The 112087-nt window shown below is 35.3% G+C and carries 128 protein-coding genes, 3 tRNA genes, 2 rRNA genes, 3 pseudogenes and 2 riboswitches; of the genes and pseudogenes, 45 read left to right on the forward strand and 91 right to left on the reverse strand.

What is annotated here, in order from left to right:
* Nucleotides 1–2175, reverse strand: a 2175-nt coding sequence (locus NTY12_05015) for a hypothetical protein (protein ID MCX6793348.1), incomplete at its 3' end; no start/stop codon positions are given.
* Between the two features lie 67 nt (nucleotides 2176–2242).
* Nucleotides 2243–3274 carry a DNA polymerase III subunit delta gene (gene holA / locus NTY12_05020; GenBank protein MCX6793349.1) on the reverse strand — a complete coding sequence of 344 codons (1032 nt, stop codon included), beginning with the start codon at nucleotides 3272–3274 and terminating at the stop codon, nucleotides 2243–2245.
* A gap of 64 nt (nucleotides 3275–3338) precedes the next feature.
* On the opposite strand from holA, the gene NTY12_05025 reads away from it, so the two are divergent.
* Nucleotides 3339–4595 (forward strand): endonuclease Q family protein, encoded by a 1257-nt coding sequence (locus tag NTY12_05025; GenBank protein ID MCX6793350.1) that lies wholly within the window; start codon nucleotides 3339–3341, stop codon nucleotides 4593–4595.
* A gap of 405 nt (nucleotides 4596–5000) precedes the next feature.
* On the opposite strand, the gene NTY12_05030 is transcribed toward NTY12_05025, so the two are convergent.
* Together NTY12_05030 and NTY12_05035 are read right to left on the reverse strand one after the other, a co-directional pair.
* Nucleotides 5001–5315, reverse strand: coding sequence for a hypothetical protein (locus tag NTY12_05030; GenBank protein ID MCX6793351.1), 315 nt, complete (start codon nucleotides 5313–5315; stop codon nucleotides 5001–5003).
* 35 nt (nucleotides 5316–5350) lie between these two features.
* The gene (locus NTY12_05035) at nucleotides 5351–5668 is read right to left on the reverse strand and encodes a hypothetical protein (protein MCX6793352.1); all 318 of its coding nucleotides are present in this window, start codon (nucleotides 5666–5668) and stop codon (nucleotides 5351–5353) included.
* A gap of 146 nt (nucleotides 5669–5814) precedes the next feature.
* Here NTY12_05035 and NTY12_05040 point away from each other — a divergent pair, with 146 nt between their 5' ends.
* The 4 genes from NTY12_05040 (at nucleotide 5815) to NTY12_05055 (ending at nucleotide 11260) form a co-directional block, all read left to right on the forward strand.
* On the forward strand, nucleotides 5815–6645 hold the full coding sequence (locus NTY12_05040; GenBank protein MCX6793353.1) for a helix-turn-helix domain-containing protein: 831 nt from the start codon (nucleotides 5815–5817) through the stop codon (nucleotides 6643–6645).
* A gap of 9 nt (nucleotides 6646–6654) precedes the next feature.
* Complete coding sequence (locus tag NTY12_05045) at nucleotides 6655–7182, forward strand: NUDIX domain-containing protein (GenBank protein ID MCX6793354.1); 528 nt, start codon at nucleotides 6655–6657, stop codon at nucleotides 7180–7182.
* 70 nt (nucleotides 7183–7252) lie between these two features.
* Nucleotides 7253–8314, forward strand: a complete 1062-nt coding sequence (locus NTY12_05050) for an SIS domain-containing protein (protein ID MCX6793355.1) — start codon at nucleotides 7253–7255, stop codon at nucleotides 8312–8314.
* A gap of 81 nt (nucleotides 8315–8395) precedes the next feature.
* Entirely contained in the window at nucleotides 8396–11260 is a 2865-nt protein-coding gene (locus NTY12_05055; GenBank protein ID MCX6793356.1) for a lamin tail domain-containing protein, read from the forward strand.
* Nucleotides 11261–11301: 41 nt separating this feature from the next.
* Here NTY12_05055 and NTY12_05060 read toward each other — a convergent pair whose 3' ends face one another.
* The 3 genes from NTY12_05060 to NTY12_05070 all read right to left on the reverse strand — a co-directional run bounded on the left by NTY12_05060 (nucleotide 11302) and on the right by NTY12_05070 (nucleotide 15664).
* On the reverse strand, nucleotides 11302–11811 hold the full coding sequence (locus tag NTY12_05060; protein ID MCX6793357.1) for a hypothetical protein: 510 nt from the start codon (nucleotides 11809–11811) through the stop codon (nucleotides 11302–11304).
* A 119-nt stretch (nucleotides 11812–11930) separates the two neighbouring features.
* Nucleotides 11931–12048: ribosomal RNA gene (gene rrf, locus NTY12_05065) — 5S ribosomal RNA — on the reverse strand.
* A gap of 57 nt (nucleotides 12049–12105) precedes the next feature.
* A 23S ribosomal RNA gene (locus tag NTY12_05070) occupies nucleotides 12106–15664 on the reverse strand.
* Between the two features lie 415 nt (nucleotides 15665–16079).
* Between NTY12_05070 and NTY12_05075 the strand changes: the two genes are divergently transcribed.
* A complete protein-coding gene (locus NTY12_05075; GenBank protein MCX6793358.1) occupies nucleotides 16080–16427 on the forward strand; it encodes a hypothetical protein in 348 nt (115 codons plus the stop codon).
* 52 nt (nucleotides 16428–16479) lie between these two features.
* On the opposite strand, the gene NTY12_05080 is transcribed toward NTY12_05075, so the two are convergent.
* Both NTY12_05080 and NTY12_05085 read right to left on the reverse strand, forming a co-directional pair.
* Nucleotides 16480–19014 carry a DNA translocase FtsK 4TM domain-containing protein gene (locus NTY12_05080; protein ID MCX6793359.1) on the reverse strand — a complete coding sequence of 845 codons (2535 nt, stop codon included), beginning with the start codon at nucleotides 19012–19014 and terminating at the stop codon, nucleotides 16480–16482.
* Between the two features lie 88 nt (nucleotides 19015–19102).
* The gene (locus NTY12_05085; protein ID MCX6793360.1) at nucleotides 19103–19789 is read right to left on the reverse strand and encodes an acyl carrier protein; all 687 of its coding nucleotides are present in this window, start codon (nucleotides 19787–19789) and stop codon (nucleotides 19103–19105) included.
* 147 nt (nucleotides 19790–19936) lie between these two features.
* Between NTY12_05085 and NTY12_05090 the strand changes: the two genes are divergently transcribed.
* From NTY12_05090 to NTY12_05105, 4 genes are all read left to right on the forward strand, one after another.
* Complete coding sequence (locus NTY12_05090) at nucleotides 19937–20161, forward strand: DUF378 domain-containing protein (GenBank protein ID MCX6793361.1); 225 nt, start codon at nucleotides 19937–19939, stop codon at nucleotides 20159–20161.
* A gap of 129 nt (nucleotides 20162–20290) precedes the next feature.
* On the forward strand, nucleotides 20291–20815 hold the full coding sequence (locus NTY12_05095) for a hypothetical protein (GenBank protein MCX6793362.1): 525 nt from the start codon (nucleotides 20291–20293) through the stop codon (nucleotides 20813–20815).
* Between the two features lie 99 nt (nucleotides 20816–20914).
* Entirely contained in the window at nucleotides 20915–21280 is a 366-nt protein-coding gene (locus NTY12_05100; GenBank protein ID MCX6793363.1) for an endonuclease domain-containing protein, read from the forward strand.
* 93 nt (nucleotides 21281–21373) lie between these two features.
* Entirely contained in the window at nucleotides 21374–22105 is a 732-nt protein-coding gene (locus tag NTY12_05105) for a polysaccharide deacetylase family protein (GenBank protein MCX6793364.1), read from the forward strand.
* A 43-nt stretch (nucleotides 22106–22148) separates the two neighbouring features.
* Here NTY12_05105 and NTY12_05110 read toward each other — a convergent pair whose 3' ends face one another.
* Together NTY12_05110 and NTY12_05115 are read right to left on the reverse strand one after the other, a co-directional pair.
* A complete protein-coding gene (locus tag NTY12_05110) occupies nucleotides 22149–22586 on the reverse strand; it encodes a hypothetical protein (GenBank protein MCX6793365.1) in 438 nt (145 codons plus the stop codon).
* A 105-nt stretch (nucleotides 22587–22691) separates the two neighbouring features.
* On the reverse strand, nucleotides 22692–23699 hold the full coding sequence (locus NTY12_05115) for a cation diffusion facilitator family transporter (protein ID MCX6793366.1): 1008 nt from the start codon (nucleotides 23697–23699) through the stop codon (nucleotides 22692–22694).
* 128 nt (nucleotides 23700–23827) lie between these two features.
* Between NTY12_05115 and NTY12_05120 the strand changes: the two genes are divergently transcribed.
* Nucleotides 23828–24985, forward strand: coding sequence for a glycosyltransferase family 4 protein (locus NTY12_05120; protein MCX6793367.1), 1158 nt, complete (start codon nucleotides 23828–23830; stop codon nucleotides 24983–24985).
* Between the two features lie 123 nt (nucleotides 24986–25108).
* On the opposite strand, the gene NTY12_05125 is transcribed toward NTY12_05120, so the two are convergent.
* On the reverse strand, nucleotides 25109–25759 hold the full coding sequence (locus NTY12_05125) for a hypothetical protein (GenBank protein ID MCX6793368.1): 651 nt from the start codon (nucleotides 25757–25759) through the stop codon (nucleotides 25109–25111).
* A 64-nt stretch (nucleotides 25760–25823) separates the two neighbouring features.
* Between NTY12_05125 and NTY12_05130 the strand changes: the two genes are divergently transcribed.
* Nucleotides 25824–26162, forward strand: a complete 339-nt coding sequence (locus NTY12_05130; GenBank protein ID MCX6793369.1) for a TfoX/Sxy family protein — start codon at nucleotides 25824–25826, stop codon at nucleotides 26160–26162.
* 25 nt (nucleotides 26163–26187) lie between these two features.
* Here the strand turns inward: NTY12_05130 and NTY12_05135 are convergent, their stop codons facing one another.
* The 3 genes from NTY12_05135 to NTY12_05145 all read right to left on the reverse strand — a co-directional run bounded on the left by NTY12_05135 (nucleotide 26188) and on the right by NTY12_05145 (nucleotide 29067).
* On the reverse strand, nucleotides 26188–27492 hold the full coding sequence (locus NTY12_05135) for a DNA polymerase IV (protein MCX6793370.1): 1305 nt from the start codon (nucleotides 27490–27492) through the stop codon (nucleotides 26188–26190).
* Nucleotides 27493–27496: 4 nt separating this feature from the next.
* Nucleotides 27497–28063 (reverse strand): LexA family transcriptional regulator, encoded by a 567-nt coding sequence (locus NTY12_05140; GenBank protein MCX6793371.1) that lies wholly within the window; start codon nucleotides 28061–28063, stop codon nucleotides 27497–27499.
* A gap of 215 nt (nucleotides 28064–28278) precedes the next feature.
* Nucleotides 28279–29067: a hypothetical protein gene (locus tag NTY12_05145; protein ID MCX6793372.1), complete on the reverse strand. Its 789-nt coding sequence runs from the start codon at nucleotides 29065–29067 to the stop codon at nucleotides 28279–28281.
* An 85-nt stretch (nucleotides 29068–29152) separates the two neighbouring features.
* On the opposite strand from NTY12_05145, the gene NTY12_05150 reads away from it, so the two are divergent.
* From NTY12_05150 to NTY12_05160, 3 genes are read left to right on the forward strand one after another with little or no spacing between them, the layout of a single operon-like run.
* Complete coding sequence (locus NTY12_05150; GenBank protein MCX6793373.1) at nucleotides 29153–30469, forward strand: coproporphyrinogen-III oxidase family protein; 1317 nt, start codon at nucleotides 29153–29155, stop codon at nucleotides 30467–30469.
* Nucleotides 30466–31065: a cytidylate kinase family protein gene (locus tag NTY12_05155; GenBank protein MCX6793374.1), complete on the forward strand. Its 600-nt coding sequence runs from the start codon at nucleotides 30466–30468 to the stop codon at nucleotides 31063–31065. The genes NTY12_05150 and NTY12_05155 overlap by 4 nt, the downstream gene beginning before the upstream one ends.
* Nucleotides 31066–31087: 22 nt before the next feature.
* Nucleotides 31088–31906 carry a hypothetical protein gene (locus tag NTY12_05160; protein MCX6793375.1) on the forward strand — a complete coding sequence of 273 codons (819 nt, stop codon included), beginning with the start codon at nucleotides 31088–31090 and terminating at the stop codon, nucleotides 31904–31906.
* 53 nt (nucleotides 31907–31959) lie between these two features.
* Here NTY12_05160 and NTY12_05165 read toward each other — a convergent pair whose 3' ends face one another.
* The 21 genes from NTY12_05165 to NTY12_05265 all read right to left on the reverse strand — a co-directional run bounded on the left by NTY12_05165 (nucleotide 31960) and on the right by NTY12_05265 (nucleotide 44453).
* Entirely contained in the window at nucleotides 31960–32640 is a 681-nt protein-coding gene (locus NTY12_05165) for an HAD family phosphatase (GenBank protein MCX6793376.1), read from the reverse strand.
* Nucleotides 32641–32659: 19 nt separating this feature from the next.
* Nucleotides 32660–32821 (reverse strand): hypothetical protein, encoded by a 162-nt coding sequence (locus NTY12_05170; GenBank protein ID MCX6793377.1) that lies wholly within the window; start codon nucleotides 32819–32821, stop codon nucleotides 32660–32662.
* A gap of 9 nt (nucleotides 32822–32830) precedes the next feature.
* Nucleotides 32831–33094, reverse strand: coding sequence for a PQ-loop domain-containing transporter (locus NTY12_05175; protein ID MCX6793378.1), 264 nt, complete (start codon nucleotides 33092–33094; stop codon nucleotides 32831–32833).
* A gap of 93 nt (nucleotides 33095–33187) precedes the next feature.
* Nucleotides 33188–33589, reverse strand: coding sequence for a hypothetical protein (locus NTY12_05180; protein ID MCX6793379.1), 402 nt, complete (start codon nucleotides 33587–33589; stop codon nucleotides 33188–33190).
* A 75-nt stretch (nucleotides 33590–33664) separates the two neighbouring features.
* Complete coding sequence (locus NTY12_05185) at nucleotides 33665–33982, reverse strand: DUF2834 domain-containing protein (GenBank protein ID MCX6793380.1); 318 nt, start codon at nucleotides 33980–33982, stop codon at nucleotides 33665–33667.
* A gap of 11 nt (nucleotides 33983–33993) precedes the next feature.
* Complete coding sequence (locus NTY12_05190; GenBank protein ID MCX6793381.1) at nucleotides 33994–35202, reverse strand: AarF/ABC1/UbiB kinase family protein; 1209 nt, start codon at nucleotides 35200–35202, stop codon at nucleotides 33994–33996.
* 8 nt (nucleotides 35203–35210) lie between these two features.
* On the reverse strand, nucleotides 35211–36689 hold the full coding sequence (crtI, locus tag NTY12_05195; protein MCX6793382.1) for a phytoene desaturase family protein: 1479 nt from the start codon (nucleotides 36687–36689) through the stop codon (nucleotides 35211–35213).
* Entirely contained in the window at nucleotides 36682–36891 is a 210-nt protein-coding gene (locus NTY12_05200; protein ID MCX6793383.1) for a DUF2892 domain-containing protein, read from the reverse strand. The genes crtI and NTY12_05200 overlap by 8 nt, the downstream gene beginning before the upstream one ends.
* Before the next feature lie 8 nt (nucleotides 36892–36899).
* Entirely contained in the window at nucleotides 36900–37661 is a 762-nt protein-coding gene (locus NTY12_05205) for a tryptophan-rich sensory protein (protein MCX6793384.1), read from the reverse strand.
* Between the two features lie 106 nt (nucleotides 37662–37767).
* Nucleotides 37768–38502 (reverse strand): arsenite methyltransferase, encoded by a 735-nt coding sequence (arsM, locus tag NTY12_05210; GenBank protein ID MCX6793385.1) that lies wholly within the window; start codon nucleotides 38500–38502, stop codon nucleotides 37768–37770.
* 4 nt (nucleotides 38503–38506) lie between these two features.
* Nucleotides 38507–38845: a thioredoxin gene (trxA, locus tag NTY12_05215; GenBank protein ID MCX6793386.1), complete on the reverse strand. Its 339-nt coding sequence runs from the start codon at nucleotides 38843–38845 to the stop codon at nucleotides 38507–38509.
* 22 nt (nucleotides 38846–38867) lie between these two features.
* Complete coding sequence (locus NTY12_05220; GenBank protein MCX6793387.1) at nucleotides 38868–39068, reverse strand: DUF2892 domain-containing protein; 201 nt, start codon at nucleotides 39066–39068, stop codon at nucleotides 38868–38870.
* Nucleotides 39069–39093: 25 nt separating this feature from the next.
* Nucleotides 39094–39996 (reverse strand): DUF2892 domain-containing protein, encoded by a 903-nt coding sequence (locus tag NTY12_05225; protein MCX6793388.1) that lies wholly within the window; start codon nucleotides 39994–39996, stop codon nucleotides 39094–39096.
* Nucleotide 39997: 1 nt separating this feature from the next.
* On the reverse strand, nucleotides 39998–40261 hold the full coding sequence (locus NTY12_05230; GenBank protein MCX6793389.1) for a metalloregulator ArsR/SmtB family transcription factor: 264 nt from the start codon (nucleotides 40259–40261) through the stop codon (nucleotides 39998–40000).
* A gap of 102 nt (nucleotides 40262–40363) precedes the next feature.
* Complete coding sequence (locus NTY12_05235) at nucleotides 40364–40861, reverse strand: hypothetical protein (GenBank protein MCX6793390.1); 498 nt, start codon at nucleotides 40859–40861, stop codon at nucleotides 40364–40366.
* Entirely contained in the window at nucleotides 40834–41388 is a 555-nt protein-coding gene (locus NTY12_05240; GenBank protein ID MCX6793391.1) for a sigma-70 family RNA polymerase sigma factor, read from the reverse strand. The genes NTY12_05235 and NTY12_05240 overlap by 28 nt, the downstream gene beginning before the upstream one ends.
* 76 nt (nucleotides 41389–41464) lie before the next feature.
* On the reverse strand, nucleotides 41465–41866 hold the full coding sequence (locus NTY12_05245; protein ID MCX6793392.1) for a hypothetical protein: 402 nt from the start codon (nucleotides 41864–41866) through the stop codon (nucleotides 41465–41467).
* 133 nt (nucleotides 41867–41999) lie between these two features.
* Nucleotides 42000–42722, reverse strand: coding sequence for a VIT family protein (locus NTY12_05250; GenBank protein ID MCX6793393.1), 723 nt, complete (start codon nucleotides 42720–42722; stop codon nucleotides 42000–42002).
* Nucleotides 42723–42763: 41 nt separating this feature from the next.
* Nucleotides 42764–43276 (reverse strand): ATP-binding protein, encoded by a 513-nt coding sequence (locus NTY12_05255; GenBank protein ID MCX6793394.1) that lies wholly within the window; start codon nucleotides 43274–43276, stop codon nucleotides 42764–42766.
* 25 nt (nucleotides 43277–43301) lie between these two features.
* Entirely contained in the window at nucleotides 43302–43931 is a 630-nt protein-coding gene (locus NTY12_05260) for a hypothetical protein (GenBank protein MCX6793395.1), read from the reverse strand.
* A 9-nt stretch (nucleotides 43932–43940) separates the two neighbouring features.
* Nucleotides 43941–44453 (reverse strand): GrpB family protein, encoded by a 513-nt coding sequence (locus NTY12_05265; protein ID MCX6793396.1) that lies wholly within the window; start codon nucleotides 44451–44453, stop codon nucleotides 43941–43943.
* 113 nt (nucleotides 44454–44566) lie between these two features.
* Here NTY12_05265 and NTY12_05270 point away from each other — a divergent pair, with 113 nt between their 5' ends.
* Nucleotides 44567–46213: a pyridoxal-phosphate dependent enzyme gene (locus NTY12_05270; protein ID MCX6793397.1), complete on the forward strand. Its 1647-nt coding sequence runs from the start codon at nucleotides 44567–44569 to the stop codon at nucleotides 46211–46213.
* Between the two features lie 5 nt (nucleotides 46214–46218).
* Nucleotides 46219–46971, forward strand: a complete 753-nt coding sequence (locus NTY12_05275) for a class I SAM-dependent methyltransferase (GenBank protein MCX6793398.1) — start codon at nucleotides 46219–46221, stop codon at nucleotides 46969–46971.
* A 51-nt stretch (nucleotides 46972–47022) separates the two neighbouring features.
* Here NTY12_05275 and NTY12_05280 read toward each other — a convergent pair whose 3' ends face one another.
* The 7 genes from NTY12_05280 to NTY12_05310 all read right to left on the reverse strand — a co-directional run bounded on the left by NTY12_05280 (nucleotide 47023) and on the right by NTY12_05310 (nucleotide 52619).
* Nucleotides 47023–47508: a hypothetical protein gene (locus tag NTY12_05280; protein ID MCX6793399.1), complete on the reverse strand. Its 486-nt coding sequence runs from the start codon at nucleotides 47506–47508 to the stop codon at nucleotides 47023–47025.
* 89 nt (nucleotides 47509–47597) lie between these two features.
* The gene (locus tag NTY12_05285) at nucleotides 47598–48566 is read right to left on the reverse strand and encodes a hypothetical protein (protein ID MCX6793400.1); all 969 of its coding nucleotides are present in this window, start codon (nucleotides 48564–48566) and stop codon (nucleotides 47598–47600) included.
* Between the two features lie 5 nt (nucleotides 48567–48571).
* Nucleotides 48572–48922: a hypothetical protein gene (locus NTY12_05290; GenBank protein MCX6793401.1), complete on the reverse strand. Its 351-nt coding sequence runs from the start codon at nucleotides 48920–48922 to the stop codon at nucleotides 48572–48574.
* Nucleotides 48923–49373: 451 nt separating this feature from the next.
* A complete protein-coding gene (locus NTY12_05295; GenBank protein MCX6793402.1) occupies nucleotides 49374–49970 on the reverse strand; it encodes a hypothetical protein in 597 nt (198 codons plus the stop codon).
* 22 nt (nucleotides 49971–49992) lie between these two features.
* Nucleotides 49993–51414, reverse strand: a complete 1422-nt coding sequence (locus NTY12_05300) for a hypothetical protein (protein MCX6793403.1) — start codon at nucleotides 51412–51414, stop codon at nucleotides 49993–49995.
* Between the two features lie 335 nt (nucleotides 51415–51749).
* Nucleotides 51750–52538, reverse strand: coding sequence for a hypothetical protein (locus tag NTY12_05305; GenBank protein ID MCX6793404.1), 789 nt, complete (start codon nucleotides 52536–52538; stop codon nucleotides 51750–51752).
* Between the two features lie 8 nt (nucleotides 52539–52546).
* Nucleotides 52547–52619, reverse strand: a tRNA-Arg gene (locus tag NTY12_05310).
* Between the two features lie 255 nt (nucleotides 52620–52874).
* On the opposite strand from NTY12_05310, the gene NTY12_05315 reads away from it, so the two are divergent.
* The 7 genes from NTY12_05315 to NTY12_05345 all read left to right on the forward strand — a co-directional run bounded on the left by NTY12_05315 (nucleotide 52875) and on the right by NTY12_05345 (nucleotide 58066).
* Entirely contained in the window at nucleotides 52875–53873 is a 999-nt protein-coding gene (locus NTY12_05315; protein ID MCX6793405.1) for a hypothetical protein, read from the forward strand.
* An 80-nt stretch (nucleotides 53874–53953) separates the two neighbouring features.
* Entirely contained in the window at nucleotides 53954–54121 is a 168-nt protein-coding gene (locus NTY12_05320) for a hypothetical protein (GenBank protein ID MCX6793406.1), read from the forward strand.
* Entirely contained in the window at nucleotides 54118–55239 is a 1122-nt protein-coding gene (locus tag NTY12_05325; protein MCX6793407.1) for a hypothetical protein, read from the forward strand. The genes NTY12_05320 and NTY12_05325 overlap by 4 nt, the downstream gene beginning before the upstream one ends.
* Before the next feature lie 123 nt (nucleotides 55240–55362).
* Complete coding sequence (locus NTY12_05330; protein ID MCX6793408.1) at nucleotides 55363–55542, forward strand: helix-turn-helix domain-containing protein; 180 nt, start codon at nucleotides 55363–55365, stop codon at nucleotides 55540–55542.
* A gap of 4 nt (nucleotides 55543–55546) precedes the next feature.
* Nucleotides 55547–56449, forward strand: a complete 903-nt coding sequence (locus tag NTY12_05335) for a DNA cytosine methyltransferase (protein ID MCX6793409.1) — start codon at nucleotides 55547–55549, stop codon at nucleotides 56447–56449.
* Nucleotides 56442–57524 (forward strand): HpaII family restriction endonuclease, encoded by a 1083-nt coding sequence (locus NTY12_05340; GenBank protein MCX6793410.1) that lies wholly within the window; start codon nucleotides 56442–56444, stop codon nucleotides 57522–57524. Before NTY12_05335 ends, NTY12_05340 begins: the two co-directional genes overlap by 8 nt.
* A gap of 68 nt (nucleotides 57525–57592) precedes the next feature.
* Nucleotides 57593–58066 (forward strand): hypothetical protein, encoded by a 474-nt coding sequence (locus tag NTY12_05345; GenBank protein ID MCX6793411.1) that lies wholly within the window; start codon nucleotides 57593–57595, stop codon nucleotides 58064–58066.
* 1564 nt (nucleotides 58067–59630) lie between these two features.
* Here the strand turns inward: NTY12_05345 and NTY12_05350 are convergent.
* Nucleotides 59631–59704, reverse strand: a tRNA-Asp gene (locus NTY12_05350).
* Between the two features lie 283 nt (nucleotides 59705–59987).
* Nucleotides 59988–60662, reverse strand: a complete 675-nt coding sequence (locus tag NTY12_05355; protein MCX6793412.1) for an SdpI family protein — start codon at nucleotides 60660–60662, stop codon at nucleotides 59988–59990.
* 166 nt (nucleotides 60663–60828) lie between these two features.
* On the opposite strand from NTY12_05355, the gene ychF reads away from it, so the two are divergent.
* The gene (ychF, locus tag NTY12_05360) at nucleotides 60829–61896 is read left to right on the forward strand and encodes a redox-regulated ATPase YchF (protein ID MCX6793413.1); all 1068 of its coding nucleotides are present in this window, start codon (nucleotides 60829–60831) and stop codon (nucleotides 61894–61896) included.
* Between the two features lie 1253 nt (nucleotides 61897–63149).
* Here the strand turns inward: ychF and NTY12_05365 are convergent.
* Entirely contained in the window at nucleotides 63150–64349 is a 1200-nt protein-coding gene (locus NTY12_05365; protein ID MCX6793414.1) for a DNA methyltransferase, read from the reverse strand.
* Between the two features lie 330 nt (nucleotides 64350–64679).
* Between NTY12_05365 and rpsF the strand changes: the two genes are divergently transcribed.
* The 8 genes from rpsF to NTY12_05405 all read left to right on the forward strand — a co-directional run bounded on the left by rpsF (nucleotide 64680) and on the right by NTY12_05405 (nucleotide 69793).
* The gene (gene rpsF, locus NTY12_05370) at nucleotides 64680–65234 is read left to right on the forward strand and encodes a 30S ribosomal protein S6 (GenBank protein MCX6793415.1); all 555 of its coding nucleotides are present in this window, start codon (nucleotides 64680–64682) and stop codon (nucleotides 65232–65234) included.
* Nucleotides 65235–65319: 85 nt separating this feature from the next.
* A complete protein-coding gene (locus NTY12_05375; GenBank protein ID MCX6793416.1) occupies nucleotides 65320–65820 on the forward strand; it encodes a single-stranded DNA-binding protein in 501 nt (166 codons plus the stop codon).
* Between the two features lie 18 nt (nucleotides 65821–65838).
* Nucleotides 65839–66069 carry a 30S ribosomal protein S18 gene (gene rpsR / locus NTY12_05380; protein MCX6793417.1) on the forward strand — a complete coding sequence of 77 codons (231 nt, stop codon included), beginning with the start codon at nucleotides 65839–65841 and terminating at the stop codon, nucleotides 66067–66069.
* Nucleotides 66070–66202: 133 nt separating this feature from the next.
* Nucleotides 66203–66760: an elongation factor P gene (gene efp / locus NTY12_05385; GenBank protein MCX6793418.1), complete on the forward strand. Its 558-nt coding sequence runs from the start codon at nucleotides 66203–66205 to the stop codon at nucleotides 66758–66760.
* Nucleotides 66761–66978: 218 nt separating this feature from the next.
* Nucleotides 66979–67401, forward strand: coding sequence for a hypothetical protein (locus tag NTY12_05390; protein MCX6793419.1), 423 nt, complete (start codon nucleotides 66979–66981; stop codon nucleotides 67399–67401).
* Between the two features lie 37 nt (nucleotides 67402–67438).
* Nucleotides 67439–68047, forward strand: a complete 609-nt coding sequence (locus NTY12_05395) for a hypothetical protein (protein MCX6793420.1) — start codon at nucleotides 67439–67441, stop codon at nucleotides 68045–68047.
* Between the two features lie 848 nt (nucleotides 68048–68895).
* A complete protein-coding gene (locus NTY12_05400; protein ID MCX6793421.1) occupies nucleotides 68896–69303 on the forward strand; it encodes a hypothetical protein in 408 nt (135 codons plus the stop codon).
* 25 nt (nucleotides 69304–69328) lie between these two features.
* The gene (locus NTY12_05405) at nucleotides 69329–69793 is read left to right on the forward strand and encodes a hypothetical protein (GenBank protein MCX6793422.1); all 465 of its coding nucleotides are present in this window, start codon (nucleotides 69329–69331) and stop codon (nucleotides 69791–69793) included.
* Nucleotides 69794–69891: 98 nt separating this feature from the next.
* On the opposite strand, the pseudogene NTY12_05410 reads toward NTY12_05405, so the two are convergent.
* From NTY12_05410 to NTY12_05505, 20 genes and pseudogenes are all read right to left on the reverse strand, one after another.
* Nucleotides 69892–70230 (reverse strand): annotated as a pseudogene (locus NTY12_05410) (GxxExxY protein).
* A gap of 97 nt (nucleotides 70231–70327) precedes the next feature.
* The gene (gene recA, locus NTY12_05415) at nucleotides 70328–71374 is read right to left on the reverse strand and encodes a recombinase RecA (protein ID MCX6793423.1); all 1047 of its coding nucleotides are present in this window, start codon (nucleotides 71372–71374) and stop codon (nucleotides 70328–70330) included.
* Between the two features lie 9 nt (nucleotides 71375–71383).
* A complete protein-coding gene (locus NTY12_05420) occupies nucleotides 71384–72079 on the reverse strand; it encodes a helix-turn-helix domain-containing protein (protein ID MCX6793424.1) in 696 nt (231 codons plus the stop codon).
* A 44-nt stretch (nucleotides 72080–72123) separates the two neighbouring features.
* Nucleotides 72124–72810, reverse strand: coding sequence for a pilin (locus tag NTY12_05425; protein MCX6793425.1), 687 nt, complete (start codon nucleotides 72808–72810; stop codon nucleotides 72124–72126).
* Between the two features lies 1 nt (nucleotide 72811).
* Complete coding sequence (locus NTY12_05430) at nucleotides 72812–74197, reverse strand: extracellular solute-binding protein (protein MCX6793426.1); 1386 nt, start codon at nucleotides 74195–74197, stop codon at nucleotides 72812–72814.
* A gap of 58 nt (nucleotides 74198–74255) precedes the next feature.
* Nucleotides 74256–75131, reverse strand: a pseudogene (locus NTY12_05435) (YifB family Mg chelatase-like AAA ATPase).
* Entirely contained in the window at nucleotides 75122–76708 is a 1587-nt protein-coding gene (locus tag NTY12_05440) for a recombinase family protein (GenBank protein ID MCX6793427.1), read from the reverse strand. Before NTY12_05440 ends, NTY12_05435 begins: the two are co-directional and overlap by 10 nt.
* Nucleotides 76709–76735: 27 nt before the next feature.
* Nucleotides 76736–77269 (reverse strand): hypothetical protein, encoded by a 534-nt coding sequence (locus NTY12_05445; GenBank protein MCX6793428.1) that lies wholly within the window; start codon nucleotides 77267–77269, stop codon nucleotides 76736–76738.
* Nucleotide 77270: 1 nt separating this feature from the next.
* On the reverse strand, nucleotides 77271–77441 hold the full coding sequence (locus NTY12_05450) for a helix-turn-helix domain-containing protein (GenBank protein MCX6793429.1): 171 nt from the start codon (nucleotides 77439–77441) through the stop codon (nucleotides 77271–77273).
* 9 nt (nucleotides 77442–77450) lie between these two features.
* Complete coding sequence (locus NTY12_05455) at nucleotides 77451–77831, reverse strand: hypothetical protein (GenBank protein MCX6793430.1); 381 nt, start codon at nucleotides 77829–77831, stop codon at nucleotides 77451–77453.
* A 5-nt stretch (nucleotides 77832–77836) separates the two neighbouring features.
* On the reverse strand, nucleotides 77837–78136 hold the full coding sequence (locus NTY12_05460; protein ID MCX6793431.1) for a hypothetical protein: 300 nt from the start codon (nucleotides 78134–78136) through the stop codon (nucleotides 77837–77839).
* Nucleotides 78137–78162: 26 nt separating this feature from the next.
* A complete protein-coding gene (locus NTY12_05465) occupies nucleotides 78163–78846 on the reverse strand; it encodes a hypothetical protein (protein ID MCX6793432.1) in 684 nt (227 codons plus the stop codon).
* Nucleotide 78847: 1 nt separating this feature from the next.
* The gene (locus NTY12_05470; protein MCX6793433.1) at nucleotides 78848–79996 is read right to left on the reverse strand and encodes an SH3 domain-containing protein; all 1149 of its coding nucleotides are present in this window, start codon (nucleotides 79994–79996) and stop codon (nucleotides 78848–78850) included.
* 4 nt (nucleotides 79997–80000) lie between these two features.
* Nucleotides 80001–80165: a hypothetical protein gene (locus NTY12_05475; protein ID MCX6793434.1), complete on the reverse strand. Its 165-nt coding sequence runs from the start codon at nucleotides 80163–80165 to the stop codon at nucleotides 80001–80003.
* Between the two features lie 93 nt (nucleotides 80166–80258).
* Nucleotides 80259–80582 carry a hypothetical protein gene (locus tag NTY12_05480; protein ID MCX6793435.1) on the reverse strand — a complete coding sequence of 108 codons (324 nt, stop codon included), beginning with the start codon at nucleotides 80580–80582 and terminating at the stop codon, nucleotides 80259–80261.
* Nucleotides 80554–81162 (reverse strand): hypothetical protein, encoded by a 609-nt coding sequence (locus tag NTY12_05485; protein ID MCX6793436.1) that lies wholly within the window; start codon nucleotides 81160–81162, stop codon nucleotides 80554–80556. Before NTY12_05485 ends, NTY12_05480 begins: the two co-directional genes overlap by 29 nt.
* Before the next feature lie 125 nt (nucleotides 81163–81287).
* A complete protein-coding gene (locus NTY12_05490) occupies nucleotides 81288–81623 on the reverse strand; it encodes a helix-turn-helix domain-containing protein (protein MCX6793437.1) in 336 nt (111 codons plus the stop codon).
* A gap of 19 nt (nucleotides 81624–81642) precedes the next feature.
* Nucleotides 81643–81891: a DUF5659 domain-containing protein gene (locus NTY12_05495; protein MCX6793438.1), complete on the reverse strand. Its 249-nt coding sequence runs from the start codon at nucleotides 81889–81891 to the stop codon at nucleotides 81643–81645.
* A 65-nt stretch (nucleotides 81892–81956) separates the two neighbouring features.
* Entirely contained in the window at nucleotides 81957–82202 is a 246-nt protein-coding gene (locus tag NTY12_05500; GenBank protein MCX6793439.1) for a hypothetical protein, read from the reverse strand.
* A gap of 218 nt (nucleotides 82203–82420) precedes the next feature.
* The gene (locus NTY12_05505) at nucleotides 82421–83230 is read right to left on the reverse strand and encodes a hypothetical protein (GenBank protein ID MCX6793440.1); all 810 of its coding nucleotides are present in this window, start codon (nucleotides 83228–83230) and stop codon (nucleotides 82421–82423) included.
* A gap of 127 nt (nucleotides 83231–83357) precedes the next feature.
* On the opposite strand from NTY12_05505, the gene NTY12_05510 reads away from it, so the two are divergent.
* The 4 genes and pseudogenes from NTY12_05510 (at nucleotide 83358) to NTY12_05525 (ending at nucleotide 84952) form a co-directional block, all read left to right on the forward strand.
* Nucleotides 83358–83540, forward strand: coding sequence for a hypothetical protein (locus NTY12_05510; GenBank protein MCX6793441.1), 183 nt, complete (start codon nucleotides 83358–83360; stop codon nucleotides 83538–83540).
* Nucleotides 83541–83567: 27 nt separating this feature from the next.
* The gene (locus tag NTY12_05515) at nucleotides 83568–84131 is read left to right on the forward strand and encodes a hypothetical protein (GenBank protein MCX6793442.1); all 564 of its coding nucleotides are present in this window, start codon (nucleotides 83568–83570) and stop codon (nucleotides 84129–84131) included.
* A gap of 266 nt (nucleotides 84132–84397) precedes the next feature.
* Entirely contained in the window at nucleotides 84398–84775 is a 378-nt protein-coding gene (locus NTY12_05520) for a membrane lipoprotein lipid attachment site-containing protein (GenBank protein MCX6793443.1), read from the forward strand.
* Nucleotides 84776–84805: 30 nt separating this feature from the next.
* A pseudogene (locus NTY12_05525) lies at nucleotides 84806–84952 on the forward strand (YHYH domain-containing protein).
* 89 nt (nucleotides 84953–85041) lie between these two features.
* Here the strand turns inward: NTY12_05525 and NTY12_05530 are convergent.
* The 4 genes from NTY12_05530 to NTY12_05545 all read right to left on the reverse strand — a co-directional run bounded on the left by NTY12_05530 (nucleotide 85042) and on the right by NTY12_05545 (nucleotide 88315).
* Entirely contained in the window at nucleotides 85042–85725 is a 684-nt protein-coding gene (locus tag NTY12_05530; protein ID MCX6793444.1) for an ATP-binding protein, read from the reverse strand.
* 69 nt (nucleotides 85726–85794) lie between these two features.
* Nucleotides 85795–86103 (reverse strand): GIY-YIG nuclease family protein, encoded by a 309-nt coding sequence (locus NTY12_05535; GenBank protein ID MCX6793445.1) that lies wholly within the window; start codon nucleotides 86101–86103, stop codon nucleotides 85795–85797.
* 190 nt (nucleotides 86104–86293) lie between these two features.
* Nucleotides 86294–87937, reverse strand: coding sequence for a chaperonin GroEL (groL, locus tag NTY12_05540; protein ID MCX6793446.1), 1644 nt, complete (start codon nucleotides 87935–87937; stop codon nucleotides 86294–86296).
* Between the two features lie 87 nt (nucleotides 87938–88024).
* On the reverse strand, nucleotides 88025–88315 hold the full coding sequence (locus NTY12_05545) for a co-chaperone GroES (protein ID MCX6793447.1): 291 nt from the start codon (nucleotides 88313–88315) through the stop codon (nucleotides 88025–88027).
* 203 nt (nucleotides 88316–88518) lie between these two features.
* On the opposite strand from NTY12_05545, the gene NTY12_05550 reads away from it, so the two are divergent.
* A complete protein-coding gene (locus tag NTY12_05550; GenBank protein MCX6793448.1) occupies nucleotides 88519–88851 on the forward strand; it encodes a hypothetical protein in 333 nt (110 codons plus the stop codon).
* 39 nt (nucleotides 88852–88890) lie between these two features.
* Here the strand turns inward: NTY12_05550 and lgt are convergent, their stop codons facing one another.
* From lgt to NTY12_05615, 13 genes are all read right to left on the reverse strand, one after another.
* Nucleotides 88891–89691 (reverse strand): prolipoprotein diacylglyceryl transferase, encoded by an 801-nt coding sequence (gene lgt / locus NTY12_05555; protein ID MCX6793449.1) that lies wholly within the window; start codon nucleotides 89689–89691, stop codon nucleotides 88891–88893.
* A gap of 92 nt (nucleotides 89692–89783) precedes the next feature.
* A complete protein-coding gene (locus tag NTY12_05560) occupies nucleotides 89784–90176 on the reverse strand; it encodes a hypothetical protein (GenBank protein MCX6793450.1) in 393 nt (130 codons plus the stop codon).
* A 152-nt stretch (nucleotides 90177–90328) separates the two neighbouring features.
* Nucleotides 90329–92131 (reverse strand): hypothetical protein, encoded by a 1803-nt coding sequence (locus NTY12_05565; GenBank protein ID MCX6793451.1) that lies wholly within the window; start codon nucleotides 92129–92131, stop codon nucleotides 90329–90331.
* A 96-nt stretch (nucleotides 92132–92227) separates the two neighbouring features.
* Nucleotides 92228–92350 (reverse strand): hypothetical protein, encoded by a 123-nt coding sequence (locus tag NTY12_05570; GenBank protein ID MCX6793452.1) that lies wholly within the window; start codon nucleotides 92348–92350, stop codon nucleotides 92228–92230.
* A gap of 25 nt (nucleotides 92351–92375) precedes the next feature.
* Nucleotides 92376–92933 carry an NAD(P)H-dependent oxidoreductase gene (locus NTY12_05575; GenBank protein MCX6793453.1) on the reverse strand — a complete coding sequence of 186 codons (558 nt, stop codon included), beginning with the start codon at nucleotides 92931–92933 and terminating at the stop codon, nucleotides 92376–92378.
* A gap of 5 nt (nucleotides 92934–92938) precedes the next feature.
* Entirely contained in the window at nucleotides 92939–93592 is a 654-nt protein-coding gene (locus tag NTY12_05580; GenBank protein ID MCX6793454.1) for a hypothetical protein, read from the reverse strand.
* 146 nt (nucleotides 93593–93738) lie between these two features.
* Nucleotides 93739–94230: a tryptophan-rich sensory protein gene (locus tag NTY12_05585; GenBank protein MCX6793455.1), complete on the reverse strand. Its 492-nt coding sequence runs from the start codon at nucleotides 94228–94230 to the stop codon at nucleotides 93739–93741.
* Nucleotides 94231–94241: 11 nt separating this feature from the next.
* Complete coding sequence (locus tag NTY12_05590) at nucleotides 94242–96263, reverse strand: hypothetical protein (GenBank protein MCX6793456.1); 2022 nt, start codon at nucleotides 96261–96263, stop codon at nucleotides 94242–94244.
* Nucleotides 96264–96446: 183 nt separating this feature from the next.
* Nucleotides 96447–96533: transfer RNA gene (locus NTY12_05595), tRNA-Ser, on the reverse strand.
* Between the two features lie 37 nt (nucleotides 96534–96570).
* Entirely contained in the window at nucleotides 96571–97467 is an 897-nt protein-coding gene (locus NTY12_05600) for a pseudouridine synthase (GenBank protein ID MCX6793457.1), read from the reverse strand.
* A gap of 13 nt (nucleotides 97468–97480) precedes the next feature.
* Nucleotides 97481–98887: an O-antigen ligase family protein gene (locus NTY12_05605; protein ID MCX6793458.1), complete on the reverse strand. Its 1407-nt coding sequence runs from the start codon at nucleotides 98885–98887 to the stop codon at nucleotides 97481–97483.
* Nucleotides 98888–98896: 9 nt separating this feature from the next.
* Complete coding sequence (locus NTY12_05610; GenBank protein MCX6793459.1) at nucleotides 98897–99874, reverse strand: EamA family transporter; 978 nt, start codon at nucleotides 99872–99874, stop codon at nucleotides 98897–98899.
* Between the two features lie 10 nt (nucleotides 99875–99884).
* On the reverse strand, nucleotides 99885–101093 hold the full coding sequence (locus NTY12_05615) for a glycoside hydrolase family 1 protein (GenBank protein MCX6793460.1): 1209 nt from the start codon (nucleotides 101091–101093) through the stop codon (nucleotides 99885–99887).
* A 208-nt stretch (nucleotides 101094–101301) separates the two neighbouring features.
* Between NTY12_05615 and rpmF the strand changes: the two genes are divergently transcribed.
* The 5 genes from rpmF (at nucleotide 101302) to lspA (ending at nucleotide 103674) form a co-directional block, all read left to right on the forward strand.
* On the forward strand, nucleotides 101302–101493 hold the full coding sequence (rpmF, locus tag NTY12_05620) for a 50S ribosomal protein L32 (GenBank protein ID MCX6793461.1): 192 nt from the start codon (nucleotides 101302–101304) through the stop codon (nucleotides 101491–101493).
* A 35-nt stretch (nucleotides 101494–101528) separates the two neighbouring features.
* Nucleotides 101529–101999 (forward strand): transcription antitermination factor NusB, encoded by a 471-nt coding sequence (nusB, locus tag NTY12_05625; GenBank protein ID MCX6793462.1) that lies wholly within the window; start codon nucleotides 101529–101531, stop codon nucleotides 101997–101999.
* 90 nt (nucleotides 102000–102089) lie between these two features.
* On the forward strand, nucleotides 102090–102785 hold the full coding sequence (gene rnc, locus NTY12_05630; GenBank protein MCX6793463.1) for a ribonuclease III: 696 nt from the start codon (nucleotides 102090–102092) through the stop codon (nucleotides 102783–102785).
* A 51-nt stretch (nucleotides 102786–102836) separates the two neighbouring features.
* Nucleotides 102837–103208 carry a TraR/DksA C4-type zinc finger protein gene (locus NTY12_05635; GenBank protein MCX6793464.1) on the forward strand — a complete coding sequence of 124 codons (372 nt, stop codon included), beginning with the start codon at nucleotides 102837–102839 and terminating at the stop codon, nucleotides 103206–103208.
* Between the two features lie 37 nt (nucleotides 103209–103245).
* Nucleotides 103246–103674 (forward strand): signal peptidase II, encoded by a 429-nt coding sequence (gene lspA / locus NTY12_05640; GenBank protein MCX6793465.1) that lies wholly within the window; start codon nucleotides 103246–103248, stop codon nucleotides 103672–103674.
* Here lspA and tsaE read toward each other — a convergent pair.
* The 6 genes from tsaE to NTY12_05670 form a co-directional block, all read right to left on the reverse strand.
* Nucleotides 103652–104080: a tRNA (adenosine(37)-N6)-threonylcarbamoyltransferase complex ATPase subunit type 1 TsaE gene (gene tsaE / locus NTY12_05645; GenBank protein ID MCX6793466.1), complete on the reverse strand. Its 429-nt coding sequence runs from the start codon at nucleotides 104078–104080 to the stop codon at nucleotides 103652–103654. The genes lspA and tsaE overlap by 23 nt on opposite strands.
* 4 nt (nucleotides 104081–104084) lie before the next feature.
* Nucleotides 104085–104549: a hypothetical protein gene (locus NTY12_05650; protein MCX6793467.1), complete on the reverse strand. Its 465-nt coding sequence runs from the start codon at nucleotides 104547–104549 to the stop codon at nucleotides 104085–104087.
* Nucleotides 104546–105004 (reverse strand): hypothetical protein, encoded by a 459-nt coding sequence (locus NTY12_05655; GenBank protein MCX6793468.1) that lies wholly within the window; start codon nucleotides 105002–105004, stop codon nucleotides 104546–104548. The genes NTY12_05650 and NTY12_05655 overlap by 4 nt, the downstream gene beginning before the upstream one ends.
* A 38-nt stretch (nucleotides 105005–105042) precedes the next feature.
* Nucleotides 105043–107202: a DUF5011 domain-containing protein gene (locus tag NTY12_05660; protein ID MCX6793469.1), complete on the reverse strand. Its 2160-nt coding sequence runs from the start codon at nucleotides 107200–107202 to the stop codon at nucleotides 105043–105045.
* A 13-nt stretch (nucleotides 107203–107215) separates the two neighbouring features.
* Nucleotides 107216–107701: a DUF4430 domain-containing protein gene (locus NTY12_05665; protein ID MCX6793470.1), complete on the reverse strand. Its 486-nt coding sequence runs from the start codon at nucleotides 107699–107701 to the stop codon at nucleotides 107216–107218.
* A 54-nt stretch (nucleotides 107702–107755) separates the two neighbouring features.
* Nucleotides 107756–107860, reverse strand: a riboswitch (adenosylcobalamin-variant (AdoCbl-variant) riboswitch).
* A gap of 304 nt (nucleotides 107861–108164) precedes the next feature.
* Entirely contained in the window at nucleotides 108165–108692 is a 528-nt protein-coding gene (locus tag NTY12_05670) for a hypothetical protein (GenBank protein MCX6793471.1), read from the reverse strand.
* A gap of 384 nt (nucleotides 108693–109076) precedes the next feature.
* On the opposite strand from NTY12_05670, the gene NTY12_05675 reads away from it, so the two are divergent.
* Nucleotides 109077–109904, forward strand: coding sequence for a hypothetical protein (locus tag NTY12_05675; protein ID MCX6793472.1), 828 nt, complete (start codon nucleotides 109077–109079; stop codon nucleotides 109902–109904).
* Nucleotides 109905–109908: 4 nt separating this feature from the next.
* On the opposite strand, the gene NTY12_05680 is transcribed toward NTY12_05675, so the two are convergent.
* Nucleotides 109909–110880, reverse strand: coding sequence for a methionine adenosyltransferase domain-containing protein (locus tag NTY12_05680; GenBank protein MCX6793473.1), 972 nt, complete (start codon nucleotides 110878–110880; stop codon nucleotides 109909–109911).
* An 82-nt stretch (nucleotides 110881–110962) separates the two neighbouring features.
* A riboswitch (SAM riboswitch) is annotated at nucleotides 110963–111077 on the reverse strand.
* A 121-nt stretch (nucleotides 111078–111198) separates the two neighbouring features.
* Here NTY12_05680 and NTY12_05685 point away from each other — a divergent pair.
* Entirely contained in the window at nucleotides 111199–111834 is a 636-nt protein-coding gene (locus tag NTY12_05685; protein MCX6793474.1) for an NAD(P)H-dependent oxidoreductase, read from the forward strand.
* Nucleotides 111835–111894: 60 nt separating this feature from the next.
* Here NTY12_05685 and NTY12_05690 read toward each other — a convergent pair.
* Nucleotides 111895–112087 (reverse strand): transposase (locus tag NTY12_05690; GenBank protein ID MCX6793475.1); only part of this gene is annotated, 193 nt, incomplete at its 5' end.

Below are 112087 nucleotides of genomic sequence, written 5' to 3' on the forward strand. Positions count from 1 at the left end.
CGTGTAATCCGTATTAGCAACTGGTGAAACAACTTGAGTTCCGCTGGTAGCAGTGCTATTAGTCCATGAAGCAGAGCAACTAGTAGAGTTTGTAGATGACCAAGTTAAGGTCGTAGAATCACCTTGGTTAATAGTCGCAGGTGAGGCAGAGAGAGAAGATACTGGTGGCGGAGTTACTTCGGTTAAAGTAAAGGCATTTAAATAAGCTGCTCCTGCTCCATCAGCCGGAGAAATAGTTATATCAATTGTTCCTCCTACTGTCGGAGCAATTCCTTTAGCCGTAAATGTATTTTGGAAATTTTGAAAAGCATTCAATGAACCTGACGCGGTATTTGATCCAGCGATTTGATAGTTCGAGGTAGACGCGGCGTTATAACCTGCTGTTCGTCCTATTGTAGAGCCCAGTAATTTGAAAGCGTACAGTTTTGATGTATTTAGATTACTTAAGCGAAGTGTGCTAGTAACACCAGAGGCGCTAACAAATCCTTGCCTCATGTAAGTATCAGGAAATGCTCCGGTGTTATTACTAGTAATAGAACCCTTTAAAGTGCCTCCGTCTAATTTGCTGCTAAAATTTTGAACGGTTCTAAGAGTTAGGCTAGTCACTACAGCATCAATTGTTTGAACATTTGATAGAGTAGGATCTGTTGTTAGCAATTTACTATATGTGTTCCAAACTCCACCACTAGTAGAAGCGTTCGTAAGGGCAAATTGAAATGTTCTTTCCGCGGCTGGAATAGCATCCAAACGATTTTGAAAAACCGTTTGTTCAGAGCCTGAAGGCAACAAATCGATCCATAATTGAGCTTTGTCTTTATCAGTTAACACTAAAGATTTTTCAGCAGTACTCAAAGCACTTTCAACATGCATATTCAGATTTCCTGAATAGTGTTCACCCCAATCAAGATTAATAAGCCCTGTCGCAGTATTGTGCGATGTGTAAGTAAATTCACCATCTGAATAGACAATTGAAGAAATAGGCGTATCAGCTTCGACTCTAAGCGACAAGGCTTTGCGCCTTAACGAGTCAGGAACATTAGTTGTATCTAGAGTAATAGTTAAAGTGCTTCCAGAAAGATTTTGACTTAAATCAGTCTTTTGATTGCTTAATAAATACTCGTAAACTTCCTGTTGACCAGCAACCCAAGCTGTATCATTTCCACTCTTTCCATAATTAGCTTCAATATGATCAACCACGGCTTTAAACTTTGTCCAATAAAAATTAGCTCCCATCGCACCAACTCCGTTGTAAACTCGATGTGTAAAAGCCTGGCGCCAGTAATTTGCTCCACCAGTACTAAACGAATACGTATTATCAGCATCAGCATAATAAACAGAATCAGCCGTTGGGTCCGGTCCAGTTGGACTAGAGTATAATTTTCGATACATTAAATAATCATCAAGGCCAGTTGGTGAAGAAATTAATGGATTAACATCGATCGCATTAACTCCGTGAGGCAATGTCACAGTAGAACCGCCAACAGAAAAAGTAGTTGATTGACTCATGACAGACCTAATGTTTGAATCAGCTAAAGCCGAATCAACATAAAGTTGATCACCTGAAGGTAGAGCAAATTGTGACATATCCTTTGATATACCAAGCTTAGCTTTAACCGTATTATTGTTTTGACTAATTTCGTATGGATAATCAATTGTTCTTGGACCACCGTTACCAGCTGGATAATTAATTATAGTATTAGCTGGACTTGGGGTGGCAATAGATTGCCAACCATGATTGATAACATCCCAACCATTATCATAAGAGTCTCGTAACTCTCCGTAGGTAATATTACCCGGAGTGTCATAGTGCAGGTCAGTAAAAGCCCCATTAACAGAATACCAGGCATAACCCGCTCTAAAAGGGACATCATTTCCAGCGCCGTCAGTGTAATACAATCCAGGATAAGGTAAGCTAGTACTCTGCACATCGACAATACCTCCGTTTAGGTAGCGGAAAGCATTCCTGTAAGCATCGCTTAAGCCATCATCGAACATCCATGAATAAGCAAAAGACTTACCATATTTTAATGGAAGCTTAGATGCTACGGCTGTTGTTGGAGGGCTAGAAAAATTAACTGTTATTGTCTTGGTGTTACTAGCATAGACGCTTGCTGGAACCATTTGTAAAAAAAGAGACAAAACAAGCAAATAGTTTACTACCTTAAATAGTTTCATATACTACAAATATAGCAAAAAACTAGGAAAAATCCTAGTTTTTTTAAAAATCATTAAAACAAGAAATCTATATTTTTGAAAGCAAAGCCGGCAAAAGTTTATCAATTTCTCCGCGCCCGCTTTTATGTCGATAATCAATCTCTACCAAACAATTTATAATGGTTTTCAAATAATCAAAACTAAAGCGTCTAACCTGATTAATATTTTTTTCTAAAACATAGGGGTGTAAACCAATCGAACCAGCTAAATCACGCGGCGTCGCCCCACTATCAAGCGCCTGACGAACTGAGGCTAAAATTTTATACTGCCACAACAGCATTGATAAAATATATTGCGAACTAACACCGCTATTAAATTGTTCTTCTAATAATTTCAAAGCTTGATCAGGCCGACGAGCTGCCAAAGCATCGGTTAAAGAAAAAATAGTTTCTGTAACCATATCAGCAGTTAATAACTTAACATCGTCCTCATTAATAATCGCCGTTTCATCCATGGCCACAGATTTTTTGAAAGCCGCTAATTTTTCTACCTCATTAGATAATTTCCATAAATCAGTTCCAGCAATCGAAACTAAATATTGGATGGTTTTAGGAGTGATGCTTGCACCACGATTCTTAGCAATGTCTGACAATAATTTTACAATTTGCGCTGGTGTTGGGCTAGCAAAAAATTGAACATGGCCATGCTTAAATAAAAAGTCCAATAATTTTTTTTCATCTTTTAAAACTGCACCAACTTTACCATCGGCCGTAATGCGGCCCAAAGCTTTTTTTACACCCTTTCCTTTTTCAGATAAATTAGGTTCATACAGTACTAAAATATTCTCATTATCTTTTTCTCTTTCTAAAAATTCATTTAATTCAGCTGCCAACTCCTTGCGTTTTGAAGAAAAAATATCTTCCACAATAATAAAGCGGCGCTTGGAAAAAAGTGACTGCGGTCTATAAGCATCAGACAGAGTTTCAATCTTTAACTTAGAACCTTCCAATTCTAAAAGACTGGTCTCGCCAGGGTCCACTTCGGCAATGAATTTTGCCTTTAATTGCTTAATTTTTTGCTTGGCCCGAAAGCTGTCAGGACCATAAAGAAAGAAGATCATAGTAGCGCTATTATAGCTTGTTATGAGTAGATTTTCAATGCTTTGATTGATATACTTAATTCATATGAAAAGCGTCCTAGATTTACATATTCACTCTAAATATTCTCGCGCTTGTAGCCCTCAACTGACCTTAAGTAATATTGAGGCAGCTTGTCGTATTAAAGGTATTGATATTATTGCGACTGGCGACTTTACTTATCCGGCTTGGTTTAAATCAATCGAAGAGGAGATTGAAGAAATTGGTAATTCTGGTTTGTATAAATTAAAATCAGCTAACGACTTTAAGGTTAAATTTATTCTATCAACCGAAGTAGCTTTAATTTATAAAGACGGCGGCAAGGCAAGACGAGTTCATATAATGATTACAGCACCAAACATTAAAGCGGTCAGAGAATTAAATAAACAGCTAGATGAAAACTTTAATATCCGCTCTGATGGCCGACCAATTTTAGGCATGTCTTGTCCTGATTTAGTGAAGCTTTGTTTAGCAATCGATCCAAAATTTTTAATCTACCCCGCACATATTTGGACGCCGTGGTTTTCCATGTTTGGCTCAAAATCTGGTTTTAATACTATTGAAGAATGTTTTCATGAACAAGCTAAACATATTTATGCTTATGAAACTGGTTTATCAAGTGACCCGGCCATGAACTGGCAAGTCTCGCAACTTGATAATTTGACTTTACTTTCTTCATCCGATGCTCATTCTCTGGCCAATCTTGCTCGCGAAGCTAATGTTTTTGATTTAAACGAGCAGCCAAGTTATGAGGAAATCTATAACATCATAAAAAATCACGACACAAAAAAGATTTTATATACCATAGAGTTTTGGCCCGAGGAAGGCATGTATCATTTTGATGGTCATCGCGATTGTAATATTAGTTTTAGTCCCAAAGAATCTAAAAAACATAAAAACATTTGCCCGGTTTGCGGTAAAGAATTAGTAATTGGAGTTTTGAATCGCGTTATGGAACTAGCTGGTCGAGAAGAAGGCATAAAACCCAAAAACGCCGTTACCTATAAACAAGCTGTTGAATTAGATAAAATAATTTGTGAAGCCATTGGCGTAAAAAGTCGTCAATCTACTAAAGTACAAGCAATTCATCATGACATGATAAAACAACTTGGCTCTGAATTAAAAATCTTACTGGATATTCCACTGGAAGATATGAAAGACAAAGCGCCAGCTGAAGTAATTGAAGGTATTAAAAGAATGCGCGCCAATAAACTATACGTTAAACCTGGCTTTGATGGTCAGTACGGCGTCGTTCAAATTTTTTCGCCTGGAGAAAAGAAGGCACGACAAAAAACTTTATTGTAAATTAAAAGGCTCAGATGAATTTTTCATCTGAGCCCACTTTTTAATAACTCCTTATTTTATCAAAATAATATAGAATCCAGTATAGAGTCCCGACTATATTTACCGCACTCCATAATATTGAAATAAATAGACCTACATTTCTCATTTTTATTTTTCCTTTTCTTAATATTTTTTGATTGTTTTTAATTTATGTAATTCTGGCTCAGACGAATTTATCATCTGAGCCAGATTTTATATCTTAATGTTTGAACATCGATTTAAATGTATACCAAAATAGTCGACCATTAAGAAATGCGCTCATCCATATAACATAAATATATAATGCTAAGAATAATATAAATGGCCAAAATATTATACAAGCAAACAGTATTGCATCTTTCATTCTTACCTTCCTTTTCTTAAATTTTAATTATTATTTAATTTATTTAAAAGAATAATCATAATTTGTTTGCCGTACTTAAATACAATTAAGGCAACAATAATTGAAATACAACAAGAAGCTAATTTAATTACTACTAATAACCAGACAGGCAAGATTGTTGCTAAATATCCAAAAGTTAATTCAACACCGAGCCATTTTGCCAGTAAAAAAATCGGCATTAAAAAACAAAATCCCCCTATTTGCACTGTTAACATATCTAATAATGACACATCTTCATATTTCTCAAAATTCTTAACATTTTCACTAACTTGATCAAAACTAAAATCTGACGTTTTCATTTAATTTTTCCTTTTCTGTTCTTATTAAGAACTCTTTAGTTTTTTTTGTTTTTTTTCACGAAATCTTCTAACATCGTTTCTATTTTTTCTAACATTTCTTTTTTTCCCTCATGCCTACCATTGTCGGACCAATAACCATAGTAATAGTTATTTCTAATAAGCCTCGAGAGACTACTTATATCTTTTCCTATCTTTTCAATTACGTCTTCTGGGTCGTATTCAATATATTTAGAGAATAATATTGTAATAAGCTCAGATTGTCCAAGGTTATAACCTTGATTTTTGATAACACCGACTAACGTAAGAATTATAACTATGAATACAAGTACTCCTATTATTACCAGAAGCTCCATTTTAACTCTCCTTTTTATGTCGTTATTTTAGGACACTTATTTAATTTTCAAATAACTTTTTTTATTATGGCTTTACTATACAACGAAAGTATGTTATTGTGAATACTGTCGACGAAACTCGACAAATGGATTAAAACCACACAAATATGCTAGAAAAAACACTGGAAAAGCTCGGGTTTAAAAAAGAACACACTGATGTCTACCTCTCTCTTTTAGAGAACGGGGTTATGTCAGCCGGCAATTTGGCCAAACGTTTAAACATTCCTAGAACTACTTTATATGGTTTATTGGAAGATTTAGCTCAAGGTGGGCTAATACTACAGAGCGAAAAAGACAATATTAAGCTTTGGCAGGCTGTTGATCCTGAAAATATCAAAAATTTGATCAATGACAGAATTAATTCACTCGAAAATACCCGAAGTGACTTTGACGGGATTCTAGAAAAATTAAAGTCATCTCAGAAAACGGACTTTATCAGCCCCAAATTTAATTACTTTGAAGGAGCTGAAGAGATGAGACGAATGTTAAAAAATGTTTTATTATATGATGACCTAGACACAGAACTATGTTGGCCAGCTAAAGATATGATTAAGGTTGTTGGCGAAGATTTTTTATTTGAATTCAATAAAAAGAGGGTTCGCAATAACATTAATATTCGAGTAATTTGGCCAATGGATAAGAGCGGTGATATCAAAAAAGATATATTTCTTGCTCCAGGCAAGGAAGTGAAGCGTGAAGTTAGGATTGCTCCTGAAGGTATTGATTTTTCAATGGGCTACTGGGCCTATGGCAATAAAGTTATCTTTATGTCATCTAAAAAAGAGAATTTTGGTTTTGTTGTTGAAAGTAAAGAACTAAGACAGCTTCTAAAAACTCAGTTTGAAATTCTCTGGAATATTTCTAAACCATTAACAGAAGACGAAGCAAGCAAAAAAGCGTTTATAAATAGCATGATGCGACCAACATTGATTAAATAATTTAAATATATGGCAAACGAACTAATCGATATATACGATGAAAACGGCAATTCACTAGGCATAACGAAGCTGCGCTCAGAGATACACAAAAATGGAGACTGGCATAAAACAGTCCATGTTTACGTAGTTAATCCGCAGGGTCAATATTTAATACATCTTAGATCACCATTTAAGGATTTACATCCAAGTCATTGGGGCACTAGATTCGGCGGGCATGTAATTGCCGGGGATGATTTTAAAAAAACTGTAATCAAGGAGCTAAAAGAAGAAATTGGACTAGACATTACACCCAATGATTTAATTGAAGGCCAAATTTCAAACTATAACAGTGCAAATAACAATGAAATAGTTAAATATTATTTTTATGATTTTGAAGGCGATATAAAAGATTTATCCTTTAATGACAATGAAGTCGTAGAAGTAAAGTGGTTAAGCCCAGAAGAAATTATAAATTCAATGGAAAAAGAAAGGGAAATTTGGGTAGGCGGACCTGATAAATTTAAAGAAATTAACGATTATTACAAGTCTAAAAAATAAATCAACTTTATATTTTACTTGTACACGCTGACGTCGTGCTGTATAATAAGTCTATAAACAAATATAAAATATGTTTCTATTTCTAAAAATAAAATCAAATAAAAATATTTACCGCGATTCTCTTTTGTCGCTCAGTAAACAAATTACTGACACTATTAAGAATGGAGCGTGGACAAATGCTGATAAAATTACTGGCCCTGTTAGGCAAGTAGTTATTAACGGAATGGGAGGATCAAATCTTGGTCCAGAAATTGCTCGTTCAATTTTCAGAGATGAATTAAATCTACCAATCATCATTGACCCTGGCTATGACATCGCTAGCTATGTTAATCGCGAAACTGTGTATATTGTCATGTCTTATTCTGGTACCACTGAAGAGCCGCTAGTTGCTTACTTAAAAGCTAAAAAGCGCGGCGCTCTTGTTATTGCCGTAACTGCTTCAGGCGACAATCCAATGGCACGACTAGCTATTAAACATGAAACTCCATTATTCCAATTTCCAACTACAGCTAATCCTTCAAATCAACCACGACTTGGCTTAGGCGCTGCCTTAACTGCTTTTATCATGGTTCTAAGTAAACTCGATATCATAAAGAAAAGTATTACTAAAGAGCTTTTAAAGAGCACTAAGAAATTAAATGCTAGCGGAAAAACTTTGGCTAATAACTTAAAAAGTCCGGCTCGGTTAATGGCTAAAAAAATAAAGAATCATGAAATCTTATTAGTTAGCGGACCACTATTTATTGGTAACCTAAAAACTTTGCGCAATCAATTATGCGAAAGTGCTAAAAACATGGCTGGCTATTTAGCTGTGTCTGACATGAACCACTTTGCGCTAGAAGGTTTACAATTTCCTAAAAATAATCCAAAGCGTTTAGTCGCTATCTTTTTTGAATCTAAATTAGACAATCCAAAAATCACTAAAAGACTAGAATTAACCAAAGAAGTCTTTAGGAAAAATAAGGTTTTAGTTATTAGTCACAAATTAGTCGGCAACAATACTTTAGAGCAAGGACTTGAGCTCTTGCAATTCAGTGGCTTTTTGTCTTATTATTTATCTATTAACAACCATGTTAATCCAATGGAGATTCCTTGGGTTGATTGGTTTAAACAGCAACTGGCTACGAAGTAGCCATCCCGTCGCATGACGGGATTTCAAAATTAATTACCCAACCCCGCCCACAAGCGGGGTTTTTATTATTAAGTGAAAAATATGAAACATAAAGGAGGGATGTTTTGTGCCATATTTATTATAGTTATAAGCACTTTAACTTATAGTTATTGTGCTCAAGCTGTTTCAAATGGCGACTTAGTTATTAGTAAAGTTCAAATTACCGGTGGAGTCGGTAAGACGAACCAGGACTATATTAGCATCTATAATAAATCTAACGCCGTAATTGACTTAAATGGTTTGCGCTTAGTTAAAAGAACCAAAACCGGCACTAGCGACACAAGTATTAAATCATGGGTTAACCCAACTTTATTAAATCCCGGCGACTATCACCTCTGGGCAAATAATAGCGATGGTTTTGCTGTTTCTCTAAATGCTCAATCAGACTCAAGTCAAACGATTGCTGATGATAATGGCGTTGCTATAAGAGAGGGCGCTGAAAATACTGGCACAATTATTGATAGTTTTGCCTGGGGCAGCGCTGCTAATATTTTTGTAGAAGGCGCACCTTATACAACGAACCATAGCGGCGGACAATTTTATGAAAGAATTAATAATCAAGACACTAATAACAATTTACTGGACTGGCAGATTAAAGATTATATAGCACCAGTTGTCTGCGGCAACTCTTTACTTGAGAGTGGCGAAACTTGTGATGATGGGAATGCTGTTTCTGGCGATGGTTGTTCTAATATGTGCCAAACTGAAACTAATACTACCGCAGCCGATGATATCGTCATCAATGAAATCGTCTCTGATGCGAGTGAAGAATGGATTGAGTTATATAGTAATAAAAATCAAGCTAGCTCAATCGATGGCTGGACAATTGAAGATGGTTCAGACAGCAAAACTTTATTAAGTGGCACAATTGATAGATGGCAAGTTATCTCAAAACCCAAAGGCGCGCTTAATAACTCTGGTGATATAATAATTTTAAAAAATAAAGATGGCGACACAATTGATTCAGTAACTTATGGTGATTGGGATGATGGTGATTTAAGTGATAATGCTCCGGCAGCTGACAACCCTTATTCTTTAGCTCGCAATAAAGATGGCGAAACAACTCATAATAACAAGAATGACTTTAGCATAACGAACACCATAACAAAGGCAGGCGCAAATATTATTACTAGTACGGTGGAAAATAATTCAAGTGAAACAGTTGTAGAAAATAATTATGATTATAGTAAAGATATAATTATTTCTGAAATTTTTCCAAATCCCAAGGGCATTGATAGCGAAGCCTTGAACGGAGAATTTATTGAACTCTTTAATAAAGGGCAGGCCATGGTTAATTTAAATGCCTGGCGCATTGAAGTCGGAGAAAGTGTCATGACAATTAACGCCAATATTTCAGCTGGAGAATATTTAAGTCTGAGTACAAAAAATATTTTACCATTAGCTAACGACGGCGCAACTGTAAAATTGTTCCAAGCACTAAAACAAACTAGCTATCAATCCGTGACTTATAAAAAAGCTTTAGAAGGCCAAAGCTATGCTTATTTTGATTTAGGTGCTTGGCAGTGGACAGCTCAAGCAACTCCGGCCAAGGCTAATTTTCTAGCCGCTCTACCCTCCGCTAGCTTTGAAATTTTGGACGACCCTGTCGTTAGTCAAACCGTAAGATTTGATAGCTCAGACAGCCTTATAAGCCCTAAAAACAGCTTTTATCAGTGGTCTTTTGGCGATGGCGGTAGCTCAAGTCTCTCTAATCCGACTCACAGCTTTTTGAAAGCTGGTAAAACAAAGGTTAGTCTAACAATCAAAAATGACTATGGCTCATCGACTATTTCCAAAACTATTAATGTCTTAAAAAATGAGACTGAGGCGATTGAGATAAATGACGAACAAACTACTAACGTCAATGTAGTAATTACAGATTTAATGGCTAATCCATTGGGCGCAGACTCTGATAAAGAATGGCTGAAGCTTAAAAACAATAGTGATGTCGCAGTTGATCTTAAGGGCTATAAAATAGTTGACTCGAATAATAAAACCATCGGAGCTTTTAAAGATTCATTTATTATTAAAACTGGCGAAGAAAAAATAGTTGATAATAAAATCCTGACTGGTTCATTGGGCAACACTAAACAAACTATTTCTTTACTTGATCCAAGCAATAAAATAGTTAGTACTCTGACTTATGATAAAAGTGAAGAAGGTAAATCATATCTTGAAAGTCAGTCGACAGAAAATTCGCTTAGCATCGCCTCGCTTGCAAAAAATAATTCTGAATTCACTACGGCAGGAACAGCGATTTGCTCACCTGGCTTATTTGGTAGTCAATATTTTTATTTTTTACCTGAACATGGTGAACCACTTTATGAAATCTATAATTCAAAAAAACTTTTTCCAAAAATTAAAGCTGGCGATCAACTTATTATAACCGGTGAATACTCAGAAACAGAAACTGGCCCTCGTCTTAAGACAAAAGATATAAATAATATTCAATTGATTGGTACCAATGAAATCATAGTGCCCGAATTAAGTACCAGCGCCGATCTAAAACAAGCGCCCTATCCACGCCTAGCCTTAGTTCAAGGTGAAATTGTTTCGAAAAAATATCCGCGAATTTATTTAGCTGATGAGACTGGCGAAATAGAACTATATTTATCAACTAACACTAAATTAAAAAGTAGTAATTTTAATATTGGTGATAAAATCTCTGTTTTTGGAGTTTTAAACTTAAGTGGGGGAACGCCGCGCTTACAGCCTCGCTCAGAAGATGACATTAAAAAAGTTGAGCAAACTGATTTTAGTGCGACTAGTGCCTCTAGTCCAAGCGATACTATAGCTAGTAATCTAGATAGTAGTAAAACTTCTTCTAAACAAGTAATTTTTTATTATTTAATCGCAGGCGGGGTTATTGCTTTGGGTGGCCTAATATATTTCTTATATAAAAAATAACCCCGCTACACGAATGTAACGGGGATACAGTATTGAGGAATTTAACGACCTGAGAAAATATATCTACTCTTTAGAGGTTCGCATGGTATGTCGGGGACAAAAGAATGAACTCTCTTATCTTCATTTGGGCTTCTGGGTGATTGTAAATAATCAGCCCACATATCAGACTTAGTATGATTTAACTTTATGCCTAAATGATTATAAGCAATTAAATTAATTCTTTTTATCTTGTTATAAATCTTGTCTCTGTCTCTCTTTGGCTTTAACGAACAATTACGTTCTTGCATAAAGGCCAGAGTTAAAGCATACTGCAAAGCTTCTTGCGTAGTTGGAGGTCTGTGAAAGACATTATTACGTAAGTATTTTATAGCTTCAGTGTTTAATGCTATGCGACGCAAGAAAGCAATAAAATGATCTCCGTGATAATGCTCCGGATTTTTAGCCAAATTAGCACGATCAAGACTTATCATACTGATTGTATCCAACCTGCCCGGTGGTACTAAAAAATTACAATGCGGGCAAGGCACACCAATAACGTTCTTATTTCTCATTATTTTCCTTTCGATTAAGGGTTTATAAAAGGGCTTTATTTAACTCATTTAAACACATAAAAGAGACAAAGTCAATAGTAAAATAGGGTAACAAAAAACACCGATGCTAAAAAACATTGTCCTGGCGCTGGCCTACTTTCCCGGAGCTTGGACGGCTCGAGTATCATCGGCGCTGAAAGGCTTAACTTCTGTGTTCGGGATGAGAACAGGTGTGACCCTTTCGCTTGGAGCACCAAGACGATGCTTTCTAACATCGGTGCTTGAGTATAAAAAATAATATTGAGAACAAGAAAGTGGGAAAATCTAATGGTTTATTAGTACTCCTCGGCTCAATCCATTACTGGACTTACACCTAGAGCCTATCAAGGTCATATTCTCTGACCAACCTATGAAATCTAATCTTGAAGACAGCTTCACGCTTAGATGCTTTCAGCGTTTATCTTAACTGAAGGTAGCTACCCAGCAATGCCCCTGGTGGAACAACTGGCACACTAGAGCTTCATTCTTCCCGGTCCTCTCGTACTAGGGAAGAGCCTTCTCAAATTTCCGCGACCATAGTGGAGAGGAGACCGACCTGTCTTACGACGGTCTGAACCCAGCTCGCGTGCCGCTTTAATAGGCGAACAGCCTAACCCTTGGGAGCTTCTCCACCCCCAGGATGCGACGAGCCGACATCGAGGTGCCGAACCACGCCGTCGCTGTGGACGCTTGGGCGTGACTAGCCTGTTATCCCCGGAGTAGCTTTTATCCGATGAGCTTCCGCCGTTCTATTTCGTACGGTCGGATCACTAAGTTCTGCTTTCGCAACTGCGCGACTCGTTGGTCTTGCAGTAAAGCTGGCTTGTGCCTTTACACTATCTTCCGGATTTCCATCCCGGAATAGCCAACCTTTGTAAACGCCTCCGTTACCTTTTAGGAGGCATCCGCCCCAGACAAACTACCCACCAGATACTGTCCTCTCTCCCGATTCAGGGAGCGAAGTGAGAATTAAGAATAAACCAGGGTGGTATCTCACTGGCGCCCGAAGGCTCCCACCTATTCTGAACAGATTTATCCCTAACTCAATATCAAGTTGTAGTAAAGCTTCACGGGGTCTTTTCGTCCAACTATGGTTAACCAGCATCTTTACTGGTCTTGTAATTTCGCCGAGTTCTTCGTTGAGACAGTTTTCAAGTTGTTATGCCATTCGTGCAGGTCGGAACTTACCCGACAAGGAATTTCGCTACCTTAGGACCGTTATAGTTACGGCCGGCGTTCATCCGCGCTTAAATTCAAAGCTTCGCACCGAAGTGCTAACCTCTCCTCTTAACGTTCGGACACTGGCCAGGCATCACCCCCTATACATCCTCTTGCGAGTTAGCAGGGAGCTGTGTTTTTGATAAACAGTCACTTGAAATCTTTCGCTGCGGCCCTACTTGCGTAGGGCAGGTCTTATTGCTAACTTACGACCGCTGTTTTGCCGAGTTCCTTAACGAAGATTCTCTCGTACACCTTAGGCTTCTCGCCTCGTCTACCTGCGTCGGTTTACGGTACGGTTACTTCAGCCTTAGCCCTAGAGGTTTTTCTTGGAGATTCCTTTGCTCAAATTGACGCCATCCGAAGATTTTGTCTTCTGCCGACCGCTTGAAATGTTGATCCGGATTTACCTAGATCTATTCTTGCGATAAGCAACGCTCATACCATAGAAACGTTTGAACTTCGAAACCTCGTCCCCCCTTCGGAAAACTGAAGTAGTGCTGGAATATTAACCAGCTCATCCATCGACTACGCCGCCACTACAGCGGCCTCGCCTTAGGACCGACTCACCCTGGGTCGAGTTGCGTTGCCCAGGAACCCTTAGACTTCCGGTGGGCGGGGTTTTAACCCGCCTTTGTGCTACTTATGCCAACATTCTCTCTTCTAAATCCTCCACCACAACTCACATTGCGACTTCAGTGGATTTAGAATGCTCCTCTACCGATGTTTACTTGCGTAAACATCTCGTATCTTCGGTAATATACTTAGCCCCGATACATTTTCGGCGCGAGACGACTAGACTAGTGAGCTATTACGCTATCTTTAAAGGATGGCTGCTTCTAAGCCAACCTCCTAGTTGTCGCAGTCACGACACCACCTTTCACACTTAGTATATATTTTGGGACCTTAGATGACGATCTGGGCTGTTTCCCTTTTGACTAGTGGAGCTTAGCCCCCACAGTCTGACTCCTGAGCTTCACGCATAGGTATTCGGAGTTTGGTTAAAGACGGTAGCTTGCGCCCCGCCTCTATTCAGTGCTCTACCCCCTATGTTCAGCGCTCAAGGCTAGCCCTAAAGCTATTTCGAGGAGAACCAGCTATTGCCGAGTTCGATTGGAATTTCTCCGCTAACCACAGCTCATCCCAAAGTGTTGCACGACTTACGGGTTCGGTCCTCCTCTTATATTTCTACAAGATTCAACCTGGCCATGGCTAGATCACACGGCTTCGGGTCTTGTGCATGCGACATTCTTACATATTAGAAAGGTAACAATAAATCATTACCATTCTAATAAGTAAGAGAACGGGGGTTAACCCTTGCTTTCACTATGACTGCTTCCGTTTAACGGAATTAATCAAGCCGCATACAACAAACTCGTTGGCTCATTCTTCAATAGGCACGCTGTCACGGAGTTCACTTCTAAACACAAGTTCTTAAATAAATTATTTATTCTGCAAAAGATGGAAAGGAAGAAATGTTTCTCTCCCTTTCCAAATGTAAAAACACCATGTTTTAACAAACATCATTAATGATGAAAATTAAAACTCGAAGCCTGTGGTATTGACTGTATCCCGCAGAACACAGACAAGATGTCCGAACCTTTAAACAAGCACGCCTGCTTGTTGTTGTCATTCTAGAGCTCCCTGTATGCAATTAGGGCAATTCTCTTATGCTAGAGAAATCTCTCTTTTATATTTTTTCAAACATAAAAGTGAAAAAAGTCGTTGACGCCTGCGGCTGGGCCTGCTACTCAACAAAGCTACATAGCTAGCATAGTTGCTAAGTATTATCATTTTTTACTTGGGCCTTAGTGTTAAAGGCAAGTCCAGTAAACTCTCAAGGAACAAACTATCCTTTGCGGAATAAATAATTTTATTTAACTTATATTTAAGAGCGAACTCCGCTCCAACTGCTTGTAAGTACATGGTTTCAGATACTATTTCATCTCCCTCACCGGGATGCTTTTCACCTTTCCCTCACGGTACTAGTTCACTATCGATCTCAAGAAGTATTTAGTCTTGGGTCATAGTCGACCCTGCTTCCCACGGGATTTCACGAGTCCCGCAGTACTTAAGAATTATTATCATAAAGTCAGAATTATTTTCACCTACCGGGCTATCACCGTCTTTGGCAGAGCTTTCCAGCTCACTTCAATTAATAAAACTTTTCCTTACCTTACCGCATTAGGTAGTAAGCACAATAATCTTGCAACACCACATAGACATATGGACCTAACTCCTTCAGCATGCTCGTCTCACCGAAGTGAAAAAAACATACGTGGTCTACAGTGGTTTGGACTGCTCCCTTTTCGCTCGCCACTACTAAGGGAATAAAGATCACTTATCAAAATTGATGAAGCATCATCAACATTGATAAGAGATCACATTATTTTCTTTTCCTCCGGCTACTAAGATGTTTCAGTTCACCGGGTTGTCTCCTCACTCGTCTATGTGTTCAACGAGCGGGCTTCCTGTCTTCAACAGGACGGGTTACCCCATTCGGAAATCTTCGGGTCAAAGGTTGCTTGCCACCTAACCGAAGCTTATCGCAGGCTGCTACGTCCTTCATAGTCTTCTTGAGTCAAGGCATCCACCATGCACTCTTACGAGATTTTCCCACATTCTTGTTATCAAACAAAATGTAGTTAATCATTCTAAAAATTATTTTTTATTTGTAATCTATACATATTCTGTTTTTAAAGTTCTGTTCCGCTCATCATTCGCGGATAACGATTCACTTTTATGAAGCAGTATCCAAGAACCATGTTTTAAATTTTTAACTAAAAAAGCCGCCCTTTAAGCGGCCGGAGTACACGATAATTCGGTAAGCCTTAGCCACTTATGAATATAGATGATAGTAGAGTGTATTGCATAGAGATTAGTGTGTATACATTATACATTATATAAAAAACCTGTCAAGAACAAAGGGGTCATTATCATGAGACAGCCCAAGTCTTGACAAAAATCACTGATTATTACAATATACAAAGCATATAATTCTTTTAAAACTGCCAAAAACAAAGGGGATTTTAATGAAACTAATCAAAAAGCGGCCCATTGGAGATTTAGGTTACATAGAGGTCAAAAAGGAGCTTGATATTATAAAGCTTGATCCTAAGAAAAAGAAGGGGGTTAAATATGTCTTTGATGAAGAAGATATAAACAGCCTAAACACGCTAATAAGGTCACTCGAAAAGAAATATTTAACCAGCAAGGACGATGATCTTATCTATAAGATAAACAAGAACCTTCATATGAAAGAGCAAAAGTCTGCTCGTTCTGCCTTATTAAAACTATTGCCGCGCATAAAAAGATTAAGCGCCAAAATAGAAAAAAGAAAAAACACTCCTAATTGGTACGAAAAAAACAAAGTTTACTAAACGAAAAGGCTTCGATATTCATCGAAGCCTTTAGAATTTTTACTAAGTTTATCTAGCGAGAAAAATATTTTCCAAAATCATCCTCATCATCATCTTTAGAAGAAGCTTTTTTTTCTGACTTTGCTTTAGGCTCAGCTTCATCAGTTTCTATGGGAATAATTTCTTCTTCAACCAAAGTTACTTCTTCTACAATATTATCTTCATCATTATCTTCATCTTTTTCTACTTCTTCGCTAGCTTTTTTAAGCGCCGGAATTTCGTCGATTTCTTCAGCTGGCATGTCAACAAAAATACTCTCCTCTTCAACAATGTCTTCTTCGTCGTTTTCATCAGCTGGCAGATATTCATCTGGCGCAACTGCTTCGGCTTGGTTATGGAGACGAACGCCGCTTACACCTTGATCAATAATTGAAGCGTACTGTTCTTGTGAAATTAAAATTTCTCTTGGCTTAGCGCCGTTAGAGGGACCGATAATTCCCGACTCTTCAAGTAAGTCTAATAAACGTGCGGCACGAGCATAGCCAATGCTTAAGCGTCTTTGCAAATAAGAGGCCGAGGCTTTGCCAGAATTAATAATCAACTCTTTAGCTTCAGATAACAGCTCGTCATCGTCATCGCTGCCCCCATCAATTCCAACTCCGGCCATACCTTTAACTTTTTGTCGTTCAGTAATTTCTTCAAGATAATTTGGTTCACCACTTTTATCCTTAATGTAACTAACAATGCGTTTAATTTCTTGATCAGTAATCAAAGCACCTTGCAATCTTTTTGGTTTACTCAAAGAAGCGTTAGAGAATAGCATGTCTCCGCGACCCAATAGTTTTTCAGCACCAGAAGAATCTAAAATAGTACGAGAATCTATCCCTGAAGCAACAGCGAAAGCAATACGGGCCGGCATATTGGCTTTAATTGTACCGGTAATAACATTAACGCTTGGACGCTGAGTGGCTAAGACTAAATGAATACCAACAGCACGGGCCATCTGCGCTAGGCGAACGACGCCGGTTTCCATATCTTTAGCCGCGACGACCATCAAGTCAGCCAATTCATCAATAATGAAAACGATGTAAGGCATTTTTTCTTTAGCCCCTTCGTTATAACTTTCAATGTCTCGCTTATGAACCTTAGACAAGGTATCAAAGCGACGATCCATTTCATTCAAACACCACTTCAAAGCATTGATTGTCTTAGAAACTTCGGTAATAACCGGGGTTAGTAAATGTGGCAATCCATTATAAATAGTTAATTCAACTCGCTTAGGGTCAACTAAAATAAATTTCAAATCATCTGGATTGTTCTGATATAGCAAACTAACAATCATTGTGTTCAACATAACAGACTTACCAGAACCAGTTTGTCCTGCTACGAGCAAGTGAGGCATCTTAGCCAAGTTATCAAGCCAAACCTGACCAGCCACGTCTTTGCCTAAACCAATCATTAAATTGCTCTTACGCTTGCGGAAGCTATCGCTATCCAAAACTTCTTTAAGTGGAACAGCGGCCACGGTTTTATTTGGCACTTCAATACCAACTAAAGACTTACCAGGAATTGGCGCCTCAATACGAAGCGGATGCGCCGCCAGGGCCATTGATAAATCATTATTCAAAGTTGTAATACGAGATAACTTAATGCCCTCGATTGGCTTAAGCGTATATTGAGTAACAGTTGGACCAACACTAACTTCTCCCATCTCAACCGGGATACCAAATTTCTCCAAAGTATTTTTTATAATTTCTCCATTGGCTTTAATGTCTCCGCTAGTTGGCTTAGTAGTTCTGCCATTTAATAAATCAAAGGGCAGATCAATTTTAACATTGGTCGGCTTCCACTGTGATTTTTCTTCAACAACTGCGGCGACCTTCTTGGAAATTTGGGCCTTATCACCTTTTAGTGGGCGCGCGGAAAAATTATCTTCTGATGGGCCACTATCTTCAATAGGAAATTCTTCGCTTCTCTGAATTTCATCTGGCAAAAATTCTTTATCATACTGCTTGGCCAAATTATTTTCTTTCATGCGGTTTAAGAGCCAAGCAAAAGGATGAAAGGCTAGTCTGACCGGCGCTGTGCCTTTAGCAAAAATTGCTGACAAGGTTGAATTAAACATCAACATCAAACCGATAAACAACAAAGCAAATAAAACGACAAAGCCGGCCCAAAAACCAACCAAGTTCATAACCATTATTGCTAGCGACCAACCAATATAACCGCCACCCTTACCTTGTTCGATAGCTAAATCCCAATCAGCTGGTTCTACTAGAAACTGAAGTAAGGCCGAGACAGCCCAAAGGAAAATTAAAACACCAATATAATGTAGAGCACCCAAGCTTCTTTTTTCCTTGCCAACCATTAAAAATCCCATGGCTAAAAGCAAAAAAGGAATTATCCATTTTGCCCAACCAGCCATATAAGATAAACCGCTAGACAAATATGGTCCAACAGCGCCGGCTAAATCAATCAGACTTAAAAATAAAATTGCGGCAAACACAAAAATAAGTACCACAAAAATACTCCTCTTTACATCAGGGTTCATATTGAAGTTCGGTAGTGAAATATAGTCGAGCGGACTCTTCTGCTTTCGTTTTGCCATATTAGATAACAAAATCATACCATATAAAAACCTAATAAAAAAGGCTTATCCGGTGGATAAACCTTTTACGGCTTTGCAGCTATGGCTATTATCTTTTTATTCTTGTTCTTTTCAGCTTATTGCTAAAACTTTCAATAAATGAATCCTGTAAGAACCTGATAACTAACGCCTGTACTTCGGCCAAGCTAAAGTCTTTGTTTCTTGTATAGTGAAAATAAAGATTAGGCTGGCCCGGCTTTTTGAATCTTTTCTTAAGGTAAGCTTGAAAAGCGAGCACTTCCTCGCGACTCATACTAAGATCCTTTTTAATTCTAAGGTCATCACTTATAAGACCCTCGAAATTAATGTTTTTCCTGCAAAAGAACATGATGGATTGACGCACATCAATCATTAACGCAGTTGCCTCTGATTCAAGATCCTCGACACTCTTAATACCAAAACGCTCGAATATTTTATTACACAACGCTTCGAATATACTTTCTGCATCAAGACGCTCATAGGCCGGCTTGGCTGACAGAGAGTACTTTAAGTAAGACAAATTTTCTATCTCAAGTTTAAAACCCCAGATTTTTTCTAACCTTGAAATAATTTCTATAACATCAAGGGAATCGACGCCGAGATCTTTCTCGAAAACTGAAAATGGATTAATGTCTTTCTCTGGTAACATGCAGACCGATCTTATTACCCTAACTATATTACGGAAAATCTTTGAACCTACCGGCCTTTCATGAAAGCCGGGGTTAAGGGCGATTGTTGTAGACATTTCTACCTCCAAATATTTTAATTTACAAAATTTAGTTACTATTAATAAACAACAAATACTTAAAAAAGTCAATATTATAGCTTTATTAAGCTAACTTATTGTGATATAATTTAGAGGTAAAGGTCGATCTTTAAACTTAATAAAAAGATAAGATACTTTATGAAAATGTTACACAAAATTGCTCATATCTTACTAATCATCGGTGGCTTAAACTGGCTTTTGATCGGTCTATTCAACTGGGGAGTTGGTAATATCTTGGGCACGACTCTTTCCACTATTGTTTATGTGTTAGTTGGTTTGTCAGCGGTATATGACATTGTTACGATTGGCGATTGTAATCGTTGCAAAGAAAAAGATATGCCAAAGGCAACTCCAGGCATGTAATTTTCCAAGGTTTCGAAAGACAATTCCTGCGGCCCCCATGCTCGGGAATTGTTTTTATTTATCCGATTTGCCAAGAACTTTCCGAGACATTATAATGACCCTACTGGACTAGAAATTAGAAGACAAACTATGTTTATTTATTTAATTATTGGCTTAGCCATTATTTCTCGCTTAATACCGCATATTCCAAATGCCGGAGTTATTACGGCACTCGCTATTTTTAGCGCCGCTTACTTGCCAAAAAAACAAGCCATAGTAATTCCTTTAGCTGTACGATTAATTTCTGATTTAATAATAGGATTTTTTTCTTGGCCACTAATGATTGCAGTTTATGCCTCTCATTTAAGTGGAGTTTTATTTGGACTCTGGATTAAAGGAGCCAAGCAATCTAATCGCTGGTTAAAAATTGTTTTTTCTGGACTCGGCAGTGCCAGCATTTTCTTCTTAGTAACAAACTTTGCTTTTTTGTATCCCGAATACCCTCATACAATGACGGGTATCATGCAAAGTTATATTAATGCTTTACCATTTTTACGCGGCACAATGGTTGGCGACATTGGTTATGTGGTTAGCTTATTTACTGTTTATGAATTGGCTAAATACCTCATTGGGAATAGAGCTAAAAAAAATATTTTAATAGCTGAAAAAATTTAAACACTTTTCAACCAATCTATAACTCACCCCTTACCCCTCTCTACGCTAACGCGTAAAGAGGGGTATTTTGTATATTGCGATTTTTATTAAAATTAATATATGAAGATTCAAAAAATATTATTTGCCAGAGAACTAAGAAAGCTACAAACTCCTAGTGAAAATATTCTATGGCGAGCCTTAAGAAACAGGAGATTATTAAATCTAAAATTTCATAGACAATATATAATATTGGGTTTTATACTAGACTTCTATTGCCCAGCCTTGAGACTAGGTATAGAGGTAGATGGCGGTATTCATAATCTAAAAGAAAACAAAGTTTATGACACGGAAAGAGAAAAAATTATTAAACAATATAAAATTAATATCATAAGATTCGCCAACGAAAATATTAAAAATAATTTAACAGAAGTTATAGATCAAATCGAAACACAAATCATAAAAATAAAACGAAACTTATATCCATAGTTTCCCCTCTTTACCCCGCAGGGGTAGAGAGGGGTCAGGGGTGAGTTAAAGTAAAATTTTGCCTTTTATAGAAATTATGATTAATATTAACTAATGAGAGAAAAAATTTATTTAATTCTAATAATTATATTTTTAACGGTTCCTTTAGGGCCAATTTTTGGGGCTGAGAAAAAAAACCAAGGAAAAAAGATACCAATTTTAATGTACCACTACATTAGAGATTATTCTGATATAAATGACCCCCTAGGAATAAACCTATCAGTCGCACCAAAAATATTTTCTGAACAACTTGATACTATTAAAAAGTTAGGCTATAAAACAATCAACTTTCAAGATGTAGTTAATAACAATTTACCCGCCAAACCAATTATACTAACTTTTGATGACGGCTATGAAGATTTTTATACGGCGGCGTTCCCCGAGTTAAGAAAAAGACACATGAAAGCGGTGACCTACGTTATTGCTAGTACAATAAATTTGCCGCGCTACATGACACTAGAACAAATAAAAGTTCTAGCTAAAAGCAATATTGAAATCGGTGGCCACACTTGGTCACATCCTGACTTGAGGTTTGTTAATAATAAAAAATTAACCTGGGAAATATCTAGCTCAAAAAAATATCTAGAAGATACTCTTAAAAAACCAATTATTAGTTTTGCTTATCCGTCTGGCAAATACGACAATCGAACCATAAAAGAAGTTAAAGGAGCGGGCTATAAATTTGCTGTCACTACACAAAATGGTTTAACTGATATGTCTAGATCGCTGACTTTAACCAGGCTAAGAATACAAAATAAAACAAACCTAGAATCATTTCTAAAATAAAAAGACCCGCACAAAAAGTGCAGGTCTTTTTTAAAAACAAAAATTATTTATAGTAACTCTTAACCTGGAAAATAATATACATTCCAATTGCCAAGCTAAGGAGTGACCAAATAATATCGCCAAAATTATAATCTGACAATATTGCGTAGACAAAAGAAATTAAATTCGAATAATAAACCAGCTTCCAGCCTTTAATCTCTCTTTTTAACAAAGGCGAAATTGAGAGGGCCATCATAATTAACTGAACAAACAGAGCTATCATGCTTACGTAGTACATGGCACCAAATCTTCCGAACATGCCCATACCACTTAAAGCTGACCCAAAACCAAACAACGCTAAAATCGCTGGCAAAGAAATCACTAGAATTACTAATGTTACCCAAGGGGCAATTTGCACAATAACTTCCTTAGCCTTCACTGGAAGTTGGTAAGTAATCTTTTTCAAGAAAAGATCCTCAAAGAATTTTTCTAATTGTTCCATATGTTTTTTAATAATTAAACTATATTTATATTTTATCACTAGCCAGCGGAATAAGCCATCTAAGCAGCTTCTCTATGTTAAATACCATAAGAGTAATTAACTCTTTTAGTTAATCTCAATATCAATATATTTCACATGAGGGTTTTCAGCTTTTAACTTTTTTTCTATATCATCAATCTTTTTTCCAACCAAACGTGGAATACGATCTGCAAAATCAACACAAAACTTTTTAAAATCTTCAAAGTCATCTTTTATTTCATCATATTGTTCGCGTAAACCTTGATCACGATAAATTTCTTTCAATAATATATAGCCATTAAATTCAATCTCACACTTTATTCGATAAACTCCAATATCAAGAATAGATGATTTAAAATCAATTACTTTTTCAACCGCTGGCTCCGCTTCTAATAATTCAATTATGTCTTCTTCTAAATCATGAGGAATTGAGCGACCTAAAAGGTAGGAACGATTTTTTAAAATTAAAATAATCGCCACGGCGCCGAGCAAAAGTCCGATCACAATTGAACCAAGCGCATCGTAAATATGATGACCAGTGTATTTAGTTAAAATAATACTGATAAAAGCAATTATAATACCAATGACGGCGACGCCATCCTCAAAAAATACTGCCAAGGTTGTCGGGTCACCAACCTTCATTCTTTTCCAGTAAGTCATGTTGGGGTAAGAATGTTTTAATTCCCTGGCAGCAACCAAAAAAGTCCAGCCTTCAACAACAAAAGAAATTATTAAAACCAAAAAAATTGACCAGTTTAAGAAAATCTCTTTTTCATGAAACAAAGCGCTGACACCTTGATAAGCAGTGGCTCCTGCGCCGATGAAAAAAATTCCGCAGGCTGAAATCAAGGCCCAAAAAAATCTTTCTTGACCATAGCCATAGCCAAAATCATTACTCGGTTTTTTAACCGAGCGCTTTAAACCAATTAGCAAAAAAGTTTGATTAAGCGTGTCAGCGACGCTATGAATTGATTCTGATAGCAAAACACTAGAGCCTGACATTAAGGCGATAATCATCTTAATTAAGGCCACAAATGCATTGCCGAAGATAGCAGCGAAAACCGGGAAATACCCAGCAGTCTTTGAATGATTCATATTTGAGAGTGTGTTTACACTACAATTATAGCAGTTTTCTAATAAATAAAGTAAAAAACGAGTTTTTTGGCTGTAATTAAATAAAATTTAATTGACCTCAGGTCAACTTACTGAGATACTTAGAGCCTATGAAAGTAGCCTTTATACATAATGAAAAAAAAGCTGGAACTGGAGCAGCCTATATAAACGACCTAATATGCTTAAAATTAAAAAAGCACGGGGTTAAGGTAAAGAATTTTTACCCAACCACAAACCTATTAGGTAAAAATGTTCATTTATCAGATCCTCCAGTACAGCTAAGAGGCTTAAGTAACATTTTATTTTTCTTTTCTTTGCTAGAACATCGTAAGGAAATATTAACTTACGATTTAATTCAAGGAACAACTTATACACCACTAACTTTTCTGGCTTATGATATTCCAGTCATAAGTCATTTTGGTTCTACGACCAAGGGTTTTCTAGACATGACGCCACAAACCAATAAACTCGAACCAAATCTACAAAAATTTTGGGAAATGCTTAAGTGCAAGGGAGCGCTTAAAGAAATTCAACTTAAAACTAGACGACCATTGCGTGACGTAGCTGAAATAGAAAAATTAGTTGCTAGCAGGTCTGATGCGGTTATTGCTTCCTCAAAAAAAGTAAGGCATGAAATTATTTCACTAGGCACAAAGCCAGCCAATATTTCAGTTATTCATAACGCCATAGAGGATTTTTGGTTTGCCAAACCCTTGCCTAAAATAATAAGCAAACCATCATTAATATTTATCGGCCGATTAGGCAACGGGGTGTTTGATCTAAAACTTAAAGGACTTGATCGAATTTGGGATTGGTACAAACATTTTCCATTAGAAAACAAAACCACGATTGCCATCACAACCAATGAAGCACTAACTGACATACTAACCATGGGAATACCCAGACACCGTGTTTTAGCTAATTACGACAAAACACTAATTCCTGAATTATTTGATTCTTTAACTGGTTCAATTGTTTTTATCTCTTCACGCTATGAAGGATTCTCCTTGAGTCTAATTGAAGCTATGTCTCGAGGCATGGTACCGCTAAGCTATCCTGTTGGTGTGGCGCCAGAAATTATTATTAATGGACAAAATGGATTTCTGGTGAAAAACCAAAGAGAGGTTATCAGCTACACTAAACTACTACTAGAAAACAATGCTTTACGTAAAAAAATGTCCCTGGCGGCCTATGAAACAGCTCAACAATTTACAGCCGATAAGATGATTGAACAGTTTATTGATCTATATAAAAAAATCTTAAACTAAAAAATTCCTAACAACAGCTAGGAATTTTTTATTTGAGACAACTATCTACTTGCTTCTGAACAAGCAATCGCTCGAACAATATTGCAAGACAATGGTAAGTTGCTCAAACAATCTACTGAAAAGCTAGCGCTTTTTCTTGCTAAATTTTTGTTGTTTAATAAACAAATATATTATCAAACTAAGAATGGCTGCGAAAAAACACCAGACCGAGGCAAAAGTAACTGTGTAAAAATAGTAAGAGATAATAAGGAAGATAATCGCGGCGACGCCAAAGATTTTTATTAAGCGATGACTAGAGATCAAACAAACTAAGCAAGTAGCGATTAGATAAAGCGCGCTGTGAATAAAAAATGGTAAACCGAGAGACGAAAAAATATACTGCAGACTATTACAATTTATTTGCGAACTAACCGGGAACATAATCATTAGTAAAAACGAATAAAAACTCGCTATTAGACCAAGGGCGCCGCAGAACATAATTATTTTTTTTCGCCTAAGATCAGTTTCAACTAAAAAAACAGCGATCGGAATAAAAATTGGCCAAAGTATGTGTGAAAAGAAAGTAAAACCATAAGTGGCAATAATATTAAGTTTCGGCATTCCCCAGCCAAAAGAAATCCAAACAAAGCCTTCGATGATTTGCTGTATACCAAACAGCAATGGCACCAAAGCCAAAGGAATTTGTTTTTTATTTTTAACTTTTTTTAGAGTTATGACACCGGCTGAGGATAAAACCGCACCAGCAACAAAACTAGCAGGAGCAGAAAAGCACATAAATTATATTAATTGACAGCTATGTATTCCAGTTATAGCATAAAGAATAATATATAACCAGGTTATGGCGACAAAACAATCAACCATTGATTTTATCTTAGATCAATTAACTAAAGTAAGCGGCATAAGCACCAGAAAAATGTTTGGTGAATATGCGCTATATTGTGACGGAAAAGTTGTAGCTTTAGTTTGTGATAATAATTTGTACATGAAAATAACTGAGGCCGGTAAAAAATTCCTTGGTGATAAATACAAAGAAGGCTTTGCTTATCCTGGCGCTAAAGCTTCGATGTTAATTGAGGGTGATTTAATTGAAGAAAAAGATTGGTTAGCTAGATTAGTTGTGATTACCGCCGACAGTCTACCACTACCTAAACCCAAGATCAAAAAAACTAAGCAATAATCAACTTACTTATTGTTGTATCTGATTAAACTACTCCGCCTAAAAACGGTATAGCTAGTCTTTTTCTAGCGGTTTCACCCTTAAACAGCTCGGTTTTTCTATCGCTTTTGAGCTGACGATCACCCTGATGCTGAACACCGTCCATGGCCGAAAAACTTGAGCCTAAAAATAAAGCATGTTTTCCATAACGTTTAGCCATAGCATCAACGCTACCAAAAATTTTAGAAATCTTTTCTGCCTGAACGCTTTCACTAAACAAATCTGGTTGATGCAATAAATTGTCAGTTAAATCCATTAGCACGATTCCTGTGGCTCTAAATAATTTTGTAGTCGAAAAAACATTGGCAAAATATTTATCAATCATTTTTACAATCTCAACCGGGCTATCAGTTGGACGAATAAGCTTAAACTCAAAACCCACTACTTTAAAATCTTGAGTTTTTAAAAAGAAAAAAATCTTTTTAGTTGCTAGATGGTAACGCCTTAATTTAATACAGGCATTTTCTGTGTTTTTAGATAGCTGACTAAAGACATGTTCACGCTCACGAGAGGGTGGAGTAAATGTTTTGGTTTTACTAATTGATTGATAGCTTTGTTTTTTTTCTTGATCAACTTCATAAACCATATTACCTCGTAACTCCTGCCAAATTTCTTGATGCGGCTTAGTTAAATTTCGGTTAATCCAAGTTATATTTTTCTCAGCAAAATCCAGCGCGCTTTTAATGCCGCATTTATTTAAATAGGCCGAAGTCTGCGGACCAATGCCCCAAATTTTATCAACGTCTAGCTTTGCTAAATACAGATGAATCTCGCGGCCAGGAATAATCGTTAAGCCGGAAGGTTTTTTCCATTTAGATCCGACCTTAGCTAAAACTTTAGTCGGCGCCAGACCAACAGAAAATGTAAAACCCAATTCCGAGTCTAGAGCGGCTTTAATTTTCTCCGCCATTTTTTCATAAGACATATTAAGTGGTCTCTGCAAACCAGTTAAGTCAGCAAAACATTCATCGATACTATATTCTTCAACCGCCGACGTAAAACGCCTAACAATATTAAACATGCGCAAAGAATACAAACTATAGCTTTCATAATCTGATGGTAAAAAAATAGTTGAAGGACAAATTCTTTTAACTTCACTTAAAGACATAGCGCGTTTAACGCCCAAGGCTTTAGCTTCATAACTCAATGATGAGACAATGCCTCTTTCTGAACCAGTAACGACTGGTTTGCCTTTTAATTCCGGCCGACGCGCTACTTCGCAGGCAGCAAAAAAACAATCGCCATCAACGTGCAAAACAGCCTGCGGAAATGATCTTAAATTAAGCGGCATAAATTTAATAGCGTCTAACAACTGCTTTAACTACGGCCGCAATTTTTAATTCTTCTCTAGGATAGATTAAAGGATATCTTATATTAGCTGGCTCTAAATAAATCGTACTGCCTTTTTTTCGTAAATATTTTATAGTCCATTGATTATCAACTTCAGCAATGACAATATTACCTGGGACTGGCGTTAAACTGCGATCAACTAAAACCATATCACCAGCCATAATACCAGCATCTTTCATTGAATCGCCGCTAACTTTAAGCATGTAAGTTGCTTCTTTGTTTTTAATTAAATATTCATCCATGCTTATAGTGTCAGACAATTCTTCTTCGGCTGGCGAAGGAAAGCCGGCTTCAACCTGACCTAAAACTCTTAGTTCACCATAAAGATTTTTAGGAATTAATTTGCCCGAGCTGTCTTTAGATAAAAAATTTTCTTCAATCAATTTGTTAACCAATTTGAAGACAGCGTTCTTAGATTTAAAATCAAGCAGAGTCATGATTTCCGAATAGCTCGGCATCCGTCGACTTTTTTGGTAAAAACGAATAATACTTTTTTTATACTTCTCTATCATGGGTCTTATTTAGTCCTTTCATTATAGTAAACAATCGTTCACCTGTAAAGCTTAAAAACTAGCAGAACCCTTTATCAAGGTTCTGCTTAGATTAAATCGATAAATTCCATTGTTTCGGACCGTCCCCGCGCGGCCTTATAAAAGAATGCGTTAACGCCAAGCGAGCTCTAAAACAAATTGGCTAAAATTTTGAAGACACGGTCTTAGATTTATAGTTAGGAAATTGTTTTAGATTTGCTCCACACAAAATCAAACCAGCTCTTTAGCATAATCGCGAGCGCTTCATTTTCAATCAAGGTCCCAAAGATATCATCTGACAAAGAACAGAAAGCAATGTTTGAATCCCAAATTATAATTATTGATTTTAGGCGAATTAAGCCTTCGGGACGAAGACGAGTCTGTCTTAAGTACTTTTTATCATCTTTAAAAACTTCATGAGCGCCGCGCTCTTTGCCTGGACGTAGAGCCTTTGTAAATAAATGCTTTGCAACTCTTCGCACATGATAATCAATCAAGAATTCTTTGCCTAACTTATCAATCATATCAAGCTCTGATCCCGCAATACGAATATCTTTCTCTGTGGCTTGCAGCGATAGTCTAATTAATTTTCTAACACTCTCTTGTCCCTTAAAATATGACACCTGAGACTGAGCTGTTGGTCTATAAAAATCTAAACCTTTGAACGTTGGCAATAATTCAATCAGCTCATCTTTTAAATAAACTATTTCCTTTTCCTTGGCTTTAAGTATATCAACTAATTCCGTGGGCGGATTGGCTTTAATTTTTCTACCATAGGCAGCACCTAAGTTAAAACAAAGTCCTCTACTTTCCAGCTTCTTAATAACATCGTAAGCATTAGTGCGAGTTAAGCCACAAGCCTTAGCGATATAACTAGCGCTTTGTGGCCCGGTTGATAATAAATAGACATAAACCCGTACCTCCTTATCATCTAAACCAGCTTTACTTAAAAATTCTTTAATTTTACTAGGTATTTCCTGTTTCATAAAATCATGTTGTCGAAAGTCGTTCGACATATGTACAAAATACCATGAGATTGATATTCTGTCAACAAATAAACAGGAGAAAAAAATGGATCTTTTACAATTTATTAAACAGTCAGCTTCAATCCCCTACATATACTCATACCCGACTACCCGGGCCTATGAAAGCAATACAAACTTTGATATTTCTAAGGTTAAGTTTTCTGAAAATATCAATCTGTACTTTCATATTCCGTTTTGTAATCAAAAATGTTCTTTTTGTGGTTACTTAACAACCGTGGGTAATAAGCAAAATGACTATGAGTCTTACGTCGAGGCCTTAATACAAGAAATAGCTAGTGCAACACATGTTCATGGAAGAAGAATAAATACCATCAATTTCGGAGGTGGCACGCCAATGCTTTTATCAGAAAACCAAATTATAAAAATCATGAAACAGATTGAAAAATCATTTCCAAATTTTTTAAATACGGCCACTGAAATTAGTATCGAAGCAACACCGGAATCAATTAATTCAAACAAAATTGAATTACTAAGTCAGTTAGGTTTTAATCGCATTAGCATTGGCGTTCAAAGTCTCAATGACAATGAGCTTAAAGGCGTTAGGCGCTGCCATATCTCAAAACAAACACAAACCGCGATTAACCAAATAAAAAATAGTAATATCAAAAATTTGTGCTGCGACCTGATGTATGGGCTACCAGGACAAAACTTAACTAGCTGGCAACAAACAATTAAAGATTTAATATCGTATAGACCAGAAACCATCGAGCTTTATAGAACAGTCGCCATACCGGGCACAAGTTTTATTAGTTCAAAGCAAGAACAAATGTCTTTGATTGAAAAACATAGAGCCTACGAGCTAGCGCGCAATCAGTTATTAAACAGTGGCTATGTCCAAGACTCTCATCTTCGCTTCATACTACCAAACAAAGGATTTTATCAGCAGCAAGTTAATGTCTTTAAAGGTGAATCACTTTGTGGCTTTGGAGTTGGCGCTAGAAGCTATACAAATAACTTTCACTATCGTAATTCTTACAGTTCAAGCAAGCATCAACTAGCTATCCGACGCTACATAGATCTACGACCGGGACCAGGTTCAAAAATAGAATCAGCTGTCTTTCTTAATCATGAAGAAAGGCTGCGCCGATTTATTATCTATAACCTTGAATCACTCGATCTAAAAAAAATACAAAATGAATTTAGTTGTGATTTAGCTGAAACTCATAAGAACATCTGGGAGATACTAAGAAGCCTAGGGTTTATTTCAATTGAAAAAAATTTCATTAGATTAAAACCCAAAGCCGCTTACTATCGAGATACTTTGGCTTATTACTTCTTTTCTCGGTCCTCAAAAATTAAAGAGGCGAAATATTACAAAGGGTTGAACGGTATTGGATTATGAAAAATGAAAAACAAAAAATTAGAATTATCGTCTTTGGTTTTTCTGGGTCAGGAAAATCAACTATTGCCAAAATGCTTGCTCGAGAACTCAAGCTTAGAGTTATTCATCCTTCAAGTATTTTACGAGATCTAGCGCTTAAGAAAACGCCGGAAATCACTAAATCTAAATCTGGGCGTGGTTTTTGGGAAAGCGCAGCTGGAATCAAGCTATTTAAAGACCGACTTAAGGCAAAAACTCCAGCAGATTTTGAATGCGACAAAATACTCCTAAAAGAACTAAGGAAAGGAGCAGTTGTAATAGATAGTTGGAGTCTTGCCTGGCTCACAAAACATGCTTTTAAGATTTATCTTCAATCAAGCAGAGAAACAAGAGTTAAACGAGTAGCGAGACGCAGCAGAATAAACCAGACTAAAGCTCGCTCAGTTATTATCATGAAAGACGGAGAAACAAGAGAGCTATATCGCGAACACAAAGGCTTTGACATTAAAAGAGACACTCATGTTTTTGATCTAATAATTAACACCGATAAATTAAACCTAAAAAATGTTTTTTCAGAAATTCTAAGCACCCTTAACTTAAGGGGAATTAGAAAATAAAAAAATTAAAAAAGGAGATAAAATGAAAATTCCAATTGTTCCTAAAAAGAATTTAGACCTTGAGACAAGACAAAGTCGTTTAGATAATTGGAAGCAATTTCTACAAAAGCAGAAAATTATTAACTGTATTACAGACAAGCCTGAAATAAACAACCTTCTTACTAGCCTTATAGATGAGCTAAGGTTAACTAAAGATAAGATTGCTTTTATCGTTAGCTTTCCTAAATCAAGTAAGCACCTTAATGACTTTAACAATCATTTACCTAACGCCATCGCCCATGCAATTTTTCACGAAACTGGTAAAGTAGAAATTATAGGGACAGGCATCAAGCAAAGCTATAACTTTAATTCAGCTTGGGAAGAAATAATACAACGAAGCACTAATAACGATGACCTACTAATTATTTCGAGTCCACCAATTAAAAGTAAGATTGACGAGGCGATACGAAAAGCAACAAGAGCTGAAAAAACATTGGCTCGTAACCTCAATAGATGGTTAAAAATATTCAACGCTACCCCTGGGATAAGAGCCAAAGCTCCTTATCAGCTCGAAAACTCGGATACGATTCTATATATTTATTATCATGACAATCCTGCATATTTAATAGATGCAAAATTGTCCGAGTCTAAAGGAAATAGCTATGCTTCTCTTTATTCGGACGGCAGCATTAGATTCAACACTGTTGATGAAAATAAAAAGTCGTCAGCACATGACACATGGAGAGGAGATATGGAAGAGGCAGCAATAGAAAAACATAGTTTGCAATGGCTATATGAAAATATATTAGCATTATACAAACAATACAGCGATTTAATTCCTGAAATAACTTTTAAAAAATAAACTAAAAAGCCGTAAACAAAAGTAAATGTTTACGGCTTATTTTTTTATAACCATTAACTACTAATTATTCCTCTTATATAAGAGGCCAAACTAACGCTATCCGAAAACCTTTTAACGCGCTCATTTTCATCATGATTAAAATTAGTACTAGATAAATATAAAACATCCATTTCAGCCGCTAAGCCGCCCATTAAATCTGATTCACCGTCACCAACTACAAACCATTTAATCTTTTCATCAGCTCCGGCCTTGATTAATCTTTCTTTAGCTAATAAGAAAACATCTGGCGCTGGCTTACCGTTTTTACATTCTTCAGCTGAGACAAAATTATTTTCAAAAACTTCTCTAAAGTTATGTTCCGAATTGTTTATTAACTGATCAAGACACAATTCAATCCAAAAGGCGGGCGACGCCGAAGCAATTATTATCGGAACTTGCTTAGCTTTAAGAAACTGACAAACTTCAAACATACCAGGTAAAGCGACGGGCGCTTTAGCTTTAACCAGAGAAGACATTATTTCCCATTTTTCTTTAACTAAATCATCAGCCTTTTCATTGGGCAACAATTCACTAAAAATTTTACGGGTCGATATGCCAGCATAGCGCTCAGAAATTTCTTCGGGCAATAAATGCAAACCGTATTTATCAAAAATCATGCTTTCAGCAAGAGCATGAAAAGGTAGCTGAGTATCAATCAACAAACCGTCTAAATCGAAAATAAATCCGTAAGACATATTTTTAGATTAAATATTTTTAACTAGCCCGTGTAAAAGGATTATCTTCGGGGTTAACTAAATTATTTTTAAACCAATCAGACATATCATCTAAATCTTCTAATTCACCTTCTGGTTTATTGTTTTCTTTAGGAGTCTTAATTGGCGGGGTATTGGGTTTTGGATCTGGTTGATTTACCATAAACATAATTTAATAAACTTTCTTAGCATAAACTAAATACAGAACCATGACAATGTTAAAAATATAGTTTACATATAATGGGTAATGAGTTATACCGAGAGCCGCATCATCTATAATTAAATAGATAAGCATCAATATCTCACCAAACAACCAAAATAGCAAAAAGAGCCAGGACAAATCGTCGGCTTTTTTTGTTTGCCAGGTTTTAATAACTTGAGGAACAGCGCAGATAGCAAACAGAAAGGCGCCGATCCAACCAATGTATTCATGCATAATTATATAGTAGCAGTAAATCTTAAAAATAAAAAACAGACCACCTCTAGTGTAGTCTGTTTAAAAATATACTAATTTTTTTCTAAAGCTAAATTAACTAGCCTTGTTTGTCTGCTCTCGATCCATGAACTCCTGCAGTTGTTTCTTTCTACCCTCTGATAATGGTTCGTTAGCATCATCTTCGTCGCCAAGTTTTTCTGAATTACCATCTAAATTGTCTTCATCTGCTTCTTGGCCCGAGCTTGGCACATAAGCTTTCGCCTCTTGTTCGTCTAAAAACTCAGTATCAGATAAATCTTTATCAACGATTTCTTTATACTCTGAAACTTCCTCTTCTTCGCCTTCTTCATCTTCTTCGTTTTCTACGGACTTATCACCACGTAAGTAGTGCTCTTCATCATCACTATCAACCGGAATGCCTAAACGTCTTTTCTCTTCATCCTCTGACGGCATGTCATCATTGTCGTTTGACTGTTTTTCAATACCTTTAAACATAGATTTGATTTTAAATAATTATAATTTTATTATACACTATAATAATCACCTTGTCAAGCTAAACTTATGAAATAATTACTCTTTTTCAGACACAAACTCACGTAAATAAAAATAAAAAGGTAGCGCAAAAGCTAAACCAAAAACAAAAGTCCCGACAATTGGTAGCCAAAAATATTTAACAGGCTTTTTCTTTTGTTGAACTAAAATATAAATAATTAAAATAACTGCGGCGGTTAAGGCGTCGAGCGCAATCCCTGCAGCAATCTGATTAACAAACATAGCCTGACCCATTTTTACTAAATCCATCCCATTAGTCATTGTCCAAGGGACAAACTGAGAATAAGGCAAAACTATGCCGATCATAGCAAGAAAAAAATAAACGTATTTCATCATATAGTTATTAATTAAATTTCTTTTTTATAAGCTTGAATAAATTGACGCATGTCCTCCATCAATATTGCATTCGGATTACATTTTAAAACCATACCATCAAGATACATAAGACTGCGAATGATGGCGAAGATTCCTTTTTCGAAAACCATGCCCGAATTAACACCTAGCTTAATCGTGAGCATCATCTGCTTAGTTAATGAAGCTTGGCTGACGGTTTTACCAGCATAGTCTTTATAAACTTCCTTAAAATCTAGCTTAAACTTTTCGTAAGCCTCACCTTCAATTCTAATTTCTGCCATTTCATTTAAGTACTTAGCGCAATCATCATAATTATAGAAGGACAAAGCTTCAAAAAAGAAAAATAATCCGCGGCGAATTCTTTCACTAACCTCGCCAATAAATGCCATGTCAACAAAATAGAACTGTTTACCATCATATAAAATATTTCCCGGATGAACATCACCATGAAACTTACCAGCAATAAAAATATAAAAGCCTTGTAAGTAGAAAAACTTTAGCATATCCTCATAACTAAAACGACCAGCAGTTAATAATTCATCAACCGTTGGCGCATTTATAAATTCGGAAACTAAAATATTTTCACCGGAATATTCTTTATAAATCTTTTGGAATTTAAGCATTGAAAGATCAAAGTGATCTTTGTACTTCAAATATATTCCCTCGAGTACTGCGGCGCCCTTCGCCTCATTACGTAAATCAAGTTCAGTTAAAGTATAAGTTTCTATGTCATCTAAAATCCCCAAAGGATTACCAACACTTTTTAATTTTGGATTAAACTTTAGCACTAACTTAAAAAAGCCACGCAAACGTTTTATATCATATGAAAAACTTTTCTTAAAACGCGCTTTAATTACTTTAATAACAACATCACTGCCGTTCTTAAGTTTAGCTTTATAAACCTGGCCAACCGATGCGGTCGCTAAAGGCTGTTCTTCAATCAATGAAAAGTTGTCTGTAAAACTTGCGCCACCATGCTCTAACAGTAAGACCTTAACTTCTTCGGCTGGAACTGGGTTGTTACTGCGATAGAGCGTTGCTAAAGCCTGACACTTTTCAGCCGACAAAAAATCTAGGCGCAAAGCATGAATTTGCCCAATTTTAACCGCTAAAAGACCAAGCGATTGTATTTTCTTAAGATTCGGCAAACCCTTTTTATAATATAATTCCCTAACCAGCCAAAGAGATTGCCAAGTATTCATAGTAAATATTAATTCTGTTCAATTAAATCGGCCGCGATTCGACCTGATTCTAAAATAGTTGGCAGACCTGAGCCAGGATGTGTTCCTCCACCAACAATATATAATCCTGAAATATCTTCAAATTTATTGTGCGGACGCAGATAAAGCATTTGTCCTAAAGTGTGCGCCAAATTAAAGACCGCTCCTTGATAAACAAATTTATCATTTTGCCAATCAAGTGGGGTGATAATTTTTTCAATTTCAATTTGCTCGCGAATATCTTTCATTTCAGTATCGCTAGCTAATTTGTCTAGCACTAAATCACGAAAAGCGCTTTTTTCTTTTTCCCAGTCTATGCCAGTCACAAGATTTGGCACAGGAACTAAAATATAAATTGCTGATTTACCTTCCGGCGCTAAACTAGGGTCAGTTACTGAAGCATTTTGAACATATAGAGAAAAATCTTTTGATAAAATTCCTGCTGAAATTTCATCAACATTCCTCTTATAGTTGTTAGCAAAAAATATATTATGATGTTCAAAATCATATTTCTTCTTCAAACCCAAATATAACATAAAGGTTGAGCAAGAATATGAGCTACGAGCTAATTTACGATTAGACCAACTTGGTCGAGTTTCATTTTTAACCATGTCAATCATGCCTTTAGCGAAATCCGTGTTCATAATTACAATGTCAGCTTTTTTTTCTTCGCCATTTTCTAGTTGCACACCAACAGCTTTCCCGTTTTCAACTAAAATCTTCTTCACTCCGGTATTTAATAATAATTTCCCGCCATTCTCTTGCAAGACTTTCGCCATGGCTTCAGTTAACTTATGAACTCCGCCCATAGGATGAAAAACACCGAAGGCATGCTCCATGTATGACAAAATAGAAAATGGTCCAGGACAAGCCCAAGGTGACATACCCAAATACTTGGCTTGGAATGCCATCGAAATGCGTAAATCTTTATTTTTAAAATAACCGGATAAAACCTGATAAAGAGTTTTGAATATTTGCATCGCCGGCAAAGCGCGCAATAGCTTGGGGTTAAGGTAATTTAGTGGTGTTAGATAAGGAATTTTCAAGCAAGGATACATTTTATCAAACTTAACTTTTTGTTCTGCTAGATAGCGATCGTAACCAGCTTCATCGCCAGGAAAGAGTCGAGTAATTTCTTGCTTTAATTTTTGCTTATCAAAATAAACATGAAAATCTCGTCCATCACTAAAGTGAAGACGATACATTGTTTCTAGCCTTTTAAGTTCAACGTAATCAGACAATTTTTTCCCAGACATTGCAAAAACTTCTTCGAAAATTTGTGGCAGCATTACAAAGGTAGGACCTAGTTCAAACAAAAAATCTCCTTCTTTGTGCGGCGACGTTCGACCGCCGACATAACTTTGTTTTTCGTACACCGTAACATCGTAGCCGCGATGAGCTAAAATCATGCCTGAGCTAAGACCGCCAGGACCGGCGCCGATAATTATGACTTTCTTTTTGCTATTCATATTTGATTGGGCAAGTATTTTTGCCGATTAAAGCATAAAAGGCACACCAACCAGCGAGGGCTTCGTAAATCGTAAATAAACCTACTAAGGCAACAATAATTCTTACGACCACAGAGAACGAAGCTAATAAAGCTATAATTAGACAAACAATACCTAAAAAGAGCCGCCCTAATCGATCTAATTTACCTATATTTTTTTTCATATGTTTTATTATTTTTTATAAATAATTTTAACTACAAAAAATATAAACGAAACCAAACACACAACAACAGTAATAATGATACTTGGATACTGCCCACTAAAACCATCAGATGATAAATGCTTAAGCAATATTCCTGAGTAAGCCCAGACAAGCACTAAACCATAAGCAATATTTTTATCATGACGCATACGCAAAATTCCAATCAGCGCTCCGACAAGTAAAATTATACTTGTCCAAATAAAGTCAGCTACTCCAAAGCCATTCCAACCAAGACTGACTAAGAAGACTGTGATGTTGGCGATCGTCGCCACGGTAATCCAACCAAAGTAGATACTAAAAGGTGCCCAAACAAAAAGTTTTTCTGTTGAAGTAAATTCTTGTCGGCGGATAATATCGGCAATCTTAATCAGTAAAATTAACAAGACAGCCATTATGACAACTGAAAGACCGATAAAATCATAGTGCCATGAAAATATCCAAGAGATATTAGCGATCGAACTAGCAATAAACAGAGGATTAATTTTACTAAAAAGCTCTTTAGATTTATGATCCTTTTTTATAAACTGATAAACTACATAGCCAGCTAGTAAAAGGTAAATCAGCCCCCAGATTGAAAAAGTTAAACCAGCAGGAGCAAACAGGTTAGGATAAGCATCAGAGATTGCTCCAGTCGAGCGATTATTAATTGGCAAAGCATTGGCTAAGAAATTGACTACAACCATGGCAATATAGGCGATTGCTGCGAAAACCTTAATTAGCATTGATTTCATAAATTTTTGTTAAATATACACTATTTTAGCATATTTTATTCAAATTTAATAGCTACATAAAATAACAAAAAACTGGGCTTAACCCAGTTTAATGCAGTATTACAAACTAAGCTTTAATCGCTTCAAGCGCCAAACTCTCTAGCGGCAGACCTTCATACTGTTTTTTACTAATTTCTTTATTTTCTCCTAAAATATTTATTTCAAAAACAGCCTGTTTTACAATCTCAAGATAATCATTTTTTAACAAAGCCCCACCAACACAACCAGCAATAAGTTTTTCATCATTTCTTTGCTCGCTTGTTAAATCAGCCAATAAAACAATATCTGAAAGATACATCTTCCCGCCTGGCTTTAAAACTCTATTAGCTTCCTTGAAAACTTTTAATTTATCCGGGGCCAAATTTATCACGCAATTACTAATAATAATATCAATTGAATTATCCTCAAGCGGTAATTCTTCAATATCACCTAACTTAAATTCAACATTTTTATAATTATATTTTTTAGCATTTTCATTTGCCTTAACAATCATTTCCTTTGTCATATCAACACCAATAACTTTGCCATCAACGCCAACTTTGTCAGCTGCTAAAAAAGCATCAAAGCCAGCGCCACTACCTAAATCTAGGACTATATCGCCGGCTTTGATTTTACTTAAAGCAATCGGGTTGCCACAGCCCAAACCTAAGTTAGCTTCAGGCACGGCGTTCATCTCCTCATCAGAATAACCAATGCTTTTAGATATTGTTTGAGCGCTACGGCAACCACAACAAGTTTTCTTTGTGCTTGCAATTTCAGCATAGCTTTTTTTAACTACATCCTTAAGCTTAGCGTCTTCCATATAATTATATATTTTTTAAAGCGCTGGTTAATTCATCCGAGAAATCATCGGCACTTTTATAACCAAGATAATCTTTAATAATTTTCCCGCCCTTAAAAAGTTTTAAGGATGGAATAGACTGAATTTGAAAATCAATCGCTAAGGCGCGATGAGCTGGCTCATCAATGTTTAGCTTGGCGATTGTTATTTTACCTTCAAACTCATCAGCCAAATCATCTAAGACCGGGATCATCATCTGACAAGGACCACACCATGGTGCCCAAAAATCAACCAAAACCGGAAGTTCAGATTGCATAACATCTTTATCCCAGGTTTCTTTAGTAAGAGCTATTACTTTACTCATAATTTTATAGTTAGATTATTTATTATTTTGCGCAAGTATTAATGCCCAAAATTTTATACACACCACAAAAACCAATGATACCGGTTATTAACACAACGGCACCGAGAACATAAAAAACAATTTGTAGAACGCCGGAAACAAAAACTGATACTAACAAAAGAACGAAACCTAAAATAATACGCACCGTACGATCAAGCTTACCTTCGTTTTGAAATTTATTCATAAATTTATATATAAATAATTAAATTTTAACCACGGACTAAATAAACTTTTATAAAACTACTTTTTAATTCGGCAGCCTTTTTAGATAACTCCTCTGACTTATTGTTATTAGCCAAATCAAGCAGTGCGTCTAAATTAGATCTAATAGCTTTTATTTCATCATCAGCTGCAACTTCTTCTACGGCCTTTAGTTTATCGCTAACTTCGTCGTAAACAGCTATGACTTCCTGAGAATTTTTATTATCTGCGGCTGTAATTATTTTTTCCATAGCGTCATGAAAATCCACCAAAGAAACAGCCAGCATTGAAAAACCATTGCGTTTTAAGATGTCCTGAAAAATTGGTCTTATTTCTTCTAGGTCTTTATGCAATAAAGTTAAATCACCATTATATATTTTATCTTTAGCGTTAATCACCTTTTCTGAAACGATAATTAAGTCGTTGTTAAAATTGGCATCATTTTTAATTACATAAGGATGATAGGAAAGATATTTATCATTAAACTTTTTATATTCGATAGCTAATTTTTCATAATTGTCTGCACTTTCAGTTTTTTTATTTTGCCCAGTATAAAATAAGGTTTGTTTATAATAATTATTCATCCGATTATAATCTTCTAGAAAAATCTTCTTTGTAAAAAAATTACTGTAATAACTTCCAGCTAAAGGCAGGGCTATTAAAATAACTACAATTGAATAGATTAATTTTTTATTTAATGGCTTTATAAATTGCTTAAATGTATTAATCTTAAAAATTTTATAAATTGCACAAAACCCAGTAACAGCCGTAAACAATAAGATGGCTCCTAGGATATAAAATATAATTTGCCAAACTCCGCCCACCCAAAAGAAGGCGAGCAATAATAATATTTCACTCAAGAAGATTCTAAGCAAACGATCCAATGAATTCTCGTTTTTAAATTTATTCATATTAATTCAAATAATTTTTTAACTCTTTTAAATTACTTTCTAAAAATTCTTCATTCAATTTATATACGACCTTCAAACCCATCTTTTTTGAGGTTATTAATTTAGCTTCTTTCAAAACCCTTAAATGGTGGGAACACAAATTTTGCGGCAGATTCAATTTTTGCCAAAGATCACCGACGCAGCACTCTTTCTTTAGATGATTAAGAATCCTTAAACGAGTTGGATCACCGATGGCTTTAATAAATACAAGTAATTTTTTATTCATATTATATCAATATATATTGATATAATACACCTTGCAATAAATTAAGTCAAATACAACAAAACAGGGTCTAAAAACCCTGTTTTTATTAATTTACAATTAAAGCTAGCGAAGATTATTTTGCATCATTCTACGGCCAGATCCCCTCATCATGCCGCCATCATATTGTTGATACATACCTTTTAGCGGTCCCCGTTTAAGCCAGATATTATCAAGGCCTAAATAATTAATTAGCCAACCACTAATTATAATAATCGCGACGACTGCAATAACGACACTTAAAAAGTTTTTCTTATAGGAAAAATCAAATTTCTTAAAAACTTTCGCTCCGAAATATAGACCAGCTAAAGCTAAAATCGGCGCCCACCCCGGAAAGCTTGAAACTAATTCTTGATATCGTAACTCACCCATTGGACCATGAGTCCGCAGAGAAAAAGCAATCAAACTGACCAAAAAGATTAACAAAATAACTAGAGCAATTAGGCCAATAACCATCGCTAAAGAGCCGAGTAAAAAATACCAGCGTGGTTTCATTTTAATTTCACCGCTCTTAATTAGAGCCACAATGTTTTCTTCTAATTTTTCTTTTGTTGAGTCTGACATATTTTCTTAATTAAAGTTTTTCCTCGATTAATACGACTACCAACTGTCCCTAAGGGTAGACGAAGAATGTCGCTAATTTCTTCGTAGTTCTTTTCTTCAAAAATAAATAGTAGTAAGGGTTCCGAATATATTAACGGCAATTTGTTAGCACATGTTTTTAAAGCTTCTCTTTCTTCTTGATGCATTAAGTCTTCAACCATGTCTTCTTTAGCCGGAAAATCCATCTCTTCTAAAATTGGTTGTTCTTTTTTATGTTTAAGCAAACTATTAATGGCTTCATTATGAACGATGCGATAAATCCATGAAGAGAATTTAAGTTTAGCTTTAAAACTATTTAAATTTACAAAAGCTTTAATAAAAGAGGTCTGAACAATATCAGCCGCTTCTTGAGAATCATGAACTAAATAATTAGCGTAGCGCAATAATTTCTCCTGATAACGCGCAATTATTTCGCGATATAATTCTTGATCCTGATGAACAACCTGCTCGATCACTACTTCATCAGCTAATATTGATAGTTCTTTCATACAATTTAGTCTAACACAAATGACTAACTATCTCTCTAGGACTTTAAATTCTTAAAATCCTAGATTAGATAATTAACTATTTATTTAAGCAATTATCATGTCCCATGCCCTTGCCCATGCCTTTACCCATACCTTTACCCATTCCCTGTCCATTGCCTAAGCCTAATTCTTTACGAATAGCTAGGGCTTCGGCAGTTTTGCCTTGTTCAGATAAATTGTGAGCTTCAATGAATTTAGAGAAATTGTCTTTATTAATTACTTGAGTTACTCGACCGCGACCGTTCATTAATGCTTTCCAAGCTTCATAATTATTATCAGCCATGGATTTTTCCATAGCCTCATGACGTTCAACAGTATAATTTGGACCTTGCTTAGTAGCATCTCCTTGATAAGCTGAAGCATAATTTGAAACTACTACGCCAGCGACAATTATCAAAGATAAGACAAAAAGAGAGATATATAGCTTTTTATTCTTCATATATTGTATTTATTAATTAATTTTAAAATCGACCTTTTGCTCTGCAATATATATACAAGCGAAAAGTGATTTTTCTTCCAAGTTAATAAAAACAGCAGAATCATAAATGATTCTGCTGAAATTTAACTCTATTTTATATTCCTGCAATCCCGAATAATTTACCAATAGCAAAGGTTACAATCATCGCAAGTATACCACCAAAAACAACGCGTACAGCCGCTCTTATTTTTCTGGCTCCACCAAAATGCGCACTTAGCATACCGGTTGTAATCAAAGCGAGTAAGACGCCAAAAAAAGTTGCTGGAATTCGAATCTCGACCGGAGAAAGAATCACCATAGCAATCGGTATAATAGCGCCGCAAACAAAAGCTGCTGACGAAGCAAAAGCTGCATGCCAAGGATCAACTAAAGCATTAGGATCAATGCCGAGCTCGGCGTTAAGATGCGCGGTAACAGAATCATGCTCAGTTAATTCTCTGGCTACCATGCGAGCTGTTTCTTCTGACAAACCTTTGCTGACATAAATTTTATAAAGCTCTTCAAGTTCAAAATCGGAGTTATCTTTAAGCTCCTTTTTTTCTTTTTCAATAAGAGCTTTTTCTGTATCGCGCTGAGCGCTAACCGAAACATACTCACCAACTCCCATCGAAAGAGCGCCGGCGACTAAGCCGGCGATACCAGCGGTCAAAATAAAACTCGTAGTATTTGATGCACCAGCCACACCGACAATCAAAGAAGCCGTTGAAACAATTCCGTCGTTAGCGCCTAAAACCGCCGCTCGCAAGCGGTTTAATTTTTCACCGGATTCTTTTGAGTGTGGCTCACTATGTTCTAATATTTGTTCAGGTGTTTTCATAAAATAAAATGCATTTATATACTATTATTATAGACTAGTTCCTAAGATAGACACAAAACATTCTCATCTTCACTCGGCGCTTCAAAATCATTAACCGTTTTATCTAACAAGGCCTTATCTAAAACAAATCTTTTTGGATCTAGTTTATTCTCAGACCAGCGTTGTCTAACTATTTCCTCTGAGGTATTAACAAATAGGACAACTGTCTTGCAATCAAGTTCGCTAGCAATTTTTCTTAAATCATTTCTGCTTGCCAGAGTATGATTAGTTGAGTCATATAAAGCATTCTTCTTATTAGCTAAACTAGAGCGAATCATGTCGTATGATTTATTCATAACTTCTTTCCAACCTAATTCGTCTGGTAGCTTATTAGTATCCCAATCATAACCGAGCGAATCTAAAATATTATCAATACTAATATAATCAATCGACGTTTTTTCTATAATACTATTAGCTAAATAAGTTTTGCCCGAATAAGGCAAGCCACACAAAATAAATAATGTGCTGTTAGATTTTTTTATTAACTCGATAATGCTGTTTATATTGTTGATCATAGAGCGCAAAGTCTAAATTTAAAATTTACCTTTGAAACAAATGCTTTTCAATTAAATCAATCTGCTGCTCAAAATCATTATCCATAACAAAAACATCAAATCCATACTTCTTGGCCTCTGTCTCAAAATAGCTAGAATATCCAACAATCATTTTCGCGATTTTATCAAAAGTAGAATCATCTTTTGTTTTTCGTAATATCCAGTCATTTGGCGTTGTTGATTTATGAACATTTTGAACAAATTTATCTTTATCATGCTTTAGAAGAAAAACCACTTTAATATGCTCCTTGCCAAATTTAGTAAAAATATCATTTACTATTTCAGGTGTAACTTCATAACCCTCAACAATAAAATCGTCCTTATCGGTCAGATAAGTCTCCGCCATCATACTAATAGCCGCATAAGTATTTCTACCCTGAATAATATAATTCTCAATTATATCTTCCGTGGAATTTTTCGAATAAAATTCATCATTACTATTGCCTCTAGAATACTTATGAGGAAAAATTTCTCTATGATTTTCTTTCGGCGTATATGCCCAGACAATATTCTGCAAAGTATCTGCGGATATCCAGGGAATATTAAAATCTTTCGATATTTTTTTTGCCAAAGTTGTTTTCCCGCATTTTGGAGCACCACCTATTAAGTAAATCATAATGAAAATTTATAATTCTATAACTTTATTAATATAAGCTATTTTTATGGCGTAATATTTCCTGGTCGACAAACCATTGGCTTTAATTTTTAACCGCTCGTATTCTTTTAGAACCCTAGGATTGTTTTTTAAATATTTTTCAAATCTTACACTCGCTTTCCAGCCTTCGTCATTTTTGTTTATTACAAATATTTCTATTTTAGTATTTTCAATATACTTAACAAATCGTGCTCTTACAAATTCATATACGCTGCCTGGTTTGCCTAAATATTTTTCTAACTTCTTTATCGTTATATTAAAATCTTTTTTACTCACGGGAATATATAAATCTATCTCGCCTTGACCTGAAATTTTTAAAGCAGTAGAACCACGATGAGAAATTCTAATATTGCCCAATATTTTTATCAGTTCGGCCTTAATGATCTGAAAAACTTCTTTAACGCTGGGATTATATGGAATGATTTTTACATGGTCAGAGTCATTTAAATGATTAAGCCAGGCTTGCTGTTCTTGATTGATCATATATTAAGTATAAATCAGATATATTAATATAACAAAAACACCAATAAACAGCCCCTCTTGACAAATAATTCATTATAGGATATAATCGGATATATTAGTATATAATTGGACATATGAAACATACACTATCTGTGAACCAACAAAAAACCTTAGCTTTATTTGATAGCCAGGGACAAATCAGCACTAACGACGTAGTCGAGAAACTTGCTATCCCCCGACCAACTGTTAAGCAAATTCTTAATCGCCTTAAAGAGCTTGATCTTATTGAACAAAAAGGACTAGGCCGAGCGTCTTATTATACTTTAAGACAAGAGAGCGAAATTCTAGACCCTCAGGGAAAACAATTGATAACCGTCTATAAAGGCATGGAATCATTCCGTGGTTTATTCGACAGATTAACCCGTAATCTTTCTCAAGGAGACTTTTATTGGTCCTTTGCTTTTAAGAACGAACACAATGATCCAACGATCAGTAATCTTTTAATTAATTTCCACGCTGAAATTAACCGCAAAGGCGTTGATGATAGAACTATTGCCAGTAAAGACGTTGAAGGCTTGATGCGCAGGAACTTTAAAGCAGTTCCTAACTTCAAGCTTCGTTTTACTCGTTTAGAAATTCCGGTTGGTATTATTATTCTTAAAGATTGCATTATTAATCTTGTGTGGGGAGAGCATCCTTTAGCTATTGTTATTAAAACTCCAGAAATTTATAAACGTTATCATAGCTTTTTCTTATCTGCCTGGGAGCAAGCCGATGATATTTCTAATGACAGACTTGTTAAAGCTGGTAACACTCCGCTAGTTGCGTTGCATAATAATTTCGGCGTTAAAAACCTTTGGATGAAAGACGAAAGTAAAAATCCAACCGGAACCTTTAAGGATAGATTAGCTTACGAAATGGTTAGACCGCTTTATGAACAGCACAAGAATAATGAAAAAATTACTAAAGCAACTTTTTCTTCTATTTCTTACGGCAACACCGCTAAAGCCATGGGCTTTTATTCTAAGCAATTAAATAATATTGTTGGCCAAGAGGTTTCTCGCGCCGTAGTTTTTGTTCCACCAGCATTAGAACAGAAAAAATTTGGGCCTGACACTCACAACACAATTGTTCCAGCCAAAAAAATTCTAGATGAGATTGAAAGAACTTGTCAGATACTACCAATTGATTTAAGTAAACAAATTTATCGCGCTAAAGATTTAGAAAATCTAGCCAAAGAAAACAAAGCGGTTCTAGGAGAATTTATTGATATCACCGAAGGACTTAATCGACCGGCTTATGTACAAATTATTATTGAAGCCATTGAACAACAATTAAAAGAATCACCTGATTACGTCATTGTGCCTTTTGGTGCCGGAATTCTCTGTAACGAAATCATAGATTATATCAATGATCACAAATTACACACCAAAGTCATTCCTGTAAGCTCAGGCGATCCTAAGACTATAGCTATTATGCTTTATGGCCCTATTTGGGTCGATACCAAGAGTCTTTTAGCTAAAGGCTGGGGCTGGACAAGACATGAAGAAACAGACAGAAAAGGACGATTACGCGCGCCTTATAAAGTTTTCCATGTTAGCGATAATGAACTTAAAAAGGCCATGAAAACTTTAACCGAAAATTCAGTTGACGCTGAACCAAGCGCTGCTTCTGGATTTGCTATCTTACCTCGCTTACAAAAAATTGATCCGAGCTTTAATCCTAAAAAACATTCAGTTTTAGTTATTAATACTGGTGACTCGCTAGTTCAATATAAATAAAATTTATGACCGAAAAAGAATTCAATCAAGTTGATAGTGTTTTTATTGCCAAACAAATAATAAAACAACTTAATATTAACTATGACGATAATAATTCTTTAACAGATACTGAAAACTCTGATTTAGAACAAGCGATTAGCTATGTTGAAAAAATTGAAAGCGACTGGCAGCCAAGTGAAACAGATGATAGCCATTCTTTTGGTAGAAAAAATAAAGATGAAATTATTCGTTTATGGTCAGTGCCGAAAAAGAGCGCTGAGGTTCTTAAATATTTAGTTAAGTTGACCGATGCTAAAAATATTCTTGAGGTCGGCACTTCCGCGGGCTACGCCGCACTTCATCTTGCTGCAGGCGCAATTAAAAACAATGGCAAAGTTTTTACCATTGAATTAAATCCTGAAAAAATTAAATTAGCCAAAGAGGTTTTCACTAAAGCCAAAACTAACAAAATTACTTTACTAGAAGGTGAAGCTTCTGAGATTATTGCTGATTGGGATAAGGGCGTACTCGATTTTGTTTTTCTTGATGCTGATAAAGAAAATTATGGAAAATATTTTGAGCAACTAATTCCCTTAATGAAAGTTGGCGGGATAATTGTTGCTGACAATGTAAATGATTATGGGCACATGATGCAAGATTATTTGCAAAAAGTTAGCGGCACTCATTTACCTCTGTCCCGTTGTGACAAAAGAGTTATTAGTTATTATCTTGCGGCATTAGATAATGGGTTGATGATCACAAAGAAAATTTCGGATTAAAAACCGTCACAGTCTCTAATGGAGATTGTGACGGGGCGGAGTTGATTAATTTTATTTATAAGTATTAACCAATTTATAAAACTCTTCCACTTTCTTCCAGCCTGATGGATTTTCACTACCATCCTTATTAAAATATTCTTCATTAGAGTTCGGAAAACCTATTGCAGCTGAATTAATTCTAGTATTTGCCAGAGCGTCATTAAGAACTATATAATACGGGCCATTAGCGATCTCGGAGTCATAGTACTCGGTCACATATAAACAGGAGTTTATCTTTTTACTATAAAATAAATCCTTCAATTCTATTTCTCTGACTAAAAATGCCGATTCTTTAATTTTTTTTATTCTTGCGTTTATATCATTTATTAATTTTGCGCATTCCATGTTTTTATTAAAAATTTCCGTTTGCATTCTTAAATCAGCTTCTTGTTTATCTATTGCTGCCTGCCTTTTAGATTGAGCCACATAATAAACTCCTCCTAAGATAAAAAATCCTAATAAAATACCAACCGGTAAAATTAATTTATTTTTATTCATACACATAATCTTTATTATATACTAAATCATAATTGAGATTATTTCGCTGCGGCAAAATCTCTCGCAAGAGGACTCTACCGGAACGGAAATTAATCGCACTTATCAACATACTTTTCTATCGCTCTGGATCTAGATAATAGATAATCTTCTACCCAAACACGAATCTTTCTATTTGATCCTGTATAAAAATCTTTAAAACCATATCCAGAAAAATCCCCATATAGAGCGTCGCCTTCATTTGGAAGAGCTCCACCAAACCATTCAAACAAAGAATAACCTAAGGAAGATTCAACTATAAAATAATCGCATCCACTCGGAGCATAAGTAATAACTCCACCGCCGTTATAGAATATCGGATAATAATTATTTTGATATATTACTTTTTCTTTACAGTAATTAGTGTTGCTAGTTAGTGGATATGCCCACTCATAACCACTCTTACAGTAACATACCAATGAACCATCTGCATTCTTTTTGCCAAAAATAGAATATAGCCCGTAAGAATTAGAGCAGGACTGATCATACGTAATGCAGATATTATTACTTAGAACATACCCAAAATCACATGTAATAACTTTTGGCTCCTCTACTACGGGATTTTCTATAATAATATTCTCTTCATTAGCTATAATTTTATTTAAATCATTATTTTTAATTCCTGAGCCCAAGGACCACATTGCATTATAAGCTGCGTCACCATCTTTTAAGTAATAAAGCGTACCGTCCGAATTTACATAATATGCCTGACCCTTATCTTCAACTTGTAAAAAGATCTTACCGCTCTGTTTTTTTGCTAAGTTTTTATTATTTTGCAGTTTTACTAAATTACTATTAGTAATACCCACCCCAAGATTACGCATTATATTGTAAGCTGCATTTCCATCGGCCATGTAATATCTATTTAAATTAGCCGGATTTACATACCATGCCTCACCGTGAGATTCAACTTGGAGCAGAATCTTACCACTTAGTCTTTGAGCTAAGCTTGGAGCACCAACAGTAACAGCTGGAAACAATAAAATGAGTACGAAAACAAAACTTAATATAAATTTTTCCATATTTTTTAGTAATTATCTTCTACATAAGATTCGCAGCCTTCGATAAAAGACTGGGAGTTACCCCCGCAATCATCGACGTCATCTATGCCTTTTTCATCGGCCCAGTCATAGCCTGCCTCGTGGCCACTACAATCATCCGTACATTCATAACCATTAAAATACTCTGTGTCATCTACCCCTACTTCACTTTCGCTATAATATTCTTCGTCATCACTATTATCAATATAATCGGGTTCATCATAATTTATTTCTGGCGGGTTACTATTATAATCATACCCCTCATAAGAAGATGAGTCCTGGCTTGAACAGCCAGTGAATGCAAAAACTACAAAAATAAATATAAAAAAATATTTCATGTTATCTACAAAAAACGAGCACAGAACTTGTACTCGTTTAATTTTAATTACCACAACCTCTTGGTACCCGCTTTTCCGGTCATTGGATTATAGTTTCCCTTGGTTGACCAATTATCTATCTTGGTTCTATTAGGCGTTGAACGATAATGTGGAGCAACATATGTGCCCCTAGATGTCGTATAACCCCTTACTCTGCTAATAGCATCAACAGACTTAGGAGACGCGAATAAAAGAGGCAGCGCTATAAAAGAGATTGATATAATCCCAATAGCAATTTTCTTTAATATTTTCATATTATTGTTTAAAAATGATTATAATTTAATGCTATACCTAATATGATTATTTTTAAATATTAGCCAATTACCGTGGCTTTTAAAAAACCGTTAGAGACTCTATTAGGGACTGTGAAGGAGACAAATAAATTTATGGTTTAGGTGTATTCGGGCATAAATTACATCCATGGATAAGGGATATCTAAGGCATTTTCATTCTTGCCCCACCTTGGATACATTTCAACCATATACTTAATAATTCTTTCCAAGGCCTTTTCTGATAATTTTAGGTTTCTTTCGGTAAAAAACTTACTTTCGTTTTCTTTAGAATCCTGAATATGTACTTTATTTCTTACATCTCTTAGCAAAGAAAGTGATTTATAAAAATTATCATTTTCACCAAAAATATTATGCTTTTTAACTATGTCTATATAATGAGTAAACTTCTCTAATTTTTTTACCTCTAAGCTTTGACCTTTCTTTTTATATTTAAAATCATCAATCACATCTCGCGTTATATTTGGCAAAGAGTCTTGCGATCTTCCTTTTACTCTATTTACGAAGTCATCCAAAATGCATTCGATTATAGAAATAATTATTATTGTTATTGGCTTATTATATAATAACCCGTCGTTTTTGTAATTCTTTTTTGCCTCAAATAAAGCTTTAAGAATTTCAAAATTATAAATTATATTATCACCTTTCTTAAAATCCCAAATAAAAACTCCCGTTATTTTATTCTGTAGTATTTTTTTATCTTTCTCTTTTGTTGGCATAATTATAATATTTAATATCAGCTTACAGGGTTCCTATATTGCTAATATCTTCTTCTCTTACTCCGACATCCCAGAGACCGCCAGGAAAAAGTTCGTGTATATTAGAATATCTCTCTCGTAGTCTTTTCTTCATTTCATCAATACTTGAAATATTGAATGAATTAGCAAGCTCCTGAGCGTATTTCCTATGATCTGCATTTTTTATAAAAGCGGGTGTTCCTTTCATATATAGAACGCTCCATGGACGCCAAGCCCACTTGCCTCTATCATTATATTCAACCGGCGGTAATTCGCTTAGCAAGAAAAGATAAAAATCTGCAGCACTAAACTCATCTATTGGCATAACTGCAGATAACCCTCCAGAGGTATGGCGAGTATTTAATATATCAGAATGAAGTGATAAACGACTTCTCTTTCTAGCCTCGTCTCCGAGTAAATATACATATCGTGAACACTCGTGCCAAGGAATATTATGATGCTCACCTGGATATTTAGAATACTTCACGGGTATATTTTCTAACAAAACATCATGAATAATATCCCATCTTTTTTCACGAATACAAAGAGCTACCATGGTCACAAGCATTTCATGTCCGATAAATCTGAAATAATCTCCATCAGCATCACTTATACGCCCACTCTTAGATTCGGAATAATACTTCGCCAAAATATTCCCTAGCCACTTATAGATTTCCATTGCCGAATCCCGATCATTCATTACAGACACAGTTTCTGTAATCTTTGTAAAATCAACAATGCTTTCCTGAGTAGAATCTATTGCCGTAATTAATTCTTCGGCGGTTCCGCCTTCGCTATGTATTTTAGGCTGAAGCTCACATATTTTTTTAAAAAAATTTGCTAATTTTCGTCGCAATATAATTATTCTATTAGCTTGAATATTCTCTATTGCTATAGTTACTGACTTTGTTTCATTGCTTTCTATTGGAGTATGGTCTAGAGCGGACCTGATAGCGGCCTCAAATTGTCTTTCTAGCCCTCGCCTCTCCTCTGCTTTATCTTTATCGTCTTGTGATATGTTATAAATCATTAATCTTCTCATTCGTAAATCAAATGGTAAGTTTTCGATATTACCAAAAAATTTATTAAATACTAAGATTACTCGTTCGTGACCCATGCTTTTTAAAGCATACCCTAACTCTAATAATACATTTGGATTTGGCGTAGCTCGACCATTTTCAGATCGTGCAACTAAAGAAACGTCGGCCACGAAAACATCTGCGGCTGATATCTTTGCAAAAATAGTAGCAGAAATATCTGGTGACCCTGAGACCCCCTGAGTGTCTCGATCAACTACAGGCTCAATCTCTACGCTATTATCCGAAACAATAGCCTTTGTGGCGTTCTCCAGCGATTGCTGAATAAAGCCCCTGTTAGTAGCGTTTGGTAAGTCTGATTGCCAAGAATAAAATACAACTTTTTTCATAGAATAATCAAAAGACTGATCTCGGATCAGCCTTTCTAATTGTTGTTTTATTAAGCGTCCGGGTCACCCGATAAAACAAACTAAGTGCGGGGCTTACGGGACGATTTTAGGACTATGGACTGGGTCAGCGTCCTAGATGAGCTTGGTTATAACTCCAACCAAAAAATAGAAACTTTCCTAAAAAGCCACGAGGCAATCAAGGTTTAATTTAATGTTAAAATTAGGGGGTTTTTGCAATTTTTGGATTTTAGGGGTATACTATAAGTAATCCGTTTATCGGAGGGGGATGTCCCGTTTGGGCATCGTAGTAATCCAGCGCAAGCTGGATTTTCTATTTATCTGATAAGTTTTCTTCCATAACCATTTATAGATTTACCAGTAGGGTGGCGATAATTTTTTTGTATTTTTTTAACAATCTCTTTGCAAAAATTTTCGGTTAATGTTGGTATTTCATTATAGCTTTGTAGAATATCTAATTTAGTCGCAAGGGACAATAAATCGGCGAATTCAAGCCCAACGAACATTTTGCTCTTGGGTTTTATTTTTATCTCTTTTGATGTCAAGAAGTTTTGAACGTAGGAGTTTTTACAAAAATAAGTTCCATTTTCATAAAAACGTTGATATTCAGTCTTAAGAGCGCAATCTTCTTTTTTGCCGCGAGCTTCAGCCACAACATCTCCTCTCCCGCCTTTTTCTTCTAAACAAAAAACATAGCGTTCTATAAGAACATTCATACAGTAATGATAAGGATGAAATGCTGATTTTTGATACCTTTCGTGATGAGATTTTTTATCTAAAACTACTGCGCATAAAGTAAAATCCATATTATCTAATAAATCAAACAATATATCATTAAACTTCTTTTCTACTTCTGGGTCATTTAGTTTCGCAAAATCTCCAGTTTTATTTATAATTTCTTCTCTATGAAGTATAGGCAATTCATCAATATCATTCGCTACTAATCTTTTCATCTCTAAAAGTTTTGGTTGTAATACTTCTATATTTTCTTTTTCACTAATAATAATACCAGTCAATCCAAGATAGCGGTTTTTAATATCATCGATAGTTGAATAATCGTGTGTGCCCGATTCGTCAATATATAATCTAAACTTTTTTTCATCCATAATTTTAGTGCCCCCGAGAGGACTTGAACCTCTAAAAACCCGATAGAAGCGGGATAGTTTATCCAATTAGCTTACGGGGACAAAGACAAATAACCGTCATAGTAGGCGGTTTTATTATTGTCTTCTTTTTTGTGTCCTTATAAGCATTTTGGTTTGAGGGTTGAAAAACTATGTATACTATTGTATACCATAAGAAAGGATATGACCAAACCCGAAGAAACACAAGAGAGCCAATTTTTTATTAAAGACGCTTATTTTTTCAGTCTTTGGGTTTATGCTACTCGGGATTTCTGGCCTCAGCGATATTTTGGGTTTAGGGACTTATGTCTATGTAGTATGTGGCACTATTCTGAAACTTATGAGTTTTTGAAAAAAGCTTTTTCTAAGGCGGGCGTTAAAATGGGCTCTATAGGCCGTTATTCAGATGTGCCTGATGAAGATTTACATTTTCCGCCAAGCGATGAGAGATTAAAGGATTATACACTTGAAGAAAAACAGGCAATCCTTGAAGCGTGTGGTTCGTTTGTTCACGACGGCGACATTACAATAGAACAGCTTGATTTACTCAAACCATTTTTCCCTAGCGTTTTGCCTCAGCTTTATTTTCAGCCCGATTTATCAGAAAAGGATATTAGTAAGCTGAGAGCGTTTTTAGATGAATATATTGACCGTTTCTTAAATGGGGAGCTTATTATTTATGATAAAAATTGCTTGACCTTTGAAAGACAAAAAGCCGACTTTATTCAAGAGGTAAAATTCGGACAATTTTTAGAAAAATACGGAAATAATTTTGTTATACGAGATTTTTCTTTTAAGGACAGTGATGGCGATGCTAAATACGGCACACTGTTTGTCCATACTTTATACGCACTTGAAAAACTTGGGTTTATTAAAGTTAGACGGTTATGGCAAGACAAAGAGATTACTGACACCGAAAGTAAAGCGTATGCTAGTATTATGGTTCTTGAGCCATTGTTAGAGGAAATGACAAGCAATTATAAAAAAGAAAATCCTGAAAACATTTTTGAGAAATACGAAGAAAGCCAAAACATTCTTCTATTCGCAGGCAAAGAAATTGAACTATCTAGAAAGAAAAAGCAGACCGACCCAGTTTTGCTTATCAAGACACTCTTGCAAGAACCTGAGCGTTATTGGCACGAAGATGAAATAACAGAAGATTGGGGCTACAATGAAGAAGATGAAGTTAAAAAAAATAAAGTTTATTATGCGGCCAGAAAACTTAATGATTTGGTTCAGCTAAAGACAGGGATTAACGATTTTATAGACCATAATACTGATAAGTTTAGGATTAACCCAAAATATCTAAAAAGTTGATAAACTTTTCATCAACTTGTCGTCAACATTTATCAACCGTCCATTTGTTAATCTGAGAGTATAATGCTCTCAGATTTTTTATGTCCGAAAAATGTCAGAAAAAACAAAATAACAACGACGACCATATTTTAATGGAAGCGTTTGATTTATCAGAAGAAGAAGTTTTAGAAGCAAAGTATAATTTGCTTGGTTTTTTTGGCACTCTGCAAAAGATAAAATGGCGACTAGAAAAGGAGGGTAAGTTATGATTGATAGTATTACTATTATTTTACAAGACGACCAATATAAGTTAGAAGAAAAAAATAAGCTGTATGGAAAAAAAGAGATTGGTGGTAAGGGCTATGGAGTTAGCTCTCAAAATTGCGGAGAGTATTTGAAGCTTCAACATAAAAAAAGGCGATACTTTCCGTCTATAACACTATCAAATAAAAAGGCAGGGCTAGGAGAAATTAAAGAAAGCTTAGAAATACAAATTTCTTTACCCAAGGCAATTTATGGCACGAATTTAGCAGAAATTGACGACGCACAACTTGATAAAATTTATAGATTATTAAAGGGCTATTTAGAAGAGGTTGGCATAACAACGACAATAGATGAAATTAAAAAGGCAATAATTAGACGGGCTGATTTTTCAAAGGTTATAGCATTGCCAAGCTACCTAGGCCAAGCTAATCAAGTTATTCATATTCTTTCAAGATTTAACTATAAACAACAATCTGATTTTACCCTTAAAGAATTTTATGACGGATGCGAGGGTATAGCTATGAAATTCTGGAATAACACACAGGGATATTGTATTTATGACAAATTCAGCGAAATTATAAACAATGGATACACTGAAAATGAGAAAAAAATTATTGCATCAGTAAAACAAAATCAAACTCTAAGATGTGCTATAAAATTTGAACTTTCCCTACAAAGGAAAACAAGCTTGGAGGCAGTTGTTTGGAGACGACTAAAAAATGGAAAAAAGAAAGATTTTACCCTAGAAGAGATATTAAACAAAGACCTAGCCAAAGGCATTTTATTAGACAGCTTTAATAAAGTTTTTGATGACGTTTCAACAGGACTTGTTTCCTTATCAGAAATGGGAGAAAACGAACTTTTAACATATCTAGACCGCTCAAAAATAACTCAGTGTCAGCAAGACAAGCTGTTTCGCTGGGTGCGTATGGCTACTATATTTGGTGTAAAAGGAACTTGGGAGAAAATAAAGACAAACTATAACGGAGGGAGCGTTAATCGGTTAAAAAAAGAGGTGTCTTTAATACTTACTGAGCTGGGAGAGATTGATAGTAAACTACCAAATTTAATAGCTTTTTTAAGGGAACAGCACGAAAAATTTGAAATTATAAAAACTGACTAAAAATCTACTTGTCAACCATTGTTAAATGAGGTAAAATGTAATTAAGCACGTTTCCGTGCTCAACAACCAAGCATTACCCCAATGGACAAGCTAAATTTGGTTGGGCTAAAAACATATAAAAATATGACCGAAAAAAAAGAGTTTTATCTAGTTGAAGAGCTCGCCAAGAAAATAAGAGTTTCTAATATGACAATTTACCGATACATTAAGGCGGGTAAAATTTTAGCATATAAAATCGGCAAAGAATTCAGAATAGACGAAAATGAATTTACTAATTTTCTTAAAAAAGTAAGCACCAAATAACACTATGAAAACAAAGAAAAATAATAAAAAACCTAAGAACAAGAAATACACCTTTATTGACCTATTTGCTGGTATTGGCGGTTTTCATTTCGCATTTCATAATGTTGGTGCTGATTGTGTCTTTGCATCAGAATGGGACGAACCAGCAAGAAAAACATACCAAGCAAACTTTGAAAAAGTTAGCCCTAAACTGTTTTCATCAGGAAACTTTGTTGGAGATATTACAAAAATAGACAAAAAATCAATTCCTGATTTTGATATTTTAACTGGTGGGTTTCCCTGCCAACCATTTAGCCAAGCTGGTTTCAAAAGGGGGTTTGAAGATACACGGGGCACATTGTTTTACGACATAGCTGAAATTATACGTGTTAAAAAACCAAAGGCATTTTTTATTGAAAATGTTAAACACCTTTATGCTCACGATAATGGAAAAACGTTTGAAACTATAAAGAAAATTATAACGGAAGAGCTCGGCTATTCTTTCTATCACAATATCGTAAAAGCATCAGAGCACGGGCTACCTCAAAATCGTCCTCGTTTATTTATGATTGGTTTTAGGGACAAAAAAATACCTTTTGAATTTCCTAAAAAAAGACCGCTTGCTTTTAATATGTCTGATGTATTTGGTGGTGCAAAGGTAAACAGAGAAATTGGATTTACTCTAAGGGTTGGTGGTAAAGGTTCAAAAATTACAGATAGAAGAAACTGGGATAGTTATTTAGTAAATGGGAAAGTGAGAAGAATTACTCCAAAAGAGGGGAAAAAAATGCAGGGCTTCCCTGATGATTTTATGTTTCCTGTTTCAGATAGCCAAGCTATGAAGCAATTGGGCAACAGCGTTGCTATTTATGCAATACAAGATTATGCAAAAAAAGTTATTGAAGCACTAAAAAAACACTATGAATAATAAAAAACAAACAACAGGAAATGTTGGCGAATGGAGCGAACTATATGCTTTAGCTTTCCTTTTAGCAAACGGTGGTGTTTATGGTGCTGATAAAAACCAAAATAGAAAAGAGGATTTATTTTATAAAGTTTTGAAAATAATTTTTGCAGAAAAAATAGGTAAAGAAAAAATGACCTATGAAATCAACGATAAAGTTATTGATATTTTTACTGGCACGAAAAAACTAACCTCAATAAAGGTTCAAAAAATACAAAGTATTTTGAAAAAAATGTTTGAAAGCTTATCAGCAAAAAATGAGGGACGAGCTTTCCCTCTAGTAGCTGGTTCTGAAATGATGCAAGTTTTACAAAAAGAAATTATAAAAGCATCTAGCTATAACAAAAAGGATTTAGACTTAGTAGTCTTTGATGTAAAAACCAAACGACCAAGCCCCGAGATTGGCTTTAGTATAAAATCACAACTTGGTAGCCCCTCAACTCTGATAAACGCATCAAAAGCAACAAACTTCACTTTTGAGGTTCTTGATGCAAATATGAAAATTCCGAAAGATTTACCTAAACTACACGACAAAAACGTAAAAGATAATATAAACTTATTGATAAATTCTGGTTTCAACATTGTATTTAATAAAGTTGACAGCAATACATTTCAAAATAATCTTTCCCTGATTGATAGCAATTTACCAGCTTATATTGCAAAAATACTTTTATCTTATTATTCAAAAGATGCAAATAATCTTTCTCCATTAGTTAATCTCAACTTTCCTACTACTGATAAACAGAGCAAACAGCCAACTCATAAGATAAAAGAGTTTCTAAGTATTATGGCCTTAGGAATGATGCCCAATACTGATTGGAACGGAATACTTACAAGCTTGGGTGGCTTTTTATTAGTAAAAAAAGACGGCGACGTTCTTTGCTATTATTTATACAATCTAGAGGATTTTCAAGAGTATCTTTTGAATAACACTAAGCTTGATACGCCAAGCACGACAAGATACGGAATAGGAAAAATCATTGAAGAAAACGGTCGTTTCTTCATCAAACTGAACTTACAAGTTAGATTTATAAAATAATATGAAAATAAAAACCGCAAAACCTGCAGACCTAAAAAAGGGTCCAATACGAATAGCAGAAACCTTATATGAGAAATAAACTTATCAAACTATTGAGATGCTTGGAAGACGAAAGTGGCTTCAAGAATGAATACACTGAGTTTTTTGAGCAATACGAATGTGATTACTCTGTTGAAGAGTATCTTGATTTTCCTGATTATAAATTTGTTATAAAGCGTTTCAACGACAAGCACTCTATAACTAAAGAAAATGGTTTGATTTCTCCTATTTCAAGCAACAGTATTAGGGCAGAAATGAAAAGAATGGAAGCAGACGGACTTGTGATGATAGGCACACAGGAAGGAATAAAATATGCTACAACGGCAACCAATCAAGGACCTGATTTTGATGAAGGTGCAAAGTTCACTATTGAAAGTATTGTCCTCACAACAAAAGGAAAAAGTAATTGGCGTTATTTCATCCATAAGGCAACGGAAAATCCAATCACAACTGTGTTGTCCTTAATCGCTATCATTATTTCCATAATTTCTTTATTTCTATGAAAGCGATTATCTTAGCCCGAGAAATTGATAAAAATGAAGAAATTGAAAAAGTAATTTTAAGAAAATAAAAAATATGAAACAAGCTGTTATTTACGTCAGGGTTTCCTCAAGGGAGCAAAAGGAAGAGGGCTACTCAATACCCTCTCAAAAAAAATTGCTTTGGGATTATGCCAGAGTAAATGACTTTGAAATTGCCAAGGAGTTTGAAGACGACGAAACAGCTAAACGTTCGGGGCGAAGTAATTTTGGCGAAATGGTTGAATTTCTAAAAAAGAATAAAAAAATTGATACCATATTAGTTGAAAAAACAGACCGCCTATATCGCAACTTCAAAGATTACGTCATTATTGACGAGCTCAATGTCTCGGTTATTCTAGTTAAAGAAAATGAAAAAATTGGTAAGGATGCTTCATCTCATCAAAAGTTTATTCACGGCATTAAATTGTTAATGGCTAAAAATTATATTGATAACCTTAGCGAAGAAGTTAAAAAGGGCTTAAAAGAAAAAGCTGAGAGTGGAATTTTTCCTTGTAGCACTCCCCCGCTAGGTTATAAATTAGAAAAAAGAAACAACAAAAGCGTTTTAATTATTGATGATAAAAATAAAGATTTAGTTATTAAAATGTTTGAATGGTATGCTACGGGATTATACTCAATCAAAAATCTAACTAAAAAAATTGAAAGCGAGGGTTTGCTAATACTGGCTAATTTACCAAGCACTTCAAAAATAACAACTTTAACTAAAAGCAGTATTCAGCGTATTCTAAGAAACCCCGTTTATTACGGCGATTTCTTTTGGAAAGGCAAAACTCATAAGGGCTCGCACGAACCATTGATAACCAAACAACTTTGGGACAAGGTGCAAAGTATTTTGGGTAGTTTTAGAAATAAAAAAGCATTATCTAAATATAATACCCAAGAATTTATTTATAAGGGTTTATTGGATTGCGGATATTGCGGAAGACACGTTATCGGCACAAGAAAAACCAAACCGAATGGCAAAAAATATGTTTATTATAACTGCACAAAGTTTAAGACAATTTGTGAGCAAACACCGATTAAGGAAGAGAAACTAGATGAGCAGGTTATAGGCAAGCTAGGAGGCCTTAAAATACCCCAGCAGGCGATTTCATACGTAGCTAGCGGACTAAAGACCTCTTTGTATATGAAACGAGAAACAGAGGATAAAACAAAAGAATTTTTAGAAACTGAGAAAAAACGTTTGGAAAATAATTTGAGCGTTTTATATGAAGACAGATTAGACGGCACAATAAGCAAAGAGTATTACTCACAAAAAGCCAGCGAGCTAGCAGACAGCATAAAAGACGTTGAGGGCAAAATAGCCAAGTATACGCAGGCCAACATTGATTATTACCAAACTGGCGTAGATATTCTAGAACTCGCAAATATGGCAAGTTTTCTTTATGAAAATGCAAATCCCGACGAAAGACAAGATTTACTAAATTTTCTACTCTTGAACTCAACACTAAAGGACAAAAACCTAACGATTACATACAAAAAACCCTTTGATAAGATATACCAAAGGGCTCTGAGTTGCGATATGCGGAGCGGACGGGACTCGAACCCGCGACCTCTGCCGTGACAGGGCAGCATTCTAACCAACTGAACTACCGCTCCAAGGTAGTGAACTATTTACTTATTTATTTTATTAAAGATAGAGGGCAGCATTCTAACTTCACCCCGCCCATCTGGGCGGGGCAAGCTGAACTACCGCTCCAACGGTCGTCATCCTGAACTTGTTTCAGGATCCATGATAACGAATTTAACACGGAATAATAACTAGTAAGGCTATGTCGTATTACTACGAAATAATGGATCCTGGCCTTCGCCAGGATGACACAAAAAAACAATAAAATTACTAAACCATACTAACATCTAGGCAATAAACAGTCAATATAAGCTATTTCTTCTTCTTTCCCTTCTGTTCTGCTCTATATATAAAATAAGAATAAACTATTGGCACCACGGCAATAACCACGATAGTTATAATAAGCAGAGTTGCCTTATAAATATCTTCAATCGGGAAAGCGCACAAAGTTAGCAGTACTCCGCCTAACAACATTAAACGCGCCATTAATTCGTTAGTTCTTTTCCAAACCGTAGGACTTTCCATTGTCCAGGGTGTGCGCACACCAATCGCCCAATTCTGTTTAACTGACTTTATAAAATAGCCAATACCAATAAATAATAGACCAATTCCAACCGGCATCAATGAGCCAACCGGAATATCAAAACCTAAACCAGTAGCGCTAATTAAAATATAAGTTACAAAAAAGAAAGTAACCATTAAATTCTTTAGGCCATGATAAGCTTCAACGAAGTTTGCATAATGCTCTTTCTTGGGATCAAAATAAGGCAAAGCTAAAAATAATAGATAAATTCCGATCATTAAAGCTGGCACAAACCAAGCGCCAAAGGTTCGACTACTATAGCCATCAACCTCGCCATTAAAACCCCAGTGCGATGGCACTAAGTTTGGTAAGTAAACTTGAAGATAAGAGCCGACACCAATTGAAATACCAATTAGAACAATCGGTAACCAATCAGTTTTCCAGCTGGGTTTTACAGGATTCATAAAGACAATTTTAAATTATAAATTATAAATTTCAAAATAATGACTTAATTTTAAATTTTTTAAACATTAACTCATTAAACATTGTTTTAAAATTTAGAATTTAGTATTTGAAATTAAAGACTACATCTGCTAACCTATAACCATATTATAACACTTTTTACCATTTATGCCCTTATCTATTGGAATTGTCGGTTTACCTAATGTTGGCAAATCAACTTTATTTACTGCTCTAACTAAAAAGCAAGCCGAAGCGGCTAACTATCCTTTTTGTACCATCGAACCAAACGTTGGCTTGGTTAAAGTACCTGATAGCCGCCTCGACGCACTGGCTTTGATATCACAACCTGAAAAAATAATTCCAACCGTAATTGAATTCGTTGATATTGCCGGACTGGTTAAAGGCGCTTCTCAGGGCGAAGGTTTAGGTAATCAATTTTTATCACACATTAGAGAGTGTGATGCAATCTGCGAAGTCGTTAGACAATTTGAAGACACAAATATTATTCACGTCAGTAATAAAATTGATCCTGACTCTGATCGTGAAACAATTCACCTTGAATTAGCTTTGGCTGATTTAGCGAGCGTTGATAAAAGATTAAAAAAAGCTATCGGCGATACTAAGGCAGGCGCGACTAAAGAGGCTTTGCGAATTAAAGATGTTTTACAAAAAATAAAAGACGAACTTGAGAAAGGCGGCGCCGTTCGCAATTTGGAATTTCATGAAGATGATAAGCCCTTTGTAAAAAGCTTATGTCTAATCACTGCCAAGCCTTTAATGTACGTCTTAAATGTTAATGATAAAGATAATGAAGCGCGACATGGTTGGGATGACGGATCAGTAATTGCGATTGATGCTAAATTAGAAGCTGAAATTACATCTTTACCAGAAGAAGAGCAAGCTTCTTACATTCAAGAATTAGGTTTGAAAGAAAGTGGTCTAGATCGTTTAATTAGAGCTGGCTATAAATTGCTTGGCCTAATTACTTTCTTTACAACCGGAAAAGACGAGACTCGCGCTTGGACTGTTCGCGATGGTGCTTTAGCGCCCGAGGCGGCAGGAGTGATTCACACTGATTTTATTAAAGGGTTCATTAGAGCCGAAGTTATAAACTGGGAAAAATTTGTTGAAGTTGGATCTGAAGCTGAAGCTCGCTCTAAAGGATTGATGCGTACTGAAGGTAAAGACTATAAGATGCAAGATGGCGATGTCTGTAATTTCCTGGTTAATCGTTAAAATTTGACAGAAATTTAATTTAATATTAAGCTACAAAACAAATAGTTCATTGTTCTCCCTAATAGTGATTAAGAGTCGTCTAGCTAAGGCAAATCCATACCTATACAAATCATTTGTGTAGTTGCCATTAGCTAGATACTCTTGTAAAAGTTGGTGGTAAAAAAATTACCTCTAATGCAATAAGCCCTCGAACTGATACCCTGAGCTAAGGCTCAGAATATGCACTTTGAGGCAAAAAAAAAGTTAGCGTTGATAAGCGCAGGCTCTTGGTGACTAACCAACACTTTGAATTAATCAAAAGCACTTGTCTCGCTAACTTTTAAAAATCGTTCATTTGTTACTTTCAAGAATACTGTGTTCACAGGAACGGATTAAATCTAATAACTAGACTACCGTTGGGGATAGTCGAAGTTAATAGGTTTAACCTATGAATACAAAAAAGACCTGCGAGCTGCGTTGTAATATGACAAAGCTCAAGGGTCTTTTTTATTTTTCTAAAATTGACAAAAAATAATTTAAGAATAAATTACCAGTCTATAGTACTTTACAATTAACCCGAGAAAATAAGGAAGGAATATAAAATGCCTAAAAATTTTAAGTTAGTCGGCGGAACCAAATGTCCTGATTGCAAAGGATCAGGCACAGTGTGGAAAGACCCCCAAAAAGGCTACGTTGAAGATTGGGACATGCCAAAAGAAATCCCTACCAAAGTAGATTGTGATACGTGCAATGGCCATGGCAGAATCAATACACTTAATGGTTGTTCCGAATGTAATGCAACAGGAAGAAAAAATGGTTGGATCTGCAATCATTGCAAAGGTAGCAGCATAAGTCCATTCTTGTTCAACAACAAAAAATATGAGGTTCGCTAAATAAACAGTTTAAAAGAAGATTCGAAAAAGCTTGTAACCATAAGACCGGGCTCATGAATCTACTACCTTCCAGCTACAACCAATTATAATCTCTTATGGAAAAAATCGAAAACAAAAAATCTCTAAACACACAGAAAAAAGCCCGCAAGAATGGGGCTTTTTTATTTTTCTAAAATAATAGTCATACTAACTAACATAACCCTACCCCCAACCCCTCCCCGCCCGCCGATTCGGCGGACAGGGAGGGGTGACTTATATTCACGTAAACACGGAGATATTTTTTAAGACTAATAAGTATAGTACTGTAACAGTGTGGCGATTCTTAGAATATTTAATTTAAAATATAAATTAAATATTTATCCATAGTCTCCCTTCCCTGCGCTATGCGCGGGGAAGGGCTGGGGATAGGGCTTTTTCCAAAACAATTATTTCTCTAAAAATAGTTTGGTTATCGCGGCCGTAAATAAATGACTGGCGCGGCGTTAAACCTTCTTTAACTTGTAAATCTTCAGGTAGATAATTTATCACCTTAAAACTAGCTAAATCTAGCGGCAAATAATTTAAGTCGTGACCCTGTCTAAAAATTGGTAAAGCCAAAACAATTCTTTTGCCTGGTTTTATGACTTTATAAAAATCTTTAAGACAAGCATTGTATAAAGTAGTTAATTCTTTAACTACGTTTTTTAAATCTAGCTTACCGCGTTGTGGTCCAAGATAAACTTCGGCCACTATCGCATCAATGCTATTGGCTTTATATAAAACTGAAATTTCTTTAGCATCTGCTTTCTCTAATTTAGGAAAATTTTTCAAAGCATAGCGCTTCGCAATCCAAGCGATATTTATTTCTGAGTCAGTTATAGCTTTAGCTGAAATATCTGAGCCTAAAATATTACTATAACCCATTAGCATTGCTTCGGTTAAAATTGTGCCTGAGCCACAAAATGGATCAACTACTAAATCAGTTTTTTTAACGGCCGCTAAGTTCAACATAATTTGTGCTAGCTTTGGTGGCAACATACCGGAATGATCATCGCGTGCTGGACGACCATAATCTCTTTGTGACAAATCCTTAAATGGTTGCACGGCTAAGGTTACGCCAACTAAAGTTTTTTTATTAGCTGTTAAAAAAACTAATTCGCGGCCCGAGTTTGATAATAATTTATTTTGTTCGACTACTACGCTTGATAAAGTTGTTTCGCGACTAGTTACCCAACGACAAGAAACACCTTGATCACGGAATTTATTTTTTATTGTCATGCCAACTATTTTTGGCACTGGGCCATTATGGCCATAACTAGAAACACCAAAAGAAAATTTACCTGACTCTGGTAAAAATTTACTTAAAACTTCAACGCTCTTATCGGTGGCCTCAGCAATGCGAGCTAAACTAGTCTCAATGCGGCCGGCTTTAATCGTACCGCCAACAGTTTTCAAAAACTCAGGAACGTTAAGTTCCTGTTCTAAACTAAGCACCAAGGCATTGGCGCCGCATAAATGAGCTTTGGTCGCTTTTGGTAAAGCTGCCAAAATCTCGGCCATTGATAGTAAGGGATGATTCCCTAAAACGAAAAAGTAATCCATAAAGCAACAATAACACAAGAAAAGCCGCTTTGCTAGCCAGGATCAATGCCGGGTGCCTTAGCTCTTGATTTCTTAAAAAGCTTATGTTAGTCTATAAGCATACAATTTTATTAATACCTTTCCCATATTTGCTTTCGAGCAGATAATATAGCAATTTTGACTATATTACAGGTATTCTTGCTTCACCCCTCCAAGGTGTTGGTGTCATATTGGCACCACAAGAATCCTATGGAGGTTTTTTTATTGTCATCCCCGCGAAAGCGGGGAACTAAATTAGAAATTTTATTAACATAAGATTCCCCGGTCAAGCCGGGGAATGACACAAAATCTATGTCTAGAGTAAAATCATCTGAGCTACCGCACTATGAATTGCTCTGCCTCTTCTCTAACAAGTTTAGTGAAACTGAGGTTGAACCAATTAAAGCTGGTGTGATCAAGCTTATCAATGACCAAGGTGGCAAAATCACCTTAGAAGAATATTGGGGTAAGCGTAAGTTAGCTTATCGCGTTGACGGTTTCCGTAACGGTTATTATTTGTTAGTTGAGTTTGATCTAGAAGGACCAAAACTTAACGAAATAACTAATCGTTTGCGCTTGTCAAAAGATATTCTACGTCACCAGGTTATTAAAAAGCACAAGAAGACGGCTGAAGAAATTGTCGAAGACAAAAAAATCGCAGCCAAGATTGCTGCTCGAAAGAATGAAGAAGAAAAAGTTGAAACAGCCAAAAAAGAAGCTCGGGCTGAAGAAATAAAAGAAGAAGAAAAGAAAGAAGAGAAAAAAGAAAGCAAAAAAGAAATTAAATCAGAGGACGACACTCGAACCGATCTTAAGAACCTTGATGAAGAATTGGATAAGATCATCGACGCCGCTAACCTTCTATAATTAATTAAACAACAAGATCCTGGCTTTCGCCAGGACAACAAGTTGATTATTCTTAAGCCGCCTTTCCCTTAAGCGGCAAAATAATATGAATCTTAATAAAGCTATGATCATCGGTAACGTTACCCGTGATCCAGAAGTACGCCAAACCTCTAGCGGTGCTTCAGTTGCTACTTTCAGTGTCGCAACTAATTTCGTTTGGAATGATCCAAGCGGTTCAAAGCAAGAAAGAGTTGAATTCCATAACATTGTAGCCTGGAGAAAGCTAGCTGAAATCTGCGGACAATATCTACACAAAGGCTCTAAAGTTTATGTTGAGGGTCGTTTGCAAACCAGAGATTGGGTTGGCAAAGATGGTGTTAAACGTTTTTCTACTGAAATTATTGCTGAAAACCTAATTATGCTCGACAAAGCCGGAACTAACGGCGGACAACGCCCAGCTTACCAAGCGGCCGGAAATGGCGCTGCTAATGAACAATATTCTCAAAAAGCACCTGACAGTGAACCAGTCATTAACTATGACGAACCAATGGGTGGCTTTGATGCATCAGCTGATGATGAAATCAAAGTTGAGAATATTCCTTTCTAAAGAAATAATTTACCCTCTATGACAAAAACAGCTATCAAAGAGAAAAAACAGTGCTATTTCAAAAGCAATAACATCAAAGAAATTGATTACAAGGATGTCGAACTTTTGAAAAAGTTTATTAACAGCTATGGCCAAATTTTGCCAAAGCGACGTACTGGTGTTTCTGCAAAGTATCAGAGAAAATTAGCCGAAGCCGTTAAGCGTGCTCGTATTATGGCTTTGCTACATTTCCCAAATCAAAGACGCTAAAAGATTTAATTTTATAATTTTTAATTTTGTAATTTTATAATTAATGTTAAAATTTTTAATTTCTAAACTAAAAATTAAGACATTAAAAATTAACTAAAAATTAAAAACTACAAAATTATAAAATTCTCCCTCTATGTTAAGTTTAAATGAAATCAAACTAGGTACTGTTGTAACAATCAATGGTGAACCATACATGGTTGTTAAATCAGAACATAATAAAGTTGCTCGCGGTGGCGCCGTTCTAAAAACCAAACTTAAAAATTTGATTAGCGGCAATATCATGGAACGAACTTGGCAGGGCAACGATAAAGCCGAAGAGGCTGACGTTGAAAAACGTAAAGCCAACTACTTATACAAAGATGAAAGCTTTGCTTACTTCATGGATATTGAAAACTACGAACAATTTAGTCTAGCCCTAGAAGACCTAGGCGGCAAAGAAAAATTCATGAAAGATGGCATTGATGTAAACGTTTTATATTTTGAAAGCAAACCAATGAACATCGAATTGCCAATCAAGGTTGAATTAAAAGTTACTAGCGCTCCTCCTGGAGTACGCGGCAATTCAGCCGGCAATGTTACTAAAACCGCTGAACTAGAAACTGGTGCTATGATCTCTGTACCAATGTTTGTAGAAACCGGCGATGTTATTAGAATTAACACTGATTCTGAAGAATACGTAGAAAGAGCCTAGACTCAAACCCCTGCCCCGTCCCTTCCCCTTTTTGTCCGCCGATTCGGCAGACAAAAAGGGGAAGGGTGCCTGAGCCCGCCCTGGCGGAGCGAAGGCGGGATAGGGTTATATAAAATGAAGACTCCCTGAAATATGGGAGTTTTTGTTATATATTGACAAAATGTGATAAAAATGATATAGTACAGGATTGCGATCTTTGAAAAACACTTAAATTAAGCTTGTTTTCCCTACCCTTTTTAGAGGTTAGAGACAACAAACTTAATTTAAAAATAAACCGAAAGGTAAAAATGAACTCTATAAATTATACCAACCTATTAATCGCAGTTAATAGGGCTAGTTTTGAGGAAACTCAAAACAGCATCATTATCTCTTTTACTATTTTCTTTGCAGGAGTGGTCTTCCTAGGAGCCACAGTAATGCTAAGCAGTGAGGCATTCAGCAAGCTAGAGGCGTCGGTGCCCTGGTACTTAACACTCATAGCATCACTTATATCATTTGTTATAGGATTATATGTACTTTTGCATTATCAGGGTATTATCCGAAAACAACGCCATGGCGCACTGAAGATAATCAATAAGGCAAAAGAAGAAGGCAGAGAACTTGACGTAACAGAACTCGAAGAAGTATTTAAACAAATCTAAAAACAAAAAACTTAACATAAACCAAAAACACCGAAGAATGAAAACAAGAATCCATTTATTTATTTACGTTTTAATTTGCTTGTTACTGATTGCAAACGTAACAGTAAATGCACAGGAAAAGGAAAACAAGAAAAAGAAAAAGAATAAGTATGAGCTTTCAAAACAGGAATATCCTAAAACTGTGGAAAAGCTTGAACTATCGGAAAATAAATATCCGGACGATAAACAGCCGCTTGAGTTATCTGATCCGAGCGACAACGATCAGATAGAAAAAAGCATCTGGCAAAAAGACTATTACTACATGGAATTCCACAAAGGCAATGCAAATACTCACGAAGCAGCTGGAAACATATTTGCAATCGGCATATTCAAAAAGGACGGTGCTGATTACGTTGTCTTTATGGATAAAGACATGAAGGTGCAATACAATGCAGTCTTGTTCTCTGTTAAAAACGGTGAAGCAAACTCATCATTAATTTCCGGCGACTATGAAAATTCAGCCATACCACTTCTAGATATATTCAAACTAAAGGGCTCGGATAATCAAGTAATGTTTTCTGTTTTTAACGAACGATATCAGAGTATCACAAATTTCCCTCGCAAGTTTACTATTCTAGAGTTGCAAATTAAAGGGTATAATTACTAATTAAAAACAAAAATTTGAGAACAACAGATAAAACAAATAAACAATATCAGCTTAATAGCGATATTAAAACAATAAAAGACCATTACGGTAACATGAAAATTTTGATTTTATTATTCTTAGTAATTTCAGCGCCTGCTTTAACAATACTTATAAAAAGCATTGTAATACGCACAAATGTGATGAGTCTGACATTAAGCTGGTTCGACCTGATTATTTCAGTCGTTGTTATCGCAACGGTGCAATTAATATTGCAGGGCGTCCAATCCCATCGAATACGGGGTTTAAGGATGCGCAGAAATTAACATTGTATATATTTTGGACAGATTTTATCGCAAGATAACCTCTGTCCATTTTTTTAATTTAAAAATTCTTACAAAAAGCCTAGAACGCCGTGCCTATTGACAAAATGACAAAAATATTATATTATCTTAAATCGTACTTTTACAATTTTGGTTTATATTAGTTGTTTGTTTTTGGCCTTTTTCACAGGTCAGGAACAAACAACTAATTTTACAAAATAAACCAAATAAACATGAAACAATTTAATGATTTAGAGTATCTACTTGTTAGAGACATATTACGTCAGGAGCATTTTAGAAACTCATTTGCTCTAAGAAATAGACAGTTCACTAGTGGGATTATATTTCTGATGAGCCTCGGAATTCTTATAATCTGGGCTACATACACAAAAAACCTAGATTACACCTCGGAACTTAGCTACCTAATTTTCACAGTATCCGCATTAGCTATAGCTATTTCTCTCTTCATATTTTGTTTTTCGTTAAACAAGACAACGAGATATGAGACTGATTTAGTAAACCAACTAAGCGAACTAAGTAAAATTAATAATGAAAGCGGAGAATTCAGTGACAATCTGGTTTTCGAAAAATATTTTCCAACTGATTATAAGGAGGAAGATACAAATGGATGATTATTATTTTTATCACCTGCAGGGCAGTATTTTAAAGAAGACTAACCATACACACATTGTGTTAAGTATAATCTCTTCAACTATCTTGATTGCCGGGGTTCTAATGCTAGTTATCAGTCGCATAGCAGAAAAAACTTCAGTGGCTGATCATGAAGCACATCTGCTGCTTGATTTAGGCTTTATCTTTGCTGCTATTGGATTTATTGGTTTAATGGCGGGAAAACTATTTCATGCGCACAAAAAGAAATCGAGATTAAACAAGCTTACAGACTTAAATAACAAGAAGAGAAATCCATCGGAAGACGAAATTTCGGATTTCATTTAAACAAATCTTAAAAAAGGAAATTGGAGTGAAAAATTTAATTGTAATTTTATTTTGCTTCATCGCATTGAGCTCGGCTTTTTCTCAAAAACAGTGCTCGGAGTTACTCGGTAAGCAATTAACTTTATTGCAATCGAATAACTCATATAATGCATATGACGTATCGATTCTGCCAGACAACAATAGAAAGGGGCAGAAAATAATTTACTACCGGGAAGATGTGCTCGGCAGTATATTTTCGGAAGATATTGTTTGGGTCGGCATAGACTCAAGCGCATCCCGACAATTCATTGTCATCGAGAATTTCAAAGTAATTGCGCTAAGCTATAAAGACATTTCGAATGCTAACTTTATAAAAGAATTTAAACTACCAGGCACAAGATTCAGTAGCCAAGGAAGTCAGATTATATCTTTCTTTAAAGAAAGTGATAGCAGCTATAGAATTATTACGAATAGCTCTGACAGTTTAGTGTCGCAAAGAATAAAATTCTAGCTTATCCAAGATAAGCAAAAAGGCGGACCAGAATGGACCCGCCTTTTTTTAAATATCAGAACCACAGATAACACAGATGCGATGATGCACACAGATGATTATTTTATATATCTTTTAACCTCAACCCGTCGTGCTCCAAAGTTGATTAGCAGGCCAACTTTAACACGATAAGCCTCAATATAATTAATTGCTTGAGCCGTATGAACATCTTCTAATGCAATTAAGGCTTTTAGCTCAACCATAATATCGCTATCCACTACAAAATCCACACGTCGATTACCGATATTTATACCATCGTAATAAATATCCATGTCTTTCTCTCTTTCAAATATTAAATTTTCTTTAGCAAATTCATAAGCCAAAGCACGTTGATAGATTACTTCTTGAAAACCATTACCTAAATTATTATGTACCTTGAAAGCACACTAATTTCTGATTTATAATAATTCATAAGTTAAAATAAAAACCCTCTTTCAAGAGGGTTTTTATTATCTGTGCTAATCAGTTCATCTGTGTTATCTGTGGTTCAGACAGTTACCCAGCAATATCTTTTACTTTAGCCGCGGCCATTATCTGCTTCTTAATTTCTTTCATAAGTTTTTGGTCTGCACGCAAAAATTGTCTCGCAGTTTCACGACCGGTGCCGAGTTTAACTTCACCAAAACTATAGGTATTGCCTGACTTATTTACAACGCCATATTCAATACCTGTGTCAATCAAGTCACCTGACAAAGAAATTCCTTCGTTATACATAATATCAAATTCGGCAGTCTTAAATGGTGAACTAACTTTGTTTTTAACAATCTTTACCTTAACACGGTTACCAATCGAAACTTCGCCTTGCTTAATTTGTGCGGCACGACGAATTTCAACACGGACTGAAGAATAAAATTTCAAAGCCATACCACCAGTAGTTGTTTCCGGATTACCAAAGAAAACACCGATCTTCATTCTGATTTGGTTGATGAAGATAACTACAGTTTTAGTTTTAGAAACAATGCTTGTTAACTTACGCAAAGCTTGTGACATCAAACGAGCTTGTAAGCCCATATGTGAGTCACCCATATCGCCTTCAATTTCTTTTTTAGGGACAAGCGCGGCAACCGAGTCAACCACAACGACGTCGATCGCATTAGAGCGAACTAAAGTTTCTAGAATTTCTAAGGCTTGTTCGCCGGTATCAGGCTGAGAGATAAGTAAATCCTTAATATTAACACCAATCTTTTTGGCATACTCAGGATCAAGGGCGTGTTCGGCGTCGATAAAAGCAGCAATGCCGCCCTGACGTTGAACTTCAGCAATAACATGTTGCGCTAAAGTAGTCTTACCTGAAGCTTCTGGTCCATAAATCTCAATTACACGACCACGAGGCATACCGCCAATACCGAGAGCTAAATCCAAAGATACACAACCAGTAGGCACGGCGTCGATGTCAGTTGCCTGAACGTCGCCGAACTTCATAATCGAGCCCTCACCAAACATTGATTTAATTTGTTCAACAGCGGCGTCAGCGGCCTGATGCTTAGCATCACCGGTGGCTGCGGCTGGAATTTTTTCTTTCTTGTTTACTTTTTCTGGCATAAAATTAAATTAATTAGCTGAATTAAGGGAGGGTGTATTATCCTCAAAAAGGATACGTCGAGTAAGACGAGCAGACCGACTATGCTTTTTCTTGGCACTTACTATTATAGTATTAAGTCCACGCTCCAAATAAATATTCTTTTTAAAACTTCCGTCATTACTAACTTGCACATCTTGACCATTAATTTGCACATCACTTTCTGATTCTGTTTGGCCAACAATTTCTAAATCCTTCTTGGTGGTTTGAAAATCACTAGCTGGATAACTAACAATTAAACGCGGCGCTTGAAAGATTTTATTAATTAAGAACACAATATAAATCAAACAAAGCAGAGCCGCTAATCCGATTAACAAATTTCTAATTAAGGCTGGAATGGCAATTAAATATTTTTTCGCCACCACCTGCCTTTCAAATAAGGCTTCATTTTTATCCTCATTCAAAACCACTTCACCACTAAACTCTTTAAGTAAGCTTTTATAATCTAGACCTAAAAAACGAGCATACTCCCTTAAAAAATTTTTAGCATAAACCCCGGTAGGCAACTTTGTTTTATCATTATCTTCTAGGGCCTTAAGATAGTCTACTTTAATTATTAACTTCTTGGCAACTACTTCAATTTTTAAGTTTTTTTGTTCTCTTGCGCAACGTAATTGCTGACCGACACTATCAGAATCAAACATCAAAGATTTTTTTTGGAAAAACATGCTTATATATAATAATTGAAATAATTAGTAATTATCTACGGAGCCTACTCTGGAACACAACAATTTTTCAAAGGGTCAACGCAATAAAAATTTGTTGTATCAAATTTTTCTCCTGCGCCACATACAGTAGCCACGCATTTATCATCAGCGCATTGGGTTTTTTCTTGAGTCTTACTTTTATAACAGCAATGCTTTCCGTCACCACAGCCAAGTTTCGCTGAAATCTCTCGGCCAGTAGGACTAGTATCACACATCGTGGTATCCAAATAACAGTGTCCATCATATCGAGGACTTTCGCACTCAGTCCCTGTTGTTGTCGAAGTTGTGCTTGTAATCGTATCTGGTGGTGGCGAAGCATGGAAGGTTCCGCCCAAAGTTTCTGTGGTAAATTTAATAATTAAATAACTAGAAAACACTATTAGCAAACCAACCACTGAGCCGAGAATAATATCTTTTCCTTTTTGTACTTTATCACTTGAGCCGCCAGACAAAATCCACATTAAACCTCCAAACACAAACATCAATAAAGTTAGGGCTCCAACAATGCCTAAAATAAAGTTAGCCACACTCACTCCCAAAGCGATAAAAGTATTAAGCGTGCAGGGATTTGTCTTAGAGCAATTCGCGGCATTAATAATATCCTGACTTAAGATAGATGCAGCTGAAGACATAGCTGGAGCAAGCAGCACTAATGCCAAGCTCAGGGTAACTAATATTTTTTTTAGTTTCATATTATTGACCAATAGTTTGTTGAACTCTGCCAGCGGCAATGTTCACGGCTTGTTCTAAGGCCTCGGGATTAGCAACGATCAAATCAACCATTTCATTAATCGCTTTTTCAGCGGAAGGAAAATCTCTACCTCGATACCAGCTCTTTGCTACTAGCAACTGACTAGCAAAAACCTTAAGCTCGTCATTGTTAAGTTGCTCGTTAATCAATGAACGCAAAGCAGTAAGATGTTTTGTTTTATCTAGATATTTTTTTACTTGCTCTGGCTTAGTGGTCATGAACTGTATAAAGTCCCAAGCTTCATTTTTATATTTACTTTTACTAGACACACCCTCTACCCAATAATTAGCCACGTTAGCTTCATTAGGATTACCCTCAATCTGAGGGAATTTGGCGATTGCAAAATTAAGCTTTGGGGCCTGGGCTTGAATAATTGGCAAGTCATATGAATAACCAAAGAAAATAGCTAGCTTACCATCAGTAAAGCGTTTTAGAGAATTATCTAACTGACTATTCCAAGAATAAACTTCTTTTGACGGGTTAGCAAAGTCAGCATAGAATCGAGCCGCCTCCATACCTGGGTTATAACCTCGCTCAGCAAAGATTGGTGGAATAGTATTGAAAGTAACCTCATTACCCTCCATCATCACAGCTCCGTTTTGCATCATTAAGGCAGCTAAAATATCAGCTGAGCGCTCAATGTTAGCAGAGCCACCCAAGGCCACTCCGGACTGAATTAAATCACCCTTCAAATCTTGCTTGGTTAATTTTTTAACCGCTTGCTGAAAATCTTTGTTCCAATAAGTTGGCAACTCGGCAATACCGGCGTTGTTCAATAAATCTTTATTGTAATACATGCCCAAGGTGTCAATCGACAGAGGTAAAGCATAAATTTTTGGTTGGTTCGCATCATTTAAAACAACATCATTATAAACCGTATCAACGAACATATTTTTGACGTCTGTTACAGTAACACTTTTTGTGGTTCGCAATTCTGGTATAACTTCTTTTTTTAATGTTCCTTTGGTCACAGGATAAACCATGGAAATTGAATCTGGCAAAGGACTCATTTTACTCTGATACTTTCTTACCCAAGTATTTTGAATTGAAAATATATCTGGTCCACGATCTTCAGCTAAAGCATCTAACAGGGCTTGCTCATATTCATCATAACGTAACTTACGATAGTTGATTGATATAAAAGGATGAAGCTGCTGGTAAGCTTGAATTAATGGATCAAAATCATCTGGTCCATCCCAAACGCGCCAATAGTTGATAGAAATTGGCTGCATCTTTTGCTGCACATCTTTTGAAACAGTTTTACAACCAAAACCAGTAGTTGCAACTACTGAAACTAAGATTGCTAAAACAAATATTTTTCTATACATAGGTTAAATTAATGTCCTATACATTATAGCAAAATTTTAACTCCTAAACAACGACTTTTTATAAGACTTTTGGACGATATTGCAGGGCCTCGGCAAGATGTTCGAGCTTTAATTCATCACTCCCTGCTAAATCGGCAATCGTACGTCCTAATTTTAGGATTCTGAAATAAGCCCTAGCTGATAAATCGTATTGCAAAACAGCGGCTCTCATCAAGGCTCTTAATTCATCCGACAAATTACAATATTTTCGAGTTAAGGCTGAGCTCATTTCAGCGTTAGCAACGCAATTTATTTCACTAAATCTTTCAGCTTGTCTAAGCCTTGCCTTGGCTACTCGATTTCTAATTATCAAAGAACTTTCGCCACTACTTGGGGTATCAAGTTTTTCAAACTCTAAGCGTGGTACTTCAATATGAATATCAATGCGATCTAAAATAGGCCCGGAAATACGTTTGCGATAAGCCATAATTTGGCCAGGCGAACAAATACAGTGTTTTTCATTATCTCCAAAATAGCCACATTGGCAGGGATTCATAGCCGCTACCAGCATGAATTTGGCCGGAAAGATAAGTTGACCAGCAGCACGACTAATCGCTACCACGCCGTCTTCTAGGGGCTGACGCAGGTTGTCTAGCACTGGTCGCGGGAATTCGGTAAACTCGTCTAAGAACAAGACGCCGCGATGGGCTAAGGATATTTCACCAGGCCTAGGCCATGCCCCGCCACCAACTAGGGCGGCGCCGGACGCGGTATGGTGAGGCGACCTAAATGGCCGACTATTTACTAAGCCTGTACCAGGTGGCAAATGACCAGCCACGCTATAAATTTTGGTAATTTCTAGTGCTTCACTTAAAACCAAGTCGGGCAAAATTGACGGCAAACTTCTGGCTAGCAAAGTCTTACCGCTACCCGGCGGACCGGTCATTAAGAAGTTAGGGACGATAACGCACTAGGCAAAGAAAATGGCCTAGAAATAAGAGGAATTATTGTTTGTATTTTTATAGTCCTACTAACTGTGTTCAATTTAATGCCATCTAACACAATGTTTAAAAACTGCTTTTTCTCTTCAAAACTAAAATTATCCATTCTATTTTTAGCTATAGTACAAAAATGTCTTACTTTTGTTCTAATTATTTTTTTATCTATTGAGGTGTTTTTAACCTCTTTTAAATTTAAGATATTATCTTTAGCTGTCTCTAGTTCTTTATTTAACTCATTAGTCTTTCTTATAAAAACATCCTTTTCTATTAGCCCTTCCCCGAAAACATCAACTAACTTATCCTGTTTTTTCTCTAGCTCATTAATTCTTTTCTCGTTTTCTATTATTTTATCTTCGGCACTATTAAAACTCATGTTATGTTTATCTGCATGCTTTTCAAGATGCTTCAAAATTATCTCTGGTTTTAAAATAGCTTCCTTCACAGATTCCCAAACTAAATTATCCATTTTCTCAGTCTTAATCATACTGCCATCGCAATCCTTAGGAAGAGGGAAGTTTTTAATTCTATTATTGCACCTATAAGATAAATAATTTTTATGAGGGTTACTACAATAGGTTGAGCCACAAACATCACACTTAATTAAACCACTTAATAAATATTGTCTTGTTGATTCTCTCCTTTTGCTCTCCTTATTCTTATTTAAAATATTTTGAACCAATAAAAAAATCTCTTTATTTAAAATTGGAGTAATTAAAATAGGTATCCATTCTTTCTTTTCTCTTAGCTTTCTCCCTGTTCTAACAATTTTTTTAAACTTTCTCTCTCTGCTATTTTTTGTTTCAACTGCTGAGAATTTATTATAATAAGCAATACCGATATAATCTTCTCGAGTTAAAATCCTATGGATTGTAGACTTACCCCATTTAATGTTGCCTTTAGTTGGTGGAGAAACTTTTTCATCTTGTAGTCTTTTTACTACTGCTCTTATGCTTCTTAATTCTATAAAAAGATTAAATATTTTTTTAACAATCTCGGCTTCTTTTTTATTTACAACGTAATAACCATCTTTCTTTTCTTCTTTCTTAATATAATCATAACCATAAGGAGACAAAGAGCCAACGACAACACCTCTCTTTGCTTTTTGCAATCGGCCACCCCTAGTTCTCTCTAATATTCTAATCTTCTCCTGTTCAGCCACAATACCCTGCATCTGCATTAAGAGACGATTATTAGGGTCATCTTCTAGTTTACCTTGAGAAGTATAAATCTCAACACCATAGCGCTTAATCTCGCTTATTATAAACAACTGGTTGCCAAGCTCCCTTGAGAGCCTGTCTAAATGATAAATATAAACTGCTTCAAATTCATTATTTTTAATACCTTCTCTTAATTTACAAAGCTCTGGTCTATCAATAGTTTCTCCAGACCAACCCTCATCAATAAATTCACCAACTAAAATATTACCATCTTCTTTTATCCTTTCTTTAAGGATGGCAACCTGTGAATCTATTGTTTTTTCTTCTTTCTGTCTATCACTGGAGACACGAGCATAATAAACCGCTTTTTTCATACCAAGTGATGCTTAATTAAATTAAAATTAATAATTGTTACCACCCATTTTGGTTCTAACATAATCATCAAACTGTGGTACAGTACAATCATCAATAAAGGCTTCACCAAGTTCATTGATTGAACACAATAGTTTAACTTGACTAACACTAGCCTTATCAATATTCTCCATATAATCTGCTATTTGGGTGTTTGTGCTAGCGTCGTAAAGTCTTTTTACATTAGTAATATAGGTTATAATATTAGGCCAATTTTCAGTATAAGAAACCAAGACAAAACATTTTTTGAGTGCTGTGTTGTAATAGCTGTGATAAGTAGAGAAGCTTAATGTGACACCTATTCTACTATCTGTTGTTCCGTCTGATGAAATTGCGTTAGCCAATGTAGTTGGACCTAATTGTGCACACGCCAATGACTCATCAGCACTTACTTTATTGTTTGACGTAGGCTGTATCGTTTGAGTCTCGGCTTGAGACGTCTGTACCTGTGAAAGGTTTGATTCAGTTGTACATCCAGAAAGTACTAACAAACAAATAGGTAAAACAAATATTAATTTTTTCATATTATTTATTTATAAATTTATCAAAATCTTCTTTTTTAATTCTCCATTGACCAACCTTAATAGCTTTTAACTTACCACTTTTGATATACCTAAAAATAGTCATCTTACTAACTTTTAAAATCTTAGCTATTTCTTCTACTGTGTAAAATTGATATTCACATTGTTCTTTCATATTATTTATTTAGTTTACAGGGAATATACCAATGTACTGATTACCAAAATCATCAACACAAGTAACCTTAAAATTAGAATAAGAATCTCTTGTGTCTGAAATAAAAGTTATTGTATGTTTTTCTGTAGCTGTATTAGCATTTGTAGTAACTGAATATGGCACAGAAGCACTTCCTCCTTCGTATGTCCATATACAAGTAGAATCGTTGCCACTAGGAATAGACAGCGAGAAACCATCTTTACCGTTATAAAACTTATTAACACTTACATTTACTATATCAGTTTTTGCATTTTTATTAGTATTTACTGTAGAATTTTTGGCGTCATTATAGCTACATCCACTCAAAGACAGAGCAACGACAAGCATTAAGATTGGAATAATTTTTTTCATACTATTTATTTGAATTGTCTAAAACAATCATCATCTTTTGCTTTCTTGGATTCTTTCATCTTATCATAAGTGGCAGTAGGTCCTTTAACAAATTTATCATCAGTTATCTCAAAACCATTCAATTTTGCTAATGCCATATAATCTTTCTGAACATTATCAAGACATTCTTTTAAACTTTGTTGTTTTTTATTCTCCTGTCTTTCAACTAATTCCTGCTTACTCTTTTCAACAGAATAATAAAATCCTCCTAAAATAATACAACCAAGTAATATTGAAATCGCTAAAATTAATTTATTTTTATCCATATAATTTTAATAGCTATTTTATAAATTTAGTTACTAACTCCTAACATTTTTAATTCTTTACCTGTGTTGGGGTCTATAATGTAATCATTATCATAAGCCCCACCTTCTTCATAATATTTATGTCTGCTTATTATTAAATCACCCCTAAATTCTCCATCTTTAACCAGGGACAAGCTATTACCGTCTGATATTAATTTGATTTGATTGTCGTTTAAATTATATGAAAATATAGCGCCAGAGGTTACCCACGCTAAAGACATGAAATAAATATAATTATTATCAAGTGATATTAATGGGTTTGATAAATTTGCTATTTTATCTATCGGAAATTTTTCTCCTACTGCATTAAGAAGAAGATTAATATCTTTTAAGTCAGAAGACTTAAAAACCTTTTTCTCTACCAAGGTGTCTAAATTTAATAACCAAATTTGATTATAATTTGTTGTCCCGCCAGCAAAATCAATAGACGGTACCTTATCTCCTATATCTCTCACGAAAACTATTAATTTTTTATCTTCTGATAAACTTGGTTGACTATCACCACCAGTAAACGTAACTTGTTTTTCGTTCCCACTTGAATATTTAACAAAAATATTTCCACCTCTATTAATAACACCATCAGCCCTATCATCTGTTGGGTTTTTTACAATTTTATAACTACAGCCACTTAATATTAAAACTGAAATTATTAGGATTATAAATCTCTTCATATTATTTGATGCTAACTAATTTTTTTGAAACCCATCCATTTTTATTTCCAAATTTAATTTTAACCCAGTCTTTATTAGACAAATCAATAATTTCATACTTTATATTTTTCTTAAGTTGACCAATAACCCTTGAACTTGTACTTGCCTTTTCTCTTAAGTTGATTGTATTATTTACCACTACATATTGAATTTGTTTTATACATTCTGTTTTATCAGCACTAGTGATATACCCCTGATTACAGTAACAAGTATTGTTGTATAAATATGAATTCAACGGACACTCTGTATTGTTAGTTTGAAAATTTACCCCTATTTCTTTTTTTACCAAGAAGAAATTGGAATCTACCATCACTATATTTGTGATATCGCAAGTCTCATTATCATCTTGCAGGACAACTTTGTCATAGCGCTCTATTCTTAAATTAGTCCCCAAATTAATAACTATGTTTTTATTAAGATATCTACTAAATGTTCCGCTAAAACAACCAAATCCATATTCAATAGAATAATAACCACCACCATAATCACTTTTTATAACTGCCTTTTTGGCAGCTGTATCTAATTCTATTAATTTATAATAAACATTGTTTTGTTTTTCTGCGCACTGATTTTCACTATTAAAGGTGTACCCTGCATAACATTCACACTTGTTTGTTGATGAGTTATAAGAAGAATAAAGTCCAAACTTACTTCTACAAGCTTGATTGCCATCTAAACATCTTTGGTTACCATATGAATCAGAATTCATAATATAGCCACTCATGCACTTACATCCTCCGCTTGAATAATCTGACATAGCGCCTATCCCATATTTCTCAGAACAAGAGACACATCTACTTCCCGTAAAAGTATTATCCCAAACATAGCCACTACTACATTTACAGCTATTACTGTAGCTATCATATTCGGACCCTAAACCATAATTGTCATAACAATATGAGGAACCACTTACACAATATGGCTGGCCCATAAAGCTTTTACCCCAAATGTAACCACTCATGCATTTACAATATCCAGAATAATCTGCATATGCCATTAACCCATATTGTGAACAATCCAAAAAAGCTTTAGATGGTAGAGGAATAAAAATAGCTACAATAAAGATAACTAAAACTAATTTAAACCAATTATCTTTTATAATATTTTTCATATTGTTAATCATTGAAATAATCATTGTCATCACTTGACCCATTCTTTAGAGAACTTATTTCACTTTTTAAATCATCAAGTTTTGAGATTATATTTCCATAACCTTTCTTTACAGCGCTGGCAGTAAACAATACAACAAGAATAAGAGTAATAATAAGGTCCCATGACATATTTTTATAATTTTATAAATAATTTATAGCTACTTACATTTTAACACTATGTCAACTTTTGTCAAGTTTTGTTAATACTGATATTTGCCTCATTCATACCCCATATCTCCTGCTTCTATACTCAAGGTTTAAACAAGCCCTACAACCAAATCCCTGATTTATAGGCTGTTTATACAGCTTTCCAACCCTTCTCCCGCACAAGGGGCATTTAAACCAATACCTAAGGCCTTTATAGTGGGTAGCGCTAGTTATTAACCCTATTTTAAGGCCATCAGCCTCAATCTCAGAGTAAAGTAAAATCTCCTTTAGTTTTCCCCTGGTTCTTTTTAAGAATAAGTTAATATCTATTTGTTGGCAGTCCTCAACTAAAAATTTTTTGCCTAAATCATTAAGGTTTGATAATTTCATTTTTTTCATTGCTTACATTAATTTGTTGTTTATCAGAAACGAAAGCAGTATGTGCTTTGATGTTCATTTCAACTAACGGGGCTTTAAGCTGTTTAAGAGCTAATACTGAATTTAAAAATTGCCGATTTGCTCTATCAACTTGTTTGCTTAATATCTCCAAATAACGAACAGGGTCTTTTGTACTATCATATGAATCATTAAAATAATCATTTAATCTTTTAGAACAATCCATAAATCTAATATGTGTAGTGGCAACAACCGTAGCTACTGCTTTTTCTAATTCAGTGGTGCAATTGTTCTCTTCTATTATCCTAGAAATTAATTCAAAAACCCAGTCGTGTAATTTAGGGTCAAAACTTTCCATTGCCGTTGCATGCACTTCTGATTCAAGAGCTCTAAATAGTTTATTTATATTTTTATTAAGCCTTTCGGTTGCAATCTTTTTCTCCTCTTCATTCCCGTTCATTATTTTAGGTAATATTTCTTCATGTAACTCACGAGTAACAGAATAAAAACCCAAGCTTTTCTTAATAGGATTAAGAACTTTTTCAATACTAGTTGGTTCTTTGTTCTGCAATTTATTATTCATATAATTATTTAAAGATAATTCTAATATTATATTCTTCTTTTATATTTTTCTATTTATATTATTAGTGGGTATATGGCGCCTATATAGTGGGTTTATAGCTCCTATGTTAAGGTATCTAATAACTATTACGGAGAACCATTCATAACTTTATAAACATTACTTCTATGGTTTAATTTTTTTTCTTTTGAAATATAACTCTTAAGCTCTAACCCCTTAATCGCTTTTTTTACACTAGATTCACTACAGGGAACATTCTTAGCAATAGTTGATATACTCGGCCAACAAGTACGATGAATCATCAAATATTTTTTTATTACTATCCAAGTCATTTTTTCATAAACAGATAGCTCCTTTGAGGTAATAAAACTATTTGGCACCATAGTAAAATTTCCCCTATTTTTTACTTTAGGGATACTAACGAATTTAACATTTCTAGATATAATATCTTCTATACTTTCCATATAAATCTACTAAAAAAATTTAGAAAGCGCCCTTAACTATACTTTTGATGGTTCTTACTGATTCCATTAGAGACTTAGCCCCTATTGTAATTTTGTCATTTAAATAATCCGATATAATTTTTTCACACTTATCCTTATTGGCAAACACAAAGAAACAACTCCCGTTTTCCCAAAAAGTAGTATCCAAAACCTGCTTCATGGAATATAGAATAGTCGCGATTTCGCTATCTTTAGTTTGATATAAATCTTTATAGTAATTTTTAGTCATATTAGTCATATAGGTGCTTAGCTTAAGCTAATTGATATAATACTCGTCTTTTAAAAATAACCTTGTTAGAACGCTGATTTAACCTTATTTTTTGTTGTGGTAGGGCTATTTGAAAGCCTCACTAAATGTTTGAGAATATCTTTTTTATCACTTGAGGCGTAATCGTCCTTAGATACTAATCTATTAAACCAGCGACTTATTGTCTGAGTACTAAACCTCCGTCCAACAACAGCTTCAGTAAAACAGATATAGGAACTATAACCAGGATTCTTAATTTCTATGTTTTTGTAGCGACGATGTATGCTCTTCATATTTTTCTAAATTTAAATTATTAATTAAATCAATATTTAATAACATTTCAAGTGCTTTATATAGCCTTAACTCTACCTCGGGTGGCGAGGTTAAAGATTCTATTAACTGAATATGATAATCTTCTTTCATTTGAATATAAAAAAAATTATGGTAGTACCATAATTAATATAACGTATGCTTGTTACCTCAGTTGTGACAACAATTTTTAAAATTATTGTCACATATTATTACCAAATATTTTCTTCTTTTTTTTCTTAATTCTTGAGTTTATCTGTCTTGCGTTACCAGCACTACCACTATCGCCAAGTAAGCTATCGGCAACATCAGCGCTGGTTTTACCTACGTCAACAATTTCAAGGTCACGTAAGTTATTCTTTTTGATTTCCTTAAATTTTTCAGGTGTTATTACTCCTTTTTCCATTTCTTTTTTAACAAGTGACAGGTATCCATAAGTTTTTTCTTCTTTATGACTAGGAATACGCGTTGACATTTCTTTTTCAATAGCTATGTCTCTTTTAATATTTCTACTTCTTCTTACTTGCTTGGTATAATCTGGGTTAAGATATTCTTTCTGAAAATATTTTAATAATTTTAAAGCTTCTTTTTCCTCTTTAACGCTTAGTCGTGCATAAGTTACAAGGCTTACTTTTTCAGAATATTTTACAACTTTTCCATTTTTATCTATCAAAGCTATAGGTGAGTTAACAATATCGTAATTAATTGGTGTTTGTAGCGCTGGTTCTAAAAATTTTTCAGGGAACAGGGTTTCAAATCCCCATTTGTTATATTTTATATAAACAATAATTTGGCTCCTCATAAGAGAAAATGGTAATTTAAACTTTTTCCCTATTGCTCGTAGCTCTTCATCAATGTCTCCAAAAAAACCAAAAGAGCCCGTATCAGTATTTATAGAAAACTTATTACGAAATTTTTTTACAGCGGACTGAAATGGCTCCTCTGTTTCAAGAAGTTTTAATCTATCAATTTGTTCATCGGTTAACCTAAATTTGTTTTTAATATCTTCCATATAAATCTACATATACATTTACTTTACTCTAATTTTGTCGCTTCCTCAAATTTACTATAATTGGCTAATATTTACAAATAACTAAATAGGGTATAGCATTAAAATATAATTATTTGAATATAATAATATGAAAAAACTATTCATTTTTGTGCTAATTTCTGCTGTTTTAACCTTCGGACTTTCTATTCATAATGCAGAAGCTAGAGCTCGTTATGGAAGTCATCGTATTGGTGGTTATAATAGTCATGGCAAAGGAAGTCACTATATTGGGGGTTATGTTAGAAGTTGTCATGGGTGGGCGTGTCGATAATATAAAATTTAATAATAAACACATAATATGCTTATAAAAAGAACTAGAATTATTATTTCGGTTCTTTTTATTTTAACAGTGGTATTTAACTATTTTTATGGTGCTTCTTTGTATTCAACAATTCTCGGCAAAGAGGGGCAGTATACAATAGGCAAGCTGTGCGTTACGTCTCGTACGGATTGTGAAAATACTTACTTTAAAGAGTATCTAGATAAAATTAGTTCAATATCAAATGAAAAACGAGAGTATTTTTCAAATATATTTATAAAAGAAAATAGAGCAAATTACACAGAAAATTGTCCATGTCCCTATGATACAGCGTCAAATGGAAGTAGCTGTGGAGGTAGGTCTAGTTATTCAAAGGGGGGTAAAATATCCTATTGCTATGATTCTGATGTTTCGTATGATTTAGTTGCGCAAAAAAAAGATTCGATGATAGCTGAGGCAAGAAAAAATCTTGATAATGCAGTACAAAGAGACATAAATGTTTACCACGAACAGTACACTCTTCTATTTATTATAATTGTTTACGGGTTATTATGGCTTTACTTTAAAAATAAACATTCAAAAATAAATAAAACAAATAATTAATCTATATGAAAAAAATAATACTATTAATACTTATTATCCCGCTGTTTTTAGCAGGATGCACAGACTCAAGCCAATCAACCTACTCGAGTTATCCAAACTATAACTCCGCCACAGAATCATCAACAACCCCCGTTAACGATGGTTGTTGCAAACACTGCACCACTGGCCAAGCTTGTGGTGATTCCTGCATTTCAAGAAGTTATACCTGTCACAAACCGCCTGGTTGTGCTTGTGATTATTAAATTATTTATTAATAATTTAAATATATGAAAAAAATAGTTTATATATTACCCCTATTACTTATTCTAACTGGTTGTTCGAATGATAGCGGTTATTCAAGTAGCTACGACGACTCACCAAGTTACTCTGAATCCTTTATTGATGAATCAGAAGAGCTTGATACCACCAGAAACGACGGCACTCATTCTGTAGAAGCTTGTAATAATACCACTGGTGATTGTTATGATTTAGATGCAGAAATTTCTGACGGAGAAGTGGAGCAAATACAGTTTTCCAATGGTGGTCATTTAGATTTAGATGGGGCTACACTAGACGAAGATGGTAGTGCATCTGGTGATAGTTATACAGATTCAGAGGGATATGATGGAGATACTTGGGATGTTACATGCACTGATTGTGAATAATTAGTTGTTAAAATTAATTTATGAAAAAAAATTGTATTAATCATTCTTGTTATATTCACATTTGTTCTAGTTGAGCCCGTATTTGCTCACCCTGGAAGAACCGACAGGCGAGGTTGCCACACTTGTCGCACAAACTGTAAAAGATGGGGGTTAAGATATGGGCAATACCACTGTCATAGATAGACTACACTCAAGGTTCTTAATACATTATATAAACACCTCTTTAATCAGGGGTGTTTTATTTATAAACCTTAATTATCTCAAATCTAAATACTGGGGGTTGTTGTCCATAACCTAAAAACATTATGAGCACCAGCTGCTGCAATTTCTAAAGCGCGCTTAACATGCTCTTGACCACGCACTTCAGAAAAATCAAATGGTATAATGTCATTTTTTAAAATTAACTCACTAGCTACAAAACTAGAGATATCGTCTTTACCAATTAAATAATTAATTACTTCACGCAAAGTCTCAACTGGCTTAACTTCAATACCTGGAACTAGGGCTGCTTCAGCGGCGTTAACTTTTGGTACAAAAATTTTTGTAAAACTTTTTTTCTGCGCACAAATCGTAGCAGACAAAACACCACTAACCGCTCGCACTTCGCCAGACAAGGCTAGTTCACCAATAAAAATAAATTTATTAAAAGACAAAACTGGATTTATTCTACCGGCCGCAATTAAAACACTAATGGCAATTGGTAAATCATAACTTGGTCCTTGTTTTCTTAAATCAGCTGGCGCTAAATTAACCGTTGTCTTAATGCGCGGGAAATCTAGGCCAGAATTTTTAACAGCACTGCGAACTCTTTCTCTGGATTCGCTTACCGCGATGTCTGGCAAGCCAACAACAGAAAAAGTTCCCATTTGACCGCCGCCCATCTCGGCTTCAACTTCAACTATTTCGGCGTCTAAGCCGACAACAGCGGTTGAAAATATTTTTGAGCTCATAAAGTTTTATTAATTAGATTAATGTCATCCTCGCGCAAGCGAGGATCCAGGGGGTAAAAAATAGTAACTTTATTTTTCATATCTTAAAACATCATAATACAGGTCCCGCCAGGTGGGATTATTTTTCTCAATTAAATTTATTTTCCATTTTCTATACCAATGTTTAAAATCTTTTTCCCTACCAATGGCTGTATTTGGGTCATCAAATATTTCAAAATGAACCAAACGCTTAATATTATACTTTTTAGTAAAACCACAATATTTGCCATTTTTATGTTCTTCTATTCTTTTTAACAAACTACTAGTAAACCCAACGTAAAGAGTACCATTCCTTTTACTTGATAAAATATAAACATAATACACTTTCCCTCCTGTCATAGAATTAGATTAGTTAAAGTTTCTACGGTATACTCCTGGATCCTCGCTTGCGCGAGGATGACATAAAAAAACACCCTCAGCTCCGCCGAAGCGGAGAGGAGGGTGTTTAATAATTTTATTATATCACTAAATTTAACATTGGCAACACCGCACCCTGACGTAAAGTCAGGGTAATTCCATTTAAGCGGAATTACATTCCCATCATACCACCACCATGACTATGACCATGATCATCTTCTTTTTCACCTGGCTTATCAGCAACCACGGTTTCCGTAGTTAAGAACATAATCGCGGCTGAAGCAGCGTTCTCAAGGGCTGAGCGGACTACTTTCGTAGGGTCAATAATTCCAGCTTCAAACATGTCCTTTTCAATCACATCGGTTAGGGCATTAAATCCAGCAAACTTATTACCAGCTTTAACCTGCTCAACAACCTGATTTAGAATTGAAGCGCTGTCTAGGCCAGCGTTATTGATAATCCAATTAAAGGGCTGAACAACTGCGTTGGTTATAACCTTGGCTCCTGGATTTTTTTCTTCTTGCCCAGATATCAACATCGCAATAACTTCACTCGCAATTAATAGCGCAATGCCGCCGCCAGGCACAACGCCTTCGAGTACCGCGGCTTTGGTCGCGTTAAGCGCATCTTCAATCCTATCTTTCTTTTCTTTCATTTCTGTTTCAGTTGCAGCACCAACTTTAATCACTGCTACGCCACCAGATAATTTAGCTAAGCGTTCTTTTAATTTATCTTTATCAAAATCGGATTCAATTAAATCAATTTCTTTCTTAATTTGTTCGGCACGTAATTTAATAGCTTCCTTATTACCAGCGCCATCAACAATAGTAGTATTATCTTTTGAAACAACAACTTTTCTGGCTTGTCCCAAATCAGCTAATTCAGTGGTTTCTAATTTCAAGCCTAAGTCTTCAGAAATAACTTTACCACCAGTTAAGATAGCAATGTCTTCTAACATAGCTTTGCGTCGATCACCAAAACCAGGAGCTTTAATACCTAAAACATTAAAGGTGCCGCGCAATTTATTAACAATAAAAGTAGTCAAAGCTTCGCCTTCAATTTCATCAGCAATTACAACAATATCTTTTTTACCTGATTGAACAACTTTTTCTAGCAATGGTAAAATTTCTTGAATAGAAGAAATCTTTTTATCAGTTAACAAAATGTATGGCTCAGACATTTCAGCCTTCATGGCTTCTGGATTAGTAATCATGTAAGGCGAAACATATCCGCGATCAAATTGCATACCTTCAACCACTTCTTTTTCAACACCAAAGGACATACCTTCTTCAACTGTAATCACACCTTCCTTACCAACGGTTTCCATGGCTTCAGCAATAATAGTACCAATCTCTTTATCATTTGCTGAAATTGAAGCAACTTGAGCAATTTCTTCTTTAGTAGAAATTTCTTTAGAAATACTTTTTAAGTTAGCTACAATTTTAGTAACTCTTTCTTCAATGCCCTTACGAAGTTCCATTGGATTTATGCCCGAGGAAACTAATTTCAAACCTTCAGTAATCATAGCTTGAGCTAAAACCGTGGCGGTAGTTGTTCCATCACCAGCCGCATCACCAGTTTTAGACGTGGCTTCTTTAATTATTTCAGCACCAATATTTTCAAACTTATCTTCTAGCTCAATATCTTTCGCTACTGTTACACCATCTTTGGTAATATGTGGAGCACCATATTTTTTTTCTAAAACAACATTTCTACCCTTTGGTCCAAGTGTAACTTTCACAGCATCGGCTAGCTGATCAACGCCGCGCTTTAAAGCTGCGCGTGCTTCTTCGCCAAAAATAATTTGTTTAGACATATTATTAAATCTTTATCCTTATCATCCTCCGTGCAAACGGAGGATCTTATAGTTTTATTAAATGACTGTTTGTTAAAAAGGAAAAAGTTATTCCATTATTAACATAACATCAGACTCACGAATTACTAAATAATCATTACCGTCAACTTTAATTTCATCAGGTGCATATTTTCTAAACATAACCTTATCGCCAACTTTAACTGACATAGTGGCCGTGTTGCCACTTTCTAAAGTTTTACCAGGACCAGTCGCAATGACTTCACCTTTTTCTGGTTTTTCTTTATCAACCGTATCAGGTAGAACAATGCCGGATTTAGTTGTAGTTTCTTCGACTAAAGGTTTAACAATTAAATAATCGGCTAATGGTTTTAAGTTCATATATTTATTTATAAGTAGTAAGTCCCAGCGAAAGCTGGGATTAGCAATCTAGCAAGGCGACTGCTAACAAGCTATATCTTACCTAGCCCTAGAGATCGTGTCAATATTAGCTTTTTACGATATTGACTTTTGCACTGAAATAAGGTATAAATAAAAAATCTTTTCAAAATATTTCTAAACTAAAATCAAAAAAGGAGTCAAAAATGAGCGATCGCCCATTTAAAAGAGAGAGAAAACTCAAGAAAAGCAAATGCACCGTCTCTAGTGACCTTCCAGAAAAAGGCGAAGTATACGAAGTCATAAGAGAAAAGCAGAAAAGGGGTGCCTGCTTTACCGGCAAGGTAATAAAAATATACGAGAAGGATGAAAAAAATCCCAATTTAAGAATTGAGATGAAAATATCCTCTGCAAAGGATACAGATTTAATTAACAATAAAGTAGTAATGATTTATTTACCGGCCGCGGACATGTGGCAGGTAATAAAAACAATCCCAGGTAAAAAAACAGGCCAAACATTTTATTTAATCGCGGCCTAAAAAACAAATTACAATATAATATTTAAAGCGGCACCTGAATCAGATGACCGCTTTTTTATTTTTTAAAAAAACTAAACAAACACCAGCCATGATCATAATCAAACTTACTATCTGTGGCCAGCGTAAATTAAAAATACTCGGAGTTGAATCTATTTTTATGAGCTCTAAGATAAAACGAATCAAACCGTAGCTAATTAAATAGAAAGCTAAAATTAATTTATCATTAACTTTTTTATTCTTTACTAACACAAACAACCAACAACTAACTACTAGCAACAAGATTGATTCATATAAAAAGGTTGGCTGAAAATAATCGTAACTTTCATAACCCACTGGTCGCTTAAAAAGATTAATCGGAATTCCCCATGATAAATTAGTTGGACGACCAAATAACTCTTGATTAAACCAATTGCCCCATCGTCCAATCGCTTGACCTAAAGCTAATCCAGGCACAAGTGCGCCAATTATTTTCCAAATATTTATTTTTTTTAATTTCGAAAAAACTAGCAACACGATTAAACCGCCGATTATTCCACCATGAATCGCTAAGCCGCCTTGCCAAATTTTATAAATACTAGTCGGGTGATTTATATAATATGGTAATTCTAAAATAACATCATAAAGACGCGCGCCAATTATGCCACCAATAATTAACCAGGTTGAAGCATCTAAAATATTATCTACACTTAAATTATTTCTTAAACCTAAATACAAAAAAACTAGCAAAGCAAAAATAATCGCCAAAGCTAGCATCACACCATACCAATAAATTGTTAGGTTTCCAATTTGTAGGGCAATTGGATATGGGGAGTAAGAATGTAGCCAATAATATATGTTCATAGCTACATTATCTGATGATTAATAAAATGAGTCAAATAAAATTAAAAAAATTAGGCTACCCAACAAAAGTTGAATAGCCTACTTAATATGAGCTAGTTAAATGAGAACACATTGAAATCTAATGTGTTAGTAAATATGTCCCATATAACAATGCCGGTTTCTTTTTCAACGCTTCTCAAGACAACATCTAGTTTATGTCCTGATTTATAGGTTGTAAAATTAAACTTTGAATTTGACACATGCTCTTCTACTCTTACACGGTATGCGTAAATAGAATTATACCTGTCAAAATCAAGCTTTTTATTAGCATACAAGGAAGTGGCTTCGAAATGCCACCTATTGCCTTCTTTTTTGTCAGATAATCTCATCCCAAAATTATTAAGCTGAGCTGACAAGGTAGTCTGCGGCTGAACTTCTTCAACCTTCTTTGAACAGCCAGGTATTATCATGGCTATAAAGAAAACTAAAACAATTAATTGTTTCACGTAAACCCCTTTCAATGAGCTATATTTTTAAATTATAATTATTTTTTAACTTATTCTATGAAACTTACTATATCATAATATGCTATATAAGTCAAGGAAGCAGTAAAAAAGCGCTCATTTTGAGCGCTTTTTAACAAAATAGCTTCAAATATCTATTCCCAATAATCTACTTTGCCCGCTATTCCAAGTGGGCTTGCCTGGTGACTACCTGGCTGTAAATCTCCGACAGTCCCTCCGAGACAATAGTCTAGACTATAAGACTGGCTGCCATCTTTATTGTCTATGCGCTTATAAACATAGTCATTGTCGGTTGAGCATGAACCATCATTTCTAGGCTCGGGGTTACTTGGCACGATTGCCATGTAAGTGGTTTCCTTATAAACAAGGGGCTTACCAGGTATCACTTCGTTACTCAGAGGATATCTATTTGCGTCATTATAGAATAGCTCTACGCCTGACATAATCTGTCGTACATCAGCTACACGCTTCGAGTCACGATCTTTTGAGCCGCTGTTTTTAGTATTAAACATTAGTTCATTAAGACTTGGTGCGTCAGCTGCTAATTTGCCTGCGCCAAGCGGGTTATAGCCGTCTTTAATCTCATTGTAATCACTAAAACCGTCAGCGTCTGTATCTGCTTTAGCTGGATCGGTGCCGTAAACAGCCTCAACTTTATCTGGCAAACCATCAAAATCAGAATCGACTAAACCTTCATTATCTAAATTAGACGATAGCCCCTGAAACTCAGCAAACAACTCGCTAAAAACCTGCTCAACAGGCTTTGCATCTGGCGCTTCAATTTTCACCGGCTGATTAAAATTTTTAAAATTTAAAGTCAGACTAAGATTCCCGGAAGTCTTTATCTTTTCGGTTTTTTTAAAACTCGTTCCGACGTAAATTTTATAAGGCAAAAAATCTTTTTTACCAATCCAAATTTGAATATCATGAGACTCTCCAGTCTTAATTGATTCATCGAATGACTCATCAAAGGACTTATTAAAGTCGATCAGCTCCTGATCCGTCATTTTCTTTTTAGAAACTATTTCAGAAATCTCTATAAATAATTTTTTCATCTCGTCTTTTTCAACATCCAGTTTATAATGATACATATCAAGATCTCCGATTTTTTCACTCTGCATTTTTTCTATTACTTTAAAAATTCTATACTTTTGAAAAGCTAATTTTATGTTAGTTAGTTGGTCTTGAGACAAACCAAAATTATTTGGATTTTCACTTTCAATGTCTACTCCAACTTTCTTTAAAGACTCGGGATCAATTTTCATCCATTTATCATTTAATGGTTTTAAATCAAAGAATCCTAAATCAGGTAGCTGACTGAGTTTTAAATAGATAATTTTTCCAATAGTTCTTAAGTCTAGTGCGAAGGCTATTTCCTTTTGATTGAAGGCATTAGTTTTTATGCCAAAAGAAAAGTAACTACTAGGATTGTCTGGGGTTTCAACATTGATTAAGCTGGAAAAATTGATTAGCAAATTATCTTTTATAGAGGTGTTCGGGTTTTCGCTACCGATCATTAAACTACTGCCTGAACCTAACATGGTGCCAGCTTCAGCTTCTGCCTTAATTTCTCCTGAATATTCAAGTGATTTAATTTCTGCAATTTTTATGGTCATTTTTTGCAAGACAGACTCTGGTGACGGAAAAAACTTAAAATAGGCAAACGCGCTACCGCCAAGCAGAAGAAGAAAAACTATAACAACTGAAGTTATTAGTAATAGTTTTTTATTCAAAAATTTATTTTCCCTGGAACCCGATTGACCAACATCTGCACCAGGAAATTTAAATGCTAAAGCAGGGGACACGATAGCTTTAAAAGCATCGTCAACATCAGACTGCTGCCAGCCCTTAGATAAAAGAATGATCTTAATCTGATCATCGCTCATGTTTAACTGCTTCTGCTGTTTAACATAGTCTACTAATTGCTGATTTACCATATTATTTTTAGATAATTTATAACCACTTACACTTATATAATAAACCATATAATAATAAAAAACCACTCAAGATAAGGTGGTTTTTTATTACTTTAACTATTTACTGGCCAAAAAGAAGTTAGCGGCTTGATCATAGCCAGAGCTATAACCAAAGTAATAACCAGCAGCCACTCCAACAACGAGGGCTAATATAGCCCAAATGACAACTCGTGAACTCATAAACTTATTATTAATAATTATTTTATTAATTTTCCTTGGGTAAATCCTGCCGCGGCGCCTGCAAAGTTTTGGCATACCACAAGAGCTCATCTGTTAAGCCGGCCATTTTCTTATCCCATTCAGCTTCATCTTTTATATTATTTGTATCATCAAACAAGCTAGCGATTGGACCAAAGTAAACACTAGTTCTAACTGGTATCATATGAAACTCAATCGCCAATAATTTTAATTGTTCAATCGCGCGGGCGCCTCCGATTGTTCCGCTAGAAACCCCGATTAAACCTAAAGGCTTATGACTTAGTTCGTGATAAATATTATCTAATAATATCTTTAATTCACCAGGATAGCCATGATTATACTCCGGCGTAACAATTATTAGAGCATCGGCTATATTAGCTATTTCTTTCCATGAATTTATTTTCTCATTTGAGCCATAAGTAGAACCTTGAATATAATCTCTAACATCAATCAGCTCTGTTTCTGCTCCTAGCTTTTTTACATATGACAAAACATAATTAGCTACTAACTCTGACTTTCGACCAACCCTAGCTGTACCCAGAACAATTGGAATATATAATGACATAAATGCTACTTACATCCTAAAGCCGCCTTGCATTGTGCCTGACTTGCTGCTGGAACGTTATCGCAGGCCGCACACTGTGCAGTTTTTAAATTATCTTTTTCTGACGAATCGGTTGTTGTGCTTGGTATTTTTGGCGTAGAACTTGGAATCATAGAACTTAAATCATTAAAAGTAACTCCAGCTGGAAGCTCAAAATATGAGTTATCTTTTGACCAATCGCCACACTTATAATTCATGGCTTTATCCAAACTAACCGACTCCTGCTGTTCAGTTGTTTTAGCATTTTGAACATCAGCTTCGCTGGCAACAATTTTAAAACCAGTCTTTGCTCCTTCTGTCCAAGTATAAGATGTTTTATCAACCATAATCATGTGACTTTCAATTGTTTTATCATCGGCCGTAATTTTGGTGTTACCACGCATTTTTTGATCCGCTAAATAAAAAGTTCCTGTCATGCCTTTATCGCTATAATCACACTTCATGGCTTTACCAGCTAACAATAGATCTTTTAATGACTTAGCTGGCGCCATTTGACTATCATCAGCCAAACGATTATTAATCGCACCTTGATTTGGCTGTTCTTTTTTACCCATTGTAAAGTAAACAGCTAGACCAATAACAACGACAACTCCAATAATGATTAATATTTTTTTATTCATATAAAAATTATTTAATAATTAAAATTTATAAACTAACAAATGGTTTGGCTGACATAAAAAGATAAACCACTAAAGCTAATCCTAAAATAATTCCGCTTATAATTAAAACTTGTTTGATAATTACTTCCTTGTCCATATTAGAATAACTAGTTCAATTGCAAAATTACTAAATTCATATAAGCATCAAACAATAACCAGACTAAATACGGTATGAGCAAGTAGGCTGCTAGAGGACGTAAACGGTAGAAATAATACATTAAAATAATAACCGCAAAAATCAAAGCTACTAAATCAAGCATAGCCAAAGAAGCACTTCTTACATAGAAAAAAATAAATGACCAGGCAATATTTAATATCCACTGAATAATCAAAACAGCCATGGCACGATTAAATAATTTATCATTAATTTTTTTATTGTTAACTACGTCCAACAAAACAAGATACAAACTAATTCCAAGTAAAAGAAACATTACCACCCAGGCTATTGTGGCAAACAAAGCCGATGGGCTTAATGATGATTTTTCTAACTGTGAATACCAATCATTAGGCGTGCCTATGCTCAACACGCTGCCCAAAAGACCAACTAGTTGTGATAAAACGATGCATGATATTAATAACACAATGTGTTTATTTTTCATAAAATTTTAAACTACTGAAAACGACTAACAATAATTTTTTGGGTCGCATCCTTATAATTACCTGCTTTATCATAAGCTCGTAAAGTAACATTATATTTACCAGACTGAGGGAAGGGAATATATATTTCACTACCAATTGGGAAGAAAATTTCATCGTTAACCTTAATATAAAAAACTCTTTGCAAACCACTTAAGGCATCATGACCACTAGCTTGAAAACGAACCATCCCGCCAGGTTTAACTTTTGTTTCACTGGCTTTTAATTCAACCTTATCAGGCGGGGTTGTATCAACCCTAACCGTAACCTCGCCTAGATTATCTAAACCTGATGCATCTTTAGCACTTACAATGAAACGATAAATGCCATCTCTTGGAACATTTTTATGAAGCGGCGGTAAGCTCGCTGGGCTAACAACGCAAGAGTTATCAGCCGCAGTAACAATACCGCTATACCTTGGTTCCCAAGAAATATCAACCCGACCATTAGAATACCAGCGCTCAGCATTAGGATGCGAGGGAGAAAAAACTGTTAGCTCCTTGTTTTGTTGACGATTACCTGAATTCTCAAAACGTAAAGTTGAGTCATTAGCTAAACGTAAAACACTTGTACCCAAACCATCATTGGCTAAAACCTCTGTGTCACTTAAAAATTTAATAGTTGTAGTTGTGGTATCTTCAAGTGCTTTAACAAACAAATCAGCCACAACGGCATTATTTCCAGTAAAACCAGGGTTCGGAATAATACATTCCATCTTTATTTTACCAACTTCTGAATTGTGCTCTGATAAAATAAAATGCCCACAAATCGAACGATCCATGTCAACTGACTGGACTTTTATTTGACTAGGATTATATGAAATGGACAACCTAATAGCATTAACTGATTCATTACCAGTGTCTACTACAGCCGAAATTCTTTGCGTATAGCGACGATCAAATACTCCACCATCGGGTTGAAAACGCAAAACAGAATTATAAAGTTGATAAACCCCGCTTCTTAAGAGTGGGTATTGGCTGTAAAGGCTAGTAAACAAAGCTAGACTAGAAAAAACATAAAAAATAGCAAAAATACTTATAAATGGGCAACACCAAATATTTTGTTTTTCTTTTCTAGAGAAACGTCTATGTAAAATAAATAGAAAAAATAAAAATAGTAAAATTGGCAAAACAGCTCCTAAGGAACCAATTAAAAATATATTATTAAGCGGGATAAGAACTAGGGCGCCACCAGGCGAAGACTCTAGACCAGGAAAGATAACATTACGAATTAAAAAAATATCTCCTTTAGCGGTGCGCACAAAACTATTATCTGAAGCATTCTTTATCCAAGCCGATTCTGGATAAAAATAAGATGAAAAAAGCTTTCTATCAGTCTCATTGGAAAAACTGGAACTATAAACACCACTATCTTTAGTATAAAAAACAATTTGTACGTCCTTATTTAAATACTTTTCAGCAAAACGACTGGCAAAACTATCATCAGCTAAATAATTAGCCGTTAAGGCTCCTATGTTTTTATTGTCCTTATGAACATCACAACCGGTTAGTAACATTAGCTGAGAAGTATCACCCGAGTTTACCTCGACCGAAGCAACTGGATCATTAGTACTAGCAATCGCTCTTCCTAGTGGTGCATTAAGAAAAAAATTATCACCTGTACGAGCAGTGGTCTTAGTTCGAACCAAGGTAAAGCCGTCTTTATTAATCGCACTCATAATACCGACGCCATACTTATTTAGCTGCCAAGGCAGAATACCAGACAAAGCCGAGATATCCTGCTTATAAACCCCGTCAACAACTTCTGGCACAAGCGCTATTTCCTGACAATGTTTTTCAAGTTTTTCTAGCTCTGTATTAATACCACTTCTTGTATTAAGAACATAATCTCTAGAAATTTTTTCTGGAAACTTGTAGAAGGTTATATAAAAAGCAAAAAGGACAACAACAGTAGAGGCCATTAAAAAAATAATGGCCAATTGAAATGACTTTGTCTTAAGGAGAGTAATTAGACTTGGGCTAATTGAACGTTTCATTACCTATAATTATAGCTCAAAACAAACAATAACAAAATAAAAAATAGCAATAGATAACAAAACTACGGAGAGGGCGAGATTTCCTTCTGCGCTACGCTTCGGAGGACGCAGCGAGCTCGCATTGCGGAAGAGGTAGGATTTCCCGCCAAAGGCAGGTACACCCCTGGCGGAGAACAAGTTTTGCGGAGAGGCAGGGATTTGAACCCTGGAAACCCGTGAAGGTTTACTGCTTTTCGAGAGCAGCGCTTTCAACCACTCAGCCACCTCTCCAAAAAAACTATAGCGCACATAAAGTGCTCTATAATTTTTACTTCCTGTTTCTTGTCTTTTTTAAAATAGGCTTCTTTGCCTTGCTGCTAGTAAAACTTTTTCTGTTTCTCGGATCCTGCTTGCCAAAAAACTTTTTCTTAGCCTTGGTTTTTGTTGTGTCTTTTTTAGCTTCATATCGTCTATCCTTTTTTACAACAATTTCTTTGCTATATTCTTTTAATTTAGCGACATCTTCTTTGCTTATATATTTCCATTCGCCCCGGCGTACCCCACCAACAGTTAAGGGTCCAATCCTAACGCGCGATAAACGCGTGACATGACAATTTAATTTTCTAAACATTCTTCTAATCTGCCTTTTCTTACCTTCACCTAAGGTAACTTCAAAAGTTCTGCCTCGTAAATGTTTTATATGATCGGCTCGTACCACGCCATCACCTAAACCAATATCAACACCTTTCTTAAACTTTTCAATTAATTCAGCAATCTTCTTTTTTTCTTCCGACCTGTCAGTTCCAATGTCATGCCCCAGGGTAACAACATAAACTTTCTTAACACCAAATTTTGGATGGGTTAAATGATAAGCTAGCTCTCCGTCATCAGTTAAAATAACTAAGCCTTCACTTTCTTTATCAAGTCGGCCAACAATACCTAAAACTTTTTTAGTGGTTAGCAGACTAAAAATATTTTTTTCTCCAGGGAAAACCCTGGTCGTACAAACAAAGCCGGCTGGTTTGTGTAACTTAATGTAGAGAAAATTATTTGTAAAAGATAATTTCTTATGATCAACCATAATCTCGTCAGTCGCCTCAGCGCGCTCACCTAAACGACCAGTTCGTCCATTAACAATAACGCGCCCAGATAAAATCATTCTCTCGGCCTCATGCCTTGAGCAAAGACCCGAGGAGGCAATTAATTTTTGTAAAACTATCTTCATAATATTCTCCTTATTATCCTCGCGAAAGCGGGGACCCATTTAATATCTTATATGACACACCAACTAAAGCTAACCACAGCCAAAACAAAATTGCTAGGTCATTCTTAAAATAAGGCACATCAACTATGCCATGGATGATAATGGCTAACATGGCTAAAAGCAAGCCAAAAATGACCCAGGCGAACTGATCCTTATCTTTTAAGGCTAAACAATAGGCTTTAACGCCAATTTGTAAATATCTAACAACTAGCCAAATAAACAGTAAAAGCCCTAACAGCCCTAATTCACTCCAAAAGTTGAGAATAATATTATGTGGATATAAATAGGTTTCTAAGGGCTGCCAATGGCTAGTGCGATAGCTAGGATCCTCGTTAACGCGCTTGGTAAACTCTGCTTGAGGCAACTTCTCTTTATTAAAGAAAAAACCTACCTGATGAAAAGGTGCTACGGCTGTTTGATAATTAGCTAGACCCGCACCAGTTAATATTCTCCCTTGATAAAGCATATTAATAGTTTCTCGCCACTGAATCTTTCTAACCTGTCCGGAAAAATTATTTAGTGACACTCTATCAATAAAATAATCTTTAAAAGCAGGTACGATTGTTAAGCCTAAAATTAAAGCAATAAATAAAACTAAAAATATCTGTCTTGATCGCTTACTGATCAAAACTAATCCGATGGCATAAACTGAAGCGATAGCAAAAATTGCTCCTTCTGATTTGGCAAATAAAATTGCTAATAAAGAAAACAAAATTGAAACAACAACAAAACTAAATATTTTTTTATTTTTATTGTAAAAAGTTGGCAAGGTTCCGCTTAAGAAAAAAATGCTTGGTGCTAAATATAAAGCAACCGCATTAGGATAAGGGAAAAGCGAGGTGGCTCTTCGGCTAGCAGCTTGAGCCCAAAAATCATTTGGAATAAATAGACCTGTTAAATATTGAAAAGTCGCGATTAAAGAAATTACCAAAGCTGAAACACTTAGAGCATAAGCTGCTTTAATAACTTTTTCTTTAGTGGAAAAAACATTAACAAAAATTATAAACAACAAGGCTGGTTCAAAAAAATAAGCCCGCCAAATTCCTAAAGACTTAAAAGATAAGCCAGCCACAACCGCAGCCAGCAAAGAGACGATTAGCCAAGCAATTAATTCCCAATCAAAAGGATAGCGATTGGAAATTTTTTTAACTACTAAATTATTCTTGAGGTTTTTAAAAATAGTTTGGTAATTTTTATATAACCAAACAGCAAACAAAATTAAAATTAAAATCTCTAGTAGAGTTGAGGGAATATTTAAGAAAGAAAAACGAACAACATATAAAGGCAGGGCCCCAATTAAAATTAAAGTTGCTAAATCAAATTTTTTGAAAGCAACGATAGCAAAAGCTAGAGCAATTAAAGCAACTATTAAAAAAGTCATAAAATTTTTCTAGGCGACAAGTAAATATAAACCAAGCATGACCAAAATAATTCCTAGAACTTTTTGCATAACAACGCCTTTACCAAGTTCTTCGTCCAAAACTCCAGGATACTTTTTTGCTAATACCAAAACTAGAATTAATAGGAAGACATATTGTGTGCCTTGCAAGGCGTTAATCATAGAAACATTATCGCCCAAGCTGACTGCCCAGTTAAGCATGATAAAAGCTGCAGCCGCACCCAAACGGACTAAAAAGAAAAAGGCTAATTGCTTTGGCGTCCTATTTTCATGTGTCTTTGACTCATTAATTAAGCGACGCCAACTAGGCACAAACAAAATTGCTAACACTCCCAAAAAACTCCCCAAACGAGACCAAGCAAAAGCTGCAATAAAAGGTTGGCCTGTGTGGGAATAAATATACTTTATGAACACGTAATATGCTGCAAAAAAAACCGCTGACATTAATGAGTTGATAAGCAAACGACGAGTTGGTCTAGCTTCAGCTGCAACCCTACCCACGGTATTGCCAACTACTTCTTTAACACGACCAAATACTTCGCCAATAATATGTAAACGTGTCTTCTTAATAGAAATCAGTAAACCACCAGCAATTAACACAATAAAGGCCGCCAAAGACTGGGGCTCTAGTTTAGCGCCTAAAAAAATGAAGGAGAATAAAAATGAAAAAACAGGAGTTAAAGCGCCAACGATTGGCACAACTCTCGTGGCTTCACTTTGGTGCAAAGCTTTATACCAAAAAACCAAAGTACAAAGAAAAATAAAACCAGCTAGAAGATCGAGTAATAAAATAGTTGGCCTTGGCACCCATGGATCAAAAAATAATAAAACAAAATTTCCGATGCTCCAGATGCCGACATAAAAAGCATAGACAATAGAGGAGTGAATTTTTCTAGACAACAAAAATTTGTCGGCCACATAAACTCCGGCATTTAAAAAGTAAGAACTAATTGCAACAAAAAGCCACATAAAATAAAAATTATAGGGTTAAAAAATTATTTTTTGCTATTTCAGAATAGACATCAACTGATGACCTAGCTTTACGTTCAAAAGTTTTTCTATCAACGGAAAATAAACCAAACCTTGGACCAAAACCATCCGCCCATTCAAAGTTATCAAGCAAGGACCAGTGTAGATAACCACGAACATTAACTCCCTCTTCAATTGCTTGGTGAACATTCTTTAAAATTTCTTTTACATACCAAGCGCGATGATCATCATCTTCATCAGCTGTCCCATTTTCAGTAATATAAATTGGCTTATTGTATCGAGACTGCAAATCTTTTAAGACTGGCAAAATTCCCTCGGGGTATAATTCCCAGCCCATATCATTTGTTTTTTCGTTTTTATTTCTCGGGAAACCATATTTAAGCAGAGTATGATGATAAAAATTTAAACCAATAAAATCAAGCTTATTTTTAACCTTGTCAAAAATATAAAAGTTCCACCACCATCTAGCTACTAAACAAATAAAGTTATTAATTGGCCCACCGGCTGACTCTAAATAGACATTATGCGAAGCTAGACCAACTTGAGCATTGGGTAATTGTTCTTTAACAATGCTATAAGCAGCTCGATGAGCCTTAATCAAATTATTATTAACCATTAGATAGGTCAATGGATTTATAATTTGTGGTGGCCAATTACCATTTAAATAACTACGCGCCGAATAAACATCTGGTTCATTTAGCGTCAACCAAAACCTTACTGTTGGTAAAGCCAAAGCAACCCGCTCGGCATACTTTTTAAAATATTCAATTATGATAGATGATTTCCATCCACCCTTATCTCTCAACCACAAAGGAATAGGCCAATGCCATAGAGTTACAAATGGTTCGATTTCTTCTTCTTGTAAGCGAGCAACAAAACTTGCATAACGATTCAAAGCCGCTTCATCAAATCTGCCTTCCTCTGGCTCAATGCGTGACCAATCAATTGAAAAACGATAGGCGCTAGCGTTTATTTTTTTAAGACAGGCAATATCTTCTTCCATACGATTCCAAGAATCAGCTGCTTGACCTGACTGAAAATCAAGCGGATTAAGACCCTTTGCTTTTAGCTTAGATAGTCGGCGCCCTGATTTTTCCCATTCACTCCAATCATTAATTAATCCTCCTTCAATCTGATAAGCCGAGGTTGCAGCGCCCCACAGAAAACCGTCCGGAAATTTTAAATCTTTATTATTCATATGTTTTCAGTATAACACAAGATTAACCCCTAATCATTTTTTCGGGACTTGACTAAAACAAGAAACTTTGGTTATAATAAGGGCATTATTAATCAAAATTTTACAATTTTATAATTTTATAATTTTTAATTAATGTTCTAATTCTAGATATTAGGCCTTAAAAATTAACTATAAAATTAAAAATTTAAAAATTAAAAATTTCAAAAATATGGTTCAAATGAAAAAGCGCACAAAAAGCTCTACAAATAGACGACGCGCTCACCTAGCCCTAAAACCAAAAACAGTAAATAAATGCCCTAAATGCGGTAAAACAATTATGCCTCATCGCGCATGTGCTTTTTGTGGTAACTACCGTTTTATGGAAACTGTTAAACCGAAAGCTATTAAGAAAAAGAAATAAGCCTTTAATTAATCGTTTATTTAATTGCACATTCTATGGCCAATCGACACTTATCAAGAACTCTAGCTATGCAAACTTTGTTTGCTTGGGATTTTAATGATCGTCAAGAAGTTGATATTGATGAATTAGTAAAAGAAAATTTTAGTCAGTTCGCTCCTAGTTTTGATGACCATGGATTTGTAAGAGATTTGGTTAAGGGTGTTCTAGAACATGTCGAAGACATTAATGCTTATATAATTAAGTACGCCACTGAATGGCCACTTGATCAGATAACTATTATTGATCGCAATATTTTACGTCTTGGTATTTATGAATTAGTGTTTGATAAAAATATTCCGGCAAAAGTTGCGATAAATGAAGCGATTGAAATGGCAAAAACATTTGGTGGTGATTCTTCGGGTAAATTTGTTAATGGTGTGCTTGGTGCAATTATGAAAGAAATGCCAGCTAAAGATGTTGACAAACAGCCAGCCGCTGAAAAAAAGAAGAAGTTGCCGCTTAGTTAAATAAAGTTTTTAAAAGTTTAAATTTAAGTGGGATATAGAAGTAAATTGTTAACCCTTGCTTGACGCTTTACTTTTGTTCCCCAAAACAATATGAAAGAATTCGAAAAATTACAGGGGACTATTCATTATAGTTTTAAAAATATTGAGTTATTGCGCCAAGCTTTAACTCATCGTTCATATCTAAACGAACATCCAGACTTTAAACTTGGACACAATGAACGTTTAGAATTTTTAGGTGATGCAGTGCTGGAAATTATTGTCACCGAACATCTGTTCAACTCCTATCCGCAAACACCGGAAGGTGATCTAACTGATTGGCGCGCCAGTTTAGTTAACGCTAAAATGTTAGCTGCAATTTGCAAAGATATTGCTGTTGAAGAAAATCTTTATTTATCTCGTGGTGAGGAAAAAGATTCTAATTCAAAGGCTCGTCAATATATTCTGGCCAATGCCATGGAAGCTTTAATTGGAGCAATATATCTAGATGGCGGCCTAGAAAGTGCTAAAGTATTTGTCCATGAATTTGTTATTTCCCATTTAGAAAATATTTTAGCTAATCATCTTTATCTTGACCCAAAATCTCGTTTCCAAGAAAAGGCCCAGGAAATAACCAGCATTACTCCGCATTATAAGGTAGTTTCAGAAGCCGGCCCAGATCATGAAAAGATTTTTGAAGTTGGACTTTACCTTAATGAAGATTTAATCGCTATCGGTCGCGGCTCTTCTAAACAAGAGGCCCAAGTCGCGGCGGCGGCTCAGGGCTTAATTAACAAGGACTGGAAGTAAGACTGGCAAAGATTGTCAGAATATAGACTTTCTAGTATTATGTAACTATCTATGAACAAAGAATTAATCGAAAAAATCAAAGCCGATCTATTGGACAAAAAAGCACAGCTTGAAAAAGAGCTGTCTGACTTTACGACCGAGGGCGATCATGGCTTTAATCACCGCACTGCTCAGATGCCTGAATATGGCAGCGAGAGCGATGAGAATGCACAGGAAGTTGAACAGTATACCACCAACCTAGCAGCCGACAAAGTTTTAGAAAAAACTTTAGCTGATATTAATGGTGCACTAAAAAGCATTGAAGATGGGTCATATGGTCTATGTAAATACTGCGGTAAAGAGATTGAAGAACGACGTCTAGAGATTAGACCATTTTCTAGCTCATGTGTAAGCTGTAAGCTTAATTTACAAAACAACGCTTAATAGTATGGCTTTGAGCCAACTACCAAATAAAAAATATATGGTTTGCCTCTATGGCACCATATTTTTTATTATAATTGACCGCTTACTAAAAGTTTTAGCACTCAAACTAGGCTATGCTAAGGTTTTAATTGGGCCCTGGCTAAAATTCTCTTTGGTAAAAAATAATAATGCGGCGTTTTCCCTCAATTTTAAATTTGATATTGTTTGGCTATCAATCATCATTACCATTGCAGCATTAATTTGGTTAAATTATTCTTTGAAGAAAAAAGATTATTTAAAAAGCCTGGCCTTAGCCATGCTTTGTCTCGGTGCAATGAGTAATATTTATGATCGTTTTGTTTATGGTGCGGTGATTGATTATTTTAATTTTGCCAATCTAAATGTTTTTAATCTGGCTGACATCTTAATAGTTCTAGCGGCAATTATTTTACTGTGGCAAGAATTTAGAAATCAAAAGAAGACTTAATTGCTCGACCTAATTTAGCGTGAGAAAAATTAATAATATTCTTCTTCGTTTTAATAAGGCTTTTTACTTTATCAGCCCACTCAATTAAAACCAAAGCTTCGGGATCAATAATATAATCTTCTAATCCAATACCGCTTAAATGAGCGGCTTTTTTTATACGATACGCATCAACATGAACTAAATGCTTAATTTGCTTGTTTTTAGTCTTATACACCTTCATTAAAACGAAAGTTGGGCTTGTTATAGTTGATTTAATACCTAAAGCCTTAGCCACGCCTTTAATAAAGGCTGTTTTCCCAGCGCCAAGCTCGCCAATCAAACCAAAGGCGCCGCCTTGTTTAAGGCTAGCAACGAATTTTTTGCCAAGCGCTTCTGTTTGCTTAGCTGTCTTAGTTATTTTCTTCATGCTTTTAGTCTAAATTCTTATGCCAATAAATAGCCTTGATCTTTCTACTTCCATTGTAATATAAGCTGTGTTTAATTGGACAACATTTTTTATAGTTGTTACTTATTGCCTGATCATCTCCCATATAAAATCCGATATGTTCGCGCGGGTCACCGTCGCCGAAATCAAATTTATGCCAAACAACAACGGCGCCGATCTTGGCTTGTTTAATTTTCTTCCAGCCAGATTTTAATAGATCATCAACCGTAATGTCAACGCGACCATGCGCATATTTAATAAGTCTTAAAATTGCTAAAATTGAAGAGACATAAAATGCACAAGACACTTCACCATTACGCATCACATCAACTTTCTCTCCTGCCTTATTTTTAAGATAAAAATTTTGAAACATTTTAGTACCCAAACTATTTTTTATCATAGCTAAATATGTTTCAAATATTAAGCGCTCAACTTTTGGCATTTTTTTCATAACTCTTTTTGTAATTCTAAAATCAACTGATCAACCTTTTGTTTAATTTTAATAAAAATAGTTTTATCCTGTTCTATTTCTTGCAATTGCTTGGCTCGGCCAAGACTTGCTTGATCTGGGCTAACATCTTCAACATCCCAAATATAATAACGCGGCGGAACATAGCCTAGCTCATTTTTTACAAAATCAAAATGATGCTGCTTCATGAATATTACAATGTCAACTTTATCTAAAATCTCCTTTGAAGTTTTTTGCCAGGATTCGGCAGTGTATTGCAAAAGACCCTCTTCCTCCAACATATCCCTAACAAAGAAAACAATTGGCCCATTTAAATTATGATCAGCCCAAATACCACTTGAAGTAGCGTTTAAGCCTGGAATCTTTTTAGAATTCAAATAAGCCTCAGCCATACGGCTGCGGTTAGTATTACCTGAACAAATAAAATGTATAAGCATATATAGCTAGTATAAAATGCTAAACATTAAATAACAAGCTAGACCCAAAAACGAGCCACAAAAATACCACCAATAACCACAAAGGCAACAGTTATAAATGGCAGGGCTTTTTTCAAGGGCGATTGATCATTGTTTGTATTATCCACGGTTGGCGCGACTGAGCTCGTTGTCGGAGCCTGAACTGCTAGTAGGTCATCATTGCTTACTGCTGCTGGCTTTTTGACTGCTAATTTTATCGGCGAACTAATTGCTATCTCGCTTAGCTCATCAACCAGACCAGGAGCGCTTTCTACAAATATCTCTTTTGGGTTTTCTGCAGCAACAAGCTCTATCACTACTTCGTCTGTTGTTTTATCTACGATTGGCAATAACACTGGTTTTAAAATATCAAACCAAGTTTTTTTCAGAGCTGCTACAATAGCATAACTAGTTGACCAAATTCTATTAGCCAATGTTTCGGTTGAAACTAAAACTGCTCCATCATCAACTTGCTGCTTAGCTAAATAATCTAATGGCGACAAATTATTTTTATTCCAGCTAGAACTTCTTTTGTTCATGGCTTGTAAAGCCCAACTTGTAGAATAAACCGAATCAAAACCACCATCATTTTTTTGCTGAGCAATTAAATATTGTTCTACTTTATCAAGCGCCAAAGAAACATTAGATAAAGTTTTTAATTCATTAAGTGCCTGAATTGTCGCCGCGCTCATATCAACGCTGTTATTCCATGATCCATTGGCTTCTTGTTTAGATAAAATATAAGCCACGCTTTGTTTTATCATTTCATCATCTTTAGTGTAGCCCGAACGCAAAAGAGGAATCAGCGCAAATACATCATCATTAATTAAACTTTTATCTCCAAATTGAGTGCCATCAAACTCTTTTACAATTGAGGCAATGTAATTTACTTTTTCAAAGTCATAAGGATTTTTTCCTAAAGCTAAAAGTGTCATTGCCCGGCGTTCATTATCCGTTATATTAGAACTCAGCTTAGAAGATTTTTCCAAGTAAGCTAATAATGAATCACGCGAAGCATCATTTACTTCAGCGGCCGAATAAGCCATAGCCGCCCAATCAGTATATAAACCAGCTCCCGCAAATGAGCCATCGCTTGATTGATTCTTTTTTAAAAATTCAATAGATTTATTAACATCAAAAGACTTTGTAGTAGTTTTAGCTTCTCCGCCAGTTATTGGCAAAGTAACAATCAACTGATAAGACGGATAATAATAATCTTCCACTATACCAACATTGTAAGTATTAGCTTCATTGATATTAAAACTGGCCTCACCCAAAGCATCAACTGCTTTGGTAGTAATAACTTGTGGATTCCAAGGATCGGTTGGGTTAGGCAAGGTTATGCCAATTGAAACAGTTGGCAAAGCGTTCCAAGAATTAGTTAAATAACTATAATTTTCTGCTTTAACTACTAGATTTGAATTAATGACTATTTTACTAGAACTAAAACTCAGGCGATGAGCTGAACCAAAAAATATTCCCACCGTATTGTTGCCAGACAAAGTTGTTGTGGCAATACTTTGACCAGGACTTAAAGTGCCGACTGCATATTGCCAATCATCACACAATTCAGCTTCGCCGTTTGGTAAAATGCATTTTAAATAAAATGTTCCATAAGAATCATAATATTGTAAATTTGAAATTGAAAAAGCCTCGCTTGTTTGATCGATAGAATAAAGTAGAGCTAGGACACTTCGTGAGTCAAGACTATGTGCAGCACCTAAAGAATCATTAATTGATACTGTACCGGATTCAGGTAGGGCAACTTCTCCCTGCCAAATAATCTTATTGCCATTACGAATAATAAACTCTTCTTTATAGCTTGGCGTTAAATTATTAACAGTGACATTGCGCACAAGTGGCGTGGCGTTGTTACCAGCCAAATCACTAACATTATAAGTAACAGTGTAATTTCCAGCCAAAGCAGTATTTACTAAATTAGTAACAACAATTTTTGAACTAATATCACCATCAAGATTATCATTGGCGGTTGCTCCAGCATCAACATAAGCATCGCCGACATTAAGCGAAATATTTGCGTCGCCTAATAAAGTGATGACCGGCGCCGTTGTATCTGGATCGCTCGGCGGAATATCTTCGGCTCGAGAAGCCTTAACATTAACAAAGAATATTAATGAAAAAGCTAGGCTTAATAAAATTAGTTTGTTACTTAATCTCATAATAAAAAATTAATTATTTTAATTGCCATTCAACAACATCTTTATCTTTTAAGATGTAACTCGAAATTCCCACGTTAGGTGATTTGCCATTTACAAAATAAATAAGATGTTTATTGTCTGCTTCTTTAAGACCACCAATACTAGAAACAAAAAATCCCATACCAGAAAATTCTTTTGTCAGCATTTCGAGCTTACCTTTATTCTTCTCCATCAACAAAGCATCATAAACCGATTTACCGGGCTCGAAACTAATTTGCAATTTTAATTTATCAACGATGATCGTCGCCGAAATATTATTTACAACTTTTTGTGGTTTATCTTCCTTAGCTACTGAGGCCGCGACTTCTTTATTTTCTAAAAGTTCTGACTTTTGAGCCGCTTCATTAACAACATTTGGCTTAACCACATTATCAGGCCTATCTTTAATAACAAAAAATATTAAAACAAAAGCGGTTAATAAGTAAGTGACGGATATAATATAGCGTAATTTTTTCTTCATAATTTTCTAAACAAAAAATGCCTCCTTCCAAGAAGGGGCACTGCATGCCTAAGGCTAAAAACCTTATTTTTCCTGCTCGGGAGATACTCATGATTGGTAGTCGGACTTTAACCGTAGCGGCACTGTGGAGGAATTTCACCTCTCTTCCCCAAGCATGATATTTGATTGTAGAAACAATATACAACTAAAAATAAAAATAAGCAAATACCCCCTCTCCATTAAATATGGAGAGGGGAAGGGGGTAAGGTCTAATAAATAAAAAGAGGAAGTTTTTTAAACTTCCTCAGCAAACTAGCCTTATTTGTTTTTTGTGCAACAACGAAAGGGAAATGACACAGTAAGAACTGTTAAAACTATAAGTAATTTAAATCCAAAGAACAATTCAATGATAGTTTCTTTTACTAAATTTTTCATTATTTAATCCTTTTTGTTTTAATTTTTTAGATAAATTTAATTTTACTGCTTAATAGATATACCACAAAAAGCCAAATGCCATAGAATACCATTCATCATAATGTCGAACCACGTACCATGGCTTAAAGAAGAAATATATCTTTATATTTTTTTCAGGATTTTTTACAGACATCCTCGAGCGCGCTGGTTTTAATGTTTGATCAAGCTTGATAATTTCTCCACAACCATCAGGCTCACTGGAAATATATTCATCATTAAGAATATACCAATAATTTCTAGTCATAATCTTTACCGCCAAATCATGACCCATTTCTATAGACTTAATAAGTTTTACATTTTCATTTTCTCTATCCTTGAACCCTTGAATACTTCCTTTCAGAGAAGTTATATATAGAAATGAAATAATCACAACTATTATTACCGCAGCAATTGACCAGGTTGTTAATAAAACTTTGTACATTCTTTCTCCTTGTGAGTTATTAACTCTTTTTAATTCATTATTTTTAGTTTGTTGTAAGGCGTCAGCATAGATTTGCTTATCAATATCGCTTACACCCTCTGAATATTTCTGGAACATTCGCCCCACGGCATAGAGGTGCTGTTTATAATCCGCAACCCCATCTCTGTTTTTATCAAATATTTTATAGTAGTCAAAGGGACAATCGCCGCGGAAAAGTATATATCTTCTTGTTATTCTAGTTTTAAGTAGATAACAACCTCGATACTCATCTTTACCTTCCCAAACCTTTTTACCCCTAAAATATATATCTATTATCGAAACAAGCAGTGAAAGCAGAACTAGTAATAAAAAAAATATAGTTTCATTCATTTTTATCTCTCCCGTTTTAAATGTACTTTTAAATTTTGTTTTATATTGCTATAATAACATATATACAAAATATGTCATTTTTATCAATGAAATAGGCATTATATTAATCGAAGTGTTTAATTATTCATTATTATGCAAGTCCTCCCCCATACCGAATTAGATGATCTAATCATAAAAAACCTCCTTGTTAATGGCGAACAAGGGGCTGATGAAATCTTCTGTGAGCTTATAAACAAAGGTCACAACATTAGCTTGCAAGCAGTTTATAAACGACTACGCAATCTTTTGCAAAGCGGGATTATATTAAAAAACAAGCAATCCATTGTTATCAGTAATGAGTGGAAAGAAAATTTACTTGATTTACTAGACGGCAACTCGCAAATTCCAAAACTTAAAGCAGGGGAATCGGCTATTTATTCTTTTAAAGAATTAAGTTCGCTTGATGCTTACTGGAAGCATATAATGGCTCCACTTGAAAAAAGCGTACCAGATTATCCGGTTTTTCTATTTAACCCTTATGAGATATGGATTCAATTAAGCGATAGGCAGCAAAGCGAAATTGACTACTTAAATAAATTTAGCGAGGATAAGCGTTTCTGTTTCTTTTTATTAGGTAAACAAAATACATGCGATCAAAACTTTAAAAAGTTATATCAATCTGAATACTTACAAATATCTTTGGGCGCCGACGGTTTTTCGGAGCGAGACTACATTGCCGTTATTTCAGATTATGTTATTACAACAAAAATGTCGCCGGCCATAATAAAAACTATTAACAATATATATTCATCAACCGCCCCTAATGATCTATCAAAAAAAATTGAAAAGATATTTGCTAAATCAGCCGCAATAAAACTAAAAATCGAAAGAAACGAAAACAAAGCAAAAAAACTTCGTAAAAGAATATCAAAAGACTTTTATATTCCAAAAGAATTAAAAGAAAAATTCGATTTGTTTTAATTTTTTATCTATCCCAAGTAAATCCATTACCAAAACTACCCCACATAGCAACTTGCTCAAATTGTGGCTGATTTAATTTTAGAAAACTCATCACAGCTTTTGGTCTTAAGTCATAACCTTTAATCTCGACAATCTTTTTATCGTTATTCTCATCAATCAATTCTGCTGTAGCCATAACTGGCTCTGCCACGCCAATTGAATAAGCCAGCTTAACTAACGCCTCTTTGGCTTTATACTCGCGCAATAAATCAACTGCGATTTTTCTAGCCATATAAGCGCCGCTGCGATCGACCTTTGTGGAGTCTTTGCCCGAAAATGCTCCACCACCAATTGGAATTTGTGGTCCATAATTATCGCAGGCAAGTTTACGCCCGGTTACACCAGTATCAGCTGAGAATCCTCCCTGATCCCAATCACCGGCTGGATTAATGTGCAAAGTGATGTTGTTCGTAAAATTATTTTGATTCAACCACTCATTAACCAAGCTAGTTAAATCGTTTTTAGAAACTTTACAAAAACTAGCCACCGCGGTGTGTAAATTATTTTCAGCTAAAGTTATTTGCACTTTACCATCAACTTGATAAGTCTTATAAATGTGTTTGGCTAAGTCTTTAGCTAAAAATAATTCTTGTGGAATCATTGCCTGGTTATCACTACAAGCATAACCAACCATAATACCTTGGTCACCCGCCCCGCCGTTATCAACGCCGCGCGCAATCTCGGAGCTTTGTTGAACAATATTTGTCTGAATTCCATAATCTTCGCCTACCACACGGCGAACAATTGTTGGCACATCAACCACTGCGCTCGTGCTTAACTCTCCTGTGATGGTTATTAAATTATGACCACCCATTGTTTCAATGGCGACGCGACTAAATTCGTCTTGAGCTAAACAAGCATCCAAAATTGCATCGCTAATGCGATCACAAATTTTGTCTGGGTGACATGGTGTTACTGCTTCGGCGGTTTTAAACATAAATTTAAATTAATAATAAAAAATTACGTAAAAAAATAACTCTTATCCGTCCAGGAAAGAGTTTTGCCAAATAAAAAAATGACTTTTATCTTTCCCGTTTTTCGGGCTGGAAGTGGCACCTTTTTGAAATGGTCATATTTCAACGGTTGCCGGACGAGTCATTGAGCCAGTGCTCTCTTCGTCACTCTTGATAAACAAACTATTCAATTGTAATACAAGAATAGCAATAAACTAATAAAAAAACAATCTTCAGCATACCCTAGCTTAATCCGCCATTATCAACTATAATGTAGAACAACTAATTATTAAATTTTTATTATGAAACATATTATAGAAGCATTAAATTGGCGTTATGCAACTAAACAATTTAACAAAGACAAAAAGCTTTCAACTGAAGAAATCGACAACATCATTGAGGCAATTCGCTTAACACCATCCTCCTTTGGTCTTCAGCCATATAAAGTTTTTGTTATAACAAATAGTGAGCTAAGAGAGAAATTAAAACAAGCCGCTTATAACCAAACACCTTTAACAGACGCTTCACATGTCATTGTTTTCACTGTACCAACAGACTTTAGTGAAACACAAGTAGATGCCTACTTAAATGAAGTAGCTAATACCAGAGGTATGACAACAGAAAGCCTACAGGGCTTTAAATCCATGATGATGGGTTTTGTATCAAATCACAACACTGACCAATTAAAGGATTGGGCAGCACGACAGGCATACATTGCCCTTGGTCAATTGTTGACCGTCGCCGCAATTGCCAAAATTGACGCCGTACCAATGGAAGGATTTAACCCAGCTCAATTTGATGAGATTCTAAACTTAAAAGAAAAAAATCTAGCAAGCGTAGTTGCGGCTGGGTTGGGCTTCAGAGATGAAGCTGACGCCCATGCCGCTCTTGCAAAAGTAAGATTTAAGAAAGATGATTTATTTGTTGAGCTAAAATAACCAAACAAATGAAAACCGCCAGCAATAAGCTGGCGGTTTCTTTCTTGCCCGCTACGCGGGCTAAGTCGGTAGTGGAAGTCTTGGCATTTCTACTTGGTGATGTTGTTGGTTTAGAACATAGCGTTGAATAGTCATTTCATCTAAACCCACGGTAGAAACATAGTAGCCACGGCACCAGAAACTACCAGGTGGTATTTTCTTGGTTTTCTTTTTTAACCAGTGCGAAGATTTACCCTTCATAATTCCCACGATG

Source organism: Candidatus Falkowbacteria bacterium (genome assembly GCA_026396835.1).
Taxonomy (GTDB): Bacteria; Patescibacteriota; Patescibacteriia; order Patescibacteriales; family Patescibacteriaceae; genus Patescibacterium.

Coding starts and splice junctions, on each gene's coding strand:
- holA (MCX6793349.1), bottom strand. CDS start 3,274: ATGATCTTCTTTCTTTATGGTCCTGACAGCTTTCGGGCCAAGCAAAAA.
- NTY12_05025 (MCX6793350.1), top strand. CDS start 3,339: ATGAAAAGCGTCCTAGATTTACATATTCACTCTAAATATTCTCGCGCT.
- NTY12_05030 (MCX6793351.1), bottom strand. CDS start 5,315: ATGAAAACGTCAGATTTTAGTTTTGATCAAGTTAGTGAAAATGTTAAG.
- NTY12_05035 (MCX6793352.1), bottom strand. CDS start 5,668: ATGGAGCTTCTGGTAATAATAGGAGTACTTGTATTCATAGTTATAATT.
- NTY12_05040 (MCX6793353.1), top strand. CDS start 5,815: ATGCTAGAAAAAACACTGGAAAAGCTCGGGTTTAAAAAAGAACACACT.
- NTY12_05045 (MCX6793354.1), top strand. CDS start 6,655: ATGGCAAACGAACTAATCGATATATACGATGAAAACGGCAATTCACTA.
- NTY12_05050 (MCX6793355.1), top strand. CDS start 7,253: ATGTTTCTATTTCTAAAAATAAAATCAAATAAAAATATTTACCGCGAT.
- NTY12_05055 (MCX6793356.1), top strand. CDS start 8,396: ATGAAACATAAAGGAGGGATGTTTTGTGCCATATTTATTATAGTTATA.
- NTY12_05060 (MCX6793357.1), bottom strand. CDS start 11,811: ATGAGAAATAAGAACGTTATTGGTGTGCCTTGCCCGCATTGTAATTTT.
- NTY12_05075 (MCX6793358.1), top strand. CDS start 16,080: ATGAAACTAATCAAAAAGCGGCCCATTGGAGATTTAGGTTACATAGAG.
- NTY12_05080 (MCX6793359.1), bottom strand. CDS start 19,014: ATGGCAAAACGAAAGCAGAAGAGTCCGCTCGACTATATTTCACTACCG.
- NTY12_05090 (MCX6793361.1), top strand. CDS start 19,937: ATGAAAATGTTACACAAAATTGCTCATATCTTACTAATCATCGGTGGC.
- NTY12_05095 (MCX6793362.1), top strand. CDS start 20,291: ATGTTTATTTATTTAATTATTGGCTTAGCCATTATTTCTCGCTTAATA.
- NTY12_05100 (MCX6793363.1), top strand. CDS start 20,915: ATGAAGATTCAAAAAATATTATTTGCCAGAGAACTAAGAAAGCTACAA.
- NTY12_05105 (MCX6793364.1), top strand. CDS start 21,374: ATGAGAGAAAAAATTTATTTAATTCTAATAATTATATTTTTAACGGTT.
- NTY12_05110 (MCX6793365.1), bottom strand. CDS start 22,586: ATGGAACAATTAGAAAAATTCTTTGAGGATCTTTTCTTGAAAAAGATT.
- NTY12_05115 (MCX6793366.1), bottom strand. CDS start 23,699: ATGAATCATTCAAAGACTGCTGGGTATTTCCCGGTTTTCGCTGCTATC.
- NTY12_05120 (MCX6793367.1), top strand. CDS start 23,828: ATGAAAGTAGCCTTTATACATAATGAAAAAAAAGCTGGAACTGGAGCA.
- NTY12_05125 (MCX6793368.1), bottom strand. CDS start 25,759: ATGTGCTTTTCTGCTCCTGCTAGTTTTGTTGCTGGTGCGGTTTTATCC.
- NTY12_05130 (MCX6793369.1), top strand. CDS start 25,824: ATGGCGACAAAACAATCAACCATTGATTTTATCTTAGATCAATTAACT.
- NTY12_05135 (MCX6793370.1), bottom strand. CDS start 27,492: ATGCCGCTTAATTTAAGATCATTTCCGCAGGCTGTTTTGCACGTTGAT.
- NTY12_05140 (MCX6793371.1), bottom strand. CDS start 28,063: ATGATAGAGAAGTATAAAAAAAGTATTATTCGTTTTTACCAAAAAAGT.
- NTY12_05145 (MCX6793372.1), bottom strand. CDS start 29,067: ATGAAACAGGAAATACCTAGTAAAATTAAAGAATTTTTAAGTAAAGCT.
- NTY12_05150 (MCX6793373.1), top strand. CDS start 29,153: ATGGATCTTTTACAATTTATTAAACAGTCAGCTTCAATCCCCTACATA.
- NTY12_05155 (MCX6793374.1), top strand. CDS start 30,466: ATGAAAAATGAAAAACAAAAAATTAGAATTATCGTCTTTGGTTTTTCT.
- NTY12_05160 (MCX6793375.1), top strand. CDS start 31,088: ATGAAAATTCCAATTGTTCCTAAAAAGAATTTAGACCTTGAGACAAGA.
- NTY12_05165 (MCX6793376.1), bottom strand. CDS start 32,640: ATGTCTTACGGATTTATTTTCGATTTAGACGGTTTGTTGATTGATACT.
- NTY12_05170 (MCX6793377.1), bottom strand. CDS start 32,821: ATGGTAAATCAACCAGATCCAAAACCCAATACCCCGCCAATTAAGACT.
- NTY12_05175 (MCX6793378.1), bottom strand. CDS start 33,094: ATGCATGAATACATTGGTTGGATCGGCGCCTTTCTGTTTGCTATCTGC.
- NTY12_05180 (MCX6793379.1), bottom strand. CDS start 33,589: ATGTTTAAAGGTATTGAAAAACAGTCAAACGACAATGATGACATGCCG.
- NTY12_05185 (MCX6793380.1), bottom strand. CDS start 33,982: ATGATGAAATACGTTTATTTTTTTCTTGCTATGATCGGCATAGTTTTG.
- NTY12_05190 (MCX6793381.1), bottom strand. CDS start 35,202: ATGAATACTTGGCAATCTCTTTGGCTGGTTAGGGAATTATATTATAAA.
- crtI (MCX6793382.1), bottom strand. CDS start 36,689: ATGAATAGCAAAAAGAAAGTCATAATTATCGGCGCCGGTCCTGGCGGT.
- NTY12_05200 (MCX6793383.1), bottom strand. CDS start 36,891: ATGAAAAAAAATATAGGTAAATTAGATCGATTAGGGCGGCTCTTTTTA.
- NTY12_05205 (MCX6793384.1), bottom strand. CDS start 37,661: ATGAAATCAATGCTAATTAAGGTTTTCGCAGCAATCGCCTATATTGCC.
- arsM (MCX6793385.1), bottom strand. CDS start 38,502: ATGGAAGACGCTAAGCTTAAGGATGTAGTTAAAAAAAGCTATGCTGAA.
- trxA (MCX6793386.1), bottom strand. CDS start 38,845: ATGAGTAAAGTAATAGCTCTTACTAAAGAAACCTGGGATAAAGATGTT.
- NTY12_05220 (MCX6793387.1), bottom strand. CDS start 39,068: ATGAATAAATTTCAAAACGAAGGTAAGCTTGATCGTACGGTGCGTATT.
- NTY12_05225 (MCX6793388.1), bottom strand. CDS start 39,996: ATGAATAAATTTAAAAACGAGAATTCATTGGATCGTTTGCTTAGAATC.
- NTY12_05230 (MCX6793389.1), bottom strand. CDS start 40,261: ATGAATAAAAAATTACTTGTATTTATTAAAGCCATCGGTGATCCAACT.
- NTY12_05235 (MCX6793390.1), bottom strand. CDS start 40,861: ATGTCAGACTCAACAAAAGAAAAATTAGAAGAAAACATTGTGGCTCTA.
- NTY12_05240 (MCX6793391.1), bottom strand. CDS start 41,388: ATGAAAGAACTATCAATATTAGCTGATGAAGTAGTGATCGAGCAGGTT.
- NTY12_05245 (MCX6793392.1), bottom strand. CDS start 41,866: ATGAAGAATAAAAAGCTATATATCTCTCTTTTTGTCTTATCTTTGATA.
- NTY12_05250 (MCX6793393.1), bottom strand. CDS start 42,722: ATGAAAACACCTGAACAAATATTAGAACATAGTGAGCCACACTCAAAA.
- NTY12_05255 (MCX6793394.1), bottom strand. CDS start 43,276: ATGATCAACAATATAAACAGCATTATCGAGTTAATAAAAAAATCTAAC.
- NTY12_05260 (MCX6793395.1), bottom strand. CDS start 43,931: ATGATTTACTTAATAGGTGGTGCTCCAAAATGCGGGAAAACAACTTTG.
- NTY12_05265 (MCX6793396.1), bottom strand. CDS start 44,453: ATGATCAATCAAGAACAGCAAGCCTGGCTTAATCATTTAAATGACTCT.
- NTY12_05270 (MCX6793397.1), top strand. CDS start 44,567: ATGAAACATACACTATCTGTGAACCAACAAAAAACCTTAGCTTTATTT.
- NTY12_05275 (MCX6793398.1), top strand. CDS start 46,219: ATGACCGAAAAAGAATTCAATCAAGTTGATAGTGTTTTTATTGCCAAA.
- NTY12_05280 (MCX6793399.1), bottom strand. CDS start 47,508: ATGAATAAAAATAAATTAATTTTACCGGTTGGTATTTTATTAGGATTT.
- NTY12_05285 (MCX6793400.1), bottom strand. CDS start 48,566: ATGGAAAAATTTATATTAAGTTTTGTTTTCGTACTCATTTTATTGTTT.
- NTY12_05290 (MCX6793401.1), bottom strand. CDS start 48,922: ATGAAATATTTTTTTATATTTATTTTTGTAGTTTTTGCATTCACTGGC.
- NTY12_05295 (MCX6793402.1), bottom strand. CDS start 49,970: ATGCCAACAAAAGAGAAAGATAAAAAAATACTACAGAATAAAATAACG.
- NTY12_05300 (MCX6793403.1), bottom strand. CDS start 51,414: ATGAAAAAAGTTGTATTTTATTCTTGGCAATCAGACTTACCAAACGCT.
- NTY12_05305 (MCX6793404.1), bottom strand. CDS start 52,538: ATGGATGAAAAAAAGTTTAGATTATATATTGACGAATCGGGCACACAC.
- NTY12_05315 (MCX6793405.1), top strand. CDS start 52,875: ATGTGGCACTATTCTGAAACTTATGAGTTTTTGAAAAAAGCTTTTTCT.
- NTY12_05320 (MCX6793406.1), top strand. CDS start 53,954: ATGTCCGAAAAATGTCAGAAAAAACAAAATAACAACGACGACCATATT.
- NTY12_05325 (MCX6793407.1), top strand. CDS start 54,118: ATGATTGATAGTATTACTATTATTTTACAAGACGACCAATATAAGTTA.
- NTY12_05330 (MCX6793408.1), top strand. CDS start 55,363: ATGACCGAAAAAAAAGAGTTTTATCTAGTTGAAGAGCTCGCCAAGAAA.
- NTY12_05335 (MCX6793409.1), top strand. CDS start 55,547: ATGAAAACAAAGAAAAATAATAAAAAACCTAAGAACAAGAAATACACC.
- NTY12_05340 (MCX6793410.1), top strand. CDS start 56,442: ATGAATAATAAAAAACAAACAACAGGAAATGTTGGCGAATGGAGCGAA.
- NTY12_05345 (MCX6793411.1), top strand. CDS start 57,593: ATGAGAAATAAACTTATCAAACTATTGAGATGCTTGGAAGACGAAAGT.
- NTY12_05355 (MCX6793412.1), bottom strand. CDS start 60,662: ATGAATCCTGTAAAACCCAGCTGGAAAACTGATTGGTTACCGATTGTT.
- ychF (MCX6793413.1), top strand. CDS start 60,829: ATGCCCTTATCTATTGGAATTGTCGGTTTACCTAATGTTGGCAAATCA.
- NTY12_05365 (MCX6793414.1), bottom strand. CDS start 64,349: ATGGATTACTTTTTCGTTTTAGGGAATCATCCCTTACTATCAATGGCC.
- rpsF (MCX6793415.1), top strand. CDS start 64,680: ATGTCTAGAGTAAAATCATCTGAGCTACCGCACTATGAATTGCTCTGC.
- NTY12_05375 (MCX6793416.1), top strand. CDS start 65,320: ATGAATCTTAATAAAGCTATGATCATCGGTAACGTTACCCGTGATCCA.
- rpsR (MCX6793417.1), top strand. CDS start 65,839: ATGACAAAAACAGCTATCAAAGAGAAAAAACAGTGCTATTTCAAAAGC.
- efp (MCX6793418.1), top strand. CDS start 66,203: ATGTTAAGTTTAAATGAAATCAAACTAGGTACTGTTGTAACAATCAAT.
- NTY12_05395 (MCX6793420.1), top strand. CDS start 67,439: ATGAAAACAAGAATCCATTTATTTATTTACGTTTTAATTTGCTTGTTA.
- NTY12_05400 (MCX6793421.1), top strand. CDS start 68,896: ATGAAAGCGGAGAATTCAGTGACAATCTGGTTTTCGAAAAATATTTTC.
- recA (MCX6793423.1), bottom strand. CDS start 71,374: ATGCCAGAAAAAGTAAACAAGAAAGAAAAAATTCCAGCCGCAGCCACC.
- NTY12_05420 (MCX6793424.1), bottom strand. CDS start 72,079: ATGTTTTTCCAAAAAAAATCTTTGATGTTTGATTCTGATAGTGTCGGT.
- NTY12_05425 (MCX6793425.1), bottom strand. CDS start 72,810: ATGAAACTAAAAAAAATATTAGTTACCCTGAGCTTGGCATTAGTGCTG.
- NTY12_05430 (MCX6793426.1), bottom strand. CDS start 74,197: ATGTATAGAAAAATATTTGTTTTAGCAATCTTAGTTTCAGTAGTTGCA.
- NTY12_05440 (MCX6793427.1), bottom strand. CDS start 76,708: ATGAAAAAAGCGGTTTATTATGCTCGTGTCTCCAGTGATAGACAGAAA.
- NTY12_05445 (MCX6793428.1), bottom strand. CDS start 77,269: ATGAAAAAATTAATATTTGTTTTACCTATTTGTTTGTTAGTACTTTCT.
- NTY12_05450 (MCX6793429.1), bottom strand. CDS start 77,441: ATGAAAGAACAATGTGAATATCAATTTTACACAGTAGAAGAAATAGCT.
- NTY12_05455 (MCX6793430.1), bottom strand. CDS start 77,831: ATGAAAAAAATTATTCCAATCTTAATGCTTGTCGTTGCTCTGTCTTTG.
- NTY12_05460 (MCX6793431.1), bottom strand. CDS start 78,136: ATGGATAAAAATAAATTAATTTTAGCGATTTCAATATTACTTGGTTGT.
- NTY12_05465 (MCX6793432.1), bottom strand. CDS start 78,846: ATGAAGAGATTTATAATCCTAATAATTTCAGTTTTAATATTAAGTGGC.
- NTY12_05470 (MCX6793433.1), bottom strand. CDS start 79,996: ATGAAAAATATTATAAAAGATAATTGGTTTAAATTAGTTTTAGTTATC.
- NTY12_05475 (MCX6793434.1), bottom strand. CDS start 80,165: ATGTCATGGGACCTTATTATTACTCTTATTCTTGTTGTATTGTTTACT.
- NTY12_05480 (MCX6793435.1), bottom strand. CDS start 80,582: ATGAAAAAAATGAAATTATCAAACCTTAATGATTTAGGCAAAAAATTT.
- NTY12_05485 (MCX6793436.1), bottom strand. CDS start 81,162: ATGAATAATAAATTGCAGAACAAAGAACCAACTAGTATTGAAAAAGTT.
- NTY12_05490 (MCX6793437.1), bottom strand. CDS start 81,623: ATGGAAAGTATAGAAGATATTATATCTAGAAATGTTAAATTCGTTAGT.
- NTY12_05495 (MCX6793438.1), bottom strand. CDS start 81,891: ATGACTAAAAATTACTATAAAGATTTATATCAAACTAAAGATAGCGAA.
- NTY12_05500 (MCX6793439.1), bottom strand. CDS start 82,202: ATGAAGAGCATACATCGTCGCTACAAAAACATAGAAATTAAGAATCCT.
- NTY12_05505 (MCX6793440.1), bottom strand. CDS start 83,230: ATGGAAGATATTAAAAACAAATTTAGGTTAACCGATGAACAAATTGAT.
- NTY12_05510 (MCX6793441.1), top strand. CDS start 83,358: ATGAAAAAACTATTCATTTTTGTGCTAATTTCTGCTGTTTTAACCTTC.
- NTY12_05515 (MCX6793442.1), top strand. CDS start 83,568: ATGCTTATAAAAAGAACTAGAATTATTATTTCGGTTCTTTTTATTTTA.
- NTY12_05520 (MCX6793443.1), top strand. CDS start 84,398: ATGAAAAAAATAGTTTATATATTACCCCTATTACTTATTCTAACTGGT.
- NTY12_05530 (MCX6793444.1), bottom strand. CDS start 85,725: ATGAGCTCAAAAATATTTTCAACCGCTGTTGTCGGCTTAGACGCCGAA.
- NTY12_05535 (MCX6793445.1), bottom strand. CDS start 86,103: ATGACAGGAGGGAAAGTGTATTATGTTTATATTTTATCAAGTAAAAGG.
- groL (MCX6793446.1), bottom strand. CDS start 87,937: ATGTCTAAACAAATTATTTTTGGCGAAGAAGCACGCGCAGCTTTAAAG.
- NTY12_05545 (MCX6793447.1), bottom strand. CDS start 88,315: ATGAACTTAAAACCATTAGCCGATTATTTAATTGTTAAACCTTTAGTC.
- NTY12_05550 (MCX6793448.1), top strand. CDS start 88,519: ATGAGCGATCGCCCATTTAAAAGAGAGAGAAAACTCAAGAAAAGCAAA.
- lgt (MCX6793449.1), bottom strand. CDS start 89,691: ATGAACATATATTATTGGCTACATTCTTACTCCCCATATCCAATTGCC.
- NTY12_05565 (MCX6793451.1), bottom strand. CDS start 92,131: ATGGTAAATCAGCAATTAGTAGACTATGTTAAACAGCAGAAGCAGTTA.
- NTY12_05570 (MCX6793452.1), bottom strand. CDS start 92,350: ATGAGTTCACGAGTTGTCATTTGGGCTATATTAGCCCTCGTTGTTGGA.
- NTY12_05575 (MCX6793453.1), bottom strand. CDS start 92,933: ATGTCATTATATATTCCAATTGTTCTGGGTACAGCTAGGGTTGGTCGA.
- NTY12_05580 (MCX6793454.1), bottom strand. CDS start 93,592: ATGAATAAAAAAATATTAATCATTATTGGAGTTGTCGTTGTTATTGGT.
- NTY12_05585 (MCX6793455.1), bottom strand. CDS start 94,230: ATGAAAAATAAACACATTGTGTTATTAATATCATGCATCGTTTTATCA.
- NTY12_05590 (MCX6793456.1), bottom strand. CDS start 96,263: ATGAAACGTTCAATTAGCCCAAGTCTAATTACTCTCCTTAAGACAAAG.
- NTY12_05600 (MCX6793457.1), bottom strand. CDS start 97,467: ATGAAGATAGTTTTACAAAAATTAATTGCCTCCTCGGGTCTTTGCTCA.
- NTY12_05605 (MCX6793458.1), bottom strand. CDS start 98,887: ATGACTTTTTTAATAGTTGCTTTAATTGCTCTAGCTTTTGCTATCGTT.
- NTY12_05610 (MCX6793459.1), bottom strand. CDS start 99,874: ATGTGGCTTTTTGTTGCAATTAGTTCTTACTTTTTAAATGCCGGAGTT.
- NTY12_05615 (MCX6793460.1), bottom strand. CDS start 101,093: ATGAATAATAAAGATTTAAAATTTCCGGACGGTTTTCTGTGGGGCGCT.
- rpmF (MCX6793461.1), top strand. CDS start 101,302: ATGGTTCAAATGAAAAAGCGCACAAAAAGCTCTACAAATAGACGACGC.
- nusB (MCX6793462.1), top strand. CDS start 101,529: ATGGCCAATCGACACTTATCAAGAACTCTAGCTATGCAAACTTTGTTT.
- rnc (MCX6793463.1), top strand. CDS start 102,090: ATGAAAGAATTCGAAAAATTACAGGGGACTATTCATTATAGTTTTAAA.
- NTY12_05635 (MCX6793464.1), top strand. CDS start 102,837: ATGAACAAAGAATTAATCGAAAAAATCAAAGCCGATCTATTGGACAAA.
- lspA (MCX6793465.1), top strand. CDS start 103,246: ATGGTTTGCCTCTATGGCACCATATTTTTTATTATAATTGACCGCTTA.
- tsaE (MCX6793466.1), bottom strand. CDS start 104,080: ATGAAGAAAATAACTAAGACAGCTAAGCAAACAGAAGCGCTTGGCAAA.
- NTY12_05650 (MCX6793467.1), bottom strand. CDS start 104,549: ATGAAAAAAATGCCAAAAGTTGAGCGCTTAATATTTGAAACATATTTA.
- NTY12_05655 (MCX6793468.1), bottom strand. CDS start 105,004: ATGCTTATACATTTTATTTGTTCAGGTAATACTAACCGCAGCCGTATG.
- NTY12_05660 (MCX6793469.1), bottom strand. CDS start 107,202: ATGAGATTAAGTAACAAACTAATTTTATTAAGCCTAGCTTTTTCATTA.
- NTY12_05665 (MCX6793470.1), bottom strand. CDS start 107,701: ATGAAGAAAAAATTACGCTATATTATATCCGTCACTTACTTATTAACC.
- NTY12_05670 (MCX6793471.1), bottom strand. CDS start 108,692: ATGTTCCAGAAATATTCAGAGGGTGTAAGCGATATTGATAAGCAAATC.
- NTY12_05675 (MCX6793472.1), top strand. CDS start 109,077: ATGCAAGTCCTCCCCCATACCGAATTAGATGATCTAATCATAAAAAAC.
- NTY12_05680 (MCX6793473.1), bottom strand. CDS start 110,880: ATGTTTAAAACCGCCGAAGCAGTAACACCATGTCACCCAGACAAAATT.
- NTY12_05685 (MCX6793474.1), top strand. CDS start 111,199: ATGAAACATATTATAGAAGCATTAAATTGGCGTTATGCAACTAAACAA.